Consider the following 115,343-nt stretch of genomic DNA (forward strand, 5'->3'; position numbering starts at 1 on the left):
CAGTTCGAAAATTAATGACGAATTTGACACGAACGGTACTAAAATGTAACCCGCTTGTGCGATAGACGAATACGCAAACATTCTTTTTATATTTCGTTGACGAAGCGCTGTAACGTTACCAATGATCATCGTTGCCGCAGCCAATACCATCACATACGGCTGAACTTGCAGCAGGATTGGTTCACTATCAATGCCTGGAGCCGCAATAAAACAGATTATGATTACTCGTAGCAAGATCACAAAGCCTGCTGTTTTGGACACGACACTCAAGAATGCTGTAACCGGAACTGGCGCACCTTCATAAACATCAGGTGCCCACATGTGTAGTGGAGCAGCCGCGATCTTGAACGTTAGTCCTGCAAACGTGATGATGAAAGCGAAGACGATGAGAAAGCTGTGCTCTAACAGTTCAAGGTTCCCCATGTTCTCTGCGATTTTGAACAGGTTCGTCTCTCCGGTAAGCCCAAAAATGTAACTCATTCCAAAAAGGGTGATAGCCGTAGCGATTCCGCCAGATACAATATACTTGAACGCTGATTCGTTGCTTCGTTTATTGCGCCTCTCAAGTCCTGCCATTACATAAGAAGAAAGAGAGAGAAGCTCCAGACCGACAAACAATGTGATCAAATCAGCGCTAGACGCCATCATCATGGCTCCTAATAAAGCTGCAAGGAGTAAGTAATAAAACTCTCCCCGATTTTCCTCGAGATCTTCTTTTTTATAATTGGAAGAAAGAACGATCACTAATAACGTTCCTAACAAAAGCAGAATCTTAAACGCTTTCGAGAACGAATCAAGTCTGTACGTATCATACAGAATGGATGTTACTTCTATATCGAGCTGCATAAAAATGGTGATGAGGGCAGCTAGAATACCTGCTCCAGCTAGCCAGGCTAGCGGTTTCCGGCTCGATTCTTTTTTCATAAAAAGATCGATGACAGATAAAAGAGTCGCAACACCTAAGATAATAAATTCAGGAAGCATAACGCTCCATCTAAACGATAACAAAGTATCTAGATCCATGATTTAGCCCCCTAACCCTAGCAGAATACTATCTAATGTTGGACGGAGCATATCACTTAACCATGCAGGATAGATGCCGATGAACAAAATCGCTGCAAGCAAGATAAACGCCGGAATTCGTTCAGTTGATGAAAGATCATGTGCGTTCGATAGTTCTTTTTCAGTACCGAACGTAATCGCCAAGACCGCGCGGAGCACGTAAACGGCTGTTAAGATCAGCCCTAACGTTCCTATAGCTGCTAACACGGGCATCGTCTCAAACAATCCTAAAAACGCCATGAACTCGCTTATAAAACCCGACATTCCTGGAAGTCCTAATGATGCGAGTCCCCCTGCGAGCAAGACTCCTGCAAAGATCGGCATCCTTTTGGCTACCCCACCAAAGTCTTTTAACTGAGATGAACCCGATCGTTCATACAGAACGCCTACTAAAAAGAACAACAGCGCCGAGATCAATCCGTGTGAAACGACTTGGAACACGGCACCAGTCATCCCCGCTTCGTTTAATGCAGCTAGCCCGATCAGAACGATTCCCATATGCGAGACAGATGAATACGCTAAGACGCGCTTCATATCACGTTGTGTGAGTGCTAAGAATGCTCCGTAAAGCAGGTTGATCACACCGAACAATCCGATGACAAAAGCGAGTGACTCAAACTGTTCCGGAAACAGCCCTGCCCCAAAAACGATCAGACCGTACGCCCCAATTTTCAAAAGAATTCCTGAGTGAAGCATAACGATCGGCGGTGGCGCCTGAACGTGAACCCTTACCATCCAAGAGTGAAGCGGTGCGACCGGCAGCTTGACTGCAAACGCGAGTAGAAGTGCGATCAGCATCCCCATCTTAAAACCCTTCGTGATGTTCATCTCGTTCAGTTCAGATTGCGGAAGCGAGAATGTGTAAGCTAGCTGCTCAAAATTCATCGTTCCCGTCTTCATGAACATCGCCACGAACGCAATCAGAAGGATGGCTGAACCAACACCGTTATAGATCAAAAAACTGTACGCTGCTTTTTCTTTTTCAAGATAACCCCATCGTCCAATGAGAAAGAACATCGGAATGAGTGTGATCTCGAAGAAAATAAAGAACAAAAATAAATTTTGTGCGGCGAACACGCCAATCATGCCCATTTCAAGCAAAAAGAACAATATGAAATAACTTTTCCAATTCTTTTTGATCGAAAAGGATGCAATGGCAGCAAGGACACTCACTATCGTTGTTAATAAGATGAGCACCATCGATAGACCGTTAACACCGACTTCATAAAAGATCGGATAGCTCACATCACCATTCGTTTGAAAGACTTCATAAGATACCCACTGAAATTTCTCAGCAAGCTGAAGGCCATCACCCGATTTATTAAAAGCAGACAATGTAACGAGTGCTGTTCCGAGCGGAAATAATGTACCTAATATCCCGATCCATTTTATCGATTTCTCATCATGAGATGGAGTAAATAGGAGAACCAAAACGCCTAACAATGGGGAAAAAATTAAGATCGATAGAAGCCATGTGTTCATGTGAAGTACCCCCCAGTTAATGCGACGACCAGCAATAAAATCACGATGCCAAAGATGGCGAACGTACCGTATGATTGGACCTGCCCATTTTGAAGGCGCGACCCTAACTTACTCAGTCCTTGAACAGCACTCACAACGGCTGCCACGAGTCCGTCAACGATATATCTATCAAACAAGACACCAAGCTTGCTCAAACCCTTCGTTCCTTTAACGAAAGTTGCGTCGTATCCTTCATCAACGTACCACTTGTTGTAGATCACGTTGCTGAGTCCTGGCAACGATCGAGTGATCCAATCGCGTGAAAGCGCTCCTTTTTGGTAGATCAGATAAGCAAGCCCGATTCCTAAAAGAGACGCTCCTGTTGCCACGATCGGAATCCAGCTTGGACCGTGATGATCACCATGCGCTAGTTCAACAGGACCTTCTGCTAAGTAATCCGTTAAAAACGTACCGAACCAAGTTGTATTCAGATAGCCTGCCACGATTGCTAGAACACCTAGTACAATCATCGGAAGCGTCATAACACTTGGTGACTCATGTACGCCACTCTGATCACCGCGTGGTTTTCCTGTAAACACAAGGAAAAATAGACGGAACATATAAAACGCCGTCATGAATGCTGCCACGACTGCCAGCCAGAACAATCCGTAACGACCATCTGCGTACGTACTTGCTAGGATCTCATCTTTTGAAAAGAAACCGGATAATAGTGGAACTCCTGAAATCGCGAGTGCCCCGATTAAAAAGAGAGGTCCTGTCAGCCGGAGCTTTTTCCAAAGTCCGCCCATCTCATCGATGTTTTGTGTATGTACAGCATGGATCACGCTTCCTGCAGCTAAGAACAATAACGCTTTAAAGAATGCGTGCGTCGTCAGGTGGAAGATACCTGCCACATAGCCGGATGCGCCAAGTGCGAGCATCATGTACCCTAGCTGACTAACCGTTGAGTACGCCAGCACGCGTTTGATATCTTTTTGCATAAGTCCGATCGAAGCTGCAAAAATCGCCGTTACTCCCCCTACTACAGCAACGACCGTTAGTGCCGTTTCTGAAGCTTGGAAGAGCGGATACATCGCAGCGACCAAGTACACTCCGGCAGCGACCATTGTTGCCGCATGAATGAGCGCTGATACGGGTGTTGGACCTTCCATCGCGTCTGGAAGCCAAGTATGAAGAGGCAGCTGGCCCGACTTTCCGATTGCTCCTACAAATATACATAGCGCTGTAAGAGTGAGCATACCAGATGATATATCACCATTTCGAACAGCAGCAAAAATTTCGTCATATTCAAAACTACCAACCTGCCAAAATAGCAAAACCATTCCGATAAAAAGACCAACGTCCCCAATTCTAGTCATCACAAAAGCCTTTTTCGCTGCGGCTTTTGCTTCTGGTTTAAAATAGTAGAATCCGATCAACAGAAACGAGCCAAGTCCAACTAGCTCCCAAAACATATAGAGCTGTAATAGATTCGGAGATAGAACGAGGCCGAGCATCGCAAACGAAAATAATCCTAAATACGCAAAGAACACAGGAAACCGTTCATCGCCATGCATGTATCCTTTTGAGTAAAGATGTACAAGAAAACTGACGAGTGAAACGATCACAAGCATAAGAGCGTTCAGCGGATTGACTTCATATCCCATCGTGATGGCCCGCTCACCGATCTCAAACCAAGTGCCTTCAACCTTAATTCCCTCCCCTTGCCACACCGCGATCCAAACCCCGATGGATAGAATGAGCGATAATCCGGTTAGAAGCACACCGATCCATGCAGTGCCCTCACTTTTTGATTTTCTGAAAATCAGCAATAAAACGAAGGATAAAAGCGGGAACAACGGTATAAGCCAACTATTCTGCAACATAATCGTCCATCTCCTTCCTTATCGCTTCATCGTATCCATCTCATCCACGTTAACCGTCTGTCTGTTGCGGTACAGTGCTATGAGAATCGCAAGTCCGACTGCCGCTTCTGCCGCAGCCACCGTGATCGTAAACAGCGAGAAGATCTGACCTGTTAATCCAGGGTTTATTGAGTATTTGGCAAATGCCACGAGATTAATATTTACAGCATTCAGCATCAATTCGATCGAGATCAGTACGATGACCGCATTACGTTTGGTTAATGCTCCAAATAATCCGATGCAAAAAAGGATCAAGGCAAGCGTTAAGTAAGCTGCTAAAGGAACAGAGCTCATTTTTTTGCCTCCTTTTCATCGTCATCCCGCTTTGCCAGAATGATAGAACCAATTAAAGCAACAAGCAGCAAGACAGAAGTTAACTCGAACGGAATCACATAATGCGAATACAGCTCGATTCCGATCTTTTTCGTATTATCAATATGAAGCTCTGCGTTCTGCTGACCAAAATCAAGGTCTTTGATCTTGCCGTACATGATCAGGAAGAAAAGTCCGATCGCAAGCCCCGTTAAGATGACTTTTAACCGTGGTGCACGCTTTTCTTTTTCCTGATGACGCGTAAGCATGATTCCAAACAGCATGATGATGGTGATCGCTCCTGAATAGATCAGAACCTGCACAACGGCAACGAACTCTGCTGATAGTGTGATATAGATTCCTGCAATGGCAATGAACGTAAAAATAAGAGCAACAACCATGTGAACGACATTGGATAGGTTAATAAGAAGAACGCCGCCGGCAATGGCTGTTAAAGCGAGAAAGAAAAAAGCGATCATTTCACCGGTCATGCTTTGTTCTCCTTTCTAACATTCTCGTCGTTCTCATCGAGCCACTCGAGGTTTTTGAAAAGTTCATCACGGCTGTATTCAGCAAGCTCGAACTGATTGGTCATCACGATCGCTTCAGTCGGACAGACTTCTGTACATAGATCGCATAGAATACAGATTTCAAAGTTAATGTCGTACGTATCGATGATCTTCCCTTTTTTCGCAGGATCTGGGTGCGGCTTCCCTGTTAACTGGATGCAGTCGGTTGGGCAGATCTGCGCGCATTGGTTACAGACAATACATTTTTCGGGATAAAATTTTTGGATGCCGCGGAAACGGTCAGGCATCTGGATCGGCACGTCTGGATAGCTGGTTGTGATGTTTTGCTTTGTTAGGTTTTTGACGGTATAGCTTAAACCTTTTACAAGACCTTTCATCCTGAGATCACGCTCCTTATGCGTTGGTCTTTCGATTGGTAGAGCATTGTTTTAACTTTGCGCTGGTTATTGTGGGTGTTGATTTCCGTTCCAGGTGTTCGCTTTCCGCGGGGCAGGCGGTGAGCCACATTCGAATGTTTCACATTTAAGTGTCTCACCTGCCCACCTGTCCCGCAGGAGTCTCACACCTTTCACTACAACCAACAGTTCAAAGAAGTTAGAAAAAGATTAAAAAGCAACAAGATTCTTGAAAAAAGCTTTATAGAATGACCTTAGCCATCGCTTTGAATTTCGATGGTCGGGCTATGAAATATTTGGATGTATTGCAAACATACTTCCTCGAATACTTGATTGGAGCGCAAGGTGCGAGACTCCTGGGGGATCAGCGGGACAGGTGAGACTCTTAACAGTGCCATGCGCTAAGAGGCTCACCGCACGCCCCCCGGAAAGCGAGCATCCTGGAGCGGAAATCAACACCCTCAAAAAACATCAGTAGTGCTGTAAAGCTCTTTTACAAAAACAATTCCTTAACAGCGGCACTGACAAAAATGTTTAGCAGTGCTAGTGGCAGTAGGACCTTCCATGCGAAGCCCATCAGTTGATCGGCACGGAGTCGTGGAAGTGTTCCACGGATCCAGATCATGAAAAATACGACGATGCTGAATTTGACGCCGAACCACAGCATACCTGGAATGAAATCTAAGAACGGAATCGGGTTCCAACCGCCTAGAAACAGGACGGTTGTTAAGGAAGCCATCGCAAACAGATACACATATTCTGTGAGCATGAAGAACGCCCACCGAAAACCTGAGTATTCGACGTGATAACCGGCTACGAGCTCTGACTCTGCTTCAGGCAGATCGAACGGTGTACGGTTCAACTCAGCGATGGAAGAAATCAAGAAAACGAAAAAGCCGATCGGTGTTAAAAAGATGTACGCAATGTTTTCTTGTCCTCTTACGATGTCGTTTAAGTTCAGACTGCCCGCGAACAAGATCACTCCGATCACAGAGATGACGAGCGGGATCTCGTATGAAATCATCTGTGCTGCAGCACGCATGCCGCCGAGTAACGAGTACTTATTGTTTGATGCCCAGCCACCCATTAAGATGCCTATCGTTGAGATGCCTGAAACGGCAACGTAATACAGAAGGCCGACGCCAAGGTCTGCGAACTGCATGTTTTCTGAGAACGGTATCGTCGCGAGCACCATGAAGGCTGGAGCAAATGCGATGACCGGTGCCAATATGAACAATGGCCGATCAGCTAGTTTCGGTATAGTGTCTTCTTTTATCAAAAGTTTAAAAACATCTGCTACCGTTTGCAGAAGACCGAATCTTCCTCCAACCCGGTTCGGTCCTGTACGCATCTGCATGAACCCGAGCACTTTTCGTTCGGCTAGAATCGCGTAGGTTACGAAACCGAGAACCGTGACGAGTAATGCCGCCCCGAGCGCAAAGAAAATCGCAACATGCGTCCAGCCGGGCTGTGCGTATAAAAGATCCTCCATCAGCCATCGACCTCCCCGAGAACGATATCAATCCCGCCTAAGATAGTAATCAAGTTGGAGATGTTTTCACCGACTAAAAGTTTTGGCAGAATCTGAAGGTTGTAAAAAGATGGTCTACGAAACTTCAAGCGGTATGGTTCTTTTTTTCCTTCTGATGCGATGTAGCAGCCGATTTCTCCGCGAGGCGACTCGATGCGAACGAAAGCTTCGCCTTTTGGCGGCTTAATGATTCTTGGTACTTTTGCCATAACAGGTCCTTCTTCTGGAAACTGTTCCACCGCTTGTTCTACAATCTTGAGTGATTCTTCGATCTCTTGCATGCGGCACTGATAACGCGCCCATGCATCGCCCGTATGAAAGACCGGTACATCAAAATTAAATCGGTCATAGATCGAATAAGGCTCATCTTTTCTAAGATCCCAGTTCGTACCTGTGCATCTTAAGTTTGCACCGCTTAATGAAAAGTTCAGCGCTTCTTCTTTCGTGTAAAATCCAATTCCTTTTACACGGTTCAAGAAGATCTCGTTGCCTGTCACAAGGTCGTGATAGCCAGCAAGCTCTTCTCTCATGTAAGGAACAAAGTCACGGACTTTCTCGATCCAGCCTTCTGGTGCGTCCCACTTCACACCGCCAACACGCATATAGTTGAACGTCAGGCGAGCTCCACATATCTCATTCAACATATTGATGATGGCTTCTCTTTCGCGAAAAGCGTATAGGAATGGACTCATCGCCCCGATATCTAATAAATATGTACCGAACCAAACGAGATGGCTTGCGATGCGGCCGAGCTCCATCACAATCACTCGCAAATATTCCGCTCGTTCAGGTATCTCTAAACTCATCATCGTTTCAACCGCATGACAGATCACGTAGTTGTTCGTCATGGCCGCTAAATAATCCATGCGGTCTGTGTATGGAATAATCTGCGTGTACTGAAGGTTTTCTGCTAATTTCTCGGTGCCTCGGTGAAGATATCCGATTACTGGCGTAGCTTCGATGATCGTCTCTCCGTCAATTTTTAGTACGATTCGAAAAACACCGTGCGTACTCGGATGCTGAGGCCCAACGTTGAGGAGCATCTCTTCTGTTCTAATCAATGTCTCTACACCTCCACGTCATGTGGTTCGTAATCTTTTCTGAGCGGATATCCTACCCAATCGTCTGGCAGCATGATGCGCGTTAAGTTCGGATGACCTTCAAAATGGATGCCTAAAAGATCATACGTTTCACGCTCTGGCCAGTTTGCTCCCTCCCATAACGGGGTAATGGAATGGGTAGTAGCGCTCGTTCTGTCTATCTTTACTTTTAATGCAACGGACTGGCGATGATTGTACGAATACAGGTGGTTATATACTTCAAAATGTGTTTCAAAATCGGTGCCGTGCATTTCAGATAAATAATCAAAACGAAGCTGGTCGTTATATTTTAAAAACTCCGCAATTTTATAATAGGATTCAGGTTTTGCAACTAAGGTAGGGACGTCTTTTGACAGTCTGTTAATATAGGAATCTTCGAGTACATCTTCTCCTAGATGTTCTTTGATGACTTTTGTGTAGGTATCGAGGATAGGTTGGTTTGGTGATGGTTTTTCTTCTGCGACAGGTTCGGTTGCTGCACCTTTTGCATTCGCGGCACCGCGTGCTTTTGCTGCTGCAGCTGCTTTTGCTTTCGCAGCGGCGATTGCTTTCGCTTTTTCATCGTCACCTGCTGGCTCAGTTGTTGCATCTGATCCTGCTTCACGAGACGCTTTCGCTTTCGCAGCGGCGGCAGCTTTTGCTTTGGCTGCAGCGACGGCCTTTGCTTTTGCCGCAGCTTTCGCTTTTTCATCGTCTGAAGCGGGTTCGATGGTTATGTCGCTCCCACTCTCTCTTGCTAGTTTTGCTTTAGCGGCAGCTGCTGCCTTCGCTTTTGCTGCTGCGGCTGCCTTTGCTTTCGCGGCGGCGAGTGCTTTTTGTTTCGCAAGATCGTCTGTTGGCTGATCTGTCTGTGGAGCTTCCGCTGTATTTTCTTTTTCAGCCTGACGCTGTTTCGCAAGCTCGAGGGCTTTTGCCTTTGCTTCTGCGGCCGCCTTTTTCTTCAGCTCTTCTTTTGTTAACTCCGGTTCGTCTTCGGTCGGCTGTGTTACTTCTGAAGCTTTTGCCTTTTCGGCCTGACGCTCTCTTGCGAGTTCAAGAGCTTTTGCCTTTGCTTCTGCGGCCGCCTTTTTCTTCAGCTCTTCTTTTGTTAACTCTGGTTCGGCTTCGGTCGGTTTCGACACATCTGCCGCTTTCACTTTTTCAGCCTGACGCTGTTTCGCGAGTTCGAGCGCTTTAGCCTTTGCTTCTGCGGCTGCTTTCTTTTTCAGCTCTTCTTTTGTTAACTCCGGTTCGGCTGCTTTCGGCTCTGACTGTTCAGCCGCCTTTACCTTTTCAGCCTGGCGCTGTTTCGCAAGCTCCAACGCTTTTGCCTTTGCTTCTGCGGCTGCTTTTTTCTTTTGTTCTTCTATCGATAATCCTTCATTGGAATCATTTTGTTTATCTGTCATTCGCTCATCACCTTCTTGCCTGTCTTCGCTTCATAACGGATTTTTTCTTGAAGCTTGTTGATGCCATAAATGAGTGCAGCAGGGTTAGGTGGACATCCTGGTATGTATACATCCACGGGTACGATTTGATCGACGCCTTTTACAACCGCATACGATTTGATATAAGGGCCGCCAGCTGTAGCGCATGAACCCATCGCAATAACCCACTTTGGTTCTGGCATCTGTTCGTATAAACGTTTTAAAACGGGCGCCATTTTTTTCGTCACGGTCCCTGAAACGATCATCACGTCAGATTGACGAGGTGAAGTACGGAATATACTTCCGAAACGGTCTAAGTCATAATGGGATGATCCTGTACCCATCATTTCAATCGCACAGCAGGCGAGTCCAAAGGTTAACGGCCATAGTGAGTTACTTCTGGCCCAGGCTTTCACTTGTTCGAGTGTTACCATGAATACGTTGCGGTCTAGTTCGGCGCGTTCTTCAGCCGTAAGTTCCCACTTTATGTCCATTTCAGCACCTTCTTTTTCCAAGCGTATACAAGACCTAACGTTAAAAGAACAACAAAAATCCCCATTTCGATTAGAGCGAACACACCTAGCTCTTCATAGGCAACGGCCCAGGGGTATAAAAATACGGTTTCAACATCAAAAATAACGAACATGAGCGCAAACAAATAATAGCGGACATTGTACTGAACCCAACTTTGATGAAATGGCTCAATTCCGCTTTCGTAGGTGGTGTATTTTTCTGCTGATGGTTTATAAGGGCGCAATAAACGGCCTGCAGTCAATGCGACAACCGGCAAAAGGACCCCTAAAAATAAAAATACAGCCACAATGAGGTAATTGTTTTGATACAGATGATAAAAATCCATTCTGACTACCTCCTAATCTTCAGAATTTTTTAAATTCTGTAACCGCTTTAATTATAGCAAATTCCATATTTTGTGTCGATGTGCTTCTTCACATATGGTACTTACACTATATTAGGGTCTACCCCTTATTTTTCTATAGAAATGTTCATAATCCTGTAAATTTTTTGGATGTGACTCATCACGGTTAGCAGTATGATAGGTGTAAAGGGGAGATTCGTAATGGATATATGGTGGATTGCTTATTTCTTGATTGTCGTGATCTCGATCGCTGGATTAGTCGGTACGATCATGATTTCTAAAACACAGGACGAAAAATACGGAAGTTCAACTCGTCAGAACCTCGTGCGCCTTACACTCATCTATGCAGTGGTGATCCTTGTTTCGATCATCGCACTTGCTCTCTACATTTATCTTTAATGAAATGTCGTTATTAAAGGATGTGATCTCAGTTGAAAAAAGAGACCGAACAATTGTGGGCAAGTGAAAAATACACCGTGATGGCTAAGGGATATAACCTTTACAAAGAGGTTCAAGGACTCATGAGAGATGCTCAATCTGAATCTGACTATGAAAAAGTTAAGCTGTTGATCGCTGAGTTGAAGGAAAAACCTTTTGAGCGACGTGCTTTATGCAACACGTTAGAACATGTTTGGGGTTATTTTAAAAAATCAGCTGAGGAAGTGGACAAACAGCACTTTTTTTCGCTGCTGACCACGTTGAGAGAGTCAGATAAAGAGTATTATGATGAAATGCCTTATGAGATTGATTTGTTTTTACAGTATTTGTTGCAAAAATACCCTTCAGAATACTTATCACATTCAACATTTATCAAGAATTGAGGATGCTCCCGTCGTGTTGTGGGATCATCCTTTTCTTTTGGCTAAAATCGGTGCAGTTTCGGTGAACGAAACGGTTTTTTATGTATACCCTGTTAGGTATCTTTGAGAACCAATCCAGAAATTTAAGCCTCCAATCCACAAAATTCCGTATGCAATCCACGAGTTTTTAGCTTGAATCCTAAAGTTTTAGCTATTTATCCTCAAGTCGACATACCTCGACACCCAGCAGACATATTTAACCCATCATATACCTCACACATAAAAAAACACCCCGCTCAACCAAGCGGGATGCCTTTCTGCCATACCTATATACTTTTATTAGATCGCCTCAACAGACAATCGCAATTGCTCTTCAAAGTCTTCCGCATGCTCGCGTTTTTGTTCTGCATCCCAGCCCAATTTGTCTGCCATGCAGTTGATTACACTTTCTTTCCACTCGTATACCGTATGGATGTCAAAGTATAGAGCCGACGTACGGCGGATCAAGAAGTCAGATGGTGTTGATGTCATCTCATACTCTAATGCATAAAGTAGAGATGCGTACAAACTTACTGGTAAGTTGTAGCTCTTCGCTTCTTCACCGCGTTCTTTCATATAACCATATACGATATCAATGTTCGTTCCGTAGCGCTGCACGAGCTCGCGAGCTTTTGCTTCATCTAAACCTAACGCTAAGCCTTCTTGTACTTTCGTACGAAGGAAGTCTGCAAAGTTTTGACTTCCGCCCATCTTACCGCCTGATAATTCCATGTGTTGCGTGCGGCATCCTGGGAATTTTGCACCTTCTTCTTCACCAAGCTGATCACGAACGATATCTACGACTTTTTCAGCCATCTTACGGTAACCAGTCAGCTTACCACCTGCGATTGTTAACAATCCAGATGGTGAGTGGAACACTTCATCTTTACGAGAAATTTCTGAAGGTCCTTTTTTCGGTTCGTGAATCAACGGACGTAGTCCTGACCATGAAGATTCAACATCGTCGCGTGTGATCTTCACGTCTGGGAACATGAAGTGGATCGTGTTCAATACATATTGAAGATCCTCTTCTGTCATCCCAGGGTTTGCAAGGTCACCTTTATAATCTGTATCTGTCGTGCCAATATACGTTTTACCCGCACGAGGAATCGCGAACACCATACGGCCGTCTTCTGTGTCATAATAAACCGCTTGTTTTAATGGGAACTTAGAGCCATCAATAACAAGGTGGATTCCTTTTGTGTGGTGAATCTCTTTTCCTGTTTTTGAACGGTCTTCTTCACGAAGCTCATCTACCCATGGACCTGTTGCGTTTACGATCTTTTTCGCGTAGATCTCATGAATTTTACCAGTGAGTTGGTCTTCCACTTTTACTCCGACCGCTTTTTTTCCGTTATAGATAAAGCTAGTAACTTTCGCGTAGTTCACAGCTGATGCTCCGCGTGCTACCGCTTCTTTCATGATCTCAAGCGTTAAACGAGCGTCATCTGTTTTGTATTCTACGTAATATCCGCCGCCAAGCAAGTTATCCTTTTTCAAAAGTGGTTCACGGCGTAATGTTTCTTCTGCAGAGAACATCTTTCTGCGTTCTTTTCGTTTTACACCTGCTAAGAAATCGTACACTTTTAGACCGATGGAAGTAGAGAACTTCCCGAACGTACCGCCTTTATAAAACGGAAGCAGCATCCACTCTGGTGTTGTTACGTGTGGAGCGTTCTCGTATACGATCGCACGTTCTTTACCAACTTCTGCAACGAGTTTTACTTCGAATTGTTTTAAATAACGAAGTCCGCCGTGAACAAGTTTTGTAGAACGACTGGATGTTCCAGCAGCAAAGTCCTGCATCTCAAGAAGACCTACTTTCATACCACGAGTTTGGGCATCTAATAAAATACCTGCTCCCGTTACGCCTCCTCCGATTACAAGAAGATCAAGCTTCTCTTGTTTCATACCTGTGATGATTTCTTCTCTTTTATATGTTGAAAATGATGCTGTCATTTTCTCTTCACTCCTTCTGTACAGAACCGTTGGACATATATAATACGGGTAGTTTTCCCGGAATCAGCGAACCCAACACACATTTTTCAACATTTCCGTGTATTGGCTATATGCATGTAAAGAAAACTTGGCTGACGCTAGTCTTTGGTGTCAGGCTTAGTTGCGCTTATACTATCGACCTTAACTTGTTACAACGCCGAAAATCATCATGCTAACAAGTTATAGGTTTTTGATAGTACAAAAAAAGACCACAAGAACCCCGCATCGTTTGTACGAGGTTTTGTGGTCTCTCCTGATCTCCAACCGGTTCAATATCAACTTGTGATTAGTATAACGCAGTTTTCTAGATTTTGAAAGGGTTATGCTTTAGGTTTATACGCAATCGTTGCTTCAACAGCTTTTTTCCAGCCATCATAAAGCTCTTTACGCTCTTCCTCTTTCATGTTTACGTCGAAGTCTCTGTCCACTTTCCATTTATCTGCAATTTCTTGACGGTCGCCCCAGAAACCGACAGCAAGACCTGCCAGATATGCAGCGCCGAGTGCCGTCGTTTCATTGATTTCTGGACGCTCAACCGGAACGTTTAAAATATCACTTTGGAACTGCATCAAGAAGTTGTTCTTTACTGCTCCGCCATCAACACGAAGCTTTTTCAGCTCGATACCTGAGTCTGCTTCCATCGCTGTTAACACATCAGCTGTCTGATAAGCTAGTGACTCAAGTGTCGCACGAACAAAGTGTTCTTTTTCTGTACCGCGTGTCAGTCCAAAGATTGCACCGCGTGCTTCTGAATCCCAGTATGGAGTCCCGAGTCCAACGAATGCTGGAACAACATACACACCATCTGTTGATGCAACGCGCTCTGCATAATCTTCACTGTCTGCTGCATCTTTTAACATACGAAGTCCGTCGCGCAGCCATTGAATCGCTGAACCTGCTACAAAGATACTTCCTTCAAGTGCGTACTCGACTTTCCCATCGACACCCCAAGCAATCGTCGTTAAAAGGCCATGCTCTGACTTAACCGCTTTTTCTCCTGTGTTCATAAGCATGAAACAGCCTGTACCATACGTGTTCTTCGCCATTCCTTTTTCAAAACAAGCTTGTCCGAAAAGTGCCGCTTGCTGATCGCCCGCGATACCTGCGATCGGAATATTTTTACCGAAGAAGTGATAGTCGATCGTTTCACCGTATACTTCTGAAGATGATTTTACTTCTGGAAGCATTGATTTCGGAACGCCTAAGATATCAAGAAGTTCGTCATCCCACTTCAGATCGTAAATGTTGTACATTAGTGTACGAGATGCGTTGGAATAGTCCGTTACGTGCGCTCTTCCACCTGTTAGCTTCCAAACTAGCCACGTATCGATCGTACCGAATAATAGATCACCGTTTTCTGCTTTTTCACGAGCACCTTCAACGTTATCAAGGATCCATTTAACTTTTGTTCCTGAGAAATAAGCATCGATCAACAATCCAGTTTTATCACGGAACTTATCGTTTAAGCCTTGGTTTTTTAGCTCATCACAGATTTCAGCGGTTTGACGAGACTGCCAAACGATCGCGTTGTGAACAGGTTTTCCAGTGTTTTTGTCCCAAACGACCGTTGTTTCACGCTGATTCGTGATTCCGATCGAAGCAATCTCGCCTGGGTCTGTATCTGTTTTTGATAAAACTTCAGCCACTACTGCTAAAATCGTTCCCCAAATTTCTTGTGCATCATGCTCTACCCAGCCTGGCTTCGGGAAGTGCTGCTTAAATTCCTTTTGTGAGATCTCAACGACTTCTCCTGCTTTGTTAAAAAGGATCGCTCTTGAGCTTGTCGTTCCTTGATCGAGTGCAATGATATATTTCTTTTCCATAGGTAAACCCTCCCAAAATGGTTTGTTCTTGTTTTAGTTTTCTATTTCATCTCCATGAGGCAGTGCATGTGTGCCTTTACTTCCTAAGAAGAACGTTATAGCAAAGATTGCTAGTGATATCACTGTCCAAATCCAGAATAACGTTGTAACTTTTCCTGTAAAAACGGCTTGATAGAACAATGCTCCGAAAACTCCTCCAAGCACTGGTCCTACAACTGGAATCCACGAGTACGTCCAGTTAGATCCACCCTTACCTGGTATAGGCAAGATAAAATGTGCGATCCTTGGACCAAGGTCACGTGCCGGATTGATGGCATAACCTGTTGGTCCTCCAAGTGACAACCCGATTGCTACGATTAGGAATCCGACGATCAGTGGATTTAACCCGTCTGAAAATTTATTCGCTCCAATTGACAATAATCCTACTAGTAAAACCGCAGTTCCAATGAATTCTGATAAAAGATTCGAAAACGTATGCGGAATTGCAGGGTCTGTTGAAAAAACTCCTAATTTTACCGCTGGATCATCTGTTGCTTTCCAGTGAGGAAGGAAGTGGAAGTATACGACCATTCCTCCTAAGATACCACCGATTATTTGTGCAATGATATATGCTGGCACATCCGACCATGCAAATTCACCGATTGAGGCAAGACCTAGTGTTACTGCCGGATTAAGGTGTGCACCGCTAAAGCTTCCGACTGCATATACCGCCATTGCAACAGCTAACCCCCAAGCAAGTGCGACAACGATCCATCCCCCACCTTGGGCTTTTGATTTATTCAAGGAAACGTTTGCAACAACGCCTCCGCCAAATATGATTAGAATCATTGTTCCTATCAGTTCTGCCATAAATGTTGACATGTATTTTCCTCCTTTTGTGCAATCGCTATCAATTATAAGTGCAATGGTGTGTCCGGATTTCATCAAAAAAAGACCCAGCAAAAGATACCTATAGTTTTGCTATAAGTAACCCTTGTGGATCTCCATGTTCTCCGTCACGTTTATGAACTTGTCTCTATTATAACAAGGATGAAAACGTTGTCAAACGTTATTTCACAAGAACATTAGATCCACAATTCCGGGTTTGAAGTCGTCACAGCCTCTGCACCTGCTTCAAGTGCTTCCATCACGTTCACTTTTGTACGAATTAATCCACCAGCGATTACCGGAATACCCGCTTGCTCACTCACTTCTCTTATTATTTCCGGCATGATGCCTGGCAAAACCTCTAAATAGTCTGGCTGAGCACGTTCGATCACTTTATAACTCGTTTCAAGAGCTAATGAATCCAATAAAAACAAACGCTGAACTGCGATCATGTTCTTCTTTTTAGCACGAATGATGCAGTTAGACCGTGTTGAAATGATTCCTGCTGGTTTCATTTCTTGTGCTAAAAAGTCGACTGCATACTCATTTGCTTTCAGTCCGTTGATCAGATCCAGATGAACCAAAACTTTCTTCTTTCTTTCGTTCGCCATAGCGATCATAAATTTTAGCTGACTGATATGCGTGTCCAAACATACGATATATGTGTATTTGCTGTTTAGCAGCTTCTCAAAATCCTTCATCTTTCTCGCTGCCGGCAAAACTTTTTGTCCATGGAAACTCATCTTGCACACCCCTTACGTTCTTATTATTCACCAGTTTCCACATTTTATTGCAAAACCCCGGTATACCGCCTTTTTTACATATTAAGTGATAATAACACATACATCTACCGACGGACGAGCATTAAATAGTGTATAGCTTTTAAATGAAGCTATATTTTAAGCACTTCCTTTGCTTGAGGAGGTGAAAAGCATGATTAAAAAGAGAAAAAAACCTGTGATCTCTCCTGTTGGCGACTTTCAAAATCCTTTTGGTGATGAAGTGGTTCAAATGGAAGAGGTAACAGAAACGAACGTGATGACTGATGAAAATGGCGATCAATTGTGGGTACGAAGGGTTTCATGTGCTCCGCCGATTTTTGGAAGAAACTAAATAAAAGGCTGTTTTCATATGCGATGTAGCTATCCGGATGTAGTTGCTTTCCGCTCCAGGTTGCGCGCTTTCCATGGGGCGAACGGTGAGCCTCCTGCCGCTTTGCGCCATTAGGAGTCTCCACCTGACCGCTCATCCCATAGGAGTCGGCAACCTTACGCTTCAATCAACCTGCATATGCGAAAATAAATATTTATCCAAATAGCAACAATCTAGCAAAAAAGAGCCAAATAAAAAACGATCCATCCAGTGTTCAACCTTCTCAAACTGAACGTGATGTATTCGTATAAAGCCCCTTTGACTTTGTTTTTGGACAAGTCGAAGGGGTTTTTGAGTTTACATGTACCAAGTCAATGTGCGTGGTGCGATTTTCCGGCAGTCCTAGCATTTAAATAGGCGTTGATTTTATACCACTAGGGGTAATTCAGCATTTAATTCAGCAAATTTGATAATTAATTCGGCGAGATTTGATATTATTACGGCGAGTTTTATCAATAATTCGGCGTGATTTCATGATATATTGACGAGTCTCCAAATTTCGACACTAGTCATCTTCTATATACCATCACATACCCCCTTGAAACACAAAAAAAGCCCCCCAACTCTCTAAAAAGAGAGCTGAAGGGCTTTTTAAATTAACGCTTTGTTGCTATGTCGATACGGTTCATTGCGCGTTTAAGCGCAAACTCCGCACGAGCTGCATCTAGGTTGTCTTGTTTGTTGCTAGCAAGACGCTGTTCGGCACGCTCTTTTGCTGCGCGTGCACGATCTACTTCGATGTCGCCAGCGATCTCAGCAGCTTCTGCTAAAATCGTGACTTTTTCAGGTCGCACTTCAATAAATCCACCGCTAACGGCCACATATTGTGTTTTCCCATCAACGTCGTGAACACGCACGGCGCTGATCGTTAAAGGAGCTACAAGAGGGATATGGCCTGGAAGAATTCCAAGCTCCCCACTTTTTGCTTTCGCGCTGACCATTTTCGCATTTCCTTCAAACACAGGACCATCAGGGGTTACTACGCTGACTTGAATGGTTTTCATCCAATCTTACCCCTTTCAGGCATTAGGCCAAAGTTTTTGCTTTTTCAATAGCATCCTCAATAGAGCCTACGAGATGGAACGCTGATTCCGGAAGATCATCGTATTTTCCTTCAAGGATTTCTTTGAATCCACGAACTGTTTCTTTAACAGGAACGTATGAACCTTTTTGTCCTGTAAATTGTTCTGCAACGTGGAAGTTTTGAGATAAGAAGAACTGGATACGACGCGCACGGTGTACAACTAGCTTGTCGTCTTCAGAAAGCTCGTCCATACCAAGGATTGCGATGATATCTTGAAGCTCTTTATAACGCTGTAAAGTCGCCTGTACTTTACGAGCTACTTCATAATGCTCTTCTCCAACGATCTCAGGAGAAAGTGCACGTGAAGTTGAAGCTAGTGGATCTACCGCTGGATAGATACCCATAGCTGTTAGTTTACGCTCAAGGTTCGTTGTTGCATCTAAGTGGGCGAACGCTGTAGCTGGAGCCGGATCCGTATAGTCATCGGCAGGTACATAGATCGCTTGGATAGATGTTACAGAACCTTTTTTCGTAGATGTGATACGCTCTTGTAATTGACCCATCTCAGTTGCAAGAGTTGGCTGGTAACCTACCGCTGATGGCATACGGCCAAGAAGGGCAGATACTTCAGAACCTGCTTGCGTGAAACGGAAGATGTTATCTACGAAGAAAAGAACGTCTTGTCCTTGCTCGTCACGGAAGAATTCAGCCATTGTCAAACCAGAAAGAGCGATACGTGCACGTGCTCCAGGTGGCTCGTTCATCTGACCGAATACCATTGCCGTTTTCTTGATAACACCAGAGTCGCTCATCTCGTGGAAAAGGTCATTTCCTTCACGAGTACGCTCACCAACACCTGCGAATACGGAGATACCACCGTGTTCTTGTGCGATGTTGTTGATAAGCTCCTGGATAAGTACTGTTTTACCTACACCCGCACCACCGAAAAGACCGATTTTTCCACCTTTTACGTATGGAGCGATAAGGTCAACTACCTTGATCCCTGTTTCAAGGATCTCGGTTTTAGTTGTTAATTCTTCAAAAGAAGGTGCTGAACGGTGGATCGGGTCACGGCGAACATCTGCCGGTACTGCCTCACCAAGGTCAATGTGATCACCAGTAACGTTAAATACACGTCCAAGTGTTGCTTCACCTACTGGTACAGAGATCGGCTTACCTGAGTCAGCGATTTCCATTCCACGAACAAGACCATCCGTTGAATCCATTGCGATTGTACGAACCATGTTATCACCAAGGTGAAGTGCTACTTCTAGTGTTAAGTCAACACCCTCAGCGCTAACAGTTAAAGCGTTAAGCAATTCTGGAAGCTGGCCTTCGAACTTAACGTCAACGACCGGTCCAAGAATTTGAGTAATATAGCCTTTATTCATCGGTTTCCCTCCTATCTTACTTTGCAAAATAGCTGCTAGAATCACTTATAAAAAGTCTATTCTAGAGCTGCTACACCGCCGACGATTTCCGTAATTTCCTGAGTGATAGCTGCTTGACGCTCACGGTTGTACGAGAGGTTCAATTGGCCGATCAGTTCATTAGCGTTATCCGTTGCATTTCTCATCGCAGTCATACGAGAAGCATGCTCGGCTGCTTTCGCATCAAGTAAAGCACCATAAATCAAGCTCTCCGCATATTGAGGAAGAAGCACTTCAAGGATCTCGTCCTCTGATGGCTCATACTCATAAGAAGATTTTGATTTTGTTGCAGCGATATCTGTTAACGGAAGAAGCTTCTTCTCCGTCAGATCGCTCTGAATGGCACTTACAAAATGGTTGTAATACATGTAAAGCTCATCAAATGTTCCGTCCGCATAAAGACCGACTGCCTTTGATGCGATCGCCTTGATCTCAGCAAAGGATGGCTGGTCTGCCACACCTGTGATGCTGTCCAAGATAGACATCTTACGGCTTTTGAAAAAGTTCACCCCAACTTTACCGATCACGATCAATGCATACTCATCTGCTGATTTGTGACGCTCTTGAATCGTACGGTAAACGTGGCGCAAAATATTCGAGTTATAAGCCCCTGCTAATCCACGGTCAGCTGTAACGACGAAGTAACCCGTCTTCTTCACTGGTCGTGTTAAAAGCATGGAGTGTTTCGCGTTGCTTCCAGATGCGATGCTTCCTACCACTTCTTGGATCTTGTCCACGTAAGGGCCGAAAGATTTCGCATTTTGCTCAGCACGGTTTAGCTTTGCAGCTGAAACCATCTCCATCGCTTTTGTGATCTGCATGGTCTTTTTAGTGGAGTCTATACGTGCTTTAATATCTTTTAATGCCATTCATTTTCACCACCTTTATTGGTAGTTTAAAAATCGGTTAACCTCATTTTAAACATAGTAAGCTGGTTGCAAGGCGCAGCTCATCACTGCAACTGCACCTCTGCTTTTAAAGTCTATATATCTTACGCGAATGTCTTTTTGAATGCTTTGATCGCTTCGTCTAGGCTGTCACCTTCAGGAAGTTTACCAGTCGTTTTGATTGCATCAAGAACGTCTTTAGAGTTAGCTTCCATGTGAGCGTAAAGCGCTTCTTCAAAGCGGTTTACATCTTCAACAGCTACATCATCGATGTAACCACGAGTCAATGCATAAAGGATTGCAACTTGGTGCTCAACTTTTAGTGGCTTGTGAAGTCCTTGCTTAAGTACTTCAACTGTACGTGCACCACGGTTTAGTTTTGCTTGAGTCGCTTTATCAAGGTCAGATCCGAACTGAGCGAATGCTTCTAGTTCACGGTATGAAGCAAGATCTAGACGAAGTGTACCAGATACTTTGCTCATCGCTTTGATCTGAGCTGCTCCCCCTACACGAGAAACGGAGATACCTGCGTTGATCGCCGGACGAACACCGGAGAAGAACAAGTCAGATTGTAAGAAGATCTGTCCGTCTGTGATAGAGATAACGTTTGTTGGAATATAAGCAGATACGTCAGATGCTTGCGTTTCAATGAACGGAAGCGCTGTGATGGATCCGCCACCTAGCTCGTCATTAAGCTTCGCTGCACGCTCTAACAAGCGAGAGTGAAGGTAGAATACGTCCCCTGGGTAAGCTTCGCGGCCTGGAGGACGACGAAGTAGCAAGGAAAGCTCACGGTATGCAGCAGCTTGCTTAGAAAGATCATCATAGATGATCAATACGTGCTTGCCAGCCCACATGAATTCTTCAGCCATAGATACCCCAGCATAAGGAGCTAGGAACAACATTGGTGCAGGTTGAGAAGCAGATGCTGATACAACGATCGTGTAATCAAGCGCTCCGTGTGTACGAAGTGTTTCTACAACGCCCGCAACTGTTGATTCTTTTTGACCGATCGCTACATAGATACAGATCATATCTTGATCTTTTTGGTTAAGGATCGTATCGATCGCTACTGCTGTTTTACCCGTTTGACGGTCACCGATGATAAGCTCACGTTGTCCGCGTCCGATTGGCACAAGTGCGTCAATCGCTTTGATACCTGTTTGAAGCGGCTCATGTACAGATTTACGAGCCATTACGCCTGGAGCTTTTTGCTCGATAGGACGTGTTTTTGTAGTAGCAATTGGACCTTTGCCATCGATAGGCTGTCCAAGTGGGTTAACTACACGGCCAAGAAGCTCTTCACCTACAGGAACTTCCATGATACGTCCTGTACGTTTTACTTCGTCACCTTCACGAATTTCTTGGTAAGGCCCAAGAATGATGATACCTACGTTGTTTTCTTCAAGGTTTTGGGCCATACCCATTACACCGTTAGAAAATTCAACTAGCTCACCAGCCATTACGTTATCTAATCCATGGGCACGGGCAATACCGTCACCGACCTGGATAACTGTACCCACATCATTAACTTCGATCTCAGATTGATAGTTTTCAATCTGTTTTTTAATTAAAGCACTGATTTCTTCAGCTTTAATGCTCATGAATTTCACCCCTATCCTCTCAGCTTCCGTTAGAAGCTAATTGACGTTCCATTCGATTCAACTTTCCGCTGATGCTTCCGTCAAAAATACGGTTGCCAATGCGGATCTTGATTCCTCCAACAAGAGAAGAATCTACAATATTATTAATGCGCAACGCTCTTTTGCCGACTCGGGCAGCAAACGTTTGCTCCAACTTCTGTATCTCTGAGTCTGATAAAGGACGTACAGAATATACATTTGCGTCGGCAATGCCTTGTGCTTCATTTGCTAATTCAATGAACTGCGCTGCCATCTCTGTGATGTATGTGTAACGGTTACGGTCTACCATCAGATAGATCGTGTTCATTACAGCGGTAGAAAGTTCAGCTCCAACGCTCTCTTTGATCAAAGATTTCTTTTGATCCTTCGATACTTTTGGATGTGATAGAACTTTTTGAAGCTCTTTGTTAAGCTCCAGTACGTTCTTCACAAGACGCAATTCTGAAACTGTATCTTCAAGTTTCGTAACACCGACTACTTCAAAAAGTGCTAATGCATAACGTTTTGCTACGATTGCTTGATCTTTGCTCATCGAGACTCGCCTACCTCTTGAAGGTATTCGTTAATAAGCTTCTCCTGAGAGCTCTCATCAAGTTCTTTTGCAATAACTTTAGAAGCGATCTTAACGGATAGAGCAGCAACTTCTTGACGAAGTGTAGCAACTGCTTTTTCTTTTTCAGAAGCGATCTCAGCTAATGCAGCTTCTTTCACACGCTCAGCTTCATCACGAGATGCTTTAATGATTGCTTCACCTTGTGCTTCGCCTTGCTTTTTAGCATTGTCGATAATAGACTTTGCTTCTTCTTTCGCTTTCTTTAACTCAGCAACTTGAGACTCAAGATAGCTCTTAGCTTCTTGACGGGATTTTTCAGCCGCATCAATTTCGCTGTTGATATGTGATTGGCGCTCCTTCATGATTCCCATTAAAGGGCCCCATGCGAATTTACGCAATAATACTAGTAGGATTAAAAATGCAACTAATTGGTAAAGAATATCACCTGTGTTTAGGCCTTCACCTGCAGCAGCACCTAGAATTAAGTTTTGCACACCATTTCCTCCCTTCAATCAATCATACATAAGGAATGGCGAAGGGTAGTCCCTATAGGGAAACTTGCTTCGCCATTATAGAAATCGTAATAAACAGTGGTTGTTTTAAGGATTAAGAACCAAGCGCGATGAACGCGATAACCACACCGATGATTGGAAGTGCCTCAACTAATGCAACCCCGATGAACATTGTTGTTTGAAGAGTACCACGTAGTTCTGGTTGACGAGCGATCCCCTCAACTGTACGTCCTACGATTAAACCGTTACCAATACCAGCACCAAGTGCCGCTAGACCTACCGCGATTGCAGCTGCAATAAGATTCATGATAAAATTTCTCCCTTCTGAATTCCCTTAAAGTTTTTATGAAAATGGGCTTCTTATTATAGAAGCTTGATATTTCCTGAAGATTAGTGATCGTGACTTACTTTATGTGCCAAGTAAACCATTGTTAGCATCGTGAAGATAAATGCTTGGATTGCACCAACGAATACTGAGAAGCCTTGCCACACGATTAATGGGAAGATTCCAAGTACGCCAGCAAAAATACCCATCTTAGTTAAACCTACCAATAGACCTAAAAGCATCTCACCTGCGAAGATGTTACCGTAAAGACGAAGACCAAGCGTTAATGTGTTCGCAAACTCTTCAATAATCTTTAGTGGGAACAAGAACTTCATCGGCTTGAAGAATTCAGCTCCATATTCCTTGAACCCTTTCATTCTCACACCGTAATAGTGTGATAGCGCCACTACCATAACTGCTAGAGTCAAAGTAATAGTTGGGTCTGCAGTAGGGGATTTCCACCATAGATTATGGTCGACTACTACTGCAAAAGGTAATCCCAGCATGTTGGCAACGAAAATATACATGATTAATGTAAGTCCTAAAGCTAAAAAGCGTCCGCCCGTATGCCAATCCATTGTGCTGTTGATGATTCCTTTTACGAAATCGACTACCCATTCAAGGAAGTTTTGCATTCCTCCTGGTCGCATTGACAGGGTTCGAGTAGCGAGTACCGCAATAAGGAAAACAATAACGGATGAAACTGTGATCATCAGTACGTTTGACATATTAAAAGTCAAACCCATGAATTTTTCAAAATGTGCACCATGTTCCACCTATGTTCACCTCTTTTCCTTTGGAGTACGTGTAACTTGAGTTAGTGAATCTATTAACATGATAATGTAGACTGACATCAATCCCATTACCACACTTAATAAATGAAAATGTTCCGGGTATTTCATCGCGATGAGCACCGCTAACCCTGCAAAGAGGAGCCTTGAAAGTGAACCGAGTGTTTTCACTCTTTTCTGCTGAATCACTGCTTGTCCCATGCGGTCGATCTTCGAATACATGCTCCAAAGATTGTAGAGACTAAACACAGTTCCTAGAGCCAGTCCTAAAAAGATAGCTTTGTAAGGAGTGACAGCATAACCGACGAAAAAAAGAGAGAGAAGATATAATGTGTACTTTATGTATTTGAAAAACACCGATTTGTACTCATTCATCATTGCCCGTCCCCTGAAAACTTCGATATTAAGCGGATCATCCCGTAAACACCTGTTCCAAGACCTAGAAACAACCCGATGATAAGGAAGATTGGAAATTCATTGCCGACTTTCTCGTCCAGCCATTTCCCTCCAAAAAGTCCAACTAAGATGCATCCAACAAGCTGAGAAAGAATGCCAGACATTAAAGCCATCGCTTTATAAGGGCGTTTCCCGTTGCTCATATCGTATGGACTCCTTCCTTCTGGAAATCTGGTAATAATTTTCTTGAAAACCCTTGTAAACACAAGAATGTAAACCTTACCATATTCCCTTTGTAAGAATACAATAGTGACATTTCTATGTCAACGACTTACGGGACGGTTTATTAAATAAATTGTGGAAATTTTGTGGCTTGTTTCAATGGTTTATTATTCACTTTGTTTACTACTTCTGCCTGCACTTTCCATATTCCTGAATAAATCACCCTATTTGATAAATACTTACATTAAATATATGGAAGGAGCTTGTTCGACATGAAACAAAAATTAATTATTTTCTTCGCGTTGACTGGAATTTTAGTGGCTGGCGGCTGCATGAACAATGACAAAAAGCCTACAGAAGAATCTACAGATATGAGAAATAATGTGGAAAAAGATCGTACCAAGCCATTGAACGTTCAATATAATGACCAGACCCCGTCAGAAGATTTAAATTCATCTGTGACACAAAAAGACTATGCAAAATGGGGCAAGATGGCTCTGGCTGAGACGAGGAAAAAATATCCGAACAGCAGAGTAAGTGATTATCAGTACGATACACGGAACATCAGTCCGGACGGCACAATCTCGGATTACTTTGACTTCACGTTGTATCAACAAGATAAGATGCACCTTGTAAAAGTTGGCGTAATGCATGATGACAACAAGCTTATTGATATGAAGTTCGAGGAAATGAATTAAATAAGCGTTATGTGCGGGCTGACGGATGTCAGCCTTCTTTTTTTCGGTTTTACGGTACGTGTTATTATATTTATTACACGTTCGCGCACTAGACCATGAGTTTCGCTCAGTTAAGCAGAGTTTTCGCTCAGTTTGATCTCCGTTTCGCTCAATGGAGTCTGGTTTTCGCTCAGGATTACTTGCGTTTCGCTCACAACGAAGATTTAATCCTTTTTACGAACAAAAAAACTGCCCCGAAAGAGGGTTTACACCCGCGATCAAGTCAGTTTTTTATTTACTGCTTATTTAGTTCCGAATAAACGGTCTCCAGCATCGCCTAAACCTGGAACGATGTAGCCGTGGTCGTTTAATTTTTCATCAAGTGCTGCTAAGAAAATATCAACGTCAGGGTGCTCGTCTTGAATCACTTTAATACCTTCTGGAGCTGCTACTAAACACATAAGCTTAATGTTTTTCGCGCCGCGCTTCTTGATCGATTCAATCGCTGCTGCTGCAGATCCACCTGTTGCAAGCATCGGGTCAATCACGATAAAATCACGCTCTTCTACATCAGAAGGAAGCTTCACATAGTATTCGATCGGTGTTAATGTTTCAGGATCACGGTAAAGCCCAACATGTCCAACTTTTGCTGCTGGAATAAGTTTAAGGATTCCGTCTACCATTCCAAGCCCTGCACGAAGGATCGGTACTAGCCCTAGTTTTTTCCCAGCGATCGTTTTCATAGTCGCTTCAGCAACCGGCGTTTTCACCGTTACCTCTTGCAATGGAAGATCACGTGTAATTTCAAAAGCCATAAGCCCCGCTACTTCATCAACAAGCTCACGAAATTCTTTCGTACCCGTACGTTCGTCACGGATGTATGTTAATTTATGCTGAATTAACGGATGATCAAGGACATATACCTCACTCATGTTTTAAGCACCTCTCCTTATGTAACATTTATTTTCGTTCAAAAAGCATCTCTAGCATTGTACAGAAAAACAATCTTTACTTCAAGGAAAATCAGCATAGAAACGATAGTTTTCTAACTCCAAATTTTACATATAAACTCCTCTACTACTATTCCCTGAATTTATAGGTGAAATCCTGAAAACTTTCGCTAAGCATCCTGCCTTATAGAACTCAAATAAAACTTTACTGTCCGCTTTTCCTGTTTTACTGTCGACTTCTTCAAAAATACTGTCCACTTTTCGTATTTTACTGTCCACTTCGGCATAAATACTGTCCACTTTCCGCTTTTTACTGTCCACTTCGTTTTCAGCACGACAAAAAACACCCACATGAATGGATGCTTTTGGGTAATGATCTACTCAGCTGCTTTCAACTCTGTATAAATAACCAATCTCTCTTCATGTGTCCCTTCATCACGATTAAAGTTACCCGTACACGTGATTAGGTTAAGCTTGCTGCCGTAAGAATAGTCGAATATTTTATCAACTGGTGCTGTTTTTCTGTTGTATTTTTCTTTATCAGTTACTTCAAAGGTTAACGTCTTCCCATCTTGATCCTTAACGATAACTTCATCACCATCTTCAAGGTCTTCAAGCTTATAAAACACAGCTGGACCTGACTTACTGTCTACATGGCCTGCCATTACCGCGTTTCCTGGAGATCCCGGTTTCACCCCGTCGCTGAACCAGCCTACGGTATCCATTCCTTTTGGAACACCCATCTGACCGTTGTCTAGTCTGCCTACCTTCTCGATTTCGGTATTGATTTTTAATGATGGTATTTCAATCGTTGTTGGAACAATTCCTTCTGTATCTGCTTTTAATTTTAACCCTTCAGGTGGTGTTAGTTCGGTTGATGAAGATTTTACTTCTTTCTCTTGTTCTTGAGCTTCTTTAATCGTTTCACTAGATTCAGAAGCTTTATTATTCTTCGTATCTTCTGGAGCCGAACAACCGGTTATTAATAGTCCAATGAGCAATAGACCACCAAGCACCTTCTTCATAAAAACCTTCCTCTCCATCTCAAATAGATAGAAAAGATGGAGGACAGGTTTGCTGCCCTCCACTCTTTACTCTTAAGAATGGTTCGTCGCTTTTCTACGAAGAATCATTGCTGTTGTTGCAGAAGCTAAGATCAATCCGAACAAGCTCCAAAGAATAGCATCGTTTGTTGATTGGCTCATTCCGCCCATACCTGTTTTCGGCATATCAGATGGCTTTTGACCAGCAAACTTATCTGGGAACTGATCAACGATCGCACCAGATAGAGATTGTCCTACTCCAAACATGTGAGCATAAGCATCAGAGATATTTTTGTAGGCATCAGGATAATCTTTACCCGTATAACTGTTGAAAGCTGCTAGTAACTGGTCAACGTGTACTTTTAATCCTTCTTCTAAGTCAGCTGCTTTTAGTCGTCCTTCTGTTGCTGTGTCTAGGAATTTTGCTTGTTCCATACGGTACTCATCGAGTTCAGCGACCGCTTGCTTTTTGCCTTCTTCATTCTGTTCTGCTGTTGCTGTTACATAGTCAACGAAGTAACCGATGTGGCTGCTCCAGATTTCTTTAAATTGCGCTGCACCTTCTGCACCATATACAGATTCTACAGCTGTTGTGATGTCATCTGTGTTTTCGTTCAATTCAGCTGCCGCTGCTTCAAAGTCTTTAGCGCCATCAATTCCTTTTTGCATTGTTAATGCTGCTAATGCTGCATGGGCTGAGAACACACTGTTCAAATCAGCACGAAGATCAGCTGCAGGTGTATCTACTGATTTGTTTTCAAACTTGTCAGGGAACTGATCCGTGATCGCCCATGAAAGACCCTTACCTGTCATAAACATGTGGTGCATCGCTTCTGAAATGTTGTCATACGCTTTGTCATAATCACCAGTTCTATAACTTTCAAACGCCCAAATCAATTGGTCGACGTGTACTTTCAAACCTTCTTCTAAATCAGCAGCTTTTAATCTACCTTCTGTTGCTTTATCTAAGAAATCAGCTTGTGTTACACGATATTTATCCAGTTCAGCGAGTGCTTGTTTTCTGCCTTCTTCATTATTTTCAGCAGTTGCTGTTACATAATCTACGAAATAGCCGATGTGGCTGCTCCAGATTTCTTTGAACTGTGCTCCAGCTTCTTCACCATAAACAGATCCAACCGCTTTAGACAGTGCCTCTGTATTTTGGTTCAGCTGTCCAGCCGCTGCTTCAAAGTCTTCTTTTCCGTCAATTCCTTTTTGCATCGCTACTACAGCTAAGAATGCATGCTCTGAAAGAAGAGTATCCAATGAAGCGCGAAGATCTATTGCCGGGTTAGATACTTCAGCAGACATTGGTCCTTTGCTATGATTTTCATGACCATGTGCATTTGCTACTGTGAATGTAGGTATTAATAAAGAAACACTTAACGGTACGGCTAAAAGTGCTTTTTTCATTTTCATTTGAAATCTCTCCTTTTTTGTTTATTGCATTAAGCTAACGGAGAGATTTTTATATTGGATCACTCTTAATTAAAATTTTTTTGGGATTATGTCGAAATAAAAAAAGTATTGGCTAATCTAAGTCCAATACTTTTTCATAAGTTTAACCTTCTACTATTCCGCTTTACCACTCCACTTAAAGAATACAGACGATAACACAATTGAAACGAGCGCAATACAGCTTAGCACAAGAACCGGCGTCCAGTTCTCCCATATAGGTGATGTGTTCCATGTTGCACGCAACAGTTCGATCACATAATAAAGTGGTAAAATCTTTGCAATATATTGCAGAACGTCAGGCATCATCTCTAACGGGAATGTGGCCCCTGATAAAAACAGCATAAGGTTTAGAAAAAGCGAGCTGATCGCTGCTGCTGTTCCTACGTTTTTCGCTAGGGATGTTAAGAAGAGTGCGAACGGAAAAAAGGCAAGGATGCTTAGCATCAAAGCGACTAGCGTACTTCCTAAATAGGCAGGGGCATGAAGGTCAAACATGAGCGTTCCGAACACCACAAGAACAACTGCTGAAAAACTAAAAATCACCGTTCCTTGAATCGTGTGAGCAAAGAGAATCTTCCATGGAGCGAGAGGTGTTGATTGATATCGGCGAAGAACTCCTGTTTCTCGATATCCCGTAAGGACCGTCCCCAGTGTAAAAAAGGCGGTTGTTACAATATTTACCCCAATCCATGAGGGGATATAAAGACTCGCAAAGGAAAAACCTTCGGGAGCTTGGTTCTCAAACATCGAACCGAACAACCAAATCATGAGCACGGGGAAAAGAAACGTCCAAAACACCTGCAGCTTATCTCGAAAAAACATCTTCGTCTCAAGCAGTGTTAGTTGCCATAGGGCTGTCATGCAGATTCCCCTCCTTTTAGATAGTGAACGAACAAGTCATCGAGTGTGCCTCTCTCAAATTTGTAATCCGAGATATGATAGTTTTCTTCATGCGCTGTTTTAAATAAGAAATAAGAGCAAGATTGAAGATCTTCGGTATAAATCTTGAACGTATCTAGCTCTTTATCATGTTCCACCTCTATTACACCGGCAATCTGATGAAGCTGAGCGACAGGAAAATCGGGACTTCTGAAACTGATGAAGTGAGAAGAAATATCTTCTACTAATCTGCTCGGTTCATCTAAAGCACGCAGTTCACCGTTGTAAATCATCGCGACCTTGTCACACAGTTTTTCCGCTTCCTCCATGTAATGTGTTGTTACTACAATCGTTGTGCCTCTATCTCTCAGGGAACGGATAATGTTCCACATCTCACGTCTTGCATGCGGATCGAGTCCCATGCTCGGCTCGTCTAAGAAGATGATCTCAGGTTCATGTAAAGTAGCTAGGGCCAATGTTAATCGCTGCTTTTGTCCACCGGAAAGATCATCAAAGTATGTATCCATCTTCTCCTCTAAACCGAGCAGTTTCAGCATCTCATCACCCGTATTGCTTTTATTATAGATCGCTGCAAATAACTTCAGCGCCTCTTTTACTTTCATCTTCTTTTGAATAGAAGTTGCCTGAAACTGAACACCAATCCTGTGGTTCAACACCTTCCGATCTTTTTCCGGATTCATGCCTAAAATAGACACTTCACCGCTATCCTTTTTCCGAAGACCTTCCATGATCTCGATTGTGGTCGTCTTTCCAGCTCCGTTTGGTCCGATAATGCCAAAAATTTCACCCTTTTTAACAGAGAAAGAAAGATTGTTAACTGCTTTTTTTGTTCCGTAGGACTTGTTTAAAGCTTGAACGACAATTACGTTATCCACACACACCATTCCCTCTTTTCTTTTTTTAGTACACGTAGATGTATTATTCGAAAAAGCCGGAAATATACCTCTTTTTGTAACTCCCATTTATTACAAGTCTTTTTACCCTTGTTAATAACTAAATGGAAACGAAGGTTATTATCGTGAAATAATTATCGTATAGCATTTAACCCAAAAAGAGAGATTTGTTAATGGAGAGGATGTAAAAAGTGGATACTAAGCTTAACAACAAAGAATACTTCAATGAGATTCACTTTTTGAGAGCTTTCGCGTGTATTGGTGTTTTATTGGTTCATGTATCGGCAACTTATTTTAATGAAGCCGACGGTGTGTGGAATTGGTTTACTTATTTCTTTAATCAGTTAGGCCGATTTGGAACACCTACGTTTGCTGTTATTAGTGGTTTTTTACTTTTTAATGGAGTAAATAAAAAAGGATTCTCTTTTAAACCTTTTATTACTTCACGTACAACTAAGATTATTATGCCTTTTGTAATTTGGAGCTTGTTCTATCAGTTTGTCACTGTATATTTTCTTGGAGGCACCATTCCAACAGATCCAAAAGTGCTTCTATACAACTTTACAATGGGAGAATCATTCTACCATCTCTATTTTATGGCAATCGTTGTTCAGTTTTATGTTATGTTTCCAATCCTTCAATTCATTAGAAGCGGTATGGGCTGGTGGATCGGATTAATTGTTTCTGCGGCAATAAGTCTTTATTTTACAAATCTGATAGACGTACCATTTGCTTCTGGTATTATTGAAAAAGTTTTAATTGATAAGGTATTCGTTATGCATTGGATCTTTTATTTTGTCTTTGGAGGATTTCTAGCTCATTATTGGAAGCCGATTTCCGTTTGGGTAAAAAAACACTCTGTACTTCTTGCTTTAGGTGTTGTAATCGTCTATGTTGGAGCTTATTTAGAATACAAAATTGTAGGAAGCATTTCATCTAGAAGAGAGACCAATTTAATTAACATCCCAATTCTAAGTTTTGCAACGATTGGATTATATTTTTATTTAGTTAAATTAAACTGGATGAAAGTTTCATTACAAGTAATAGGAAAGTTGTCTATGGGCATCTATTTGATACACCCATTTACTTTAATACTGTTTACAAAAACATTACCACCAGAAGTATGGCAAACAAGATTTATGCCTATTATGTTCTTTGTTGTTCTGTTCACAACTATTTTCTTTGTTAAAATCATTCAGCAAGTACCCAAGCATCAATTTATCATCCCAGTACCAACTAAACGAAACAAAAACAAATCTGCAATACAAAGAAAACCAGTTTCTGCTTAAGAAACTGGTTTTTTTATTGCTATCTTATTCGTACAACTTATATTTTCCAGCTAGCTTCTCAACGCGTGATTCTGCATCCTTCAATACCGATTCGTCCTCGATGTTTTTCAATACAGACGCCATGATAGACGCGATCTCGTCCATATCTTCTTCAACAAAACCACGTGATGTAACAGCAGCCGTTCCGATACGGATACCGCTCGTTACGAACGGACTTTCTTTATCAAACGGAATCGTGTTCTTATTCACTGTGATTCCGATATCATCTAATGCTTTTTCAGCCACTTTTCCTGTTAGTGCAAGTTCACTCACATTGATCAGAATCAAGTGATTGTCTGTACCATCAGAAACGATAGTAATGCCTTCTTTTTTCAAAGATTCTGCTAAGCGCTTCGCGTTCTTCACGATCTGCTCTGCGTAGCTCTTGAACTCATCTGTTAACACTTCACCAAACGATACCGCTTTTGCTGCGATAACGTGCATCAAAGGACCACCTTGGATGCCAGGGAAGATCGATTTATCAATTTTTTTCGCGAATTCTTCTTTACAAAGAATCATACCGCCACGAGGACCGCGAAGTGTTTTATGTGTAGTCGTTGTTACAAAATCTGCATAAGGAACTGGATTTTGGTGAAGGCCTGCTGCCACAAGTCCTGCGATGTGGGCCATGTCCACCATTAGGTAAGCTTCAACTTCATCAGCGATCTCGCGGAACTTTGCAAAATCAATCGCACGCGGATACGCGCTCGCTCCAGCTACGATCAGCTTTGGACGGTGCTCTAGTGCTTTTTGACGAACATCTTCGTAATCGATAACATTCTTCTCTGCATCTACGCCATATTCCACAAAGTTATATTGAATGCCAGAAAAGTTAACGGCACTTCCGTGTGTTAAGTGACCGCCATGAGAAAGGTTCATACCAAGAACAGTGTCGCCTTGCTCGAGAATCGTAAAGTATACAGCCATGTTTGCTTGTGCACCTGAGTGAGGTTGAACGTTAGCATGCTCAGCACCAAAGATTTGCTTGGCGCGGTCTCTTGCTAAGTTTTCAACAACATCCACATGTTCACATCCGCCGTAATAGCGTTTGGACGGGTAGCCTTCTGCATATTTATTCGTAAGTACAGAGCCTTGCGCTTCCATTACGGCTTGACTTACAAAGTTTTCAGAAGCAATCAATTCAATTTTCGTACGCTGGCGGTGCAATTCATCCATGATGGATTGGTAGACTTCTTGATCAGCTGTTTTCAAATGGTTCAATTTCGCTTCCCCCTTACCTTATGTGAAAAATAATTATGATTGTAACATACCCCTCTATCTTACACGTTAAAGCTTTAAGTTGTAAGAGGAAATGCACAAGTGTGAAAATTCATTTTATTTGATAGGGATGAACATGGTATGATGATACATAATAGAGAGAAAGAGCTATTTATAAGGGGTGTAATCAACATGATGAAGAAGTGGTTTGGAGCGAGTCTCCTTATTTTTGTACTAGCTTTGGCTGGCTGCAGCGAAGAAAAAGCAAAGCCTGAAGCAAAGGAAAAAGTAGAAACGCGAGATAACGAAGATCAAAGCACAACGGATGATCTTGCTGGACAACAAGCCGAGATCATTAAGAACATGGAAGAAAAAGCCGTTCAGTTAGATCCAAAAGCGCTTGAAGCAGACCCAAAAACATATGAAGAAAAAATCATTAAAGCAACTGGGAAAGTTTTAACGGATAACGAAAAAGGAATGGGCGGAAGCTTTGAGTTCCAAGTTGGAGAAACAAAATTTAGAGTGATGAACTTTACGATGGGCAGCGGATTTGAAAAAGGTTCTGAGGTCACAGTATTCGGAAACGTTAAGACAGGTAAGGATGCTAAGACCGGACTTCCGCTGATCAACGCAACATATATCAACTAAGAAACAAAGAGCGGAATCAGTCTCCGCTCTCTTTTTTATGTTTATTTTGAAAATCATGAAGGGCTTTATATTGCGTCTGCACCGTGTCAGATAAAGACTGATAAAGTTGAAACAGCTCTTCGTAGATTGTCTTGTGATCGGGATTAGGCGTAATTTCTTCGTACTGCTTCGTTTCAACAGGCGCTTCTTCTAACGTTTTCGTTTCACCGATCGCGAATCGGCCGAGCAAGACCGCTCCTAAACACGAGCTCTCCGTATGTTCAGGAATACTCACTTTCGTTTGAAAAATATCTGCTAATATCTGTTTCCAAAGCGGCGAGTTCGTAAAGCCCCCAGTTGCAAAGATCTTCACTTCCATGTCTGCCACTTGACCTTTTATTAGTGAGTACACGCTGAATAAGTTAAGAATCGTCCCTTCGAGCACAGCGCGCACCATATGATTATGATTATGGCGAAGTGTCAGCCCAATAAACGATGCTTTTGCCTGTGCATCCCATAATGGTGCTCGTTCTCCTGTCAGATAAGGCAGGAAAACTAAGCCTTCTGCACCCGGCTGTATCTGTTCGGCATCTCTAGACAGCTTTTCATGGACCGCACTGTCACTGTCTTTTTGCAAGATATCATGAATCCATTGAAACGCGATTCCACCGTTGTTTACCGGTCCGCCTGATACCCAATGATTTTCCGTGAGCGGATAACAGAACGTGCGGCCATCTGTATCAAGTATTGGTGTAGCTGAGGTAGTTCGAATCGCACCGCTCGTACCTATCGTTACCGCAACATCTCCAGGTGAGATCGCGCCGACACCAAGGTTAGACAACGGACCGTCCGTTGCACCGATCACCACTTTTACAAAGGAATCGAGACCCGATTTCTTCGTGAGAACGTCAGATAATTGCTCCCAATAATACGTGGATGGTTGCAATGTCGGAAGTTTTTCTGATGTGACATCTGCAAGTTTCAACGCTTCTTCATCCCACGTTTTTGTATGCATGTTCCAAAGGCCTGTCGCTGCGGCTGATGCGTGATCTGTCTTCCACTCACCGAACCAACGAAACAGTATGTAATCTTTAATGCCAACAAATCTTGCTGCTTTCTGAAAAATATCGGGACGATCATTTTTTAACCACTGCAATTTAAAAAGAGGTGTCATCGGATGCTGCGGGACACCGGTCCGTTTATAAAGTTCAACTGCTTCATCACCGTAATCTGATTTAAAAGCTGCCACATACGGTTCACTTCGAATATCAGCCCATGTGATGCTGTTTGTAAGGGGTGTCCCCTCGGGATCTACTACGATTAGTGAATGCATAGCTGTGCTAAATGAAATAAAACCGATCTTACACGCGAGATCTCCACTTTTTCGCACTGTTTCTCTTAGCGATTCATTCACTGCTTCATAAATTTCATCCGGCTTCTGCTCTGCAGCTCCTGGTTCTTCCGACAGCAACGGGTAATTTTTTGAATGATGTGCGACAGCCGCTCCTTTTTCATCAAAAAGAACAACCTTCGTACTTGTTGTACCAATATCTATTCCGATCGCATAATTTCTCAAGCTCTCTTTCTCCTTTCACATAAAGAAGGAAGCAAACATAGTATGCCCTTCCTAAACAATGCCCGATTCTACTTTGACTCATTCATCATACTATTCAGACCAGAAAGAATCACTTAATATAGATGTAAAATGAATGCTTCTTTTGTTAAGGAAACCAGATTAGAGGAGATGGATAACGATGACTAGTTTTAAAATTCGTCCAGTTGATTTAGAGGATGTAGATCAGTTAAAGGGTATGATGCATCGTTACATTGTTGATTTTTATAAAGGAAAAACTCCTGAGGGATCAAAGTTGGAGGATCATATCAAGCATCTGCTATCTTCAGATGAAGCAGGAACTCAATTTGTTGCTGAGACAGAGGATGGCCGATTAGCGGGATTCGCAACCCTCTACTTTTCGTTCAGTACGATCCGGCTGCAGAAGATCGCCATATTGAACGATCTTTTTGTAGATGCTGAATTCCGTGGTGCTGGTTTAGGAGAAAAACTGTTTTTGCATGTGCTGGAATACACGAAAAAGGAAGGCTACGCTTACATGAGTTGGCAAACCGCGATTGATAACACGTCTGCACAAGCTCTTTACAAGAAGATGGGCGGAAAAAACATCAATTCAGAGTGGATTCATTACGAGATTGAACATAATTAAATAAGAATGAATCCACGAGTTTTGGCTTGGAATCCACAAGTTTGGGTGTTTTATCCACGAGTTTTGCCTCTGAATCCAAAAGTTTTGGCAGTTTATCCTCGAGTCTACAATCCTCGACACGTTACGACAACCTGTCATCGTTGCAAGGCACGACTACAATAGAAAAAAGCCCTCACCAGGAGGGCTTTCCACGAATTAAAAACACCTTATGTCTTCTTTACTCGGATACACCGCGCGTTCACCGCCGATTAACTTCGGACGTGTCTTCGCCAACGTTACGTGTGCGGCGCCGACCTTTTTCACTTCACTGCGAACCGGCACGGCCACATGCTTCAAGTGCATGCCGATAAAGGTGTCACCGATGTCGATGCCTGCGTCGGCTTTTATATATTCAACGATCACGGGTTCATTCATATGGTGGTAGGCATGTGTTGCCAACGCACCTCCAGCTGATCGCGCTGGAACGACCCGCACTTCTTCATAGCCTCGTCGTTCTGCTTCTTCGCGCTCGATGACAAGCGCACGGTTCAAGTGTTCACAGCATTGCACGGCTAGTGCCACGCCTGTTTCCTCTTGAAACGCTAAGATACCACGGTAAAGTGCACCCGCTGTATCCATGGTGCCTGAGGTGCCAATTCGTTCACCAATTACTTCGCTCGTGCTTGCGCCTACTACTAATAATTGTGAAGGTCTTAATTGTGCATGCTTTTGCAGATCTTGCAAAACATTCAGGACTTGGTCTTGAATTTGTTGGAGCTCATCGCTCATGAGATGGTCTTCCCTTCATTTTATAGGTTTATAGCTTTATTGCTATTGGCCTTCATATTGAGAGATTTTATCTACACGGCGACCGTGACGTCCGCCTTCATATTCTGTCGTCAGCCATACTTTTGCGATTTCGAGTGCGAGACCCGGCCCGATGACACGTTCACCCATTGCAAGTACATTGCTGTCATTATGCTGTCTTGTAGCTTTTGCGCTGAATAGATCATGAACAAGCGCACAGCGGATTCCTTTGACTTTGTTCGCTGCGATGCTCATTCCAATGCCCGTACCGCAGATTAGAATTCCGCGATCAGCTTCACCGTTTGCTACTTTTTCTGCTACAGGAATCGCATAGTCTGGATAGTCTACAGATGTGTCGCATTCACAGCCAACATCCTCCACTTGCATACCCAGTTCTTCAATCATGCTGATTATTTCTTTTCTTAATTCAACTCCGGCGTGATCTGATCCAATTGCTACTTTCATGTTGTGTGCACCTGCTCTCTCATACTTTTTTTCATTATATGCTGTCCCCATTCCCTATTCAATGTCACTCCTAGGCAATTTAGGACAGCCTTACTCCATTTTGTCTTACTACTTCTTGCTATCGTCTTTTTTCATTAGTTTTTCAATAAGCGCTTCAATCTCATCTCTTGTTTCTTGGTAAAGATGAAGCGGTCCACCGAAAGGATCTGTAATGTCTATAGAAGGTACTTCACTTTCTAGCTTCATCCTTCTTTCAACGAGCGGCCGAACTTCCCTTTCAAACGCCTGTCTCACTTCTTCATCCGCAGAATCCTTAGACATGTATTGAAGCTTCAGCATCTCGATCTCTGTGTAGAGCTCATAGATCTCTTCAATCTTCTTCTGCTCATCGTCGTCAAGAACATACTCTTTTAATGTATACGTCTTATTCACCGCATCTGGCCAACGTCCGACGAGCGCATGCTTGTGGCTCTCGGTCATCGTTAAGATAAGGTCTGCCCACTCGATCAAATAATCGGACACGCCTTGTGACTGATGACTTTCTTTAATACTTCTTTCTGAAAGAGCTTGTGTCGCGTTCGAACTCATCACGGCACCGTTTCCAGCAAATACACCAGCTGATTTAACGTTGAACTTACCTTTTCCTTTTTTGCGTAAAATGGCCTCAGCCATCGGACTGCGACACGTATTGCCTGTACAAATAAATAAAACATTCATGGTGAATTCACCTCATATTCTATCTTTCCCTATTTTTCTATAGGTTAACGCTCTTATTAGTAAGTATATCATCGTATTAGTGAATTAAAAATATAGGAAGTTTCTTCGTTTTTCGAAGATTTTAGTTTCATTATCAGTAACTAGATCATAGGTGAATGAACTTGAAAAGATTCACTTTTTACTTTCAATTCGGGCAAGTGCGGTTAAAATACTTTTCTGACTTCATAGACAAGTTGATTGGAACGCAAGGTGCGAGACTCCTGGGGGATCAAGTGGGACAGTTCAAAAAGTGGAAGTGGGTTGTTCAGCCCCGACAAGCAAAAGGTGAATGGGTTGGAAGACGCACTTTGCCTTCTGATCCATTTAACTTTTGACCTCGAGGGGCTAGCCACTGTAACTAGACAGGTGAGACTCTCAATGGCGCGTAGCGACGAGAGGCTCACCGCCCGCCCCCCGGAAAGCGAGCATCCTGGAGTGGAGATCAACCACTTGCAACAACATGATTTACTAAATACTTTAAAACGGAAACAGAATCTTCACCCCAAAAGCAAGCAGGATGCAGCCGCCGAACGCTTCTCCATACGAGCCGAGCCACTTCTGCACTTTTTTTCCCATCATCAACCCTGCCCACGTTAAGATCATGCTCATCATTCCGAACATCACAATGGTTAGCCATGTTTTTGCTCCATAGATCCCTAAAGATAACCCAACTGAAAAACTATCTAACGAAGCACTCAACGCAAAGACGAATAGACCAAACCCAACCGGACGCACGAACGGTTCATCATCATTTGAAAAGGACGACCGAATCATCGTAACACCTAGGATAACGAGCAAAATCCCACCGATAATGGCTGCGATACCTCCAAAATGCACAGAGATCTGTTTACCGATCGACATTCCAGCGAGCGGCATGAGCATATGAAAAAGCCCTATCGTTATTCCTATTTTCATAATTTGTTTGAATCGAAGTGATAACATCCCCATCCCTAGGCCGATCGAAAAAGCGTCCATACCTAGGGCAACAGACATAAACAAAAGTGTCATCCATTCTCCCATGGTTGCCAAATAGTTCCCACTCCCTTAACCATCATACTTTCAGACTATGCATGTCTACTTTTAAAAAGACTAAAAAACAAACAAGCTGTTGAACGGATGAAAAAATGAACTCTTTACCGCTTTAGAGGAAGGGATAATGTGATTTATATCGTATATAAAAGGAAGTGAATCTGTACGTAAAGGAGAGGAACAAGCATGGTCCATAACGCATCGGCCATTACGAAAAATGAAAAAGACATGTGGCGATCGTCACCATTCCCGACTGGCCTTTCACGCCAAAAAAGCATGACTTTTCGATGTATGAAGCATAATGAAGATCTCATTATGACCGAGAGCGAAGGTGAACTGTTTGACTTGTTTGGCCTCAAACGAGAAAACGTACTGCAAAAGAGGATAGAAGACATCTTTCCTAAAGAGATGGCAGACTTTAAAAAAGAAATGTACGAAAGAGCACTAAAAGGAGAGAGCCTTACGTACGAATCTGAGCTGAACGGCATTCCTTTTCTAGCTGCGATCGGACCTATTTATAAAAGCGATGGTACCGTTTCTGAGGTTTATGGATTCTGTGTCGATCTGACAGAGAGAGTATCTGTTGAGACTCAGCTCGCCGAAAGTGAACAGCGTTTTCGATCCTTGATGGATCATAACATCGATGCTCTTTTTTCACTGGACCTCGAAGGCAAGTTTACGACGGTCAATAAAGCGTGTACGACATTGAGCGGTTATAGTGAGACGGAGCTTTTGAACATGACTTTTAATCCGTTCATGATGCCTGACCGAAGAGCCGCTGCGATCGATCAGTTTAAGGATGCGCTAAACGGCCAATCCAAAATGTATGAAACGCGAATTCAGCAAAAGAACGGTGGAACGCGTCAGATCATGTTCACCCTTACCCCGATCATCGTGCTCAATAAAGTTCTCGGTGTTTTCGGGATCGCTAAAGACGTAACCGCAAAACGAGAAGCGGAAAAAGAACTTCGAGAAACAAAGGACCTGCTGGAATCTGTTATCTATCATTCTAGTGACGCGATTTCGGTCGTCCACTTAACCGACTACTCTGTAAAAGTGAACCCTGCGTTTGAATTTATATACGGATGGTCTCAAGACGAGCTCAACAACCTGACTTCACACATCCTTCCCGTAGTACCTGAAGATAAAGAAGCTGAATCCGAAAGACTGATGACGATCGTCAAGCATGGAGGATATGTAAAAGGTGTAGAGACTATACGATTGACGAAGTGTGGCAAACGATTAAATGTAAGCCTTTCCTTAAGCCCCATTTATGGCGAAAACGGTGAAGTCGTCGCACTTTCTGCGATCTCAAGAGATATTACGGATAAAAAATTAAAAGAAAAAGCGTTGAAAGAAAGCGAAGAAAAGTATCGAATCATTGCTGAGAACACGACTGATCTAGTAGGTGTCGTTGACCTAGAAGGAAACGTCAAATATGTATCTCCTTCAAATCGTCTCTTACTGGGCTTTGATCCTTCGCTTTATGATGGAAAAAAGATTCAAGGATTCTTTCATTCAGATGACCGGGCAAAAGTAAGAATGGCGATGAACGAGATGGTTCAAACGCAAAAGCCTGTGAAGTTTGAAGTTCGATGCAAGCACGCACACGGACACTGGGTAACCCTTGAAGCGAACGCGACCCCTATCGCAAACGATTCTGATCAGCCTGACTCGTTCGTTGTTGTTGCACGCGACCTAACCGAACGAAAAAAGACAGAAGAAATGCTAAGAAAATCTGACAAGCTCTCTGTACTCGGCCAGCTTGCCGCTGGTGTTGCGCATGAGATCCGCAACCCGCTCACCTCGATTCGCGGTTTTTTACAGCTTCTGCAGTCTAGAGCGTCAGAGAATGAGGATTATTACGAGATCATGCTTTCAGAGATCGATCGAATCAACAGCATCGTCGGAGAGTTTATGCTACTCGCCAAACCGCAAGCGATGAACTTTACACAAACCGACCTTCGCCAATTGTTGCGACACGTTATATCGATTCTTGATACACAGGCGATTTTAACGAATGTCCAGATCTATTTCGAGAGTGAACCAGATCTGCCCGAAATATGGTGTGTTGACAATCAGATCAAGCAAGTATTTGTGAACATGCTAAAAAACGCGATCGAAGCGATGCCAACCGGCGGCTCTGTACATATTCATTTAAAGAGAGAAGGCGGATATGTAGTCGCTTCTTTCATCGACCATGGCTGCGGGATTTCAGAAGAACGTCTGCCAACCTTGGGCGAACCGTTTTATACTACAAAAGAAAAAGGTACCGGCCTCGGCCTCATGATCTGTTACAAAATCGTAGAGAACCACCACGGTAAAATCTTGATCAACAGCAAGATTGATGAAGGAACGACCTTTTCGATCCTGCTTCCGATCGATAAAAACAAGCCAGCGTCTTAAGTAGACGCTGGCTTGTTTTTTTATATTTGGACGCTTGGTGTAGCCTCTATTTGTCGAAAATCGGATAAAAATTTTTATCTACGGATATATTGCTCTTAATTACGGATATATTTGGGATTACCTCGTAATTATTATGAATTACCTCGTAATTATCTTTAAAAGAGGCGTTCAGAATACGTTGAAGTTAGTGTCGCTGCCTTACTTTTGGTACTTCATAGTTTTTTGAACAAAAAAACTCTGATCCAATCAATAAACATTGAATCAGAGCCTTAATTCTACTCTTTAATGATATTTCCACCGGCCGATTTTTCAAGTCTGTTCATAATCGCGACTCCAACGCCTGTTTTCGGAAAAACCTCTCCGAAAATCTGATTTACACCCGCTTCGTTAAATGCGCGTAACGCTTCGTATAGATGTTGAGCCACCGTTTCAGGATTGGAACGATTGCCAGCTGGAATTACACAATCCGCTTTATAAACACCAGCTCTTTCTTCTGTCGTCAGAATTCCAATCCGTTTTCCTGCTTCGCGTTCTTTATCCACAAGTTTCTGCAAAAACTCCTGGCTTCCATCCACAAGAACGAACGGTGCGTCAGGTGCATAGTGTGTATATTTCATACCTGGCGATTTAGGCACATGCTTTTCGTTTTCTAATCCCGGATCAACAACGACACGACCTGCACCCACTACTTTTTCAAGCTTTTCTATCGTTATTCCACCAGGTCTTAAAATCGTGACAAGGTCATCTGTACATTCCACGACCGTAGATTCTACGCCAACACCTGTTGAACCGCCATCCACAATGCCCGGAATCCTACCCTTCAGATCTTCATATACATGCTGAGCTGAAGTGGGGCTTGGTTTTCCAGAAAGGTTCGCGCTTGGTGCTGCAAGTGGAACATCCGAAGCTGCGATGACAGCGAGCGCAATCTCGTGGTCCGGCATCCTTACAGCAACTGTGGATAACCCAGCGGTTACTCGTTCACTAACGTTTTCTCCTTTTGGTAATACAATCGTTAAAGGTCCCGGCCAAAAAGCATCCATCAATTTCTGAGCGGTATGTGAAACAGAAGAAACGAGACCTTCCAGTTGCGAGTTATCTGAGATATGAACGATCAGAGGGTTATCACTCGGTCTTCCCTTCGCTTCAAAAATGCGTTTGATGGCGTCGTCGCTTCTCGCATTTCCAGCCAATCCGTAGACCGTTTCTGTTGGGATAGCGACTACTTCGTTCTTATTTATCCACAGGGAAGCTTGAATAATATGTGGATGATTTACTAAAGATTTTTCTGTTTTATCCACAGGCCAGCGTTCCGTTTGGAATGATTTCATATGATAAATCCTTTCTATTACTCAGGCCGACATGATATGAAAAGGTCGATTACAAAACTTTTATATCCACAGAGTTATACACAATTTGTCGGAAATTGTGGACAACTTGTTGACAAACACTTGTTAATCCAGTGCATATGCTAAAAGTTCTGCTCCTGATGTTGCGTTATTTTTTATATGATCCGCACTCTTAATGTGTGGAGGCACTTTATCTTTAGGAATCGTTTTAAAAGAAAGTTGCTCAAACATGTGCACAGCTTTCGTAAGTAAATAAAGGGTTTCGACTCCTTTATCTTTTGAGTATACCAAAATTTTATCAATGAGTTTAAGCAGAAGCGTCTCTGAGGAATATTTCTGCTTCAGTACGAAAGAACGGAGCAAGCCGTCGTTTCCGATTCTCTCCAAACCTACCGTACCGATTGTCTCACCCTGATCGTTTACAACCACTAAATAATTTTCGATGCTGTCTTTGATCCCTTCAGACTGAAGTCCAGCTTTTCCGACTAGCTGTAACAGATCTTTTGCTTCGTGTTGCATAGCCTGCCTTAAAATAATCGTCATCACTAACTCCCCTATTCCTATATAATTTCAGCCTTCATTCAGCTGTTTTTCACCTTCATCGCAAAAATCATTTTAAAAAAGAAGGCTAACCACCACTCGGTCACCTTCTTCATTTTCTATAATCTATGAAAATAGGGAGGAAAATATGCACATTTTACGAGAATAAGGAACCTACAAAGCTGAAGAGGCTATCAAATAGTTCTACCACAAAGAATTTCGTTTCGATTTCCTCAGCTTCATCTGCTTGATCCGCTTGATCTGCACCTGCATCAGTAGCCGTATCTACTACATCACCTTTACCATCTTTGTTCTCTTTTACTGCATCACCATTTTCAAAGTCTAAGAAGCATAATGGAGGAAAAAGTACACACCACCAGTTCTTCCCTTCACCTTCACCAAGTGTAATTAGGACCGCTTCATATTGACCTGCTGGATAGATGAAGTCACCGTACATTTTAGTAGGAAAAGCCACTTTGTTTAATTCTACAGAAAACGTCTTCTCAAGGCCGGCTTCATCCAGCTTATGTTGAACGATTTTTTCGATCGTTGGCAGTTGTTTACGAATGATCTCACGTGCTTCTGAAATCGTAGATAACTCATCCACCCAAGTTGTGATCTGGGCGTTCACTTCGTCACGGATCTCACGCTTCAGTTTCTGGTCAGCATCCGTATTGCTGTTTGCTAGAATGCGAAGCCTGATCGACTCTTCCGGTATTTTAACAGAGGCGTTCATTGTTGCGTTCGCCACCTTGGTTTGTGTTTCAAAAAATAAGAACATCACCGCTAAAGAGATAAGAACTAGAATAAAGAAATGATTGCGTTTTTTCATTGTTTTTTCCTCCCCCGTCGTATCTAACCACAGTTTGGACACGGTGGGATTTTTTCATACTAGTAATCTACTAAATTTCGTTCTGTCTGATTCGACATTCGTTAAAAGTGGTTGATTTCCGTTACAGATGCTCGCTTTCCGGGGGGCGTGCGGTGAGCCACCTAGCGCTCTGCACTGTTAGGTGTCTCACCTGTCCCGCTGATCCCCCAGGAGTCTCGCATCTTTCACTTCAATCAACTTTTCAAAGATGTGGGAGAGTAAGACCTGAAGAAAGTCTTTTCAAAGACAACCAAACAGGAGAAAAATTTACCAACTTGCATACTGATTATATTTCTGTTAACTTAAATGTGTAAACGGTTACATATTAATTTTAGAGGAGGCGGAAATTTGGTTACTATTCGTGATGTGGCAAAGAAATCAGGTGTATCGGTTGCGACGGTATCTCGCGTTTTGAATGCGAATGGATACGTTCATGAAGATACGCGGAAAAAAGTAATGGCTGCCGTTGAAGAGCTCAAGTACAGCCCAAATGAAGTTGCCCGCTCCCTCTATAAAAAGAAATCCAAACTGGTCGGCTTGTTGCTGCCGGACATCACGAACCCCTTCTTTCCACAGCTGGCAAGAGGTGTGGAAGATGAGATGCAAAAAGGCGGTTATCGTATTCTTTTTGGAAACAGTGATGAGAATGCGGAAAAAGAGCTCGATTATTTGAACACGTTTACTCAGAACAATGTAGTCGGCATCATCTCAGCCACCAACAATAAAGCAAAGAACAACTATAAAAACCTGTCCATTCCCGTAGTCTTTCTAGACCGAACTTCAAGTGATTATCCATCGGTCTATGCGGATGGAAAAGAAGGCGGAAGAATAGCTGCAGAAGAGATCGTAAAAAGAGGCAGCAAGCGGATCACGATCTTAAAAGGTCCCGCGCACATCCAGCCAGCTCAAGACCGTTTTCAAGGCGCGTTAGAAGTGTTAAGTCAATCGAACATTGATTTTCATGTGATGTCGACGACTTCTTTTGCCTTTGAAGATGCAGAAAAATGGGCGAAAGAACTTTTTGCAACGTATCCTGATACAGATGGTGTGTTAGCGAGCAATGATATTGTGGCCACAGCCGTCTTACATGAAGCTCTTCGTCTCGGAAAATCAATTCCGGATGAACTGCAGATCATAGGGTTTGATGACATTCCACAAAGCAGTTTGTTGTTCCCTTCCCTTTCTACCATCCGCCAACCGGCTTATGAGATGGGAAAAGAAGCGGCACAGCTGCTTGTGAAGATTATCAATCAAGAAAAGATTCAACAACAGCAAGTCCAACTGCCTGTTACATTTATAGATCGAAACACAACAAGAAAGGTTGATACAAATGGTTAAAATTGTAGTCATCGGAAGCTCTTCGATGGATCTCGTCGTGACATCTGACCAACGTCCAGGAGCAGGAGAAACGGTTTTAGGACGTTCATTTAAAACCGTACCTGGAGGAAAAGGAGCGAACCAAGCAGTAGCAGCTGCTCGTCTTGGTGCAGAGGTTTACATGATCGGATGTGTGGGCGACGATCATTATGGAACAGCGATTCTAGAAAATTTTAAACAAAACGGTGTTGATGTAACGAATGTGGAACCGGTTACAGATACAGAGAGCGGTACAGCTCATATCATTTTAGCTGAAGGTGATAACAGCATCGTCGTTGTTAAAGGCGCGAACGATCTTGTAACTCCTCATTATGTGAAGAAATCAGAATCGCTCATCAAACAAGCGGATATGGTGCTCATTCAACAAGAGATTCCGGAAGAAACGGTTGAATATGTAAGTGAGCTTTGCAAAGAGCTTGATATTCCGTTGTTATTGAATCCAGCACCTGCTCGCCCACTCTCTAAAAAAGTGATCGACTCGGCAAGCTATATTACACCGAACGAACATGAAGCTGCTGTTCTTTTCGATGGCCGATCAACAGAGTCAGCACTGAAACAGTATCCGAACAAAGTAATTATTACAGAGGGAAAAGAAGGCGCTCGTTATTTTGATGGTAAAAAAGAGATCACCGTTCCTTCTTACACCGTAGAGGCGATAGATACGACCGGTGCGGGAGATACGTTCAATGCCGCATTAGCCGTTGCTTTAGCAGAAGGAAAAAGCATCACTGAAAGTTTGCAGTTTGCTAACCGAGCCGCTTCCCTATCCGTTACAAAGTTCGGTGCTCAAGGCGGCATGCCGAATCGATCGGAAGTGGAGGAATGTCTATGAAACGACATGGTATCTTAAACAGTCATATCTCTAAAGTATTAAGTGATCTCGGACACACCGATCTTATCGTGATCGCTGATGCTGGCCTTCCGATTCCTAGCGATGTTCCGCGAATTGATCTCGCACTTACGCTAGGTGTACCGAGCTTCTCGGATGTTGTTTCCGCTGTATCAAATGATATGGTCGTAGAACAAGTGATTCTCGCGATTGAAATAAAAGAGAATAACGAAAAGACTTTACGATTTATGGACGAGACTTTCTCTGAAACAGAAAAAAAATTCGTTTCTCATGAAGCGTTTAAACAATTAATAAAGCAGGCGAAAGTAGTCATTCGAACTGGTGAAGTCACTCCGTATGCGAACTGTATCCTGCAAGCAGGTGTAATCTTCTAAAAAGAGGTGATCGTGTTGCACATTCAAATGAACGACATATATAAAGCATTTGGTGCCAATCAAGTCTTATCAGGTGTTGACTTCGACCTTCAATCAGGCGAAGTGCACGCCTTAATGGGTGAAAATGGCGCAGGAAAATCTACATTGATGAACATTTTGACCGGTCTTCATAAAAGAGATTCAGGAACCATCCGAATCGATGGAAAAGAACGATATTTTGATAACCCGAAAGAAGCCGAGAAGCACGGGGTCGCGTTCATACACCAAGAATTGAATGTATGGCCAGACATGACCGTGCTTGATAACCTTTTTATCGGAAAAGAGCTGCGGTCACCGTTCGGTCTATTAAAAACAAAAGAAATGAAAGCGTTGGCAAAAAAGCAATTTGAAAAGTTAGCCGTTACCATTCCACTTGAAAAAGACGCAGGACTCTGTTCAGTTGGTGAACAGCAGATGATCGAGATCGCGAAGGCGCTTATGACAAACGCCAAAGTCATCATTATGGATGAGCCTACTGCTGCCCTTACAGAGCGTGAGATCGAAAAATTGTTTGACGTGATCAACGCTCTACGAAAAGAAGGTGTGTCGATCGTTTACATCTCACACCGCATGGAAGAGATCTTCGCGATTTGTGACCGTATTACGGTGATGAGAGATGGTAGAACGGTTGATACGAAAGCGATCTCAGAGACTAGCTTTGATGAAGTGGTACGCAAGATGGTCGGCCGCGAGCTTACAGATCGCTTTCCAGAGCGAAATCCACAAGTTGGTGAGACCGTTTTAGAAGTAAGAAACGCGACGAGAAATGGAATCTTTGAAAATATTAATTTTTCCGTAAGAGCCGGTGAGATCGTTGGCGTTTCAGGCCTTATGGGTGCAGGTCGTACGGAGATCATGCGCGCATTATTCGGTCTCGATCAGCTTGATTCTGGCGAGATCTGGGTTGGTGGTCAGAAGGTTTCTATTAAAAACCCTTACGAAGCCGTAAAACGCGGGATCGGTTTTATCACAGAAGATAGAAAGAACGAGGGCTTGGTTCTCGACTTTTCAATACGTGAAAACATGGCACTGCCGAACTTACGAAGTTTTTCTAAAAATGGCGTGATCGATTATAAAACAGAGTCTGACTTTGTTGACATGCTCATCAAACGTTTACAGATCAAGACCGAATCGAGCGAAACGAACACCAAGAACCTTTCCGGAGGGAACCAGCAAAAAGTTGTAATAGCAAAATGGGTTGGAATCGGACCTAAAGTATTGATATTGGACGAGCCAACAAGAGGTGTTGACGTTGGTGCAAAGCGTGAGATCTATCAGTTGATGAACGAACTTACCGATCGTGGTGTAGCGATTATCATGGTCTCGTCAGAACTTCCAGAAGTTCTTGGCATGAGTGATCGCATTCTTGTTGTTCACGAAGGACAGATCAGTGGTGAGCTCACGAAGAGCGAAGCGACTCAAGAAAGAATTATGACATATGCAACGGGAGGACAATAAAATGAAAACGTCACCGGCGAAAGTAAATCATGTAGAAAATTTGATGCAAAAACTTGGACCTCTATTAGGACTGCCGATTCTCGTAACGATTGTATCGATCCTTAATCCTAGTTTTCTAGAACCCCTTAACTTATTAAACTTGCTGCGCCAAGTCGCAATCAACGCATTGATCGCTTTTGGTATGACATTCGTTATTCTAACGGGCGGAATCGACTTATCTGTTGGTGCCATTCTCGCATTATCGAGTGCACTGATGGCGGGGATGATCGTATCTGGCGTCGATCCGATGTTAGCGATCTTGATCGGATGTTTGCTAGGTGCTGCAATGGGTGCGATCAACGGCCTATTGATCACAAAAGGAAAAATGGCTCCATTTATCGCTACACTCGCAACGATGACCATTTTCCGTGGACTGACTCTCGTATATACGGATGGTAATCCGATAACGGGTCTTGGCGAAAGCTATATGTTCCAACTTTTTGGACGAGGCTATTTCTTAGGTATTCCGGTTCCGGCGATCACGATGATGCTTGCATTTGCAGCGTTTTGGGTGATCCTTCATAAAACACCGTTCGGAAGAAAAACGTATGCGATCGGTGGTAACGAGAAAGCCGCCATTATCTCAGGAATCAAAGTGACAAAAGTGAAAGTCATGATCTATTCACTAGCAGGGCTATTAGCAGCACTAGCTGGAGCGATTCTTACTTCACGTCTGAACTCTGCTCAACCGACTGCCGGCACATCGTATGAACTGGATGCGATCGCAGCAGTTGTTCTCGGTGGGACAAGCTTATCTGGTGGCCGCGGACTGATTGTGGGGACATTAATCGGTGCATTGATTATCGGAACGTTAAATAACGGTTTGAATTTATTAGGTGTATCATCATTCTTCCAAATGGTCGTAAAAGGAATCGTTATTTTGATTGCGGTATTGATCGACCGTAAAAAAGCAGCTTAGGAGGGTTTCTGAATGAAAAAAGCTTTAATACTCATCATGTCTTTATCTGTTTTCTTGTTAGGTGCCTGTTCATTAGAGCCCCCTTCATGGGCAAAGCCGGCTAAAAAAGGTGACGGAGAAAAAATTAAAATCGGTCTATCCGTTTCAACGCTTAACAATCCGTTCTTCGTATCGATGAAAAACGGCGTGATCGAAGAAGCGAAAAAGCAGGGTGCGGAAGTGATTGTTGTCGATGCACAGAATGATTCTGCGAAACAAGTAAACGATGTAGAAGATCTTTTGCAGCAAGGTATTGATACACTGTTGATCAATCCAACTGATTCTGCAGCAATCTCCACTGCTGTTCAATCTGCAAACAATCTAGATGTTCCGGTTGTCACACTAGACCGCTCAACAGATAAAGGAGATGTCGCCACTCTTGTTGCCTCAGATAATGTAAAAGGCGGCCAGATGGCGGGTGACTTTATCGTGAAGCAGCTTGGTGAAGGTGCAAAAGTAGCGGAATTAGAAGGTGTACCTGGAGCTTCTGCAACACGTGAGCGCGGAAAAGGGTTCCACAATGTAGCGGATCAAAAGTTAGATATTGTTGCCAAACAAACGGCTGACTTTGATCGAACAAAAGGATTAAACGTTATGGAGAACGTTCTACAAGGAAATCCAGATATTAAAGCCGTATTCGCTCATAACGATGAGATGGCGCTAGGCGCACTTCAAGCGATAAACAGCTCTGGTCGTGATGTTCTCGTTGTTGGTTTTGACGGAAATGATGATGCGATCAATGCTGTTAAAGAAGGAAAACTCGCAGCAACCGTTGCACAGCAGCCTGACCTGATCGGTGAACTTGCAGTGAAAGCCGCATCCGACGTACTAGCAGGAAAGAAAGTGGAAAAGAAAATTGCAGCACCACTTAAGTTGATGGTGAAAGAATAAGAAGCTAGGTGAAGAATAGAATGGTATGAAGTTAGAAAAGGCCGACTGGTGTAAGCAATACATGCTTGGACTCAGTCGGCCTTTGAATTGTGTGTAAATTGTTTGGGGTCTGACCCGGGGTCAGACCCCATTTCCCACGTTTATTTCCCGAGGATGGCGAACACCATGCGGTCCTTGCCACTGATGTCTTCCTTTACATACACATCCGCACCCGGGAACGTGACACGAAGCATACTCGCTACCGTCTCGCCCTGCCCTGCTCCTACTTCAAAGCCTACAATCGCTTTTTCTTTCAGAACGAGCGGTAATTCTTCCATAAATCGTCGATAGAACACATAGCCGTCTTCCCCGCCGCTTAGTGCTCTCATCGGTTCACGGTCTTTTACAATTGTTTCAAGGACAGCGATCTCATGATCAGGAATGTACGGCGGATTCGATACGACTACATCAAGTTTTTTCCCTCCAGCGATAAAAGGCTGTAAAAGGTCTCCGTGCAGGAATGTAACCTCTGCACCAAGTCGATCTGCGTTTCCTTTCGCTACCTCAATCGATTCCTCTGCAATATCAACCGTGTATACGTTTAGTCGATTATTTTCTAAAGCTAACGAGATCGAGATAGCTCCGCTTCCCGTTCCAATATCTGCAACAGCAACAGTCTCACGAAAATGTTCAGAGATCAGCGTTAGGATGTGCTCGACCAACTCTTCTGTTTCTGGTCTTGGAATTAAGACTTCTTCGTTTACCGAAAACGTTCGACCGTAAAATTCCTCTATACCAGTAATATACTGAACAGGCTCTCCTTCAACGTGGCGAGCGACTGCCGCTTTGAGTTGCGACTCATTCTCTTCACTCATCACATCATGTAGGCGCATGAGCATCTCTGTTCGATTCACATCCCCTAAAACATGTCTCATCAAAATTTCTGCAGCAAAACTTTCGCGTCCGTTTTCAGCTAAAAAAGAAGAAGCCCACGCGAGGGCTTCATGAACTTTTGTACTCATTTTACGCGTCCGCCTGAGCTTTCATCTTGCTTGTTTGGTCTTCTGTAATCAATGCTTCAACGAACTCATCCATCTTACCAAGAAGGATTTGATCAAGCTTTTGAATCGTTAAACCGATACGGTGATCGGTCACACGGTTTTGTGGGAAGTTGTACGTACGAATACGCTCTGAACGGTCTCCAGAACCAACTGCACTCTTACGTGTCTCATCGTACTCTTTCTGAATTTCGCGCTGAATTTTATCATATACACGCGCACGAAGAACTTTCATCGCTTTTTCTTTGTTCTTGATCTGTGATTTTTCATCCTGACACGATACCACTGTACCTGTAGGAACGTGTGTTAAACGAACCGCTGATTGTGTCGTGTTTACAGACTGCCCTCCAGGACCTGAAGATGTAAACGTATCAACGCGAACGTCTTTTTCATGAATCTCCACTTCAACCTCTTCAGCCTCAGGCAGTACAGCAACCGTCGCTGTTGACGTATGAATTCGTCCGCCTGATTCTGTTGAAGGGACACGCTGAACACGGTGTGCGCCGTTTTCATATTTAAGCTTCGAATAAGCACCAGCACCATTGATCATAAAGATGATCTCTTTGTATCCACCAAGCTCTGTGTAAGAAGCTTCGATAACTTCAGATTTCCATCCTTGCATCTCTGCATAACGCGTGTACATACGGTAAAGGTCACCAGCGAAAAGTGCCGCCTCGTCTCCACCTGCTGCACCACGAACCTCGACGATAACGTTCTTGTCGTCGTTCGGATCTTTTGGAAGCAATAGAATTTTTAACTGAGCAGTAAATTCTTCGATCTGTTGGTTTAGCCCTGAGATCTCTTCTTTTACCATCGCTGTCATTTCAGCATCAAGCTTATCTTCGAGCATTAATTTTGCTTCATCTAATTGCTCTTTCGCTTCTTTATACTCACGGTAAACCGCTACTGTATCTTGAAGGGAAGATTGCTCTTTTGAATAATCGCGCAGCTTATTCGTATCATTTATAACCTCAGGGTCACTGAGTAATTCATTTAACTTGTCATATCTTGCTTCGATCGTCTCTAAACGTTCTAACATGGTTTTTCACCTCTGTTTTATATGCATAACATTATAATTATAGACTATTACAGGTGTTACAGTCAAAAGCAAAAAGGAACGAAATCAATTAAAAAGGCCGCCCTTTCCTTAAAAAGAGAGCCTTTATGAAACTTGAGACGATATTTACATTTTTCGTTTTTGCAGCGACTCTCTCATCGATTCAGCCAATTCTTTCACTTCGATCAATCTTTGAATTTTTTCAGCATCTTTTAAAAACCCATACTTGATCCTGTTCGATTCTGTTACAGAAATGTGTGCAGGGTGTTTTTCAATCAGCAACATCTCATCACCTGCTGCAACCAATCCTTCTTTTAATACACGAAGGTAGTAACCGGTTCGCCCCGTATCTACAACCTTTTTGATCATATCTGGCCGACAAAGAACAGAAGCTAACGTCTGACAAGGCTGACGAGGCTGTGTGATCTGCACAATCGCTTCACCCACAGAAAACACGTCACCAATACAAACATCATCCTCTAAAAGACCTTTAACAGTAAGGTTTTCTCCAAATGCTGGGATAGACAACGGCGCTTCTAAATTCAGCTCAGTCGTCCATTTTTCATAATGCTCAAACGGGTACACACATACTGCTTTATCTGTTCCACCATGGTGCTTCGTATCCCCTACTCCGTCACCTTCAAAATGAGTTTTATGTAAAAAAACAGGTTGCTGCTGCGGCTTTTTATTGTAGGCTGTAAAAAAAGTTTTAGTTTGTGTCTTAACTTCTTCTGGCAGCTTAATGTTTAACGAAGCTATATTGCCCATCATTCCCCTCACCTCACAAAAAGAATAGCATAGGACAAAAGGAAATTAATAGGAAAAGATATTGCGACGCAACTGCTCGTAATCGATGCGCTCTTGGTTCATTCGAATCGCTTTCGTCAGCTCCTCAATCACCACTTTTTCGTTCGTGATCACATTGAACACATAAGGGATGGTCGCAAAATGACCTAGAAAATGCGTACAGCCAACATAACGCGGATTGTCCGTTTGATTTTCATTCTTATATTTAATAATAAAATTGCCCATGCCTTCATAGACAGGATCCAATGGTTTTTGTTCAAGCTTTTTTATCAGTGTATGAATCGGCTGAACCGGTGCGTTCCAGTCCGTTCCGTTCGATTTGATCTCTAGCACAGTCCACCACCTCTTTCTACTATCATAGTTCGTTTTAACTCTGTACTTCTTGTTGGTCAAAGTGAAGAGAGTTGTGGCATCATACTTATAAACGTTACTTTTTTCGAAACAATGGGAATACTATATGGTTAGAGAGACGTAAGGAGCTGATCAGATGAAATATTGCATTATTGGTGGAGATGCGGCTGGTATGAGTGCCGCTATGCAGATTGTTCGTAATGAAAAAGATGCTGACATCACGATTCTTGAAAAAGGCGGTATCTATTCTTATGGACAATGCGGACTTCCTTATGTAGTAGGCGGGCTCATCCCTTCTACTGATGAACTTATCGCTCGCAGTATTGAGACGTTCCGGGAAAAATACGGCATGGATGCTCGTACGTTTAATGAGGTAACAGCTGTAGATACCACCTCTAAAAAAGTGACTGGTATACATACGAAGACAGGGCAATCGTTTGAGGTGCCATATGATAAGCTCTTAGTTGCGACAGGTGTTAGTCCGATCATACCGAAGCAATGGACAGGATTGCATCTACAGGGAATCTATCCGCTTAAGACGATTCCTGATGCCGAGAATCTCATGGCTGGGCTAAAAAATGTTCAACACGTAACCATCATCGGTGGAGGATACATCGGTCTTGAGATGGCTGAAAACGTACTAAGACTCGGTAAAAAGGTACGTATCATCCAGCGCAGCAATCAGCTTGGAAATATCTTTGATCCTGATTTTGCTCCATTCATCCATAAAGAAGCAGAGAAACATGGGATCGAGCTTTGTTTAGAAGAAGAAGTTCTCGGTTTTAAAGGCGACGATCATGTTCAATTCGTAAAAACAGCTAAAAAAGATTATCCAACAGATCTTGTGATCGTGTCGGTCGGTGTGTCACCAAACACAGGCTTTTTAAAAGATACGGACGTAGCACTCAATGAACAGGGAGTTATCGTCGTGAATGAGTCGATGGAAACGAGTGTGGACGGTGTGTATGCCGCTGGTGATTGTGCGACTCATTATCACCGTGTAAAAAAACTGAATGATCATATTCCACTTGGAACAACAGCAAATAAGCAAGGGCGGATTGCCGGATTAAACATGGTTGGTGTAAAGAAACCGTTCAAAGGAATTGTCGGAACGTCCATCATCCAATTCATGGACCTAACACTAGGAAAAACTGGATTATCGAATAAAGAAGCAGAAAAACTGAACATTCCTTTTTCAGAGATCAAGATTACATCGAAAAGTCATGCTGGTTATTACCCTGATCCAAAGAAATTAGAAATAAAATTAACATATCACAAAGAAACAGAAAAGTTACTAGGTGCGCAAATCATCGGTGAAGAGGGCGTAGATAAACGTATCGACGTGCTTGCAACAGCCCTTTATCACGATATGGATGTTGAGGAATTGGCAGATTTGGATCTGGCATACGCTCCTCCTTATAATGGGTCATGGGATCCCATCCAGCAAGCAGCTCGAAGACTTGGGAAATAAATTGGGAAATGGGGTCTGACCCCATTTCCCATTTTATTTCCCACACTAATGATCGATTTTTAATGAGAAATTGTATCGTGGAACAGCTCGTTCTACAGCGTTCATAATTTTACGATGCGTAGCTGCCCGTTCTTTCTTGGACATTTCATGCGGCACATTCACATGAATGTGTGCATAATTTCCGTTTACTGTGACCATCTGCGGATTGATTCCAGACGAATCAATAACAGCCTGACGAATCATATCTTGATCATCGGAAAGATCAAATCGTGTGGTATTCATCGTCCGATAATCATTTGGATTCATATTCGTGTCATAGCTGTAGTTGTTTCGTGGTTCGTTTTTGGTTAGGTGGTAATTGATAATCCCATGACCAAACAGGTTATCCCGAATATCCCGTTTATCTTCATGAGCGGCAGGCTCAATTTTAGCCCCTTCTTCTTTATAAGACTGCATAGGTGAACATGCTGTTGTTACCAATAGTGCTAAAAGCGGCGCATAGATTGCCTTTTTCACTATAAACACCTCCCATATCGTTAGGATTTCCTGTTTAGGAGGTGATTATGTTAAGTGGACAGCCTTTCAAGTGGGCTGATTAGATCCAGTTAGCGATGAATCCACAAATTTAGAGCTTGAATCCACAAGTTTTGGCCTTCAATCCATAAATTCCTTCGTTCAATCCACAAGTTTTGGCCATTTATCCACGAGTCGACACACCGCGACAAGTTTCGACTCCTCTCCAACTGCATGCTGCCTTCCGCAAGCACCACCAACATCAAAAAAAGCCCGAGAGCACAAAGCTCCCGGACTATATCTAATCAGATCACACTATATTATTTCAACCGACCTTCTAAGCCCTCTGCGCTTGATAGGAGGTTTCTTTTTTTCCCTGGTACTTCATGACAATGGCGGCAGCGCGGTTCATATGACTCGGACGCTCCCACTAAAATCACTGGATCATCGTAAGAAGCAGGTCTGTTATCGATCAAACGCTGTGTACGGCTCGCAGGTGATCCGCAAACCATGCAGATCGCTTGAAGCTTTGTCACATGTTCAGCAAGAGCCATCATCTTTGGAACGGGTCCGAACGGCTCGCCTTTAAAGTCCTGATCTAGTCCTGCAACGATAACGCGCATTCCTTGATCCGCTAATTCTTGAGCAACTGGGATGATATCTTCATCAAAGAATTGCACTTCGTCGATCGCTACGACTTCGGTTTCAGGCAATACGTTTTTTAAGATCTCAACAGAACGTCCAACTGGTTCAGCCATAACAGCGGTTCCGTTATGAGACACAACCGATTCCTCGCTATAGCGGTTATCGATCAGCGGCTTAAACACCTGTACTTTTTGCTTTGCATACGTCGCTCTTCTTACGCGGCGAATAAGTTCTTCTGATTTTCCGCTATTCTGTTAATATTTTTTTTATATGATTACTTTATACGATTTTTTTACATAATAGTGGTTCTGTAAAATTTTTATCTACTTTTGATATATTTTTTGATTCTGGAAAAAATACTCGAAGTAACATTTATAGTGGTGGATTTGTATGACATTTCCTACATACAGGATAATAAGCGTCGTTTCCCCCAACTTTTATTTGTTCTCCTGTATATATAGGTTTTCCATCTTCAACCCTTAACGCCATAGTGGCTTTACGCTCACAGAACCAACAAATTGTTTTCATTTCTTCAATTTTGTCAGCGTAAAGAAGCATATATTTACTTCCTTCGAAAAGTTCATTTTGAAAATCGTTCTTCAAACCAAAACCCATTACAGGAATATCTAATTCATCTACAATTTTAGTTAGTTGAATAATATGTTCTTTCTCTAAAAATTGACACTCATCAACTAATACGCAAGCTGGTTTGTGTTCATTATCTTTTACTATAGAATAAATATTTGTATTGCTGTACACAGGAATTGCTTCACGTCTGAATCCAATCCTTGAAGATACTACACCTACCTCATCTCTGTTATCAATAGATGAAGTAAAAATTAAAACTTTTTTATTTTGTTCCTCATAATTATGCGCAACTTTAATAATTTCTATAGACTTTCCACTGTTCATTGCGCCATATTTAAAAAATAACTGAGCCAATTAACTTTCTCCCTTACTATTTTATATCTGTCACTAATTCTTAATTCAATTTTCTCACATACATATATTAACGTACAAATACTAATTGCACTAGGGACCGAAGTGTATTATAGACATATTAACATTTATCCGATTGCCATTATGATTTTTGGGTATCTGGTTGTGTAACTGCTTCCAAATATATCGACCTACTGTTTCTATTTTTTCATGAACTTTTGTAAATCCCCGGGTGAACCCACCCTATTTTTATGCATAAATTTTCGATGTCAACCTTCCTCTTCTTTTCACCTCCACGAAAGCAACTCATTGATATTACTCTGTAGTTTTAAAAAAAATCCCTATAGCTTTATAGTCAGTTCTAAGGAAGTTATGTGGAACAAAAAAGACCTCCGATGAGGTCTTAGATAATAAACTCAGAAGTTATACTTACTTATAACTAGCAAAATTATTTCCACCCTCCTGGTTTGGAGGAATTGAGATTAACCCCTTAATTTTAACTCATTTTTTATAAACTCACTTTCTTCATCTGTTACATTCTTCCTCGCACTTTTGAAATCTTTATTCATTTCAAAGTTTTTAGCCAATTGTAATAGTCTTGATTTTGATTCGTAATTCACCTTTTTAAATACCCTTAAAATCTGAGCAAATACCAATTTTTTAGTATGATTAAACCTATAATTGCTAAAATGCTTTAAGGATATTTTATAAAAGTCATTAATCTCTTCTTGTTCTAAAGAATTTAAAACTTCTATGAATAATTCTGCGATTAAATTAATTTGATATTCTTCTTTGTATCTACCTATCAAATCTAAAAGTTTTAATTTAAATTCTATACTATTTTCTTTTAGCTCCTTACTTTTGATTTGAACTTCTAATAATTCTTTTCTATTTGTTAGTTCACTTATCAAATATTCATTTAAAAACTCTACATCTATATCTTCGATTAAAGATGCAATAACCTCATTTTGAGTTTTAGGCGTAAATCCTTTAAAAAGTTTAGTTGAAGTTCTTTTATAAATATCAGCGTTTATTTTTAATTCTTCTTTTTCTAACTCACTAATCTTTTTAATAAATGTAATATACCTGGTGGTATTACCTAATGCAGCAAACCAATGTAAGTCCTTAACAAAGAGTTCTGAATTCACTTCTAAGTTTTCTACCAAAAATTTTGCATAAGGAGTTAAATTATTATTTTCTTTATTTATATGTTTACTCTTAATATTTCTGAAGTATTCTAAGGCATCTAATTTATCTACATCGTTGGTAGTTTTATCAATAATAATAGTAACTGATTGTGCCAATAATTCATCAGGTAAATAATCACCAAAATATTTAAAGCATTTTATCATTAAATCTGGATAATTATGATTTAATAAATGCGTTGCCAAAGAATTAAGTAAACTTTTATCAACGAGTTTTTTGGTAATGCCTAACAATGTAATGAAATTACTTGCCCACGCAGTATAGCTAACGAAACTATTGTTTAAAAAATAACTAATTTGAGTAGGTAAATAATTTTTTATAATGGATTCGTTCTCTTCATCTTTGACTAAAATAGAGTATAAATTATATGACCTTCTAAAAAGTGAGTTATTAATATTAGCGAAGGCTATGCCCTTATTTATTTCAGTAAAGACGCTATTTCGTTGTTCGGCTGTAAAAAACTCTCCATTATAATCAATTACTTCATCGAAGTATGATTCATCCATTATTTTTCCTTGGATGTACTTAAAAGATTCAGGTAAAATACCAAAACCTTTATCAAGTTTTGATACTATACTATTAATTAATTTGTTAATATTATTCATTGTTTCAATAGATTCTGGCGCTTCATCAGGTAGAATATTATAAATAAACGAATCAAAATCAGTAAGGAATTCGTCTTCTACTTGTGTTAAATCTAATTGAAGATTGTACAAGAAATCTACAAGTTTTAACGTATCGTCCTCTTGAGTGTAGTCTAGTTGTATTATTGATTTTAAAATTTCGATAGACTGTTCCTGTGATATGTCATTCTCGACAGCAGTAATAATATTAATAATTTGATTTGTTAGGCTTTTTGATACATTTAATACTTTTGGAAGTGATTCTAAGAAATCCTCATTAAAGTTTCTGGAAATCGTTGAAGCGATTAATAGAAAAGTATTTTCTACTTCTTTAATATATTCTTTACTTTTATTATGCTGGCTTATATATTCAGTAAGTTGATGATAAAACGATAAACCGAAAAATTCTTCAAATAAACCTTCATGATTTATAAACAGATTATGAATTCTTTCAAATGGGAAAAATTCATAATTAGCATTTTGAAGAGCGATAAACTTTTTAACTAAGTCAGTTATTTCATTATCATTTACTTCTTTTACTTTTTTCAAAATTTGATTTATTAATTCATAAGAATTAGTAACAAAATCGTCTTCTTCCATATCCCTATTTGATATTGTTTTCCATTTTTTATTTTGAAAAAGGGTATTCATTACATATAAAAGAGCTTTTTTTGCTCCAACTTTATTATCTGAAGCTAAAAAGACGTTTAGTAGATTTTCATAGTTGACTTGATGTAATCTTGCGCCATTTATAGGGATTTCTTGAATTCTAAAAGAAATGGTATTGGATAATTCTCTCTTTAGAGTATCTGGGATATAATCAATTACTTGATAGGAAGCCTTTAAGGTATAGCCTAAATCTTCCACAGCTGTATACTTTATTTGCTCAAGTATCGCTAATGCAATTGTTTCTGCATCTTCACTTGTTTCTAAAATTGAGATTATCTCTTTTTCATTACCACTCAGTAAATCTTTCCTTATCTTCTTTTCTTTTGCGTCACCAGCTAATAATCCTACCGTCCCCTGACCGAGATATAAAAATGGCCCAAGATTTTCTGAACTAATATGCTGAGTTCTTAGTAAAAAATTAATTAAACCATCGTATTCTTGTCGTATTTTATTAGTTTTCTTATTATAAAATTTGTCAATTTTTTCATTTGCATCTTCATTACCGTTATACCGTTCCAATAAGTCTTCAAGTATTTTAGAGTTATTTATTAATTCATTATATATAGAACTATAATCTGATTGTAAAACAGATAATTTAGCAAGTACCTTAATACCTTCGTCACCAGTTAATAGCTCATTTTCTAATTTTCTACCTTCTCTATTCTTTGCGATTAATAAATTATTAGCAAAAGTATTTAGAATTTTTTTTACCTGTCTAGGAGTCGTAACTTCAGGATGTATCAGAATATTAATAATTTCATCAAATTTACCATTACATAATGTTACTAAATCAGGTACTTCTTCAGCAGCTAAATTTCTAGAATACTCTTTCATATCACTTTCTATAATAGGTGGTAAAGGTATTCTGAATTGAAATAACTTGTCTAGAAATAACTCTTCATCAATATCATCGAAATTATTGGTAAATCTATTTTTCTCCAAAGCTTTCTTTAAAATCTCCTCATCACAGCAAACAATAAATATACATTCTTCGACATCTACAAATGCTTTTATTGCATCTAACGCGTTTACAACTTTCTTTGGACTTAATCTATCTAAATCATCAATAATAACAATTAGTTTTTTGAAATCAGGGTTATCTACTTTGTATTGTTTTATTTCTTTTTTAAATAATTCTTCGTATTCATCAGGAGTTTCTATAGGTCTCATCATTTGAATGGCTGTAGTTTTTTTAAACAAATTACTATTAATGAAATTCATAAATAAAACAAAGAATGGTGAAATCGCTAAAGGAATCCAGATTTTAGACTTAAAGTAAGTTATTGATTTGTATAATTCAAAGTTCAGATTTTCTTTAACAAATAAAGTAGTTATCAAATCAGCGAAAATAAATAATACTAAAAACAATATGCAGGATATTGTCCAAATAATAGTAAGTGACCAGAGATAAGGTAACATGCTATTCACAGCTGCCTTAACAGACACTTTTTCGTCATTATGTGTTACCTGAACCAATACTTGTTTCAAAGCATTTGTTATACGGTTAATTACTGTTACATCTTGTTCATTATTGAAAGTTTTCCACAAATTCTTAAGAAAAGCTTTTCTTAAAGACTCATTTTCATATTTCCAGGCATTAATTTCATGCGTTTTATATTCTTCTCTTCCTTTAAATTCATTTTTTAAAAGGTTGATAATTGAAGATTTTCCTACCCCCCATTTTCCAATAAGTGCAATATTAAATGGCGGTGTATGTTCTTCAATTATTTTTTTTATATTATCTACATAATCTTGATGATGAAATGCATCATTATTCTTATGGTTTAAGGCAGTGTCCTTTAAAAAATATTTTCCTTTCAAATAACATTCCTCCGCAACAGGATTTGCAGTTCTATTTTTATCACCTTACAATTTTACCACTTTATACAAGAAGATAGGTAGATTGTGAAGTGAGTTTATACATATTTATGAAAATTATGATAAAGTAATTGTTATAAATATCCATTTATAAAGGGTGAGGATAGTTTGGTAGACACATTCAGAATTGACAAGAAGATTGAAAAATCTAGTGTTTTAAATAAGAAATGGTTTTATAATTATCGAATAAAAATACAAGATGTAAAAGGCGTAGAAAATTATTTATCTACGGTTCGTAAATTATTTGAATTTTATAAACATCAAGATATCCATACAATTCTAATTACCGATTTGTCCAAATTTCTAAATCAATATGAGAAACTAAGTTATAGGAACGATAAAATTGAGCATTTAAAATCATTCTTTGCCTACTTAATCGAAGAAGGTGTTGACTTTAAATACCCTGTAATAGATGAAATCAACAAGAATAGAATCCAAAAAAATCAACTTAGTGAAGAAGAAAAACGACAGCCTAATCCACTTACCATTAGAGAAATTATCGCTCTTCGCCAATTACTAAAAAACATGGAACGATTCACATTGTTATTTACTTTTGAACTTGTCTATAGATATGGGCTAAGAATGAAAGACCTCGTTCATGTTTATGAGAAAAACTATGAAGAATCAAACCGGACCCTAACTATTAACAAAGATTTGATAGTATTGGAAGAAGATGTTCATCAATTATTACTAAAGCCTAAAGTGTTATCTAAAAGTAAATTAAAAGTATCAACATTTGATTATCGCATTACCGAAATAAAAAAGCTGTTCGGAAGGGAGAACTTTTTACATAAGGATATATATCAGACTCATAAACTTCATTACCTTCCATGTCCTATTTGCAATAAACCAACTAAAAATACCCCATCTTTGTGGACAATTCTAGAATACGAAGAAGATAACTCTCAGTGGTTGGTATGTAAATCATGTGCATTGGAAGGCAATATATGAGTAAAATTCGAGTTTTAGCTACTGAAAGCGTCATTCCTGTTCTTTATATTAATAAAGATGAATTAAAAAGTTGGAAAACGCCTATTGAATTAGAGGTAATCACTTCATATGATAGTGAACTTGAATTTTTGTTTCAAGAAATTAATAGACATCAAGTGGCGGAAGATTTATTTACAGAGCAACAAGGAAATCAAGAGGGGATTGAATGGTTAGAAGGCAACAAGCTTCTAGGAGAACTGGGAGAGCGATTGGCACTTTCTTATCTTAGGAAACATTATAAACATGCTGTAAGTGTTTCTCATTTATTTTCTAAAGGATACGACATTGAAGTAACTAATGATGAAATAATTTTGGGATTCGAGATTAAAGCAAGCAAAACAGTTAATAACTTCTACATTACTTACAACGAGCTTCATAAGGCGTATAAAATGAGAGAACGTTATTACTTATTTTATATTTATGTAGAACAAACAACGAATGATGTCTTTTCATATTATGGAATTGTTATTAATGACCCTATCAAGGAATTAAAAATAGACTTTCTAGAGTTGACGCATCCCACTAAAACAGGATTAACTAATATAATCCCTCAACAGTTTCGTATTACCATAGATAAAGATTTTCTTGAATCACAAAATGTGATTTTTCTCTAATATTGAGTAAACTATTAATCAATTTGGCTTCTTGAAATTGGTTGAAACTTGAGGAGGAACTATTTATGAAGAATTCTAAAATAGCTACTAATAGTTTTAAGTCTTTAAGAGCTGTGTTGGAACCAGGCAAGATAGTTTCTAAAGAAGTGTTGAATGTTGATGGTGTTAAGGTTACTTTAGTCGGAATAAAGATGACAGGTGAGATTAAGTTTTCTAAGTAAATGAAATCGTTATGAATCATAATGGTAAAAAGGTAGGTGAGAATTATTATGTTAAAGAAATTTTTAAACAAACTGATAGGGAATCGCGAATCAAATGAGGTTAGTAGTGTTCAGGTTTTAGAAAATGTTTCTCCGTCTCCTACTTCTACATCTAAGATTGAACCTCCTAAGCTTGATGTATTTGAATTTAATGTAGCTGGTGTAACAGCAAAAAATGAATTGAATCAAGATATTCAAAAGTTGCTGCAGAAGCACGGGAAACTTTATGCAAAAGAAAATGGTTTCTCATTGTATGGCGGTTTTAAAAATAAAGAGATTATTGAAGATGGTTTAGAGGTGGGTGAATTTGAAGATTTATCTTTCACTCAACATGAAATATTGTTTGAGCCTGAGCCAATGAATGAATATGATTCAAACGATATTAAAGTTTTATAAAGTATGATGAGGTTCCTGTACATATTGGCTATGTCCCAAAGAACGCTAACGTTGAACTTAAAAACATTTTAGATAATGAAGATGTTAGACGTATTGAGGCTATCTATGTTGGTGGAAAAATAAAGTCTAGCGATTATGATGATGAAGAAGATAAAGAGATATTGGTTATTGAAGAATTAACACTTGGTGTTGAAATAAAAGTTTTTTACAAAAAATAATTTTTAGAAGTGACACAGAGATTTGTAACGGGTTCTCTTTTGGAGTACAAAAGAGAAAAAAGTTATACAAATAGCACGTTAATTCGCATATGAATTAGCGTGCTTATTTTTGTTGTTATATCAACGTTTATGGTCATTTTATGTATAAATTAGCACCCCAATTCGCATAGGTTTTAGCAAGATGACAATAAATATTGTCACGATGCGTTTTGGTATGCTAATTCACTTGCTAAAATTCTTACCAATTTTGGTGAAAAAGGATTAGACGACGGCTAAATCGAATACATAATAAGATTAAATGTATGCTGTCCTTATTCAACAAACGTGCAGGATTGTGGAAGAAGGTTTAGGAAGGAGTAGAAAAAAATGAAAATAATCAATGATAATGATTTTTCTAATGCCTATTTAACTTATTTCCTATACTGTACATTATCTCTACTCACTTTTAAAAAATTAAAAATTATTGAAACAAAGAGAAATGATTCAAGAAAGCAATTGAGTGAAATTTATTATCTAAGAAAAAAACAATAGTTCTTTAGATTTTTGATTAAATTAAGACACGCTAAATCTTTATTACACAAACGTGCAAGATTGTTGAATAAAGGATAGAAACTTTAAAATATGGTGATATTTGTATAAAGGAGTTTTGGTAATGAAATTTAATACGAAAGTAATTGTCGGAATCACACTAAGTCTAACTTCAATAATTGGCTTATTTTATTTATTACCACATAGCGATACGGGTTCAAAAAGGGAGATTACCAAAGTAAATATTCCTCCACGTCAAGTTATTATAAGGGATTCCGTTGACGAGCCATTACCACCGACTGCAAAAAATGTGCAAACTATGCCAAATAAACACGAACCTCAGCCACTTCCAAATGCAGAACTTAATAAACCAATAGTAATAACTAAAATGCCACTAAAGAAAAACTAAAGTTAACCAACAGAACTATTCCTTTAAAAAGAGCCGCCAATTTAGGGGGCTATTTCTTTTACTATTGTGAAATGTAATGAATCTTCTAAAACCGAGGCTTTACTTCGATTAGGAGAACTTTTTTATCGGTATAAATTTCAATTAGAACATTATACTTAAACAAGTCATAAAATAGGGGGCGTAAATGAACAAAAAAATTATATTTATGGGAGTAATTTTAATTAGTATGTTGTTTGGGGGGATTTTGTTAAATAAAAAATATGATAAATCTATACCATCAGTAAATGCAGATGAAACGCTGTCATCGGACCAAATAGTTGAAAAAAAATCTGAAGGATTCACAAAGAAACTGTTCCTAACATTACAAAGTAAAAATTTCAGAGTAAGTTCCACAGGAATTAAATCTGAACCTAATGAAATTTCTGTAACAGTCGACGGTACGGAACAATATCTTTCTGAAGTCAGAAATGAAATCACAATAATTACAAGTGAGTTATCAAAATCAACAATATTTGAAAGTTATCCAATAATTGTAGATGTAAAGAGAGAAATTGTTTTATCAGATGGACCGAATTTAATGGAATTCAATAAAATTTTAATGAATGTTCAAGAAGGGTTAAGTGATTATGATGTGGTCGGAGATATAAGTTCAGAATATCAAAAATCCATAACGATAAAGACTTCCATAAGTAGTTCAAATACAAAAGCAAAAAAATTAGCCAGGGAGATAGAGGAGAAGGTAGCCGAGATAATAAAAACGGATGGAGTATCTAATTTTGATTCATATAAGATTTATGTGAAAAATAAAGACGGAGGCATAATAAAATAAGCATTAATTAATGTCTTTTTCATTAGGTTAATCGTTTTAAAACATATTTTTCTTCAATAATCGGGTGCGATTGTTGAATAAAGCTCTGTCCAATTGAAATCATTAAAATGCTAAAAGCACTGCGATTTGCAGTGCTTTCTCGATTGCTATTTAATATGCGATTCTCTATGTTATTTCACTTTTTGTACTCCAAAAGAGAACCCGTTATTTGTGTCACTTCTTTTTATAAATGATGTAAATTCTAGTGCTCTATATGGAATTGATTTTTCCTTTTAGTTCCTTGATTAATTTGTAGATTTCATCTGTATCGATATTTTCACCTAATTTATCTGTGGTATTTACTGAACCTCGCAAGTAATTCTCCCAATAATTTTCAAAAATCATATACTGCTCTTTTATTTGATTTACTTTGTGCAAATAGTCCTTTGTTAATTCTCGATGTTGTTCCTCAAGTCTTTCTTTTATTAATAATTCCAATTTCACTTCATTTGTTTCTGCATTTATCTTTTCGATAAAATCATCGGATAGAGGATAATCTGAAGGGTGAACAATTGTATCACTCTTATATAGTCTATTTAACAGTGATAGTAATGCCTGGTTGTTGGGGTATCGTCTTGATATCAGGTTAATTATACATCGTTTCTTTGAATCGAAATTAATAACAGGGAAGTCTTGAAACAAATCACTTAGTTCAGTCATTAACATCACAGCCCTCTACATTTTTCTTCATACAAATCTAAGCCTCAAATAGTTCTGCGCCGACAATTTTACTAAATGAAAGCTGTTTTATTGCACCTGAAGTAACTTTAAAGCGTATTACTTTTTGGAAAGGGTCAACTTTTATAATGATGCCAGGTACCTCATTGATATGTCCTTGTTCATAGAGTTTTAGATTGAGCACTTTTTCTTCTTCCAGAGACTTCATTATTCGATAATTGATAATTTCGAGCTGGTCCTCATCCAAAGATGGCTTGGAGATTTTACTTTGTTCTTCTTGTATGGCGCGGTATGAATTCCACAATTCAGGAATGCTCTGAAACGGCTGCCATTTGATTTCCCCCCTATCTTTAATCATTTGGAAGTCCTTTCTCTCTTTTATTTTCAACTGAAACAATGTTAGTTGCCAGGTTCTGAGGTCATAAAAACCGGCATCGATTAGTTCTTTTTCTGCTGACAAATGTGCAATAAGCTCTTCTGGATATTGATTTACATTACGATTCAGTTGTATGGAATCATTAGGTGAAAAGAGATTAATTGCGAATAAGCAGCCATTGCTGTAATCGCAACCAACAAGTAAGAGGTAAGACAGCTCGTTTGGTAAGCGAAGTGTAAACATGATGCGGAATCGGTTAGACATCGAAACGTCTCTTTGATAATAATTTACGAGCTTCATCAATGACCTGTTTGTTCCGGGTTTTTAAAGTTTCTAAATCGAGGGCTTTAATTTCATCTTTATTCTGTTCAACAAAGGTCGTTAAATCTGTGATGATTTCAAATAGTATTTCTAACTTTTGGTTGTCCTTCAAAGAAAAGCACCTCCTATTCCATTAAAATAATTAGAACATATGTTCTTAAAACTTTCAACTAATATTAAATTTTTAAATGCCTAAAAAAAGATGGTTTTATGTTATGAAAGTAACATAAAACCATCTTTTTTATATTTGTTAATTAAATTTTTTAGTTATATATTCAATTCCTTCTGCCAGTGATGAAGCTACTTGTGAAACTGATAAACCTTTTAAAGCCAATAAGGAATCACATTCAAGCAGTAGTCCGTAGAGCTTTTCATTTAAATCTTCTAATTCTCTACGTTCTTTTCTTGCTACTTTTTTATCAGTTTCCAAACTTTCAATATCTAGTAACAATTTGTTTATTTTACTCTCTTTCTTTTCACCTTCTTTTTTTAGATTAGAAACGATTTGTTTCAATTCGTAAATTTCTGTCTCAACGAGTTCTTCCTTAACCTTTAAATTATTTTTAAGACGTTTTTCATAGAGCTTTTCATTCCATATTTTTAAATATTCAGGTTTATACAAAGTTGCAGGAGAAATCGCATGGCGTTCTGTTCCCTCATCTTTTAACAAATCCAATAAATTCTTCCTTGATATTGGTTTATTGGGATTCAACTCTTTCATAGCAGTCACAGTATCTTTTACAATCTGAATAGTATTCAGGTGTACTTTTTGCTGATGCTTTTTTAACCCCTCATTTAATGCCAATTGTATAATCCTCCCACTTCTGCAGTTAATTCCACTTATGGTAAGTTTCAAATTGGATGTTGTTCAAAACATCCTGTTTATGTTTTTCGATACCTCGTTCGCAGATATTAACTATTCTTCTTAGAAGTGCCATATTTCGAGACGCATTTTCGTATGTGGCGAGCTGGTTCACATTATTTTTACTTCTTTCACTAATATTAGCCCAAAACTCCATATCTTCTTTATATTCCTCATATTTATCAGCAATAGGGACAAACCAATTGCAAGCATAACATTCATATTTTATTGGCGTTCCATCTGGTGAACACTGGGTAACCGCTACTTGACTACAAACACCCATTGTCTCTCCAGGTTTTTTCAGTCTTTTTACAAGATAGGGTTCTACCCCTTGTTTGATTAATACTTTTTCTGTTACTGGATTGTTCATATTAATTATCTTTCCACTAAATATTACTGGTGATGATTCTACGGGGTTTAATTGATTCGTTACAGCGTCGTATACATTCTTTAACCTCTCCTTACTAGAATGTTTATAGACGTCTAACATGGCTTTAGATTTATGCCCTGTCATGAACATTATTTGCTCACTAGTGTATCCTGCATCAGCTCTTTGAGTAACAGAATTATGCCTAAATCTATGAGTGGTAATATCGCTATCTTTAATATCAAGGTGACTTGTAATTTGTTTTAAAGCGGCATTCGCTTTCACATTACTGTAGACATAATAATTGCTTTTGTTTCTGTGCCACTTAACACAAATTTCCCCAGATTCATTAGTGAACAGTTTAAATGGTTGATGTATAAATAGAAATTGTTTTAAATCAATTTCACCTTTCCCCACCTTGATATACTTGTGCATCTCTTTAACTTCACTTTGTAGTTTTTTAATCATATCAACATAAGTTTTTATAATACCTTGATAACTCAGCGTTATTGCTTTAAATTCAGGAGTTACATGACCTCCATTTATCTTCCATGTTGGTATTCTTAAAATGAAATGATTGAAATGCCCTATTAAACAATCTAATTGCATAGAAGATACCTCATCTACACGATTGGGGAAAAGGCGCATCGTCCAATAGTGTACTCTTGTGACCAAAGGAATTTCATTTGAAAAGTCGAAAAGCAACTCATCTAATTTATTAATATCTTCTTTTTTAATTGGGTCTCTTGTCATTCCGGCGATATCAATTTTAAAAGGGTTATGTTTTTTCCCAAAAATTATATTGGGTACTCCTGGATATCCAGCTAATGTGTTAAAGAAAGATTTTACCGCATTAAATGAGTGCTTTTTTTTGACATCATTAAAGTTGTTCCTAATTAGATAACCTGTAAATCCTGCGATTGTATCCTCATTAACTTCATTAATAGTGTAATTTGGATTTACGGTTTCTAGATATTCAAAAAACTTGTTTAAGTATGAAATATTGTGTGCTCTTGTGGTCACTGATTTATCATTAACTAATGCAAAAATCTTAACTATTTCCCTATATTTCTGTGGGGTTCGATTAAAATATAGTTTTCCATTCTGTTTATTTGAATGTCCAATGTGGAGTTTTTCACAGTACCATGTATTATCATCAAAATGAAAATTGCCTAAAAAAGATACATTCTTTTTCAATTCATCTAGATATTCTTCATCGATAACTGTTGGTAGTATGGTCTTTCTCTGTTTAGGTTCCAAGTAATCTCTCTTGTTCATTTTGAGGTAATTTCTCCTTTACAAAATCAATTAATTGGTCGAGTCCGTTTCTTATTACCTCAAGATAATTTACTTCTGATTGGTAATCACGAAATCCAGTAAATTCTTCTAACGGTATCCCCATAGAAGTAAATTGTTTAGTTAGGGATTCAATGTAGCGCTCTTGTTCGTCTATCATTGTTCTATACAAAGGTATTTGTTCAGGCGTAGTGATGAGTAGTCTGCATCCTACACATCTATTTTTTACACATGGTCCAAATACAACATGTTTACCACAAAAGCCTTGACCGTTTGGAGCCTTACGAGAACCAATTTTAATTTCCGTCCTAATTGCCTCAACTTCAACTTCAGATAATATGGTATTCATCTTGGGTTTAAATAAGTGGTCATATGCTTCATCAAAAAATGCAGACTCCATTTCTTTAAGTTTTTTTCTTTCGATTCCAAAGTACGATTGCAAAATAGTCGATATAGATTGTCCTGTTATATTAGAGGTCTCTTCTATCGTATGTCCTTCAGATAACAATTTAACTACCATACTTTTTCTACACATGTGTGGGGTAAGCTTAAAAGTGATTCCTTGTTTTTGTAATAAATTGTTAAGTGCATATTTAAAGCCCGATGAACTTATAATCCTAATGCCATCATATTTATGGATGAATAGTGCTTGATAATTTGTTTCCGTTCTAAGGTGTGATGTTATTTCCAACTGGTTATCAAATGCAGCTTTTAAGGCTGGTGTAACATAAACATGGTGTATTCTATCTTCTTGATTTTTTCGTTTAAGTTTTTCTTGCTTTTGTGGTATATAACTTAATTCATACTGATTGTTCATTTCGTTAAAATTAAGTGAATTATGCTGAAGGCTTAATAGCTCTGAGATGCGCATTCCAGAATTCATGAGTATAATCCATGCATTCCGAAATGTTGGAGGTAATGAGTGGAGATTTTCATTGATTACATCTACTATTTCTTGAGGTATATCTTCCGTATGCTTAGTATACTTATCTAAGTTTCTAAATGAAATTTTATTAAACGGATTTTCAAGATGAGACTTCTGGTTGTTTAATAATAGCCAATCATAATATCTTCCCATACAATTAAAAATGTTTTTCACAGTTCCCAAAGGGTTAACAGCTTCAAAAGAAGCTTTTATGGATGTTAAATGTGGGCTATATTTAATTTTAAAAATATTGGGTATTAAATAGCTATATTCTGTATGTTCTTTGATAAAGGCAATAAAACGTTTTATTCCATAAAGATTACTAATTAAACTCTTAATTTCAAGACCCTCATCGAGTAATGTTTTTAAATATGTTTTTACTGACGCTCTCAGATTCATGTCAATTTCACTGAAATCAAATGTGAATTTTTTAAATTGTCCAGTTTCTCTTTCAACAAATTTTTCCCACTTGTCACTTTCAAAATCTATCTTTTTGCTTCGCATTATTGAAACGTACTTATCTTTAATCTTCAATGAGGCTTTTTCACAAATCTCATAATCTGTACGTTTAGAACGAGAAACGAACCCTGAAACAAAAATTTTTGCGTGCAACTTATTAGGTGTAGGCTCAATATAATTATTTGCAAAGTCTAACCCTACTTTAGTCACAAAGGTTTCTAATTTACTACCAAGCATTTCTAAAGCTACATCATACACAAAGGAATTCGATTCTGGAGTTGACCACCTAGAAATTTGCTTTAAATTCTCCCTAAACTTAACCATATCATTATCTTCAATTGCCTTTTCAAGGTGATATACGCATAAGTGTAGGGTTATATTATTAAAGTCTTTTATAAACTGGCTGTATTTAATTCTATTTGGGTTGCTAAACGCTAGTCCAACAACATCTTTAATTAGTATTTTATAGTTTAAATTTGTAGGTAAAGATTTTGCATACTTATTAAAGACAACTTTAATTAACAACTCCAGAAAATGTGTGTACCAATTATCGAATGCTAAATAAAATGGTAATGACTTATGTTTAACATTTATTCGCTTAAATGAGTCAAAATCTTCTTCAAGTATTGCCGATTTAACGCTGTTAATTAATTTTATTGTTCCCCCTAAATCATCAACAGGATTAATACCATATATAGTGTACTGCTTAACAAAATTTTCCTTACCGTCGATTATTAGTGTCGCGTTGCGGTTTGCACTTGTTCTCAGGTATTCTTTTAGCAGTATTTCCATGTAAGCCACCTATTCAAGTTTTTCGTTAAACACTTTTATTTTATTTAAAGGAGTAATTGCGTCTAATGTAACTTTCAACTTAGAATCTAAACGTGCCTTAAAGGGTTTTTTATAATGTTTGAAAGATGCAGACTTTAACCCTAATAACTTTTCCATATCTTCTTCTGTAATTATTGATTCTCCTTTTTCATTGCCTTCAATAATTAAATCAAGTAGTTGTTGAATCCTTGTACTCCTACCACTATGAGTACGTAATTCCTTTTTATCATAACCAACTCTTGCCCCTGCTGCTTTCAGTATTACTCTGTAATTACTCGCCTTTAAAGCTTTCCCACTCGTAGGACCTTGTTTAGTTAGAAATAAGTAATTATTAGGTGTATCCTTTAAACCACTTACTTCAAGGCGTTCATCCGTTAAATAATGGACTATGGACGAAGCTAGGACATTGCTAATTGGCACTACTCTTGAACCTGTTTTGGCAAAAGCATTGTTATCAGGGTTCAATCTTTTCTTAACTGCTAAAGTGCATTCCTTAAAGCTAAAGTCACACACCCTCAATCCTAATATTTCTCCAATTCTCATTCCTGTTTCAATAGACAAACCAAATATTAATTTGTCTCTATATGAACGAAAGCCAGAACTAATCAACTCAATATCTTCAAACGTATACCATTTGAGCCAATGACGAGTTTCTTTATATTTTGCATGTATCGAAAAGGCTAATTTTTGTTTTAATTCTGGTTCGACTATACCTTTTAGGAACCTATCAACTTCTCTGCTTTTTCTACCACTTCCCGTTACAATCGGATTTTTACTTACCTTACCTCTAGTAATCAAATACTCATAAAAATTATGAAGTGTGTTTAAGCGTGTTTTTAAAGCAGCATAAGTAATTTTAGTTTCTTCATTATTACCAAGTAGTTGTTTTACGTAATAATTAATTGTCCCTATATCGTTTATATCTTTGTAATGAATTTTTACTTGTTTTAGGTACCGAAAAAAGTGGACTAAATTATATGCATATTTTTCTGCAGTCGAACTACTAAATGTTTCATATAGAAACAAATTAACATCATGAAGAGGCAGTCCATCTTCGTGTATTATCCAACGTATAACCCATTCTCCGCTTGAAAGAACCTGACATCTTTTTACTCCAATGCCCATAGTATCTACAACCAATGAAAATACCCCTCCCTCTCTCTTTTTAAATAACAATTATCAATTTGATAATTCAGCACATACGTTCGCATTAATGACAAAAAAAAATACACATCAGGATTTTTTCTCTTCCTGAGCATATCATATAATCTTTTATTTTGTCTACAATATTCTAACTATTCAAAACACTATTATTTATATATATTTATACGATTAAGGTTTTGTAGATAAAAACTTCACAGAACCAGAGAACATGCTGCCGCAGATCAATTCGATCCAGCCATTTTGTTTCATCACATACATGGCCTGCTCCCCCTTTCGCAACAATCTTTTCCTTAGTATGTACGAAATGTATGATGTTTTACCATACATAGACGTTCGTTACAGGAGTGCTTTACTCCTTTTAAGGCGTATAAAAAACCCGGTCCATCAAAACAGTTACCGAGTTCTTGTTTTCTATAAAATACAAAAGAAAAAAGGGCAAGAAAGACTCCTGCCCTTTTACTTGCAACAAATTACTTAAGGTTGTATTTCTTCTTAAAGCGGTCAACACGTCCACCAACATCAGAGAACTTCTGACGGCCAGTGTAGAACGGGTGAGTGTCAGAACTAACATCCACTTTAATTACTGGATATTCGTTACCGTCTTCCCACTTCATTGTCTCGCTTGAAGACAAAGTTGATCCTGAAAGGAAGCTAAATCCGCTTTGAGCGTCAACAAAGATAACCTTTTTATAATTCGGATGAATTCCTTGTTTCATTCTAATTCCACTCCTTCTGCCCTGTTTCCTATGCGGAGACAGAGTTATAAACACATAAAAATAGTATAACAGGGACAAAACCCATTTGCAACCATACTTTTTCGTTAGTTTGTTACGGGTTTAGCTCGCTTTGGCGCTCCCTTTTTTTCACTCTCAAAAAGCTCGAAAAACTCTTCATTATTCTCCGTTTTACGCATGCGTTTCATGAACTTGTCTACGAAATCGAACGAGTCATCCATCGTTTTACGGATCGACCAAAGTGCCTCAAGATGATCTTTTGCGATAAGCATCTCTTCTTTTCTCGTTCCAGAACGGCGAATATCGATCGCAGGGAAAATACGGCGCTCAGCCAGCTTACGATCTAAGTGAAGCTCCATGTTTCCTGTTCCTTTGAACTCCTCGTAGATCACATCATCCATACGAGATCCCGTATCGACTAGAGCCGTTGCTAGGATCGTTAAGCTCCCACCTTCTTCGATGTTACGAGCAGCACCGAAGAAACGCTTCGGACGGTGGAACGCAGCAGGGTCTATACCACCAGATAGTGTACGGCCGCTTGGCGGAATAACAAGGTTGTATGCACGAGCCAGACGAGTGATGCTATCGAGCAGGATAACAACATCCTTTTTGTGCTCAACAAGTCTCATGGCACGCTCTAACACAAGCTCTGCCACTTTAATATGGTTTTCTGGCACTTCATCAAACGTTGAGCTTACAACGTCTCCTTTAACAGAACGCTCGATATCTGTTACTTCCTCAGGACGCTCATCGATAAGCAAGACGATCAGCTCCACTTGCGGGTTGTTCGTCGTCACACTATGTGCGATTTCCTTTAGCAAGCTTGTCTTACCCGCTTTTGGAGGAGCGACGATCAGACCACGCTGACCAAAACCAACAGGCGCCATCATGTCGATGATCCGCGTTGAAATGTTGTTGCTCGTTGTCTCCATAACCATTTTCTTTTCTGGATATAAAGCCGTCAGTGCAGGGAAATGCACACGCTCTTTTGCCGTTTCAGGGTCCTCACCATTAACCGCGTTAACTTGTAAAAGTCCATAATAGCGTTCGTTTTCCTTTGGAGGACGAACTTTCCCTGATACTTTATCTCCGTTTCTTAGATCGAATCGACGGATCTGGGAAGCCGAGATGTAAATATCTTGAGAACTCGGTGAGTAGTTGATCGGACGCAAGAAGCCGAATCCTTCGTTTGGGATGATCTCCAAAACACCTTCCATGAATGAATAACCATCAAGTTCTGCTTGTGCTTTCAAAATTGAAAACATCAATTCACGCTTTGTTAATTTACCGTAATATTGAATATTATATTGTTTGGCAAGCTCATAAAGCTCTTTTAATTTCTTTGTCTCTAATGTTGCTAAATCTATCCCCATAGTGACACCACGCTTTTCTATTAATAACTAACTAAACATCTATTAAAAATTATGATGGGATTTTTTTGTTTGTTTTGTTGGTTTGGTTTTGGTTTTTTTAATGGAAGGAGTTCCTTTGAAAGTTAAGGGTATTAGTGGGTATGAAGAAAATGTATCGAACAAAATGAATCATACTTCTTATTTTAACCACATATTCAGTCTTTAATCAAGCAACAGAAACTCAGAAGTAAATCACTTCTAACGAGAATTTACAATACATCTCGAGCTTTTGCAACTGAATCTAAGATTAATTCATATAAATGTAACGGAAAGACCGGACGAAGTTGTCCGGCCTCACTCGTTATTTATGGTTTGATCACAAGATCTGGTTTCTTCTTCAAACTGTGTCTTCCATCGATAAATCGTACAGTTCCTGACTTTGCACGCATAACCACTGATTGCGTTGTACCTGTCGATCCGTCAAAACGTACTCCTTTTAAAAGCTCGCCGTCTGTAACACCTGTTGCAGCAAAGATCGCGTCGTCCCCTTTTACAAGGTCGTCCATGTACAATACACGATTAACGTCGTCGATGCCCATGCGTTTGCAGCGTTCTAATTCTTCGTCGTTTTGAGGAAGCAGCTTACCTTGAAGTTCTCCGCCAAGGCATTTTAACGCAACAGCTGCGATTACACCTTCAGGAGCTCCTCCTGAACCGAATAAAATATCAACACCCGTATCGTCAAACGCCGTATTGATCGCCGCTGCTACATCGCCATCTGAAATCAGCTTGATACGCGCACCCGCTTCACGAATATCTTGGATGATCTGCTCGTGACGTGGTCGGTCTAGGATTACTGCTACCAAGTCCTCGATATTCTTGTTTTTCGCTTCTGCTACTGCTCGTAAGTTATCGATAACAGGTGCGTTAATGTCAATCTTGCCAACACTTTCGCGTCCAACTGCAATCTTGTCCATGTACATGTCTGGTGCATGAAGCAGGTTTCCGTGGTCAGCGATCGCTAAAACAGCTAAAGCGTTCCACGTTCCAGATGCAACGATGTTCGTTCCTTCTAACGGATCAACTGCAACATCTACACGAGGACCATAGCCTGTCCCAAGTTTTTCTCCGATATAAAGCATAGGAGCTTCATCCATCTCGCCTTCACCGATCACAACTGTCCCTTTCATCGGAACCGTATCAAAAACGTTACGCATTGCAGTTGTTGCTGCGTCGTCCGCTTCGTCTTTCTTTCCTCTTCCCATCCAACGTGCTGATGCAAGAGCTGCCGCCTCTGTTACACGAACAAGCTCCATCGATAAACTTCTTTCCATGTGTGTTTCCCTCCCCATACTTTAACCGCTTACATAATTATCCTGAAGAAAAATCACCAGGTGATGGTGATTTCTCGTTTTAACTTATGAATTCTTAAGCTCTTCCAACTCTTCAGCACCTAAGCTCTCACGCCATACCTTAGCTCCAAGTCCTTTTAACTTGTCTACTAAAGATTCATAGCCGCGATCGATATGCTCAAGACCAGAGATCTCTGTTACACCTTCAGCCATAAGGCCCGCTACAACAAGAGCTGCTCCTGCACGAAGGTCAGAGGCTTTCACTTTTGCCCCTTCAAGCTTGGCTGGCCCATTTATTATAGCAGAACGTCCTTCTACTTTCACATTCGCTCCCATACGGCGAAGTTCGTCGATATGTTTAAAACGCGCACTGTAGATGGTATCTGTTACAATGCTCGTTCCTTCTGAGCTTGTTAAAAGTGAAGTGAACGGCTGCTGAAGGTCCGTCGGAAATCCTGGATAGACGAGCGTTTTGATGTCAACGCTCTTGAGTGGATCTTTTCCACGATAAACGAGCACTTGATCATCTTTTGTTTCAATGTAAACACCCATCTCTCTCAATTTAGCAATAAGAGACTCTAAGTGTAGTGGAATAACATTATCTAGCAACACTTGCTGACCCATGGATGCTGCTAAGATCATGTACGTTCCCGCTTCAATACGGTCAGGTATGATGGAGTGACGGCAGCCATGCATCTCATCGACACCATCGATACGAATAACATCAGTTCCTGCTCCTTTGATCTTGGCACCCATGCTTGTTAAAAGGGTAGCCACATCAATGATCTCAGGTTCTTTAGCCGCGTTTTCGATGATCGTTTGGCCTTTTGCTCTTACTGCTGCGAGCATGATATTGATGGTCGCACCAACACTAACAACGTCTAAGTAGATTTTTGCACCAACGAGCTCGTCCGCGCGAAGATAGATCGCTCCTTGCTCGTTCGTTACTTTTGCGCCTAACGCTTCAAAGCCTTTGATGTGCTGATCGATCGGACGAGGTCCTAGGTTACAGCCTCCTGGCAATCCGATGACCGCTTTTTTGAAACGGCCAAGCATCGCTCCCATCAAATAGTACGAAGCACGAAGCTTTTTCACTTTACCGCTCGGCAGCGGCATCGCAATCATTTTTTCAGGGTTAACCGTTAGAGTCTGATTCTCATCCAGGTAAGCTTCCCCTCCGATTTCCTCTAACAGATCACGTAGAATACGAACGTCTGATATGTTAGGCAAACCTTCAATGGTAACGGTAGATTCTGCTAATATTGTTGCGGGGATCAAAGCCACCGCACTATTTTTTGCTCCGCTTATATGGACCGTTCCTTCTAGAGGATAGCCCCCTTCAATCATCAGTTTTTCCATGGTAAACTCCTTTCAGTAAGAGTCACAAAAGTTGTGATTGCATTACCTTTTTAGATAGTACTATTATTTACCAATATTTTCTTTTCATGTATAAAAATTTGTGTGTAACTTTGTTGCGTTTGAAAGTAGTTGATTTCCGTTTCAGGTGCTCGCTTTCCGCGGGGCAGGCGGTGAGCCACATTCGTACGTTTCACTCTTAAGTGTCTCACCTGCCCGCCTGTCCCGCAGGAGTCTCGCACCTTTCACTACAATCAACTTATCCAAGAAGTTATACAAACACCTTTTTGTTAAAGAAAAAGAACTAATAAATTACTTTCTGTTAGCAGCGTCCCAGTCAGCTAGGAATTTTTCGATCCCTTGATCTGTTAGCGGGTGCTTTACTAGTCCTTTGATTACGTTTGGCGGAATTGTTGCGATGTGAGCGCCTCGTAGTGCCGCTTCTGTTACGTGAACAGGGTGGCGGATTGATGCTGCGATGATCTCTGTTGGGATCTCATGGATCGCAAAAATTTGTGCCACTTGTGAAACAAGCTCCAAGCCATCTTGACCGATATCATCTAAACGACCTAAGAATGGTGATACATACGTTGCACCTGCGCGAGCTGCAAGCAAGGCTTGGTTTGCATTAAAAATAAGCGTTACGTTTGTTTTGATGTTTTCATCAGAGAACGTTTTTACCGCTTTTAATCCGTCCAGTGTCATTGGAACTTTTACCGTGATGTTTGGTGCGATCTTCGCTAGTTCGCGACCTTCTGAAACCATTTCTTCATAAGAAGTTCCGATCACCTCAGCACTAACAGAACCCGATACTAGGCTCGTGATTTCCTTCAGTCTTTCATGAAAATCAACGCCTTTTTCTTTAGCTACTAAAGAAGGGTTCGTCGTTACTCCAGATAAAATGCCCAGGTCATAGGCTTCTTTAATATCATCAATGTTTGCAGTATCAATAAAGAATTTCAAAAATGATCACTCCTGTTTTTTTGAGTATGTCTATCTTTTATATTCTTTTATAACATGTTCGTCTTCATACACGAAGGATTACGCTTACAAAACTTCGTATCATACTTTTATTATCTATACGTGGATCGTGTTTTTGCACTCTTATAGTGTAAATGAAACCGCCTATGATGTATAGGCGGTTTCATGAGAAAGGTTATATTAAGCTTTGTTAGAAGAACCAAACTCACGCATTTTTCCAGCTACAGTAGCTTGGATCGCATCACGAGCTGCAGTTAAGTAGCTACGAGGATCATACTTGTCTGGGTTAGATCCGATGTATTCTTTAACTGCTTTGTGAGAAGCAATTTGGTTTTCTGTGTTTACGTTGATTTTAGCAGTTCCTAAAGAAATTGCTTTTTGGATATCTTTTGTTGGGATACCAGTACCACCGTGAAGTACAAGAGGTACACCAGTTAGTTCCATAACTTCTTTCATGCGGTCAAATCCTAAGTTAGGCTCACCTTTGTAAGGTCCGTGAACAGATCCTAGTGCAGGCGCGAAGCAGTCAACACCAGTCTCACGAACAAGTTGATCACACTCAGAAGGGATCGCGTAAGCTGCATCTGCATCTTCAACAACTAGATCGTCTTCTTGTCCACCGATACGGCCAAGTTCTGCTTCAACAGAAACACCGTGGAAGTGAGCAAGTTCAACCACTTTTTTAGTAAGAGCGATATTCTCTTCTAGCGGGTGGTGAGATCCGTCGATCATTACAGATGTGAAACCTGCATGAATCGCTTCAGCACACTTTTGGTAGCTAGAACCGTGGTCAAGGTGGATCGCTACAGGTACAGTTACTTTGTACTCTTCGATAAGAGCTTTAACCATAGCTACTACAAGCTTGAATCCGCCCATATAACGAGCAGCACCTTCAGAAACACCAAGAATTACTGGAGATTTCTCTTCTTGTGCAGCCTTAAGGATCGCTTGAGTGAACTCAAGGTTGTTCAAGTTGAATTGACCAACTGCATAATTTTCCGCTTTTGCTTTTTCAAGCATTTCTTTCATTGAAACTAAAGGCATAGTAATGTCCTCCTTAGATATTGGCACGAGCAGACCAACTACATTTTTGTATAGTATATTTGCTGAAATGTGCATACACAGCAAAAAGAAGCCACTTTAGTTTACCTTTCATGGCGTCTTGCTAAACATTTCATTATGCTCATATTTCATTCTAGTATAGCATACCAATATCGCCTGAAAACCGCAACACATCAACGTTTTCAGGGTGTAACCGCTACCATTGCCGACACACCAGCATTTCTTAATCTTTTATGATGATGGTGTGTTTAATGGAAGTTCTTTCCTAACCGCTGCGCGAATCTCATCAATATCAAAAGGTTTTGCAAAATGAGTGATAGCTCCCAGCTTCATAGCCTCATGGATCATGTCCAGCTCACCATAAGCGGTCATGATGATCACTTGAATCGTTTCATCATGTTTTTTTACACGACGAAGGATTTCCAAGCCATCCATTCCAGGAATCTTCATATCTAAAATGACAAGATCAGGGCGGTCTTTCTCCACAATTGAAAGAGCTTGTACACCGTTCGCCGCCTGATACGTCTTATAACCTTCTTTTTGAAAGATTTCGTTCAAAAGAATTCTGATGCCATACTGATCGTCTACAATTAAAATTTTCCCGCTCATTATTGCTCACCTCATCTAGAGTTTCTTTACAAAACCATTTTGTCCCTATACCATTCGAGACAGAGGATACCAATTCCTGCTGTTCCCGATGATTTGTATTGTTAAATTAAGTATACTAAATTAATAAACAAAAACACGATGATTTGAAAAAAAGTAAGGAGTTCTTTTTCATGTTAAAAATATTTTCAACACAAGTTGCAGGATTGCTAAAATCCATTTCAGATAAAGAAGAACAGTCGATCGAAGAAGCTTCACGTTTATTGGCACAAAGCGTACTTTCTGAAGGATCTGTATATTTTAAGGGATTCGGCGAAATGGAAGCCGTTGTGAGTGAAGCACTATATGGAGAGAATAAATTCCGCGCCGGGGCTGATTTTTCAGATGTAGAGTCAACTGATCTGTTGCCAGTCGATAGTGTAGTAGTGGCTTCGCGCTTTTTAGATGACGAAGAAGCAGTATCACTTTGTTCAGAATTACGTAAAAATGTTGATTGCAACGTCATTTTGATCGGCGGACGACGAAAAGATGCTGAAATGGATGTGAATGTGGAGGAATTAGCCGATATCGTGATCGATACGAAGGCTGTTCGCGGATTAGTGCCGCTGGATGATGGCTCACGACTCGGTTTTCCATCCGCATTGACCGCTTTATTCGCGTATTACGCCTTATTTTTAACAACGGAAGAGATTTTAGAAGAATATGATGAATAACATGAAGCCTGGCTGTATGCCAGGCTTTTAAAATTATGTACTTCTAGTCGCCATAAAACTCAATCACATAAAAAGCATAGTTAATCACATAAAAATCGGCATCCATCACATAAAAATTAGAGCTCATCACATAAAAATAGACAAACATCACATAAAACGCAAAAAAACGGCAGCTCCCACTCATAAAGGGAAGCTGCCGGCCATAATTAGTTCTTCAATTGTGTTACTGCACCGATAAAGTCACGGAATAGTGCTTGCGGGCGTGTTGGTCGTGATGTGAATTCTGGGTGGAACTGCGACGCAACAAACCACGGGTGATCTTCTAACTCGATGATCTCAACAAGACGTCCATCAGGAGATGTTCCTGAGAAGATGAATCCTGCTTTTTCCATCTGTTCACGGTATTCGTTGTTGAACTCATAACGGTGACGGTGTCTTTCGTAAACAACTTCATCGTTATAAGCTGCGAACGCTTTTGTATCTTCTTTAATCTTACACGGATATAGTCCAAGGCGTAGTGTACCACCTAGGTCCTCGATATCCTTTTGTTCAGGAAGCAGATCGATAACTGGGAACGGTGTGCCAGGCATAAGTTCTGCAGAGTGTGCACCATCAAGTCCTAAGACGTTACGAGCAAACTCGACGGAAGCAAGTTGCATACCAAGACAAATTCCTAAGAAAGGAACTTTGTTCTCACGCGCATATTGAGTTGCTAGAATCTTACCTTCTACCCCTCTGTCACCGAATCCACCAGGAACTAAGATACCATCAGCATCTTGAAGAAGTTCGTGCACGTTTTCAGCTGTCACGTTCTCAGAGTTGATCCAATCGATCTCGATATCTGTATCAAATTGATAACCCGCATGACGAAGCGCTTCAACAACAGAAATATAAGCATCTTGTAACGCTACATACTTTCCGACTAACGCGATCTTTGCTTTTCCTTTTAAGTTCGTTACCCGGTTGATCAGTTCTTTCCACTCCGCCATATCCGGCTCGTGTGTTTCAAGCTTAAGGTGTTTACAAACAAGCTCGTCCATCTTCTGCTCTTGAAGATCGATCGGCACTTGGTAAAGCGTATCTGCATCTCTAGCTTCGATAACAGCTTTAGGATCGATGTCGCAGAATAGACCGATCTTGTCTTTCATCTCTTGAGGCACCGGCATCTCTGTACGAACTACGATGATGTTCGGCTGAATACCAAGGCTGCGAAGCTCTTTTACACTATGTTGTGTTGGCTTCGTCTTCAGCTCACCTGCTGCACGGATATAAGGAATCAGTGTACAGTGGATATACATTACGTTTTCTGAGCCTACATCACTTTTAATCTGACGGATCGCTTCTAGGAACGGCAAGCTTTCGATATCCCCAACTGTTCCGCCAATCTCTGTGATCACGACATCTGCATTTGTTTCACGGCCAGCACGGAAAACACGTTCTTTGATCTCGTTCGTGATATGCGGGATAACTTGAACCGTTCCGCCAAGATACTCACCGCGACGCTCTTTTCTAAGAACGGTAGAATAGATTTTCCCAGTCGTTACTGAGCTGTATTTATTTAAGTTAATATCAATAAAACGCTCATAGTGACCTAAGTCTAAGTCCGTTTCCGCACCGTCATCCGTTACGAAAACTTCACCATGCTGATAAGGGCTCATCGTCCCTGGATCCACGTTGATGTAAGGATCGAATTTTTGCGTCGTCACTTTCACTCCACGGTTTTTTAATAAACGGCCTAATGAGGCTGCAGTGATTCCTTTTCCTAAAGAAGAAACAACACCGCCTGTAACAAAAATATATTTTGCCATGTTTTCAATCCCCCTAAATTTTCTAAAATAAGTATGTGCGTTTAACGCTTTTTCTACTATCGGGAGAGGCGGTGTACGTGAAGTGTACACAGACTCATCCGTAAAAAAATAAAAAGCAAAAGACACTTCCCCTATGGTTAGGGGGCACTTTTGCTTTTGATATCATATAAAATTAGTCTTTTAAATAAAAGATACAGGAATAGCCCAAAAAGAATATTACCCGAGTATAGAGCCCATGTCAAGATGATCTGTTAGAATCCATTTTTTAGTGTGACAAGCTTGTGAAATGGCGCTCAGCCTAGGCAATCGGCGAGTTTCGGCCTGCAATCCACGAGTTTAGGCACTGAATCCAAAAGTTTTTGCCGTTAATCCACGAGTTTCCGCCGTGAATCCAAAAGTTTTTGCCTGCAATCCACGAGTTGCATCTAAAAAACAAAAACCAGCGCCAAAAGGCACTGGTTCTAATGAGTCACAAAGACTTACAGATTTTCTTCCTCATCTGCATCTTCATCTTCGTCGTCTTCGTCGAAGTCTTCATCTTCTTCATCGAATTCTAATTCTTCTTCTTCATCGTCATCATCGTCATCGTCATCAGCAAGATCGTCGTCTTCATCAACGAACTCATCTTCTACTTCTAACTCATCGAAGTCTTCATCATCGAAGTCCTCTTCAAAGTCATAGTCATCTTCAGACGCTTTTTTACGTTTTGTTGGTTTGTTCGTTGCACCAAGTTCCTCTTCAGAGCTCTCAACTGGGTACCACGTTTTTAATCCCCATTTATTATCGCCTAATGAAACGAATCGGCCGTCAATATTCATATCTGTGTAAAAATACGCAATTCGGTTTTCCACAGCAGTTTTAGACAAACCTTTGATTTCAGCGATCTGTTTAACTAAATCATAGAATTGAACAGGTTGCTTAGCATTCTGCAAAATTTCAAATGCGATTTCGACCATTGACATTTCAACGACTTGTTCTTTCGTGTACGTGTTCAGCATAGCCACATCGGCACTTCCTTTCCTTCTCCACACTCATTTATATCAACACATTGTGCTCATTCTTTAGAAGAATCATACTCTTCATTATAAACAAATCCCATGGGTATATGCCAGTAGTAATCTATCTTTTTTCCATAAAAGGTTTTATGAAGTGTGTTGGTTTATACTTCGATGCTTTTGAAAGTGGTTGATTTCCACTCCAGGTTGCTCGCTTTCCGCGGGGCAGGCGGTGAGCCACTTGCCGCTTCGCGCCCCTAAGCGTCTCACCTGTTTAGTTGCAGTGGCTAGCCCCTCGAGGTCAAAAGTTAAATGGTCAAGAAGGCAAAGTGCGCCTTCCTGGCCCATTCACCTTTTGCTTGTCGGGGCCGAACGAGCCACTTCCACTTTTCGAACTGCCCACCTGTCCCGCAGGAGTCTCGCACCTTGCGCTCCAATCAACTTGCATATGGTGAGAATTGAAGTAGCAAAGGTCACCAGCTTTAAAAAACCTTTTTTAAAAGACTCTTTCTAAATGCCAGTGCTAAGAGAGACCTTTGAGAATACTCCTCGAATAGTTAATTGAAGCGGAAGGACGAGACTCCTGCAGGATGAGTGGGACAGGTGAGACCATTCAATGACGCAAAGCGGCGAATGGGCTCACCGCACACCCTGCGGAAAGCGAGTCCTGAAGCGGAAATTAACTCTCTTAATCGTCTCGCAAAGAAAAGAGAACCGCTCAAACTGGCGGCTCTCTTCTCAACTCACTACATGTTTCTTCTATACTTCCCGCCTACTTCATAAAGCGCACTCGTGATCTGACCGAGACTTGCAAATTTTACGGTATGCATGAGCTCATCGAAAATGTTTCCGCCGGATAAGGCAACATTTTTCAAACGTTTAAGAGCTTCACCCGCTTGGTCTTTGCTAGACTCTTGGAACGCATTCAGATTCTGAATCTGCTGCTCTTTTTCGTCCTTTGTCGCACGAGCGAGCTGCATGTTGAACTCTTCTTCTGACGGCGTGTTCGGATTGAGGTATGTGTTCACTCCGATGATCGGAAGCGATCCGTCATGCTTTTTCATTTCATAATACATCGATTCTTCTTGAATCTTTCCACGTTGATACTGCGTTTCCATCGCACCTAGTACGCCGCCTCTTGTGTTCATGCGCTCGAACTCTTGAAGAACCATCTCTTCTACAAGATCTGTTAACTCTTCAATAATAAAGGAACCTTGAAGCGAGTTCTCATTACGGGCCAAACCAAGCTCTTTTGTAATGATCATCTGAATCGCCATCGCGCGGCGAACGGATTCTTCCGTTGGCGTTGTGATCGCTTCGTCATACGAGTTCGTGTGAAGCGAGTTACAGTTATCATAAAGTGCCATCAACGCTTGAAGCGTTGTACGAATATCGTTAAAATCAATCTCTTGCGCGTGTAATGAACGTCCAGATGTTTGGATATGATACTTCAGCTTCTGGCTGCGCTCGTTCGCTTTGTATTTATCACGCATTACCGTAGCCCAGATTCGGCGAGCAACACGGCCGATTACGCTATATTCTGGATCAAGTCCGTTTGAGAAGAAGAACGATAGATTGGGCGCGAATGCGTTAATATCCATTCCACGGCTTAAATAATATTCAACGTACGTAAAGCCGTTCGCAAGTGTAAACGCGAGCTGAGTGATCGGGTTCGCACCAGCTTCTGCGATATGGTAGCCAGAGATCGAAACCGAATAATAATTACGCACTTGGTGGTCGATAAAGTATTGCTGAATATCACCCATCATGCGAAGCGCGAATTCAGTAGAGAAGATACACGTGTTCTGACCTTGATCTTCTTTTAAGATGTCTGCTTGAACCGTTCCACGAACAGAGGCAAGGGTCTTCTCCTTAATCTCGCTGTACTCTGCTTCGTTCGGTTGTCTGCCGTTCGTATCCGCAAAAATCTTCACTTGCTGATCGATCGCCGTGTTCATGAACATGGCGAGAATGATAGGTGCCGGACCATTGATCGTCATCGAAACAGATGTAGAAGGAGCGATCAGATCAAAGCCGTCATACAGCTTCTTCATGTCGTTTAGCGTACAGATGCTCACACCGCTCTCCCCAACTTTTCCGTAGATGTCCGGACGGTGATCTGGATCTTCTCCGTAAAGGGTTACTGAATCAAACGCTGTACTCAAGCGCTTCGCGTCATCATCTTTTGATAGATAATGGAATCGGCGGTTCGTTCGTTCAGGCGTTCCTTCTCCAGCGAACTGACGCTTCGGATCTTCACCTTTACGTTTAAAAGGAAACACTCCCGCTGTGTACGGGAACGAACCTGGCACATTTTCTTTCATGATCCACTTTACGATGTCCCCCCAGTCTTCAAACTTCGGAAGAGCCACTTTTGGAATATCAAGACCAGAAAGACTTTTCGTCGATAGCTCGGTCACGATCTCTTTGTCTCGAATCTTTGTTACAAACTCTTTTTTGCTATACATTTCTTTTAACGCTGGCCATTCTTTGAGCATTTTTGAAGTCGTTGGCAACAATTGCTCTTCAACTTTTTCCAGTGCTTTGTTTAACGACGTTTCTACTTCTTCACCTGCAGCGTCGTATTCTCTTACCGTTTCAAGCGTCCCTTGAATTTGGAACGACTTGCGAGCTAGTTTCGCTTGCTCATTCACCGTTTCATGATATTTACGAACCGTTTGTGCGATCTCATTTAAGTACTGAGCACGTTCACCTGGTATGATGACGTTCTTTTTCGCAGTCATCGCCTCTGCTGCAGGCTGAATGCCCCAATCCATGCCTGACTTTTCTTCGATCACTTTCATCAAGTGATAAAAAAGGATGTTCGTGCCCGCATCGTTAAATTGGCTCGCAATCGTTCCGTAAACAGGCATCTCATCTAAATCTCTATCAAACCAGTTGCGAGAACGCTGATATTGCTTCTTTACATCACGAAGCGCGTCTTCAGAGCCTTTGCGCTCGAACTTATTGATCGCAATAATATCTGCATAATCGATCATATCGATTTTTTCTAATTGTGATGGTGCACCAAACTCACTCGTCATCACGTATAGAGAAGCATCAGAGATCTCTGAGATTCCAGCGTCCCCTTGGCCGATTCCGCTCGTCTCAACAACGATCAGATCAAATCCAGCTGCTTTCGTTACTGCGATTGCGTCCTTGATCGCATCGGACAGCTCAGAACGTGAACCACGTGTAGCAAGTGAACGCATGTACACACGTGGATGATAGATCGCGTTCATTCGGATTCTGTCACCTAAAAGCGCTCCGCCTGTTTTTTGTTTGGTCGGATCAATTGAGATGATTGCGATCGTCTTGTCTTCACACTCGTTTAAGAAGCGTCGAACAAGCTCATCGGTTAATGAACTTTTTCCCGCTCCCCCTGTTCCTGTGATTCCAAGAACCGGCACTTGTTTTTGCAGACTTTTCAATTCGTTTAACGTCTGTTCAGCCGTTGCTGCGATCTCTTCTGGCGCTTGCTTCACATTTTCTGCTAACGTGATCAAACGTGAAACAGAGCGAACGTCTTTTTCTACTACTTTTTCAATCTCATCTGTTAAAGAGGTAACCGTCGGAAAATCACACTCTTCTACCATCTTATTAATCATGCCTTGAAGTCCTAGCAATCTTCCATCTTCAGGTGAAAAGATGCGTGTTACGCCATAAGCATGCAGCTCCTTGATCTCAGGTGGGATTATAACGCCCCCACCGCCTCCAAAGACTTTGATATGTCCTGCACCGCGTTCTTTTAATAGATCGATCATGTATTTAAAATACTCAACGTGTCCGCCTTGATAAGAAGAGATCGCGATTCCTTGAACATCCTCTTGAATGGCAGCACTCACCACTTCATCTACGGAACGGTTGTGTCCAAGGTGGATCACCTCACAGCCGTTCGACTGAATGATTCTTCTCATGATGTTAATCGACGCATCATGACCATCAAAAAGGCTGGAAGCGGTTACAAATCGAACCGGATTTTTCGGCCTGTAACTATCGGTCTGAGTCATTTCATTCATCCTTTCTTATGCTCCTTTTATGCCGTACAACAATTGCTGAATCTGTAATGCCGTGTATTCTTCTAACGTATACATCTTCTGCAGCGCCCAGCGTCTGAACGTCCACATCTGTCCGATGATCAAAATATTGTGAGCTGCTGCCTGTATTTCTTTTTCACTTAAATGCAGTTCACCTTGCTTTACCACTTTAAAAAGCAGTTCTTCAAAGATCGCCGTCATCTCCAGCTCTTTTTTGAGCACATACGGAAGAGCTTCATGAGAAAGTGACTTCGCTTCTTGATACATGACGAGCACCTCATCCTGCATGTCGTCCATCACTTTAAAATAAGCAGAGATTGCACGTTCAACACCTTGAATCCCGCTATCTTCCCCTTTGATATCCTGCTGCAGCCTCAGCTTTACCCCGTCATAGATGCTGTCGCAGACGAGATAGAGAATATCTTCTTTTGACCGGATATACTCGTAGAGTGTGCCGATACTGAAGCCAGAAGCTTTGGCGATCTCCCGGGTTGTCGTGCGGTGGAACCCATTCTCTTTAAATAGAGAGACCGCGGCTTTCACCATCTCTTCCCGTCGTCTCTGAATCAGTTTTTCATCTTTTACGAGCGACGGCACTTCTTTCTTACCCAATTGGCCTCCCTCATTTCTGTTTCCCGTCAGCCGGCTGCAATCGTTTTATTAAAATCTTTTCTGCAGCTGTATAAGGGTCTGTCGTACCTGATTCTAAGTCGGCCAGCCAGGAGAACCCATTTTTCTGTTCTTGTTTCAACACTTGCTGATAGATTTCATGCTGAACCACTTCCATCACCTCACGCTTCAGGTTAGAAAGCTTTCTTTCCTTGCCTTCACCGCTCTTATCTAGATATTCACGGTGTGCTAGAAGAGAGTCCCATAATTCTTGCAATCCTTTATTTTCAGTAGAAACCGTCTCAACGACTGGCGGGCGGTACAGGCTGTCGTGTTTCACAAGGTCAAGCATCGCTTCGATCTCAGCAAGAAGCTTCGGAACCCCTGGCATATCCGCTTTGTTCACAACGAACAGATCCGCGATCTCCATGATTCCCGCCTTAAACACTTGAACAACATCTCCGCTACCTGGGTTCAATACAACTGCAACCGAATCTGCTAGCTTCATAATATCGAGCTCAGACTGCCCTACTCCTACCGTCTCTATTAAAATCACATCAAAACCATAAGCATCCATCAGCCTTACCGTCTCTTTCGTCGACCGTGAAAGGCCGCCGAGACTGCCGCGCGTCCCCATGCTTCGGATAAACACACCCGGGTCGGTAAAATGGTCAGCCATCCTTACGCGGTCTCCAAGAATAGAGCCGCCGCTGAACGGACTCGTCGGATCCACCGCAACAACGGCAACCGTCATCTTCTTTTTACGCAAAAAAGAGATGAGACGATTGACGAGCGAGCTTTTCCCGGCACCCGGTGAACCGGTGATGCCGATCCAATGAGCGCCTTTTTGCTGCGGGTAGATGCTCTTTAAAAGCTCGAGTTTGTCTTCACCGTTGTTCTCGGCAAGCGTGATCGCTTTCGCGAGAGCACGTTCCTCTTTTTGCTGGATGCGCTGTGCTAATGGATGCATAATATCCTCCTAAAACTTTTTCGGGGTAGTTGATTTCCGCTCCAGGATGCTCGCTTTCCGCGGGGCAGGCGGTGAGCCCCTTGCCGCTTCGCGCCCTTAAGGGTCTCACCTAACCGCCAGTCCCGCAGGAGTCTCGCACCTTGCGCTCCAATCAACTGCAAGGGTGTTATTTGGAGTATTTTTAACAACACTCTGTTATGAATAGAGAAATACTGATTTAGCAAAAAAATTTCCCTAGCCACTATGTTGCAAAACTTCGCTCTCTTAATCTTTTAAAAGCATTTTAGAAATAACGAGACGCTGAATTTCTTGTGTACCTTCGTAGATCTGTGTGATTTTTGCATCACGCATGTAGCGTTCTACTGGATATTCTTTCGTGTAGCCATATCCGCCGAATACTTGAACTGCGTCTGTCGTTACTTCCATTGCGATATCTCCAGCAAATAGCTTTGACATCGCGGACTCTTTTCCGTATGGAAGACCTTCCGATTCTCTCCAAGCAGCTTGATAGGTTAATAGGCGAGCCGCTTCCACTTTTGTTGCCATATCTGCAAGTTTGAACCCGATCCCTTGGTTGAAACCGATCGGCTTACCGAACTGTTTGCGGTCTTTTGCGTAATTTACGGAAGCATCTAGTGCTCCTTGAGCGATTCCAACCGCTTGAGCCGCGATTCCGTTACGTCCGCCATCAAGAGTCATCATTGCAATCTTAAAGCCGTCTCCTTCTTTCCCTAGAAGGTTTTCAGCTGGTACGCGGCAATCTTCAAAAATGATCTCTAATGTTGGAGATGAACGGATGCCGAGTTTCTTTTCTTTTTTACCGAAAGAAAAGCCTGGTGTTCCTTTTTCTACGATGAACGCAGAAACTCCTCTTGATCCTGCTTCGATATCCGTGCGGGCAAAAACAACATAGATCTCAGCGTCCCCAGCGTTTGTGATAAAGATCTTTGAGCCGTTGATGATATAGTCATCGCCGTCTTTTTTCGCTGTTGTTTTCATGTTTCCTGCATCTGATCCTGATCCCGGTTCAGTTAAGCCATATGCTCCGATTTTTTTACCTTCTGCCATCGGGCGAAGGAACTTTTGCTTTTGCTCTTCGTTACCAAACTTGAAGATCGGCCATCCCGCAAGAGAGGTGTGAGCAGAAAGGGTTACACCCACTGACGCACAAACACGAGATAGTTCTTCAACTGCGATTACATAACCTAAATAATCTCCGCCGATTCCGCCATACTCTTCTGGCCAAGGAATTCCGCAAAGGCCAAGCTCACCCATCTGATCAAAAATTGCGCGGTCAAAACGCTCCTCTTCGTCACGTTCTGCAGCTGTAGGCTCTACTTCATTTTTGGCAAAATCACGCACCATCTTACGGATCATTTCATGTTCTTCAGATAACATAAATTGCATTTCTATCTCTCCCTCTTATCCTAGTAAATGTTTGCTTAACACCATACGCTGAATCTCGCTTGTTCCCTCATAGATCTGACACACCTTCGCGTCTCGGAACAGTCTTTCTACCGGATACTCTTTTGTATAGCCGTACCCTCCGTACACTTGCACCGCTTCGATCGCTGATTTCATTGCCGTTTCTGATGCAAAAAGCTTTGCCATCGACGCTTCTTTTCCGCATGATAGGTTGTTTGTCTTTAGATCTGCCGCACGATAGGTTAAAAGTTTTGCCGCTTCAACGGCAGTCGCCATGTCTGCAAGTTTAAATCCTAGACCTTGATTTGCACCGATCGGCTTTCCGAACTGTTTTCTTTCTTTTGCATAGTTCGTCGCGAATTCTAATGCCGCCTCAGCGATACCAAGTGATTGAGCAGCAATTCCGATCCTGCCCACATCGAGGTTGCTCATCGCGATCTTAAAGCCTTCCCCTTCATTACCTAGAAGATTTTCAGCAGGTACACGTGCATCTTCGAAAATGATCTCGCACGTGTTTGATCCGTTCAACCCCATTTTTTTCTCTTTCTTTCCTACTGAAAAACCTGGTGTATCTTTATCGACGATGAAGGCCGAAATCCCGTAGCTTCCTTTATCAGGTGCTGTTGAAGCAAAAACGATGTACACGTCCGCTTCTCCTGCGTTTGTGATAAAAATCTTAGAGCCGTTCAAGATGTAATGATCGCCCTTTTTAACTGCTCTCGTCTTTAAGCTTGCTGCATCAGAACCTGAACTCGGCTCTGTTAGTCCGAACGCACCAAGGTACTCTCCACTTGCTAACTTAGGAATGTATTTTCTCTTTTGTTCTTCATTCCCGAAATAAAGGATCGGATTCGTTCCGACACTCGTATGGACAGATAAAATAACGCCGATCGTCGCGCTCACTTTAGAAAGCTCATTGATCGCGATAATGTAGGACGTAAAATCCATCCCTGCTCCGCCATATTCTTCTGGTATCGGAATTCCCATCAGTCCGAGCTGTGCCATCTTCGTGATTAGATGACGCGGAAACTCTTCTGTCTCTTCCATATGCTCGATGGCCGGTGCTATCTCTTTCTGTGCAAAATCCCGTACCATCTTCTGCATCATCTTTTGTTCTTCAGTAAATAAGAGGTTCATGGTCTCTCCCCATTCCTATATTGAAATGCCGACTAGTAGTCTCTCTCCGTGAGTTATCTCTCTATTTGTTCTTTCTTTGCTCTCTATTTCTCTATCTGTTTTTTTCGGTTGCTGTCTCTCTGTTAGCTGTCTCTTCCACAAAGACAAAAATGGAATTTTTGTCTTTGTGTGGGGTCAGACCCCGTAGTTGTAGAACCCTCTGCCTGACTTTTTGCCGAGCCAGCCTGCTTTTACGTACTTTCTTAGCAGCGGGCATGGACGGTACTTGTCATCACCGAAACCTTCATGAAGCGTCTCCATGATGTAGAGGCACGTGTCGAGCCCGATGAAGTCTGCTAGTGTTAACGGACCCATCGGATGGTTCATTCCGAGTTTCATAATCTCATCGACCGCCTCAGGTGTTGCCACCCCTTCATACACCGAGAAGATCGCTTCGTTGATCATTGGCATAAGGATACGGTTGGAGATGAAGCCTGGGAAATCGTTCACTTCCACTGGTACTTTTTGCAGCTTCTTAGATACCGATTCAATCGTCTCGTACACCTCATCCGCTGTTTGAAGTCCACGGATGATCTCTACCAGTTTCATAACAGGAACCGGGTTCATGAAGTGCATGCCGATTACTTTTTCAGGTCGGTTCGTTGCAGCCGCGATCTCTGTGATCGGAAGGGAAGATGTGTTCGACGCTAAGATTGTATGTGCTGGCGCGTATTGGTCGAGCATCTTGAAGAGTTGTGTTTTCACGTCCATGTTTTCCACGACTGCTTCGATCACAAGATCTGCGTTTGACGCGTTCTCTAGAGAAACAGAAGCTGTGATGCGGGATAGAATGGATTCTTTTTCGCTTTCATCCAAACGTCCTTTTTCCACAGAGCGGTTTAAATTTTTAGAGATGATTCCGATTCCTTTTTGTACGAACTCTTCTTGCATGTCATGCAGAACAACAGAATAGCCCGCTTGTGCACAAACTTGCGCGATTCCTGAACCCATCTGTCCTGCACCGATCACCATAATGTTTTGAATGCTCATGAATATTGCTCCTCCTTATTTCTTCACTTCTACTAAAATCGCGTCACCTTGCCCGCCGCCTGAACAGATCGAAGCGATGCCAAGTCCGCCGCCACGTCTTTTCAACTCGTGGATCAACGTTAGTACGATGCGCGTGCCGCTCGCCCCAATCGGGTGACCCAACGCGACTGCTCCACCGTTCACGTTCACTTTTTCAAGATCTAATCCCGCAAGTTCAGAACTCGCTAACGCAACAGCTGCGAATGCTTCGTTTATTTCAAAAAGGTCAATTTCTTCTAATGATTTTCCTGTTTTTTTCAAGAGCTCATTGATGACGAGACCTGGCGTTTTCGGAAAGTCTTTCGCTTCCACAGCAAGTGCCGTGTGACCAAGAATCGTCGCCATCACTTCTTTGCCTTCTTTTTCAGCGCGCTCTTCGCTCATCACGACTACAGCCGCTGCCCCATCGTTCACGCCAGGTGCGTTTCCTGCTGTAATCGTTCCATCTTGTGAAAATACAGGTCTTAATTTTGCAAGAGATTCGATAGACGTATCTTTACGCGGTGACTCATCTTGGGACACAACAACCGGCTCGCCTTTACGTTGAGGTACTTCCACAGGAACGATCTCTTCTGCAAAAATTCCTTTTTCAATCGAATCATTAGCACGGCTATGGCTGCGGTACGCCCACTCGTCTTGACGCTCACGTGAGATCTCCATCTCTTTTGCTACGTCATTTCCGTAGATTCCCATGTGAACCCCTGTAAACGTACACGTTAGTCCATCATGAACCATGAGATCTTTCACTGAGCTATCTCCCATACGAAGTCCCCAGCGCGCTTTCGGTAAAATGTAAGGTGCGTTGCTCATCGATTCCATTCCACCTGCAACGATGACTTCTTCGTCACCCGCACGGATGATCTGATCTGCCATCGTAATCGCCCGAAGACCTGACGCACATACTTTGTTGATCGTTTCTGTTTTCGTCTTCCAAGGTAATCCTGCTTTTTCAGCCGCTTGGCGAGAAGGAATCTGCCCTTGGCCACCTTGAAGAACACAGCCTAAAATGACTTCATCCACCGATTCTGGAGCAACATTTGCTCGTTGAAGCGCTTCTTTAATCGCGATTCCGCCTAGATCTGACGCTGTAAGAGAACTTAATCCGCCACCAAATTTCCCTACAGGTGTCCGTACACCACTGACGATTACTGATTTTGTCATATGAAAAACCTCCTGATTCGTATAGTAGAGCTACGAAAATTATGTTAACGCTTACAAATGTGTTTAAAGACGAGCCGAGCGAACGCTCAGTCGACCAACTTCCAAGCATGAAGCTGCCAGCTAAAATGCAGGCAGCTTATTTACATGCTCGAAAACTACTGAAGAACCTCTTGTTTCTGTGAGCCAAACATCGATTTTTCAAGGATTTCAACAACATCTAGCGTTTGAACTTGCTCTTCTACTTCTTTCGCTTTCGTTCCGTCACTCAACATCGTTAAGCAATACGGACATCCGCTTCCGATCATGGTTGGATTTACAGCCAGAGCTTGTTCTGTACGTGCAACGTTCACACGAGAACCTGCTTTTTCTTCCATCCACATCATTCCGCCACCCGCTCCACAGCACATTCCGTTCTGACGATTGCGATCCATCTCAACAACCTTCACACCCGGAATCGCTTTTAAAATATCACGAGGTGGTTCATATACTTCGTTATAGCGGCCGAGGTAACAAGAATCGTGATACGTAATCGTTTCATTCACCTCAAACTTCGGCTTGATTCTTCCTTCTTTGATCCAGTCTGCTAAAAGCTCTGTATGGTGATAAACTTCTGCTTCTAAGCCAAACTCAGGGTATTCATTTTTGAACGTGTTATACGCATGCGGATCGATCGTAATGATCTTCTTAACATTATGCTTTTGGAACAACTCGATGTTCGCGTTCGCCATCTCTTGGAATAAAAACTCGTTTCCAAGACGACGAGGCGTATCACCAGAGTTCTTTTCTTTGTTTCCTAAGATCGCAAACGTGATTCCTGCTTCGTTCATGATCTTCGCTAAAGAAAGTGCGATTTTTTGTGAACGGTTGTCATAAGCTCCCATCGAACTTACCCAGAACAGGTACTCGAACTCTTGACCCGCTTTTTCTTTTTCTTTTACAGTCGGAACCACGATATCTTCTTTCAGCTCACGCCAGTTCTCGCGTTCCTTTTTCGAGATTCCCCAAGGGTTCCCTTGCTTCTCGATATTTTTGATCGCACGCTGCGCTTCTGCATCCATCTTACCTTCAGTAAGAACAAGATAACGACGCATGTCGATGATCTTATCAACGTGTTCGTTCATCACTGGACACTGATCTTCACAGTTTCGGCAAGTCGTACATGCCCAGATCTCTTCTTCTGTCATAACTTCACCGATCATCTCAACATCATAAGCAAGTGCAGATGATCCATCTGTTGTTGCAGCCGTTTCCTCAGCGCCTTTCCCTCTCGCTTCAAAAGCGATCTGGTTGCCTGTTGTGTTCGAGAAAGCGAACGCTGGCATCCAAGGTGTCCGAGATGTAACCGCCGCTCCTTTTACCGTTAGATGGTCACGAAGTTTAACGATCATATCCATCGGTGAAAGCATCTTACCAGTACCTGTTGCCGGACAAACATTCGTACAACGGCCACACTCTACACATGCATAGAGATCTACAAGCTGCTTTTGATTGAAGTCTTCAATCTTATTCACACCGAAAACTTCTTGTGTCTCGTCTTCGAAATTAATCGAAGAAAGCTTTCCTACTTTATCTTTGCGACCAAGCCAAACGTTTAGTGGACCTGCGATCAAGTGAGCATGCTTTGATTGCGGAACATACACTAAGAACGTTAATAAGAACAATAAGTGAATCCACCATGAGATAAAGAATACGACAGCAGCACCTGTTTTCCCTAGGAAACCAAGAGCCATTGCGATTACGGACGCGATAGGCGCCGTCCACTCGTACGGAAGGTCATGCCAGATAATCTCTGCTCCGTTCCCAACTAACACGGAAAGCATCAAGCCACCGATAAAAAGAAGAACCAAACCAGATTTAAATCCGCGCTTCAATCGGACAAGCTTTTCAACATATCTTCTGTAAAAAGCCCAAACGACTGCAATCATGATCATCGTCGTTACGATTTCTTGGAAAAACGTGAATCCCGGATAAAGCGGGCCTAAAGGCAGATGCGACCCAGGGTTGAGTCCTTTCCATATAAAATCAATCGCTCCGAATTGAACGAGAATGAATCCATAAAAGAACATGATATGGATAATTCCACTCTTCTTATCTTTTAACAGCTTCTTTTGACCAAATACATTCACTAAGACTGCTTTAATTCGTTCTTGAACCGTATGATCAAACTCTACTTTTTTGCCGAGCTTGATGAATTCAAACCTTGTTTTTACAACATAAGCAAATAAAAACAGTGCGTAAGCGGTTACAAAAAGAAATGCAAGCCAGTTTGCTACCATTAAGCCGTCCATCGCTCTCTCTCCCTTCCAATGCTCCTATTCCCTAATTCTTTCTCTTTTAATAATTCTAAATGAAATTAATTTTCTGACTTCATTATAGCATAAAAAATAAATGAATGAGCATTCAGTCAACATCCGTTCAAAAAATTTTTTTAGTGGTTTCATATGGTGGGGGTATACTATATACAAGTTTGATTTAAAAGGAGGAGATGAACGTGTGGATCGTTTTGGTGATTATAGCCATCTGGATTTTGGCTTGGATCGACTTTTATTTAGGACATAAACAAACGACCGCAAAAGAAGAACCTCCTGTAACTACGACAGGCAATATGCATCTTTTAACGACGGGTTCTCATTTTTTTGATTCACTGTTTCAAGACATAGATGAAGCTAGGCGTACGATCTACATACAGTTCTACATATTGCGCGACGACGAACTCGGACAAGAGCTATGCACGAAACTGATCGCAAAAGCACAGCAAGGCTTAGAAGTTAGACTACTGCTTGATTACATGGGAAGTTACGGATTGAAAAAAAAGACCGTTCACGCCCTTAAAGACGCAGGCGTTCATTTTGAATACAGTAACAAGCCTCAATTTCCTTACCTTTTGTACCGCATCAATCACCGAAATCATCGGAAAATCACAATTATCGACACGGAGATCGGCTACATAGGCGGATATAACGTTGGAAATGAATATATGGGCAGAGTCACACGGTTTGGAGATTGGCGCGACTATCATTTAAAATTAACTGGAAACGTTGTGATCGAATTACAGCGGCTATTTATCGACGATTGGAACGGTTCAACGAATGAAAAGATGACTCATAGCAAGACCCCGTCTCTTCTCAACGAAGAAGGGGCAAGTGAGCTGATGCTTCTTCCTTCAAAAGGGCGTGGAGGTTATCAATTTTTTCTTGAAAAAATAAAACGTGCGCAAAAAAGCATTTTTATAGGTTCGCCTTACTTTATTCCGGGTAAAAAGATGAACAGGGAGCTCTTATCAGCACTAAATCGCGGGGTGAACGTGAAGCTGCTCGTTCCAATGAACCCCGATCATCCATTTGTGCAGGAAGCTTCTTATCGTTTCGTCAAATCTCTCTTAGAAGCTGGTGCGGAGATCTATCAGTTTCATGAAGGATTTTATCATTCTAAGATCGTCATGTTTGATGATACGATCTGCGATATTGGTACCGCTAACTTTGATCTTCGCAGCTTTTTTTATAACGATGAACTAAATTGCATCTTTACAGATAAAGCTGAGATACAAGTCGTTAAGAAGGTGCTAGATTCAGATCTTGAACGTTCTGAGAAGCTCACGCTAGCACGTTTAAAGAAGACGCGCGGTTCCGTTAAAGTTCGATTTAAAGAAATGGTGGGTTTTGTGTTATCGCCATTCTTATAAAAAAGTAAGAGAAGTGCTATGAAGAATATGAAAGTGGTTGATTTCCGTTTCAGGTTGCTCGCTTTCCGCCGTGGCAGGCGGTGAGCCCCTGTCTAGTTGCAGTGACTAGCCCCTCGAGGTCAAAAGTTAAACAGTCAAGAAGGCAAAGTGCGCCTTCATAGCCCATTCAACTTTTGCTTGTCAGGGCTGAACGAGTCACTTCCACATTTCGGACTGCCGCTTTGCGCCCTTAAGGGTCTCACCTGACCGCTTGTCCCGCAGGAGTCGGCAACCTTACACTCCAATCAACTTGTCTTTGAAGCAAAACATAATGCTCTTTTCTACTGCACCAATCATGTAATCAAAAAAACATACTAACACCAGGGGGCCAAACATGTTAACATCTTTCGGATTTGTATCTACGGCTCTCAATTTATATGAGGCCTCACCTGCAAAAACAATGACTTTTGCTACTTATCAAAAACGTGATGAAAAAGAACGCACTGCACAGCTGCTTGCGATCACGAAAAACAATCTCGAGCGCACACTGCGCGTTCTTCATTATTGTATCGCGCACGAGTTTCCTCTTCATCGCATGTCATCCTCCATCGTTCCTTTAGCTACTCATCCCGAGGCAGCTTGGGATTTTTTGAAGGAGACGAAGAAAGAATGTAAAGAGATCGAGAAGCTCGTAAAAAAATACAACATCAGAACGAGCATGCATCCTAATCAGTTCACCCTGTTTACAAGCCCTCGTAAAGAGGTAACCGTAAATGCTGTTAAGGATATGCAATATCATTTTGATCTGCTTAAAGGAATGGGAATCGAGGACCGAAGCTATATCAATATTCATATCGGTGGAGCTTATGGTGATAAACCGTCTGCTTTAGAACGTTTTTATGAAAATATTAAACTTCTCCCGTCTGACGTAAAGGCAAGGATGACGCTTGAAAACGACGATAAAACGTTCACGACCCAAGAGACATTAGAAGTCTGTGAAAATGAAGGCATTCCACTTATGTTTGATTACCATCATTACATGGCGAATCCGGATGACGATGGTTCTCTGGAGGAATTGCTGCCGAGGTTCGTGAAAACGTGGGAGAATACAGGTCGACCGCCAAAAGTTCATCTCTCCTCACCAAAAGACGAAAAAGCTTACAGAAGCCACCATGATTTCGTTAGTAAGGACTATGTGCTGCCGTTTTTTAAATTGATGTCTAATTACACAGATGAGCTGGACGTTATGATCGAAGCGAAACAAAAAGACCGCGCTGTTCTTCAGCTCGTTGCTGAGCTAGAGAAAGTACGCGGCTTCAAGAGGATGAGCGGTGGAACCATCCTTATGTAAGGCAAGGAATAAATTTTTTAATCTCTGCATTAAAGCTTACATAATGTTTGATCGGAAGCTGATGCAGCGCTTTGTTTAAGAGAACGAACTTTGCTTTCGGGTGAACATTCTTTGCGTAGATTCTTCTGTAAGGATGCATATATTCCGCTTGTTCCCCGTAAATGAACAACAGCGGAAAGCGCCACTCTTTTAGCTGATCCGTACATTGGAAGGAAAGACTTTCTTGGTAGAACCGCTGACACGTTTTAGGATCTGTCTGCTTATGATAAGACAACATTTCTTTTCGATCTTCCGGAGAATTTGAATGTGTGCTGACAAGAATCTGATTGAGTAGGGCTGGTGCATTTTTTACCAGCCTTATTCCTGTTTGAAACTGCTTTTTCAATGCGAATGTAGAAACTTGAGAAAAGCCGCCACTCAAAATAAGACCCTTTGTTCGATGTGGATATTTTTGAACAAAAGCTTGTGCGACCGAGCCACCTGCTGAATAACCGCAAATATACGCTTCTTCTAATAATAAGTGGTCCAACAGAGACGCAACATCATCTGCTAAGTCCCAAATCGTAAACGTTTCTTTGTCTTTACTTGATGAACGACCGTGTCCCCTACAATCAGGAAAGATCGTCTGATAATCGGTCGCTAGTTCTCTTTGATACTTGAACACAAGATGACTCATACCTGGCGGGTGTAAAAAAACGATCGGCGCACCGGTTCCCAGCTTTTCATAATAGATTTGCAACTCAGAGGTCAGCCCGGCTAATGCCATGTTTTCCTCACTTTAGAAAAGTACCTGCCATCCAGATGTAAGCTTGATAGCCTAAATAGATACCAATGATGCCCATGATTCCTGGTAATGCGGGTGGTGCCGGAATCGGGAGTTTTAACAGGGCAAAAACAAAGCCTACGAGGGCGCCTGTTATTAGTGATAATACGATCAACTTCATATATGTACCCCCTCTTTCAAACGAGTTTCCAAACCTATCTCTTATTAATATGGCATGTTATCCCTACATTATCCCTTTTTTCGTTGGGTTAGGATTGCGTAGAAGATTTCGCTGCCGCGAGCTCATACTGCTTTTTTATAATACGAATCTGACCGCGATGACTCAGTTCATCTTCAAATACATGAAACCATTTAAAGTAATTGTTACCGAGTTCATTCCCCCACCACGGTGTTGTTTCATAGAGCCATGAATCTTCAAGCTTTTGAAAATGCTGCAAGGTAATTTCACGGGTCTTTTTTAAGTCTTCTAAATAAAATTCTGCTGTATTGCCATGGATGATTGCCGCAGCTTCACCTAGATCAAGTGCAGGTTGGAGTGTTTCTGCATAACGCTCAATTTCTTCCTCTGGCAGGTCTTTGCCGTCGAATGTGATAAATTGATAAATTTTTTCAACGGCTACGAGATGAGCGAGCAGCATGCCGATTGAATTCCCTATTCCGTTTATTCGATAATCTAGCTCTTCAACGGATAGATCTTGAATGTCCCAGATCGTCGTTTCTCTCGTGTAGTCCATCATGGATATTAAGTTGGAAAATTCTTTCGAGTACCCTTCAATCTGTCCGATAACAAAAGGACTTTTAGATGATGTCATTTTTGGAACCTCCTAAGCATGGATGTGCTTCAATAGAATTCAAGAAAAGCTTTGGAATTCCTTTTTTGATTTGGATGCGTTCGAGGTCGGGACGTTAATTACAGGTTCGAGCATAAATCTCCAGCATCGAGCATAAATCCCGGGAATCGCTCACAAAACCAATAAAAACTCTCTTCAAAAAGAAAAAACCTGTCCAAAGACAGGTTTTCCCTATATATTACATACGCTCTGGTGCTTCTACACCGATGATGTTCAATGCATTTTCAATCGTTACTTGAGTAGCTTTCATCAACGCGTAGCGAGCATGTGATTTTGTTTTGTTTTCTGGGTCGAGTACACGCTCTGCGTTATAGAAGCTATGAAGAGCAGATGCCAGCTCAAAAACATAGTTCGTTACACGGTGCGTCAATAGCTTTTCCGCTGCTTCATTAATGACTGCAGGGAATTCTCCGATTTTCTTCAACAGCTCGAACTCTTTTTCAGAATCGATCTGCTTTAAATCTAAATCTCCCTCATAAGAAAGACCCATCTCTTCCCCTTGGCGAAGCATGCTGCATACGCGAGCATGTGCGTATTGTACGTAGAATACAGGGTTTTCGTTCGATTTCGAAACCGCTAAGTCCATGTCAAAATCAAGATGAGTATCGTTAGAACGCATCGCAAAGAAATAACGAGTCGCGTCGATACCCACTTCTTCCATCAGTTCACGTAGCGTTACAGCTTTACCCGTACGCTTACTCATACGCACTTTTTCGCCGTTTTGGAACAGAGAAACAAGCTGGATGATCATCACTTCAAGTTGATCTTTTTCATAGCCTAACGCTTGAATTGCCGCTTTCATACGAGGGATGTAACCGTGGTGGTCTGCTCCCCAGATGTTGATCAACTTTTCAAATCCACGCTCAAACTTATCGTTATGGTACGCAATGTCCGGTGTTAAATATGTGTAAGATCCGTCGTTCTTGATGAGTACACGGTTCTTGTCATCATCATAATCTGTCGTACGGAACCAAGTCGCGCCTTCTTCTTCATACACGACACCTTTAGCTTTTAACTTCTCTAGGGCTGCATCAATTTTTCCGTTTTGATAGAGTGAAGTCTCTGAGAACCACACATCAAAATCGACACGGAATTCAGCGAGATCAGCTTTTAGTTTTTCAAGCTCTCGCGTAAGACCGTATTCACGGAAGAAGCTCACACGCTCGCTCTCTTCTTTTTCTAACCAAGAATCGCCGTACTCTTCAGCTAGATCTTTACCAAACTCTATGATATCCGCTCCGTGGTAACCATCTTCTGGCATCTCTTTATCCTTACCTAGCGCTTGGAAATAACGAGCTTCGATCGATGTAGCTAAGTTGTTGATCTGATTCCCTGCATCGTTAATGTAGAACTCACGAGAAACGTTATAGCCTGCATAGTCTAGAATATTACAGATCGTATCACCAACAGCCGCACCACGTGCATGTCCTAAGTGAAGCGTTCCTGTAGGGTTCGCAGATACGAACTCGACTTGAACTTTTTTACCGCCGCCATGCTCCGTACGTCCGTAATCCTTGCCCGCTTTTAGAACAGTTGGTACAAGCTCTGTTAAATATGAGTTATCCATGTAAAAGTTAATGAAACCAGGACCTGCAATCTCAACTTTTGCGATAGATGCTTTACTTTTATCAAAATTTGCTACAAGATCGTCTGCGATCATGCGAGGTGCTTTTTTAGCGACACGTGCTAGTTGCATCGCCATGTTCGTCGCGAAGTCACCATTCGCTTTATCTTTTGGTACTTCAAGAACGACTGCAGGCAATTCTTCTTTTTTAGCGAGTCCTGCTTTTACGACCGCTTCTTCGATCTCTTCTTTTAACAGCTGCTTGACTTGGTCAAGGATATTCATGCTTTTGCCTCCTGAAAATTAATCTTGATTCGATGTGTTCCTGTATGTTCACCCTGCAGAACCAGCTCATAAGCGAGATTGAGATCCCCCGTCTGTTTTTGCTGATTCCAGCGGAAATTCATTTCATGTGTAGTCGTTTCCATCCAAAGCTGGCCATATGGGCTGTCGTACATGCCTTTTGTAGTCTGGCCGATTAAATATTTCTGTTTCATAGATACACTGCCTGAGCGGATAATCAGAATACCAGCGTGCGTTATCTTAATCACATTATTGACAGAACCTGCACCTTCTATCTCTTCCTTATATTGAAGATAGGTGACGTCCCCACGTTTATAGAGCTTACCTTCTGTCTCGGTGAAATGTTTCTCTTGTTCACCGCTGAAATGTACTTCTGAACTTATCGAAAGCGCAACAGACAATTCCGTATCTTGATCCATGCGAACAACACTTCCTTTTTTGATGTACCTCTTTAACTTACCTATTATAAAAGATTTCACTGCTTCCCTTCAACCTTATGGGTGTCTTTTTAAAAATTCATAGTTCTAATAGGTAAATATATCCTAAAAACACGTTTTCATGAGTGGATGATTTGGAATGAGGGTCGTTAATGACGTATTATACACTCGAGAAGATGAAATAGAAATGAGGAGGATCTTAAATGAAAAACGAAAGAATTTTACTCGTAAATCGCCCAAAAGGCGCTCCGCAAAAAACTGATTTCCGCTTTGAGGAAGCTTCTACTCCGGCACTCGAAAACAATCAGGTGCTTTTAAAAACGATTTATCTATCGGTAGATCCGTATATGAGAGGACGCATGAGTGATCGTAAATCTTACGTGCCTCCATTTCAATTGAACGAACCGATCTCTGGTGGAATCGTTGGACAAGTTGTTGAATCTCGTTCAGGCGAACTATCAGAAGGCGACTTCGTCATCGGTAACTTAGCATGGCAAAAATACAACGTAGCAAGTGATGCTGAAGTTCGTAAATTAGATCCATCTCTTGCTCCGCTTACTGCAAACCTTGGTGTATTAGGCATGACTGGCTTAACTGCATACTTCGGTTTACTAGATATCGGAAACCCTCAAGAAGGCGAAACGGTTGTTGTCAGTGGCGCAGCTGGAGCTGTTGGTACAATCGTCGGCCAAATCGCTAAGATCAAGGGTGCACGTGTTGTCGGAATCGCAGGTTCAGATGAAAAGATCTCTTACCTAAAAGATGAACTAGGCTTTGATGCTGCGATCAACTACAAGACGGAAAATGTATATGAAGCACTGAAAGCAGCTTGTCCAGACGGTGTTGATGTATATTTTGATAACGTCGGCGGTGAAATCTCTGATAGCGTACTCGCATTGATCAACAAAGGCGCTCGTATTCCGGTTTGTGGCCAGATCGCTCTTTATAACCTTGAAAAAGCGGATGTTGGTCCACGTATGCAAAGTCAAATTCTGATCAACAGTGCCCTGATGAAAGGATTCATCGTTAGCGATTATGCGGCTCATTTTGAAGAAGGTGCGATCGAACTTGCTAAATGGGTAAAAGAAGGAAAAATTTCTTATAGCGAAAACATCGTAGACGGATTTGAAAATACGATTGATGCATTCTTAGGTCTGTTTTCTGGTGAAAACACAGGAAAGCAGCTAGTAAAAGTAGCTGAGCCGGAGAATGTGTAACAACTGGGAATAAATCAGGGAGCTTTTCACTCAAAAAGAAGTGAGAAGCTTCTTTTTTATGTAGTTGGGGAGAAGTCGTTCCAAAGAATTCGAGAAAATATAGAGATAATACGGCGTAAATCTAATATATTTCGGCGAGTTTCAACCTTAATACGGCAACTTTTCAAGATATATCGGGAGTTTACATATATCGACAAATCCCCTCGATAAAAAAAACTTGAGCTAAAAAAATCACCATCAGCTCAAGTTCATTACACAGGCAATACCATGCTAGCCGTGGTTCCCTTGCCTTCTATGCTACTAAACCGGAGTTCCCCGTTATGCTCTTTCATGATCTTAGAGCTGATCATCAGACCGAGCCCTGTCCCTTTTTCTTTTGTCGTATAAAAAGGTTCACACATTTTCTCGATTCGATTTCTCGGAATTCCACAACCCTGATCTTTAACGTATACATGAATCTGGCTATCCATCATCTGAGCCTGAATCGTGATCTCGCCGCCATCATCCATCGAATCGATCGCATTTTTCAATAAGTTGATCAGCACTTGTTTCAGCTCATTTTCTTCCGCATGAATATGAGGCATAACATCAGGGATCCTCGTATTGATCTGTATATTTTGGACGATTGCTTCAGGCTGTAGAAGGGTTTCTACAAATTCGATGATTTCTTTTAAACACGTCTTCTTATATGTTCGAACTTGGGGTTTTGCCAACAATAACAGCTGCCCCATGATCTGATCGATGCGGTTCAGTTCTTTATCCATGATGCTGTAGTAGTTGGATGGATCGATCTCTTGGCTTTCTTGTAAAAATTGAATGAACCCTTTCAGCGAGGTTAGCGGATTTCGTATCTCATGAGCAACGGATGCTGCGAGCTGTCCAACGATTGAAAGCTTATCGGATTGACGAAGCAAGTCTTCTGATTTTTTTCGATCAGAGATGTCACGCGTAACCCCAATGATCTCTACGACTTTACCTGTGTCATCTGTGATGCTTTTACACGAAGTTTCGAGCCACACATAGTGCCCGTCTTTATGCTGTAATCGAAAAGGAACGGTTTTCGTGCACGGTCCTGATATTAAATCTTCATGAGCTTTTCTTGAGATCTCTTCGTCATCCGGATGAAGCATTCCATAGCCTGTATCTCCTAAAATCTCTTCAGGTCTTTTTCCTAATAACGCAAACGATGCAGGTGAAATGTACGTAAATGAACCATCTGCTTTATGTGTTGTGATCATATCCATCGCGTTTTCAGCCAACAGCCTGTATCTCGCTTCACTCTCTTCTAACAGCTGTCGGGACTCAATCTTTTCCGTTACCTCCCGGCCGAATACAAGCAAGTTCTTTCGAGTTCCATCTGGATGAAACACTGGAATTTTGTAAACATCAAAAAATCGTGTGCTTCCGTCTCGCGCAGGCACGAACTCTTCACATCGAACAATCTCTTTCGCCTGCCATACTTGTTCATCTGTCTCGATACAATATTGAAAGACTTCACGAAAGTTAGGCGTGATCTCGGCTAAGTCAGCATCAGTCTTTCCAGTAAAATCAAACCCTGGCAGTTCAAAAAGCTCACCTACAAATTCATTCGCAAACACAAAACGCCCATCTCCATCTTTTATACCGATAAAATCGGGAACGATGTTCATTAACGTTTTCATAAGAGGCTCCTGACAAGAATGAACGACAGCGGGCAGTTCTTTCAAGATATAATAGCGGAACGGACTTTCAGCAAACGGCAAAAACCCTTCACTAACTTTTACTGAAATAAAGCCATTTACAGCAAGTAATGTTCCTTCGTCACCATCTGAATGACGTAAAAGGATTTCATCCATCGACTTTCCCGTTTCAAAAGCTGCCTGATCTGTAAGATCCAAATAATGTTGATTCACTCCTGTTATTTCTTCATTCTGATCCACAACCACTACGGCTTCAGAAAGCTGATCGATGAACGTTTGAAAATACTCCATCTCTTTTGAAATCGCTGTCATTCTAATTGTCCCCCCTTTATCCATCTAATTCTCTACTGTAACTATAGCAAAAAAGACTTAATGATATAACAAATTTCGACAAATTTAGCTAAAAACAGTTTAAGTCAGTTCCTTCCTACTATTTTTCTTCAGATTTCCATTGCTTTACACTTAAGAATTTACTATATTTGATTAATGTAAGAGGTCTGACCTCTAAAAACTATCTTATAGAGTAATGAGGGAATAATTATGGGTGCTATAGGTTTGCTGTTTTCAGGTGGAGCTTTATTCTTAAACAGCTTAATGTTGCTCGGAAAAGCTGAAGAAAAAAGTGTCGCGTTTTTTAATATATTAGTCGGATTGCTTCAAGTCATCACACCGATCTATCTTATTATTACATCCGATGGATCCAACTGGTCGATGTTCAATAACGGTGCTGTCTTCTTGTTTGGTTTCACTTACCTCTATCTTGGGGTAACGATTTTAAAAGGCTTCGATTCCAGCGGCCTCGGTTGGTACTCCCTGTGGGTATCGATGATGGCTATCGTTTATGCACTTGTGTTTTACGTTCAAGAAAATGACGTAGTAAACGCCCTAACGTGGGTGTTGTGGGCGTTCCTTTGGTTTCTGTTCTTCTTGTCGTCCGCACTTAAAAAACCATACGAAAACTATATCGGGAGAGTCGCTTTCGTTCAGTCTTGGGTAACATTAACGCTACCTTCCCTATTCATGTTGCTTGATCTTTGGCAAAACGCCAAGCTTCAAGAAATCTGGACGTATGTATGCATCGGATCAATGGTTTATTTCGTGGTAGAAGCGATTTTGTTTGCAAAATACATCAAAAAAGAAAAATTAGTTGAAGAATTAGCTTAAGCATTCGCCGGTCTCGATGATTCGAGGCCGTTTTTCTTATGTTTGGGCTCTGCTAGATGTTGTCTGATGGGGGTGGCGGATGGCAATTAAGTCGGTTTGATAAGTAATTAAGTCGGAGTATGGTTCAATTAAGTCTATTTCGAAAAAATTAAGTCAAAATCCATACCAATTAAGTCTAACTCAGCAAATAAAGGCGATTCGACACACCTACATACACACAATAAAAATTCACACACAATAAAAAACCCCTGTTCGACGGCTGCAAACAACAGCCTTCAAACAGGGGCTACAATTCAATTATTTTACCCAGCCTAACAAAATTTCGCGAAGGAACTTGCTAGCTGCGATCGGCGTTTGCTCGGAGTGGTCATAAACAGGAGCTACTTCTACTAAGTCTGCTCCGATTACGTTGATGTCCGCTTTTGCAATCAACTGGATCGCTTCAAGAAGCTCTTTTGAAGTGATTCCGCCCGCTTCTGCTGTTCCTGTTCCTGGAGCTGCAGATGGATCTAACACATCGATATCGATCGTAACGTACACGTTACGTCCCTTTAATGTTGGAAGAACTTCTTTTAACGGCTCAGCTACATCGAACTTGTACATGTGCATACCGCTCGTTTTTGCGAATTCGAATTCTTCACGCATACCAGAGCGGATTCCGAACGAATACACGTTTTCCGCACCGATCAGATCGCAAACTTTACGGATCGGTGTTGAGTGAGAAAGAACTTCTCCCTCATACTGCTCACGAAGGTCAGCGTGTGCATCGATATGAATCACAACATAGTCATCATACTTTTGCTTCAATGCCTTAAATACCGGCCAAGTCACAAGGTGCTCTCCACCCATTCCAAGCGGAAACTTGTTGTCAGCTAGTAACGTTGAAACGTACTCTTCGATCATATCAAGTGAACGCTGAGGATTTCCGAACGGTAACGGGATGTCTCCTGCATCAAAATAGTTCACTTCTTCAAGGTGCTTGTCCATGTATGGGCTGTACTCTTCAAGACCAAGAGATGCCTCACGAATACGAGCAGGACCAAAACGGCTACCCGGACGGAAAGAAACCGTCCAATCCATCGGCATACCGTAAAGAACCGCATCAGCCGTCTTATAATCAGGCTTACTTAAAATAAAAACATTTCCAGAATAAGCTTCGTCAAAACGCATGATTTTACACTCCTTATGTAAAATACGGGACCGTCGCGAAAGTAAGTTCAAACTCACTTTTGACGGCCCCTAATTTTCTTATTTTTTAACTGTTTTTGTTGATTGTTGCTTGCGGGCTTCCTTTTCGCCAAAAGAAGCTTCATCGAATAGTGATTGTAGTGTAAGGTGCGAGACTCCTGCGGGACAGGCGGGCAGGTGAGACACTTAAGAGTGAAACGTTACGAATGTGGCTCACCACCTGCCCCGCGGAAAGCGAAGCACCTGAAACGGAAATCAATCACTTTCAAAAGCAACAAAGTTTATTACAGATTTACTTTTTAATCAAGTCACTCACAAACTTCGGCAACGCGAACGCAGCTGTGTGAAGTTGTGGCGTCCAATATTTCGTTTCGATATCGTGGAAACGCTCAGCCGGTACTTCTAATGGATCGTGTTTCTTAGATCCGATCGTGAACGTCCAAAGTCCGCTTGGGTAAGTTGGGATGTTCGCTGTGTAAAGACGAGTGATCGGGAAGATCTCACTAACATCACTGAATACTTGAGAGATCAACTCAGGCGTGAACCATGGGTTGTCCGTTTGTGCAACAAAGATTCCGTCTTCTTTTAAAGCTTTAGAGATTCCTTCATAGAAACCTTTTTCAAAAAGCTTAGCAGCTGGTCCCACTGGCTCAGTTGAGTCAACCATGATTACATCATACTCATTTTCGCTCGTTGCAATGTGCATGAATCCGTCATCAACTTTTACTTCAACGCGCGGGTTCTCTAAGTCACCAGCGATTTCAGGCAGATATTGCTTAGAATACTCGATTACTTTTCCATCGATCTCAACAAGAACTGCTTTTTCAACAGATGGGTGCTTCAGCACTTCACGGATTACTCCACCGTCTCCGCCGCCTACAACTAGAACGTTCTTCGGGTTAGGGTGCGTGAAAAGAGGTACGTGTGCTACCATCTCGTGGTAAACGAACTCGTCTTTTTGTGTAGTCATAACCATGCCATCAAGGATCAGCATGTTTCCAAACTCTTCTGTTTCTACCATATCTAGCTTTTGAAATTCTGTTTGCTCAGATACGTACGTTTTGTTAATTTTCATCGTAATTCCGAAATTTTCCGTTTGTTTTTCAGTAAACCAAATACTCATGTTGGTCTCACTCCTACTATATATTTTGAAATGCCAGGCATCGTTGTTTCGAGATTTTACAAACAAAATGATTATAGCATTCTGGGACCTAAGATTCCAATTCAATTTTTGTAAGAATGCAGCTATTTTCAAATAACCACTTCTTATCCATACCACATTCCTGTTTTCTTAATCTTTAACCAATAAAAATAGTTCCATTACCCCGTTTGTTTCGACTGACTATTCTGACTACTTAAGTGGTATAATGGAGATAGCGTTCAGAAGGACAGACGGTCGGCGCATTCCCTTTTTTAAACTGAAGCTGGACATCTTGCGGATATCCGCAGCTTACAGTTAAGGGGGGTGATGCCTCTGACGATCTTTGAGGCGTTGATGTTCGCGGTCGCTTTCAGCTCGCTTATCGTTACTGTCCTTACGTCTAAAAATAAATAGGCCTCTGTCACACGTGTAAAAGCACCGGCTTTTCGTTCCAGAAAATCCGGCCTCGCTTTACCGACTCGTGTGTCCCTTCTGGCGCCCCATTCGTCCGTGTTTCGTGCACGGGCGATTTTTTGCTATAATAATCGGAATTTTGAACATATATCGGAGAGTTGACAAAATTGACTCCATTACCCAACACTATCACCCTGACAAACAGCACTACTCAAAAATAAAAAAACCATGAGCAGCCTTCCCGCTCATGGTCTTTAACCCTTACTTTCCTACAGAACTATTCCTTACAATCGCATCTATAATAATCTCCCAATCGTCTGAATGCAGCTCATGTCCCGTTCCATCGAGCGTGACGAGTTCCGCATGAGGAATCGCTTTAGCCAGTGCTTGACCGTGTTCGAAAGGAAGTGCACGATCTTCTGTCCCATGTAGGATGATCGTAGGAACATTGATTTCACTCATACGATCCAAATACTCTTCACCGCCACCTAGATACATATAATTAAATCTGCTTTGAATCTGTTTGGCACGCGTGTATTCTCTTTCTGCCAATGCATACATTCTTTCCTTTTCAAAAGGCTTGGATCCTGAAAGGACTGCCCATCCCTCTGCTAAATAAGCAACAGAGGCTGCTCGGTCAGACCAATTAATAGAAGCACTTTTTCCATGGAAATCTAAAATTTTCTGATCCATTTGAGGCAGCTCAGCTTGCTCTGAACCGAAAACACTTGACCCAAGAATCGTCAAGCTAAGCACACGTTCAGGATGCTTGATCGCCATAATCTGCCCGATCATTCCACCGAGAGACATCCCCATGATATTCACTTTCTCTATGGAATAGGCATCTAGAATTCCAAGCGCATCATCAGCAAGGTCCGTAATCGTATAGTTTGATGTTCCAGGTTCATAGACAACGGATTGGCCGAGATCACGGTGATCATACCGAATCACATATCTCCCGGCTGCTGCAAGACGCTCACAAAACTCTGTATCCCACCAATCGAGCGAAGACATTGCACCCATAATGAGTAGAACAGCAGGATCGCTAGGGTTACCGAAGCTTTCTGTGTTTATATCCACCTTATTTGTTTTTAAAAGTTGTTGTTTCATTATTGTTTCCTCCGTGATTATATTTTTTGCCTTGTGAAAAGCGCAGAGCAATAAGTACTCAACGGAGTCATCTTGGCCTGCACTTGTCATTATCGAAGTTTGATCCATTTAATGATCATGACGCGTCGGCCTCCTTCTTTTATTTAGTGGTATTAAAACCTTATTTATTTTAACATAATTTTCTGAACTTTTTAACCGGAATAAAAAAAGCAACCCGCTTCTACCACTCTCGGCTGCTTTTCCCATTTTACATTCAATTAACAGTACTAGTGGAGGTGGATAAGTAAATCTTCTACAAAATAGTCACTGAGGTATACCTAAAACAATGGAAGCCCTACCTCTCTTCCATCCTTACGGCTCCTTGTCCGTGCCAGTGTGAATCAGTATTACTACGATCAAGTGATTATTGATAGAAATTTTTCAAAAAACTTTATAAGGTTATAGAGGAAAGTATATAGATAATCAAGGATTAGATTGTTGTAGAAATTATGAGGTTACTATAAGTAAGTTTAAGAAGTGTATGTTTCTGAAACGACTTTTTATGAGATGTTATTAACACCTCATATATTTTGTTAAACCTTAACAGAAACTTTTAATTTGGTTTTCAGTGATCCCTTCGATTACTTCCAGTTCACTGATTAAAAATCCATATGCACTTTCCAACATCTTTTTTTCGCTTGCATTCAGTGTCTTTTCTTTCTTCATACGCATTAAATCACGTACAACTTCAGCACCATCGCGTATTTCACCCGTTTTTAGCTTGTCCGTGTTAACTTTATATCTTTCTTTCCACGTCAGTAACGTTTCCGATTCTCCATGCTTAAAATCGTGCATAATCTGCTTCAATGCTAGGAGTTCCGTAACAGGACGTATCCTAGAATTCATAATTTTACACGCAGGAATCATAACTTGCATATTACTAACTGACATTTTTATAACATAATACTGTTGTTTTTCGTCGGGGAATTCTTTTTCTTCTATGGCTTCAATTACACCTACTCCATGCATTGGATACACAATGTTATCGCCAATTTGAAACAAATACTCCACCTCCAGATTTGCTAACCTTCTAAGAGTACCACACCTATCAATTTTAATCAAATATTTTATAATATCATAATTTTATTTTTCATGTCAATTATTTTTATAACAAAAAAAGCACCTCATTTTCGAGGTGCCGTTCTGCTTACAATCGCCCTAAAAGCTCTTTCGTTCGTTCTTTAGCGTTTGCAATTACTTTTTCTTCATCAATCGTCTTCAACTCACGGCCACGCATGACAATCTTGCCGTCGATGATCACCGTATCAACATCTTGTCCTGTTGCAGAATATACAAGAAGGTTAGCCGGTTCATGACTCGGTGTCAGATGAAGCTTGTTCATATCCATCAATAGAAGGTCTGCCTTTTTCCCGACCGTCAAGGAACCCACTTCATCCCCGATTCCAAGGATGTCAGCTCCGTTCTGAGTCGCCATCGATAACACATCATGCGCACTGAGAACCGCTGCTTCTTCGTACTTCAATTTTTGGAACCAGCTAGCAGCTTTCATTTCTAAGAACAGATCAAGAGAGCTGGCACTCGCTGGTCCATCCGTTCCTAAACCAACCTTCACACCGCTATCCATCAATCGTTTCACATCACTAATCCCACACCCGAGCTTCGCGTTGCTCACCGGGTTATGAATGATTCCGCCTCGCACCGTTTTTAGTGTTTCATAATCTGCTTCGTTAAAATGAACACCATGCGCGAGCAGTACATGACGATCGAACACCCCCGCTTGTTTTAAATATTCAACAGGTCTTAGCCCGTGCTTTTCTTGAATCATCTTTTCTTCATCTTTCGTTTCTGCTAGATGAATATGAAGCGGAACGTTTTTTTCTTTTGAAAGATTCACAGCTGCTCTCAAGAAATCAGGTGGACACATATACGGTGAATGCGGTGCGATCATCGTTGTGATCCTTCCGTCTCCTTTTCCGTGCCAGCGATCTACAACATTTTCTGCTTCCTTCAACCGGCCTTCATAATCCGAATCCATCGCGATAAGTCCACGAGCGATGACGGAACGAATGCCCGATTCAACGGCCGCTTCCCCGATCGTATCGATTCCTATGTACATATCAGCGTATGATGTGGTTCCACTCTTGATCATTTCCGCCATTGAAAGAAGTGCACCCCAATAGCGATCTTCATCACTCATCTTCATCTCAAGCGGAAGCATCTTTTTATTAAGCCAAGTCATCAATGTCACATCATCACTATAACAGCGCAACAGAGACATCGGTGTATGCTGATGTCCGTTAACTAATCCTGGTAGCGCCAGCATCCCTTTTCCGTCTAACTTCTCAACCGTTTCATCGCATTCAAAGTTTCCTATTGAATCAATTTTATTATCTTTTATAAGGATGTCTCCCGTGTTAACAACCCATTTTCCATCTGCCGAAGCCGTCATATATTGAATGTTTTGTATAAGCATGTTACGAACCTCCTCTTTCTCACAGCCATTATAGCACTTCATTCCCTTATCACGTTTAAGGAGCATCTTTTTTCACCATACTAGATAACAAAATGAGAGTTTTTAAGGAGGGCGGATTATGAAGTTTTGGCAGATCTATAAAGAAGCTACGAAACAGCAGAAAATACGCTGGATGAAAAAATGGGGTCTTATCGTCACTGGATGTTTTGCATTATCCTTTGTTGGACTGTTGCTGCTCGCTAAACTCATGGGCCCTCCCGCTCTGCTTGTTCCACAAACAACCATCATGTATGCAGCGGACGGTTCCAAAATGGGAGAGATCAACAACGGAGGTCAAAACCGATATTGGGTCCCACTCGAAAAAATCGATAAACATGTAATCGACGCTACGATCTCTATTGAAGATAAAAGTTTTTATAAACATAACGGTTTTGATATGAAGCGGATCGGCGGTGCTTTACTCGCTGACCTTAAAGCTGGAGCAAAAGTTCAAGGAGCGAGTACCATCACGCAGCAATATGCTCGTAACCTTTTTTTAACGCATGACAAAACATGGCGAAGAAAATTTCAAGAGGCGTTCTATACCCTTCGTCTTGAGATGAGCTATTCAAAGGATGAGATTTTAGAAGGTTATTTGAACACGATCTATTACGGACATGGCTCTTACGGAATCCAATCCGCTTCTCGCTATTATTTTGGCAAAGATGCAAAAGAGCTCTCACTAAGTGAAGCGACGATGTTAGCTGGTATCCCTAAAGGTCCGAGCTACTATTCTCCCGTCCTTCATGAAGATAACGCGAAGAAAAGACAGAGCATCATCTTAAACGCGATGGCTGAAGATGGAACGATTAAGAAGGCGTCCGTTCAAAAAGCAGCATCAGCCCCATTAACTTATGTACGAGAAGAAGAGGAAGAGGTCGCAACGGTCGCTCCTTATTTCCAGGATGCGGTTATGCGCGCTTTAAAAAAGGAATTGAATGTAAACACAAATTCGATACAGTTTGGCGGACTTCGTATATACACAACGCTCGACCCTAAAATGCAAGCAGATGCTGAACACACGATCGAAAATCGCATCATCGATAACAGTTCGATCCAAACAGCTCTAGTCGCTATGGATCCTCGCAGCGGAGATGTAAAAGCGCTCGTAGGCGGTAGAGATTTTGAGCAGAGTTTGTTCAACCGTGCACTTCAAGCCAAACGAGCACCTGGTTCAACATTTAAGCCATTTCTATATTACACTGCGCTTGAGCATGGATACACCGCGTCAACTCCAATAAAATCAGAACCAACAACATTCGCGATGGGAGACGGTGT

108 protein-coding genes and 1 pseudogene (2 of these 109 only partly in view) are annotated in these 115,343 nt (G+C 41.3%); 27 read left to right on the plus strand and 82 right to left on the minus strand.

Features of this window, described 5'->3' with window-relative positions; genetic code table 11:
• From nuoN to IHV11_RS14470, 11 genes are all read right to left on the minus strand, one after another.
• Positions 1 to 1,023, minus strand: the 5' portion of a protein-coding gene (gene nuoN, locus IHV11_RS14420; protein WP_197195274.1) for an NADH-quinone oxidoreductase subunit NuoN. Its footprint begins 510 nt before the window's first position; 1,023 of the gene's 1,533 nt are visible here — the first part of the coding sequence; the start codon lies at positions 1,021 to 1,023; its stop codon lies beyond the left edge, outside the window.
• 3 nt (positions 1,024 to 1,026) lie between these two features.
• Positions 1,027 to 2,544 (minus strand): complex I subunit 4 family protein, encoded by a 1,518-nt coding sequence (locus tag IHV11_RS14425; protein ID WP_197195275.1) that lies wholly within the window; start codon positions 2,542 to 2,544, stop codon positions 1,027 to 1,029.
• Complete coding sequence (nuoL, locus tag IHV11_RS14430; RefSeq protein WP_197195276.1) at positions 2,541 to 4,409, minus strand: NADH-quinone oxidoreductase subunit L; 1,869 nt, start codon at positions 4,407 to 4,409, stop codon at positions 2,541 to 2,543. The genes IHV11_RS14425 and nuoL overlap by 4 nt, the downstream gene beginning before the upstream one ends.
• Positions 4,410 to 4,427: 18 nt before the next feature.
• The gene (gene nuoK, locus IHV11_RS14435; protein ID WP_066398890.1) at positions 4,428 to 4,742 is read right to left on the minus strand and encodes an NADH-quinone oxidoreductase subunit NuoK; all 315 of its coding nucleotides are present in this window, start codon (positions 4,740 to 4,742) and stop codon (positions 4,428 to 4,430) included.
• Positions 4,739 to 5,251 carry an NADH-quinone oxidoreductase subunit J gene (locus IHV11_RS14440; RefSeq protein WP_066398893.1) on the minus strand — a complete coding sequence of 171 codons (513 nt, stop codon included), beginning with the start codon at positions 5,249 to 5,251 and terminating at the stop codon, positions 4,739 to 4,741. Before IHV11_RS14440 ends, nuoK begins: the two co-directional genes overlap by 4 nt.
• On the minus strand, positions 5,248 to 5,667 hold the full coding sequence (gene nuoI / locus IHV11_RS14445) for an NADH-quinone oxidoreductase subunit NuoI (protein WP_197128313.1): 420 nt from the start codon (positions 5,665 to 5,667) through the stop codon (positions 5,248 to 5,250). Before nuoI ends, IHV11_RS14440 begins: the two co-directional genes overlap by 4 nt.
• Before the next feature lie 511 nt (positions 5,668 to 6,178).
• Positions 6,179 to 7,180, minus strand: a complete 1,002-nt coding sequence (gene nuoH, locus IHV11_RS14450; RefSeq protein ID WP_066398898.1) for an NADH-quinone oxidoreductase subunit NuoH — start codon at positions 7,178 to 7,180, stop codon at positions 6,179 to 6,181.
• Complete coding sequence (locus IHV11_RS14455) at positions 7,177 to 8,277, minus strand: NADH-quinone oxidoreductase subunit D (protein WP_197195277.1); 1,101 nt, start codon at positions 8,275 to 8,277, stop codon at positions 7,177 to 7,179. Before IHV11_RS14455 ends, nuoH begins: the two co-directional genes overlap by 4 nt.
• Before the next feature lie 5 nt (positions 8,278 to 8,282).
• Positions 8,283 to 9,704, minus strand: coding sequence for an NADH-quinone oxidoreductase subunit C (locus tag IHV11_RS14460; protein WP_197195278.1), 1,422 nt, complete (start codon positions 9,702 to 9,704; stop codon positions 8,283 to 8,285).
• Entirely contained in the window at positions 9,701 to 10,216 is a 516-nt protein-coding gene (locus IHV11_RS14465; RefSeq protein ID WP_137791106.1) for a NuoB/complex I 20 kDa subunit family protein, read from the minus strand. The genes IHV11_RS14460 and IHV11_RS14465 overlap by 4 nt, the downstream gene beginning before the upstream one ends.
• The gene (locus tag IHV11_RS14470) at positions 10,207 to 10,581 is read right to left on the minus strand and encodes an NADH-quinone oxidoreductase subunit A (RefSeq protein ID WP_066398906.1); all 375 of its coding nucleotides are present in this window, start codon (positions 10,579 to 10,581) and stop codon (positions 10,207 to 10,209) included. Before IHV11_RS14470 ends, IHV11_RS14465 begins: the two co-directional genes overlap by 10 nt.
• Before the next feature lie 219 nt (positions 10,582 to 10,800).
• Here IHV11_RS14470 and IHV11_RS14475 point away from each other — a divergent pair, with 219 nt between their 5' ends.
• Both IHV11_RS14475 and IHV11_RS14480 read left to right on the plus strand, forming a co-directional pair.
• Positions 10,801 to 10,998, plus strand: coding sequence for a hypothetical protein (locus IHV11_RS14475; RefSeq protein ID WP_066398908.1), 198 nt, complete (start codon positions 10,801 to 10,803; stop codon positions 10,996 to 10,998).
• A 32-nt stretch (positions 10,999 to 11,030) separates the two neighbouring features.
• Positions 11,031 to 11,420: a DUF1722 domain-containing protein gene (locus IHV11_RS14480; RefSeq protein WP_197195279.1), complete on the plus strand. Its 390-nt coding sequence runs from the start codon at positions 11,031 to 11,033 to the stop codon at positions 11,418 to 11,420.
• 318 nt (positions 11,421 to 11,738) lie between these two features.
• On the opposite strand, the gene IHV11_RS14485 is transcribed toward IHV11_RS14480, so the two are convergent.
• The 4 genes from IHV11_RS14485 to IHV11_RS14500 form a co-directional block, all read right to left on the minus strand.
• Positions 11,739 to 13,397 (minus strand): glycerol-3-phosphate dehydrogenase/oxidase, encoded by a 1,659-nt coding sequence (locus IHV11_RS14485; RefSeq protein WP_197195280.1) that lies wholly within the window; start codon positions 13,395 to 13,397, stop codon positions 11,739 to 11,741.
• A 359-nt stretch (positions 13,398 to 13,756) separates the two neighbouring features.
• Positions 13,757 to 15,259, minus strand: a complete 1,503-nt coding sequence (gene glpK / locus IHV11_RS14490) for a glycerol kinase GlpK (protein WP_197128308.1) — start codon at positions 15,257 to 15,259, stop codon at positions 13,757 to 13,759.
• A 33-nt stretch (positions 15,260 to 15,292) separates the two neighbouring features.
• A complete protein-coding gene (locus IHV11_RS14495) occupies positions 15,293 to 16,120 on the minus strand; it encodes an MIP/aquaporin family protein (protein WP_197195281.1) in 828 nt (275 codons plus the stop codon).
• Positions 16,121 to 16,323: 203 nt separating this feature from the next.
• Positions 16,324 to 16,869: a glycerol-3-phosphate responsive antiterminator gene (locus IHV11_RS14500; RefSeq protein ID WP_144696936.1), complete on the minus strand. Its 546-nt coding sequence runs from the start codon at positions 16,867 to 16,869 to the stop codon at positions 16,324 to 16,326.
• 190 nt (positions 16,870 to 17,059) lie between these two features.
• Here IHV11_RS14500 and IHV11_RS14505 point away from each other — a divergent pair, with 190 nt between their 5' ends.
• A complete protein-coding gene (locus IHV11_RS14505; RefSeq protein ID WP_197195282.1) occupies positions 17,060 to 17,239 on the plus strand; it encodes a hypothetical protein in 180 nt (59 codons plus the stop codon).
• Positions 17,240 to 17,874: 635 nt separating this feature from the next.
• Here IHV11_RS14505 and IHV11_RS14510 read toward each other — a convergent pair.
• From IHV11_RS14510 to IHV11_RS14555, 10 genes are all read right to left on the minus strand, one after another.
• Positions 17,875 to 18,282: a F0F1 ATP synthase subunit epsilon gene (locus tag IHV11_RS14510; protein ID WP_066398933.1), complete on the minus strand. Its 408-nt coding sequence runs from the start codon at positions 18,280 to 18,282 to the stop codon at positions 17,875 to 17,877.
• 22 nt (positions 18,283 to 18,304) lie between these two features.
• A complete protein-coding gene (atpD, locus tag IHV11_RS14515; protein WP_066398935.1) occupies positions 18,305 to 19,693 on the minus strand; it encodes a F0F1 ATP synthase subunit beta in 1,389 nt (462 codons plus the stop codon).
• Between the two features lie 56 nt (positions 19,694 to 19,749).
• A complete protein-coding gene (atpG, locus tag IHV11_RS14520) occupies positions 19,750 to 20,601 on the minus strand; it encodes an ATP synthase F1 subunit gamma (protein WP_066398937.1) in 852 nt (283 codons plus the stop codon).
• A 122-nt stretch (positions 20,602 to 20,723) separates the two neighbouring features.
• Positions 20,724 to 22,223, minus strand: a complete 1,500-nt coding sequence (atpA, locus tag IHV11_RS14525) for a F0F1 ATP synthase subunit alpha (RefSeq protein WP_197195283.1) — start codon at positions 22,221 to 22,223, stop codon at positions 20,724 to 20,726.
• Between the two features lie 19 nt (positions 22,224 to 22,242).
• Positions 22,243 to 22,794 (minus strand): F0F1 ATP synthase subunit delta, encoded by a 552-nt coding sequence (locus IHV11_RS14530; protein WP_197128305.1) that lies wholly within the window; start codon positions 22,792 to 22,794, stop codon positions 22,243 to 22,245.
• Positions 22,791 to 23,309, minus strand: a complete 519-nt coding sequence (atpF, locus tag IHV11_RS14535) for a F0F1 ATP synthase subunit B (RefSeq protein WP_197195284.1) — start codon at positions 23,307 to 23,309, stop codon at positions 22,791 to 22,793. The genes IHV11_RS14530 and atpF overlap by 4 nt, the downstream gene beginning before the upstream one ends.
• 112 nt (positions 23,310 to 23,421) lie before the next feature.
• Positions 23,422 to 23,634, minus strand: coding sequence for a F0F1 ATP synthase subunit C (gene atpE / locus IHV11_RS14540; RefSeq protein WP_066244772.1), 213 nt, complete (start codon positions 23,632 to 23,634; stop codon positions 23,422 to 23,424).
• Positions 23,635 to 23,717: 83 nt separating this feature from the next.
• Positions 23,718 to 24,428 (minus strand): F0F1 ATP synthase subunit A, encoded by a 711-nt coding sequence (gene atpB / locus IHV11_RS14545; protein WP_082820757.1) that lies wholly within the window; start codon positions 24,426 to 24,428, stop codon positions 23,718 to 23,720.
• 6 nt (positions 24,429 to 24,434) lie between these two features.
• Entirely contained in the window at positions 24,435 to 24,821 is a 387-nt protein-coding gene (locus tag IHV11_RS14550; protein ID WP_197195285.1) for an ATP synthase subunit I, read from the minus strand.
• Complete coding sequence (locus tag IHV11_RS14555; protein WP_066244770.1) at positions 24,818 to 25,042, minus strand: AtpZ/AtpI family protein; 225 nt, start codon at positions 25,040 to 25,042, stop codon at positions 24,818 to 24,820. The genes IHV11_RS14550 and IHV11_RS14555 overlap by 4 nt, the downstream gene beginning before the upstream one ends.
• 291 nt (positions 25,043 to 25,333) lie before the next feature.
• Here IHV11_RS14555 and IHV11_RS14560 point away from each other — a divergent pair, with 291 nt between their 5' ends.
• Positions 25,334 to 25,759 carry a DUF3889 domain-containing protein gene (locus tag IHV11_RS14560; RefSeq protein ID WP_197128302.1) on the plus strand — a complete coding sequence of 142 codons (426 nt, stop codon included), beginning with the start codon at positions 25,334 to 25,336 and terminating at the stop codon, positions 25,757 to 25,759.
• Positions 25,760 to 26,040: 281 nt separating this feature from the next.
• Here the strand turns inward: IHV11_RS14560 and upp are convergent, their stop codons facing one another.
• From upp to IHV11_RS14585, 5 genes are all read right to left on the minus strand, one after another.
• Positions 26,041 to 26,670, minus strand: coding sequence for a uracil phosphoribosyltransferase (gene upp / locus IHV11_RS14565; protein ID WP_137791119.1), 630 nt, complete (start codon positions 26,668 to 26,670; stop codon positions 26,041 to 26,043).
• A gap of 395 nt (positions 26,671 to 27,065) precedes the next feature.
• Positions 27,066 to 27,713 carry a class F sortase gene (locus IHV11_RS14570; protein ID WP_197195286.1) on the minus strand — a complete coding sequence of 216 codons (648 nt, stop codon included), beginning with the start codon at positions 27,711 to 27,713 and terminating at the stop codon, positions 27,066 to 27,068.
• A 72-nt stretch (positions 27,714 to 27,785) separates the two neighbouring features.
• Positions 27,786 to 29,150, minus strand: a complete 1,365-nt coding sequence (locus tag IHV11_RS14575) for a copper amine oxidase (RefSeq protein WP_197195287.1) — start codon at positions 29,148 to 29,150, stop codon at positions 27,786 to 27,788.
• A gap of 153 nt (positions 29,151 to 29,303) precedes the next feature.
• A complete protein-coding gene (locus IHV11_RS14580) occupies positions 29,304 to 30,050 on the minus strand; it encodes an ABC transporter permease (RefSeq protein ID WP_197195288.1) in 747 nt (248 codons plus the stop codon).
• Positions 30,047 to 30,964, minus strand: coding sequence for an ABC transporter ATP-binding protein (locus IHV11_RS14585; protein WP_197195289.1), 918 nt, complete (start codon positions 30,962 to 30,964; stop codon positions 30,047 to 30,049). Before IHV11_RS14585 ends, IHV11_RS14580 begins: the two co-directional genes overlap by 4 nt.
• 209 nt (positions 30,965 to 31,173) lie before the next feature.
• Here IHV11_RS14585 and IHV11_RS14590 point away from each other — a divergent pair, with 209 nt between their 5' ends.
• A complete protein-coding gene (locus tag IHV11_RS14590) occupies positions 31,174 to 32,271 on the plus strand; it encodes an acyltransferase (RefSeq protein ID WP_197190173.1) in 1,098 nt (365 codons plus the stop codon).
• A 24-nt stretch (positions 32,272 to 32,295) separates the two neighbouring features.
• Here IHV11_RS14590 and glyA read toward each other — a convergent pair whose 3' ends face one another.
• Complete coding sequence (glyA, locus tag IHV11_RS14595; RefSeq protein ID WP_197128297.1) at positions 32,296 to 33,531, minus strand: serine hydroxymethyltransferase; 1,236 nt, start codon at positions 33,529 to 33,531, stop codon at positions 32,296 to 32,298.
• 189 nt (positions 33,532 to 33,720) lie between these two features.
• Between glyA and IHV11_RS14600 the strand changes: the two genes are divergently transcribed.
• Complete coding sequence (locus IHV11_RS14600; RefSeq protein ID WP_197195290.1) at positions 33,721 to 34,176, plus strand: hypothetical protein; 456 nt, start codon at positions 33,721 to 33,723, stop codon at positions 34,174 to 34,176.
• Between the two features lie 16 nt (positions 34,177 to 34,192).
• Here IHV11_RS14600 and IHV11_RS14605 read toward each other — a convergent pair whose 3' ends face one another.
• Entirely contained in the window at positions 34,193 to 35,731 is a 1,539-nt protein-coding gene (locus IHV11_RS14605) for a gluconokinase (RefSeq protein ID WP_197195291.1), read from the minus strand.
• A gap of 178 nt (positions 35,732 to 35,909) precedes the next feature.
• Between IHV11_RS14605 and IHV11_RS14610 the strand changes: the two genes are divergently transcribed.
• On the plus strand, positions 35,910 to 36,377 hold the full coding sequence (locus tag IHV11_RS14610; RefSeq protein WP_197195292.1) for a GNAT family N-acetyltransferase: 468 nt from the start codon (positions 35,910 to 35,912) through the stop codon (positions 36,375 to 36,377).
• A 195-nt stretch (positions 36,378 to 36,572) separates the two neighbouring features.
• On the opposite strand, the gene IHV11_RS14615 is transcribed toward IHV11_RS14610, so the two are convergent.
• The 4 genes from IHV11_RS14615 to IHV11_RS14630 form a co-directional block, all read right to left on the minus strand.
• Positions 36,573 to 37,145 (minus strand): TIGR01440 family protein, encoded by a 573-nt coding sequence (locus IHV11_RS14615; RefSeq protein WP_197128294.1) that lies wholly within the window; start codon positions 37,143 to 37,145, stop codon positions 36,573 to 36,575.
• Between the two features lie 42 nt (positions 37,146 to 37,187).
• On the minus strand, positions 37,188 to 37,628 hold the full coding sequence (rpiB, locus tag IHV11_RS14620; protein ID WP_066398975.1) for a ribose 5-phosphate isomerase B: 441 nt from the start codon (positions 37,626 to 37,628) through the stop codon (positions 37,188 to 37,190).
• Positions 37,629 to 37,736: 108 nt separating this feature from the next.
• Positions 37,737 to 38,345 carry a low molecular weight protein arginine phosphatase gene (locus IHV11_RS14625; protein ID WP_197128293.1) on the minus strand — a complete coding sequence of 203 codons (609 nt, stop codon included), beginning with the start codon at positions 38,343 to 38,345 and terminating at the stop codon, positions 37,737 to 37,739.
• A 516-nt stretch (positions 38,346 to 38,861) separates the two neighbouring features.
• Positions 38,862 to 39,404 (minus strand): manganese efflux pump MntP family protein, encoded by a 543-nt coding sequence (locus IHV11_RS14630; protein WP_231618411.1) that lies wholly within the window; start codon positions 39,402 to 39,404, stop codon positions 38,862 to 38,864.
• 195 nt (positions 39,405 to 39,599) lie between these two features.
• On the opposite strand from IHV11_RS14630, the gene IHV11_RS14635 reads away from it, so the two are divergent.
• Entirely contained in the window at positions 39,600 to 41,819 is a 2,220-nt protein-coding gene (locus IHV11_RS14635) for a PAS domain S-box protein (protein ID WP_197195293.1), read from the plus strand.
• A gap of 275 nt (positions 41,820 to 42,094) precedes the next feature.
• Here IHV11_RS14635 and IHV11_RS14640 read toward each other — a convergent pair whose 3' ends face one another.
• The 3 genes from IHV11_RS14640 to spoIIR form a co-directional block, all read right to left on the minus strand.
• A complete protein-coding gene (locus IHV11_RS14640) occupies positions 42,095 to 43,150 on the minus strand; it encodes an L-threonylcarbamoyladenylate synthase (protein ID WP_197195294.1) in 1,056 nt (351 codons plus the stop codon).
• A gap of 123 nt (positions 43,151 to 43,273) precedes the next feature.
• Positions 43,274 to 43,711, minus strand: a complete 438-nt coding sequence (locus IHV11_RS14645) for a GNAT family N-acetyltransferase (RefSeq protein ID WP_197195295.1) — start codon at positions 43,709 to 43,711, stop codon at positions 43,274 to 43,276.
• 154 nt (positions 43,712 to 43,865) lie between these two features.
• Positions 43,866 to 44,540: a stage II sporulation protein R gene (spoIIR, locus tag IHV11_RS14650; protein ID WP_197195296.1), complete on the minus strand. Its 675-nt coding sequence runs from the start codon at positions 44,538 to 44,540 to the stop codon at positions 43,866 to 43,868.
• Positions 44,541 to 44,927: 387 nt separating this feature from the next.
• On the opposite strand from spoIIR, the gene IHV11_RS14655 reads away from it, so the two are divergent.
• Genes IHV11_RS14655 through rbsB form a run of 6 tightly spaced genes read left to right on the plus strand, consistent with a single transcriptional unit; the run spans position 44,928 to position 50,565 of the window.
• Positions 44,928 to 45,917, plus strand: coding sequence for a LacI family DNA-binding transcriptional regulator (locus tag IHV11_RS14655; RefSeq protein WP_197195297.1), 990 nt, complete (start codon positions 44,928 to 44,930; stop codon positions 45,915 to 45,917).
• Positions 45,910 to 46,788 (plus strand): ribokinase, encoded by an 879-nt coding sequence (rbsK, locus tag IHV11_RS14660; RefSeq protein ID WP_197195298.1) that lies wholly within the window; start codon positions 45,910 to 45,912, stop codon positions 46,786 to 46,788. The genes IHV11_RS14655 and rbsK overlap by 8 nt, the downstream gene beginning before the upstream one ends.
• Positions 46,785 to 47,180 (plus strand): D-ribose pyranase, encoded by a 396-nt coding sequence (rbsD, locus tag IHV11_RS14665; protein WP_197195299.1) that lies wholly within the window; start codon positions 46,785 to 46,787, stop codon positions 47,178 to 47,180. Before rbsK ends, rbsD begins: the two co-directional genes overlap by 4 nt.
• A gap of 15 nt (positions 47,181 to 47,195) precedes the next feature.
• Entirely contained in the window at positions 47,196 to 48,677 is a 1,482-nt protein-coding gene (locus IHV11_RS14670; protein WP_197195471.1) for a sugar ABC transporter ATP-binding protein, read from the plus strand.
• Between the two features lies 1 nt (position 48,678).
• Entirely contained in the window at positions 48,679 to 49,635 is a 957-nt protein-coding gene (gene rbsC / locus IHV11_RS14675) for a ribose ABC transporter permease RbsC (RefSeq protein ID WP_197195300.1), read from the plus strand.
• 12 nt (positions 49,636 to 49,647) lie between these two features.
• Entirely contained in the window at positions 49,648 to 50,565 is a 918-nt protein-coding gene (gene rbsB / locus IHV11_RS14680) for a ribose ABC transporter substrate-binding protein RbsB (RefSeq protein WP_197195301.1), read from the plus strand.
• A 140-nt stretch (positions 50,566 to 50,705) separates the two neighbouring features.
• Here the strand turns inward: rbsB and prmC are convergent, their stop codons facing one another.
• From prmC to IHV11_RS14700, 4 genes are all read right to left on the minus strand, one after another.
• The gene (prmC, locus tag IHV11_RS14685; RefSeq protein ID WP_197195302.1) at positions 50,706 to 51,566 is read right to left on the minus strand and encodes a peptide chain release factor N(5)-glutamine methyltransferase; all 861 of its coding nucleotides are present in this window, start codon (positions 51,564 to 51,566) and stop codon (positions 50,706 to 50,708) included.
• A gap of 1 nt (position 51,567) precedes the next feature.
• The gene (gene prfA, locus IHV11_RS14690) at positions 51,568 to 52,641 is read right to left on the minus strand and encodes a peptide chain release factor 1 (protein ID WP_066399006.1); all 1,074 of its coding nucleotides are present in this window, start codon (positions 52,639 to 52,641) and stop codon (positions 51,568 to 51,570) included.
• A 144-nt stretch (positions 52,642 to 52,785) separates the two neighbouring features.
• Complete coding sequence (locus tag IHV11_RS14695; protein WP_197195303.1) at positions 52,786 to 53,430, minus strand: MOSC domain-containing protein; 645 nt, start codon at positions 53,428 to 53,430, stop codon at positions 52,786 to 52,788.
• 42 nt (positions 53,431 to 53,472) lie between these two features.
• Positions 53,473 to 53,799 carry a hypothetical protein gene (locus IHV11_RS14700; protein ID WP_144696872.1) on the minus strand — a complete coding sequence of 109 codons (327 nt, stop codon included), beginning with the start codon at positions 53,797 to 53,799 and terminating at the stop codon, positions 53,473 to 53,475.
• Positions 53,800 to 53,953: 154 nt separating this feature from the next.
• Between IHV11_RS14700 and IHV11_RS14705 the strand changes: the two genes are divergently transcribed.
• The gene (locus tag IHV11_RS14705) at positions 53,954 to 55,288 is read left to right on the plus strand and encodes an FAD-dependent oxidoreductase (protein ID WP_197195304.1); all 1,335 of its coding nucleotides are present in this window, start codon (positions 53,954 to 53,956) and stop codon (positions 55,286 to 55,288) included.
• Positions 55,289 to 55,333: 45 nt separating this feature from the next.
• Here the strand turns inward: IHV11_RS14705 and IHV11_RS14710 are convergent, their stop codons facing one another.
• The 4 genes and pseudogenes from IHV11_RS14710 to IHV11_RS14725 all read right to left on the minus strand — a co-directional run bounded on the left by IHV11_RS14710 (position 55,334) and on the right by IHV11_RS14725 (position 61,704).
• Positions 55,334 to 55,804: a hypothetical protein gene (locus IHV11_RS14710; protein ID WP_197195305.1), complete on the minus strand. Its 471-nt coding sequence runs from the start codon at positions 55,802 to 55,804 to the stop codon at positions 55,334 to 55,336.
• Between the two features lie 317 nt (positions 55,805 to 56,121).
• A pseudogene (locus tag IHV11_RS14715) lies at positions 56,122 to 56,694 on the minus strand (thymidine kinase); the annotation flags it as partial.
• A gap of 124 nt (positions 56,695 to 56,818) precedes the next feature.
• A complete protein-coding gene (locus IHV11_RS14720) occupies positions 56,819 to 57,388 on the minus strand; it encodes a thymidine kinase (RefSeq protein WP_197195306.1) in 570 nt (189 codons plus the stop codon).
• Between the two features lie 479 nt (positions 57,389 to 57,867).
• Positions 57,868 to 61,704, minus strand: a complete 3,837-nt coding sequence (locus IHV11_RS14725) for a KAP family P-loop NTPase fold protein (RefSeq protein ID WP_197195307.1) — start codon at positions 61,702 to 61,704, stop codon at positions 57,868 to 57,870.
• A gap of 165 nt (positions 61,705 to 61,869) precedes the next feature.
• Here IHV11_RS14725 and IHV11_RS14730 point away from each other — a divergent pair, with 165 nt between their 5' ends.
• The 6 genes from IHV11_RS14730 (at position 61,870) to IHV11_RS14755 (ending at position 66,005) form a co-directional block, all read left to right on the plus strand.
• A complete protein-coding gene (locus IHV11_RS14730; RefSeq protein ID WP_197195308.1) occupies positions 61,870 to 62,712 on the plus strand; it encodes a hypothetical protein in 843 nt (280 codons plus the stop codon).
• Complete coding sequence (locus IHV11_RS14735; protein ID WP_197195309.1) at positions 62,709 to 63,365, plus strand: protein NO VEIN domain-containing protein; 657 nt, start codon at positions 62,709 to 62,711, stop codon at positions 63,363 to 63,365. Before IHV11_RS14730 ends, IHV11_RS14735 begins: the two co-directional genes overlap by 4 nt.
• Positions 63,366 to 63,430: 65 nt before the next feature.
• Positions 63,431 to 63,586 (plus strand): hypothetical protein, encoded by a 156-nt coding sequence (locus IHV11_RS14740; protein WP_197195310.1) that lies wholly within the window; start codon positions 63,431 to 63,433, stop codon positions 63,584 to 63,586.
• Positions 63,587 to 63,634: 48 nt separating this feature from the next.
• On the plus strand, positions 63,635 to 64,021 hold the full coding sequence (locus tag IHV11_RS14745; RefSeq protein ID WP_197195311.1) for a hypothetical protein: 387 nt from the start codon (positions 63,635 to 63,637) through the stop codon (positions 64,019 to 64,021).
• An 870-nt stretch (positions 64,022 to 64,891) separates the two neighbouring features.
• A complete protein-coding gene (locus IHV11_RS14750; protein WP_197195312.1) occupies positions 64,892 to 65,176 on the plus strand; it encodes a hypothetical protein in 285 nt (94 codons plus the stop codon).
• A gap of 184 nt (positions 65,177 to 65,360) precedes the next feature.
• Positions 65,361 to 66,005 (plus strand): hypothetical protein, encoded by a 645-nt coding sequence (locus IHV11_RS14755; protein WP_197195313.1) that lies wholly within the window; start codon positions 65,361 to 65,363, stop codon positions 66,003 to 66,005.
• Between the two features lie 249 nt (positions 66,006 to 66,254).
• On the opposite strand, the gene IHV11_RS14760 is transcribed toward IHV11_RS14755, so the two are convergent.
• The 14 genes from IHV11_RS14760 to IHV11_RS14825 all read right to left on the minus strand — a co-directional run bounded on the left by IHV11_RS14760 (position 66,255) and on the right by IHV11_RS14825 (position 80,772).
• Positions 66,255 to 66,710 (minus strand): hypothetical protein, encoded by a 456-nt coding sequence (locus IHV11_RS14760; protein ID WP_197195314.1) that lies wholly within the window; start codon positions 66,708 to 66,710, stop codon positions 66,255 to 66,257.
• Positions 66,711 to 66,741: 31 nt separating this feature from the next.
• The gene (locus IHV11_RS14765; protein WP_197195315.1) at positions 66,742 to 67,362 is read right to left on the minus strand and encodes a YolD-like family protein; all 621 of its coding nucleotides are present in this window, start codon (positions 67,360 to 67,362) and stop codon (positions 66,742 to 66,744) included.
• Positions 67,355 to 67,531, minus strand: coding sequence for a hypothetical protein (locus IHV11_RS14770; protein ID WP_197195316.1), 177 nt, complete (start codon positions 67,529 to 67,531; stop codon positions 67,355 to 67,357). Before IHV11_RS14770 ends, IHV11_RS14765 begins: the two co-directional genes overlap by 8 nt.
• 138 nt (positions 67,532 to 67,669) lie before the next feature.
• Positions 67,670 to 68,224: a hypothetical protein gene (locus tag IHV11_RS14775; RefSeq protein ID WP_197195317.1), complete on the minus strand. Its 555-nt coding sequence runs from the start codon at positions 68,222 to 68,224 to the stop codon at positions 67,670 to 67,672.
• A 25-nt stretch (positions 68,225 to 68,249) separates the two neighbouring features.
• Positions 68,250 to 69,926 (minus strand): tyrosine-type recombinase/integrase, encoded by a 1,677-nt coding sequence (locus tag IHV11_RS14780; RefSeq protein WP_197195318.1) that lies wholly within the window; start codon positions 69,924 to 69,926, stop codon positions 68,250 to 68,252.
• Positions 69,898 to 72,120: a tyrosine-type recombinase/integrase gene (locus tag IHV11_RS14785; protein WP_197195319.1), complete on the minus strand. Its 2,223-nt coding sequence runs from the start codon at positions 72,118 to 72,120 to the stop codon at positions 69,898 to 69,900. The genes IHV11_RS14780 and IHV11_RS14785 overlap by 29 nt, the downstream gene beginning before the upstream one ends.
• A 9-nt stretch (positions 72,121 to 72,129) precedes the next feature.
• Positions 72,130 to 73,299, minus strand: coding sequence for a tyrosine-type recombinase/integrase (locus tag IHV11_RS14790; protein ID WP_197195320.1), 1,170 nt, complete (start codon positions 73,297 to 73,299; stop codon positions 72,130 to 72,132).
• A 494-nt stretch (positions 73,300 to 73,793) separates the two neighbouring features.
• The gene (locus tag IHV11_RS14795) at positions 73,794 to 74,039 is read right to left on the minus strand and encodes a type B 50S ribosomal protein L31 (RefSeq protein WP_066399025.1); all 246 of its coding nucleotides are present in this window, start codon (positions 74,037 to 74,039) and stop codon (positions 73,794 to 73,796) included.
• 104 nt (positions 74,040 to 74,143) lie between these two features.
• Positions 74,144 to 75,430 carry a transcription termination factor Rho gene (gene rho, locus IHV11_RS14800; protein WP_144696865.1) on the minus strand — a complete coding sequence of 429 codons (1,287 nt, stop codon included), beginning with the start codon at positions 75,428 to 75,430 and terminating at the stop codon, positions 74,144 to 74,146.
• Between the two features lie 344 nt (positions 75,431 to 75,774).
• The gene (gene glpX / locus IHV11_RS14805; RefSeq protein ID WP_066244703.1) at positions 75,775 to 76,743 is read right to left on the minus strand and encodes a class II fructose-bisphosphatase; all 969 of its coding nucleotides are present in this window, start codon (positions 76,741 to 76,743) and stop codon (positions 75,775 to 75,777) included.
• Positions 76,744 to 76,827: 84 nt separating this feature from the next.
• Positions 76,828 to 78,120 (minus strand): UDP-N-acetylglucosamine 1-carboxyvinyltransferase, encoded by a 1,293-nt coding sequence (locus IHV11_RS14810; RefSeq protein WP_197128278.1) that lies wholly within the window; start codon positions 78,118 to 78,120, stop codon positions 76,828 to 76,830.
• A 309-nt stretch (positions 78,121 to 78,429) separates the two neighbouring features.
• Positions 78,430 to 79,080, minus strand: coding sequence for a fructose-6-phosphate aldolase (gene fsa / locus IHV11_RS14815; RefSeq protein ID WP_197128276.1), 651 nt, complete (start codon positions 79,078 to 79,080; stop codon positions 78,430 to 78,432).
• A 198-nt stretch (positions 79,081 to 79,278) separates the two neighbouring features.
• Positions 79,279 to 80,142: a class II fructose-1,6-bisphosphate aldolase gene (gene fba, locus IHV11_RS14820; protein ID WP_066399034.1), complete on the minus strand. Its 864-nt coding sequence runs from the start codon at positions 80,140 to 80,142 to the stop codon at positions 79,279 to 79,281.
• 249 nt (positions 80,143 to 80,391) lie between these two features.
• Complete coding sequence (locus IHV11_RS14825; protein ID WP_171005594.1) at positions 80,392 to 80,772, minus strand: response regulator; 381 nt, start codon at positions 80,770 to 80,772, stop codon at positions 80,392 to 80,394.
• Between the two features lie 167 nt (positions 80,773 to 80,939).
• Between IHV11_RS14825 and IHV11_RS14830 the strand changes: the two genes are divergently transcribed.
• On the plus strand, positions 80,940 to 81,479 hold the full coding sequence (locus tag IHV11_RS14830; RefSeq protein ID WP_197195321.1) for a DUF2529 family protein: 540 nt from the start codon (positions 80,940 to 80,942) through the stop codon (positions 81,477 to 81,479).
• A gap of 206 nt (positions 81,480 to 81,685) precedes the next feature.
• On the opposite strand, the gene IHV11_RS14835 is transcribed toward IHV11_RS14830, so the two are convergent.
• From IHV11_RS14835 to IHV11_RS14880, 10 genes are all read right to left on the minus strand, one after another.
• Positions 81,686 to 83,287, minus strand: coding sequence for a CTP synthase (locus IHV11_RS14835; protein ID WP_144696861.1), 1,602 nt, complete (start codon positions 83,285 to 83,287; stop codon positions 81,686 to 81,688).
• Positions 83,288 to 83,766: 479 nt separating this feature from the next.
• Positions 83,767 to 84,285, minus strand: a complete 519-nt coding sequence (rpoE, locus tag IHV11_RS14840) for a DNA-directed RNA polymerase subunit delta (RefSeq protein WP_197129867.1) — start codon at positions 84,283 to 84,285, stop codon at positions 83,767 to 83,769.
• 743 nt (positions 84,286 to 85,028) lie between these two features.
• Positions 85,029 to 88,292 carry a fused isobutyryl-CoA mutase/GTPase IcmF gene (gene icmF, locus IHV11_RS14845; RefSeq protein ID WP_197195473.1) on the minus strand — a complete coding sequence of 1,088 codons (3,264 nt, stop codon included), beginning with the start codon at positions 88,290 to 88,292 and terminating at the stop codon, positions 85,029 to 85,031.
• 15 nt (positions 88,293 to 88,307) lie between these two features.
• On the minus strand, positions 88,308 to 88,931 hold the full coding sequence (locus IHV11_RS14850) for a TetR/AcrR family transcriptional regulator (RefSeq protein WP_197128273.1): 624 nt from the start codon (positions 88,929 to 88,931) through the stop codon (positions 88,308 to 88,310).
• 10 nt (positions 88,932 to 88,941) lie between these two features.
• Positions 88,942 to 89,898 carry a methylmalonyl Co-A mutase-associated GTPase MeaB gene (gene meaB / locus IHV11_RS14855; RefSeq protein ID WP_197195322.1) on the minus strand — a complete coding sequence of 319 codons (957 nt, stop codon included), beginning with the start codon at positions 89,896 to 89,898 and terminating at the stop codon, positions 88,942 to 88,944.
• A gap of 264 nt (positions 89,899 to 90,162) precedes the next feature.
• Complete coding sequence (locus IHV11_RS14860; protein ID WP_197195323.1) at positions 90,163 to 91,305, minus strand: acyl-CoA dehydrogenase; 1,143 nt, start codon at positions 91,303 to 91,305, stop codon at positions 90,163 to 90,165.
• A gap of 15 nt (positions 91,306 to 91,320) precedes the next feature.
• On the minus strand, positions 91,321 to 92,460 hold the full coding sequence (locus IHV11_RS14865; RefSeq protein WP_197195324.1) for an acyl-CoA dehydrogenase: 1,140 nt from the start codon (positions 92,458 to 92,460) through the stop codon (positions 91,321 to 91,323).
• A gap of 174 nt (positions 92,461 to 92,634) precedes the next feature.
• Complete coding sequence (locus IHV11_RS14870; protein WP_197195325.1) at positions 92,635 to 93,489, minus strand: 3-hydroxybutyryl-CoA dehydrogenase; 855 nt, start codon at positions 93,487 to 93,489, stop codon at positions 92,635 to 92,637.
• A 15-nt stretch (positions 93,490 to 93,504) separates the two neighbouring features.
• Complete coding sequence (locus tag IHV11_RS14875) at positions 93,505 to 94,689, minus strand: acetyl-CoA C-acetyltransferase (RefSeq protein ID WP_197195326.1); 1,185 nt, start codon at positions 94,687 to 94,689, stop codon at positions 93,505 to 93,507.
• 155 nt (positions 94,690 to 94,844) lie between these two features.
• Positions 94,845 to 96,977 carry a (Fe-S)-binding protein gene (locus IHV11_RS14880; RefSeq protein ID WP_197195327.1) on the minus strand — a complete coding sequence of 711 codons (2,133 nt, stop codon included), beginning with the start codon at positions 96,975 to 96,977 and terminating at the stop codon, positions 94,845 to 94,847.
• Between the two features lie 203 nt (positions 96,978 to 97,180).
• On the opposite strand from IHV11_RS14880, the gene cls reads away from it, so the two are divergent.
• Together cls and uvsE are read left to right on the plus strand one after the other, a co-directional pair.
• A complete protein-coding gene (gene cls / locus IHV11_RS14885) occupies positions 97,181 to 98,371 on the plus strand; it encodes a cardiolipin synthase (protein ID WP_197195328.1) in 1,191 nt (396 codons plus the stop codon).
• Positions 98,372 to 98,744: 373 nt separating this feature from the next.
• Positions 98,745 to 99,701 carry a UV DNA damage repair endonuclease UvsE gene (uvsE, locus tag IHV11_RS14890; protein WP_197195329.1) on the plus strand — a complete coding sequence of 319 codons (957 nt, stop codon included), beginning with the start codon at positions 98,745 to 98,747 and terminating at the stop codon, positions 99,699 to 99,701.
• On the opposite strand, the gene IHV11_RS14895 is transcribed toward uvsE, so the two are convergent.
• The 5 genes from IHV11_RS14895 to IHV11_RS14915 form a co-directional block, all read right to left on the minus strand.
• Positions 99,694 to 100,467, minus strand: a complete 774-nt coding sequence (locus IHV11_RS14895) for an alpha/beta fold hydrolase (protein WP_197195330.1) — start codon at positions 100,465 to 100,467, stop codon at positions 99,694 to 99,696. The two genes, uvsE and IHV11_RS14895, sit on opposite strands and share 8 nt — an antisense overlap.
• 7 nt (positions 100,468 to 100,474) lie before the next feature.
• Positions 100,475 to 100,645, minus strand: a complete 171-nt coding sequence (locus IHV11_RS14900; protein WP_066399082.1) for a DUF1427 family protein — start codon at positions 100,643 to 100,645, stop codon at positions 100,475 to 100,477.
• A gap of 88 nt (positions 100,646 to 100,733) precedes the next feature.
• A complete protein-coding gene (locus IHV11_RS14905; RefSeq protein ID WP_197195331.1) occupies positions 100,734 to 101,297 on the minus strand; it encodes a DinB family protein in 564 nt (187 codons plus the stop codon).
• Between the two features lie 217 nt (positions 101,298 to 101,514).
• On the minus strand, positions 101,515 to 103,185 hold the full coding sequence (argS, locus tag IHV11_RS14910) for an arginine--tRNA ligase (protein WP_197195332.1): 1,671 nt from the start codon (positions 103,183 to 103,185) through the stop codon (positions 101,515 to 101,517).
• A complete protein-coding gene (locus IHV11_RS14915) occupies positions 103,182 to 103,622 on the minus strand; it encodes a DUF1934 domain-containing protein (protein WP_197128262.1) in 441 nt (146 codons plus the stop codon). Before IHV11_RS14915 ends, argS begins: the two co-directional genes overlap by 4 nt.
• A gap of 221 nt (positions 103,623 to 103,843) precedes the next feature.
• On the opposite strand from IHV11_RS14915, the gene IHV11_RS14920 reads away from it, so the two are divergent.
• The gene (locus IHV11_RS14920) at positions 103,844 to 104,857 is read left to right on the plus strand and encodes an NADP-dependent oxidoreductase (protein ID WP_197195333.1); all 1,014 of its coding nucleotides are present in this window, start codon (positions 103,844 to 103,846) and stop codon (positions 104,855 to 104,857) included.
• Between the two features lie 251 nt (positions 104,858 to 105,108).
• Here the strand turns inward: IHV11_RS14920 and IHV11_RS14925 are convergent, their stop codons facing one another.
• On the minus strand, positions 105,109 to 106,848 hold the full coding sequence (locus tag IHV11_RS14925; protein ID WP_197195334.1) for a PAS domain S-box protein: 1,740 nt from the start codon (positions 106,846 to 106,848) through the stop codon (positions 105,109 to 105,111).
• A gap of 228 nt (positions 106,849 to 107,076) precedes the next feature.
• On the opposite strand from IHV11_RS14925, the gene IHV11_RS14930 reads away from it, so the two are divergent.
• Entirely contained in the window at positions 107,077 to 107,700 is a 624-nt protein-coding gene (locus tag IHV11_RS14930; protein ID WP_197128259.1) for an AmiS/UreI family transporter, read from the plus strand.
• 297 nt (positions 107,701 to 107,997) lie between these two features.
• Here the strand turns inward: IHV11_RS14930 and speB are convergent, their stop codons facing one another.
• The 5 genes from speB to IHV11_RS14955 all read right to left on the minus strand — a co-directional run bounded on the left by speB (position 107,998) and on the right by IHV11_RS14955 (position 114,026).
• Positions 107,998 to 108,870, minus strand: a complete 873-nt coding sequence (gene speB, locus IHV11_RS14935; protein WP_066399100.1) for an agmatinase — start codon at positions 108,868 to 108,870, stop codon at positions 107,998 to 108,000.
• Positions 108,871 to 109,180: 310 nt separating this feature from the next.
• Positions 109,181 to 110,011, minus strand: a complete 831-nt coding sequence (gene speE, locus IHV11_RS14940; RefSeq protein WP_197190202.1) for a polyamine aminopropyltransferase — start codon at positions 110,009 to 110,011, stop codon at positions 109,181 to 109,183.
• A gap of 693 nt (positions 110,012 to 110,704) precedes the next feature.
• Positions 110,705 to 111,553 carry an alpha/beta fold hydrolase gene (locus tag IHV11_RS14945; RefSeq protein ID WP_197195335.1) on the minus strand — a complete coding sequence of 283 codons (849 nt, stop codon included), beginning with the start codon at positions 111,551 to 111,553 and terminating at the stop codon, positions 110,705 to 110,707.
• A 579-nt stretch (positions 111,554 to 112,132) separates the two neighbouring features.
• Positions 112,133 to 112,594 (minus strand): CarD family transcriptional regulator, encoded by a 462-nt coding sequence (locus IHV11_RS14950; RefSeq protein ID WP_197195336.1) that lies wholly within the window; start codon positions 112,592 to 112,594, stop codon positions 112,133 to 112,135.
• A gap of 145 nt (positions 112,595 to 112,739) precedes the next feature.
• Positions 112,740 to 114,026 carry an amidohydrolase gene (locus IHV11_RS14955; protein ID WP_197195337.1) on the minus strand — a complete coding sequence of 429 codons (1,287 nt, stop codon included), beginning with the start codon at positions 114,024 to 114,026 and terminating at the stop codon, positions 112,740 to 112,742.
• A 118-nt stretch (positions 114,027 to 114,144) separates the two neighbouring features.
• Between IHV11_RS14955 and IHV11_RS14960 the strand changes: the two genes are divergently transcribed.
• Positions 114,145 to 115,343, plus strand: partial view of a transglycosylase domain-containing protein gene (locus tag IHV11_RS14960; protein ID WP_197195338.1) — the 5' portion only. 865 nt of this gene lie beyond the right edge of the window; 1,199 of the gene's 2,064 nt are visible here — the first part of the coding sequence; the start codon lies at positions 114,145 to 114,147; its stop codon lies off the right edge, out of view.

It is taken from the genome of Fictibacillus sp. 26RED30 (genome assembly GCF_015903845.1).
In the GTDB taxonomy this organism is placed as follows: Bacteria; Bacillota; Bacilli; order Bacillales; family Fictibacillaceae; genus Fictibacillus; species Fictibacillus phosphorivorans.

What these genes read in the sequence shown, in the direction of transcription:
- IHV11_RS14425 (WP_197195275.1), bottom strand. Translation starts at nt 2,544, where the DNA reads ATGAACACATGGCTTCTATCGATCTTAATTTTTTCCCCATTGTTAGGC.
- nuoL (WP_197195276.1), bottom strand. Translation starts at nt 4,409, where the DNA reads ATGTTGCAGAATAGTTGGCTTATACCGTTGTTCCCGCTTTTATCCTTC.
- nuoK (WP_066398890.1), bottom strand. Translation starts at nt 4,742, where the DNA reads ATGAGCTCTGTTCCTTTAGCAGCTTACTTAACGCTTGCCTTGATCCTT.
- IHV11_RS14440 (WP_066398893.1), bottom strand. Translation starts at nt 5,251, where the DNA reads ATGACCGGTGAAATGATCGCTTTTTTCTTTCTCGCTTTAACAGCCATT.
- nuoI (WP_197128313.1), bottom strand. Translation starts at nt 5,667, where the DNA reads ATGAAAGGTCTTGTAAAAGGTTTAAGCTATACCGTCAAAAACCTAACA.
- IHV11_RS14460 (WP_197195278.1), bottom strand. Translation starts at nt 9,704, where the DNA reads ATGACAGATAAACAAAATGATTCCAATGAAGGATTATCGATAGAAGAA.
- IHV11_RS14465 (WP_137791106.1), bottom strand. Translation starts at nt 10,216, where the DNA reads ATGGACATAAAGTGGGAACTTACGGCTGAAGAACGCGCCGAACTAGAC.
- IHV11_RS14470 (WP_066398906.1), bottom strand. Translation starts at nt 10,581, where the DNA reads ATGGATTTTTATCATCTGTATCAAAACAATTACCTCATTGTGGCTGTA.
- IHV11_RS14475 (WP_066398908.1), top strand. Translation starts at nt 10,801, where the DNA reads ATGGATATATGGTGGATTGCTTATTTCTTGATTGTCGTGATCTCGATC.
- IHV11_RS14485 (WP_197195280.1), bottom strand. Translation starts at nt 13,397, where the DNA reads ATGACAGCATCATTTTCAACATATAAAAGAGAAGAAATCATCACAGGT.
- glpK (WP_197128308.1), bottom strand. Translation starts at nt 15,259, where the DNA reads ATGGAAAAGAAATATATCATTGCACTCGATCAAGGAACGACAAGCTCA.
- IHV11_RS14495 (WP_197195281.1), bottom strand. Translation starts at nt 16,120, where the DNA reads ATGTCAACATTTATGGCAGAACTGATAGGAACAATGATTCTAATCATA.
- IHV11_RS14500 (WP_144696936.1), bottom strand. Translation starts at nt 16,869, where the DNA reads ATGAGTTTCCATGGACAAAAAGTTTTGCCGGCAGCGAGAAAGATGAAG.
- IHV11_RS14505 (WP_197195282.1), top strand. Translation starts at nt 17,060, where the DNA reads ATGATTAAAAAGAGAAAAAAACCTGTGATCTCTCCTGTTGGCGACTTT.
- IHV11_RS14510 (WP_066398933.1), bottom strand. Translation starts at nt 18,282, where the DNA reads ATGAAAACCATTCAAGTCAGCGTAGTAACCCCTGATGGTCCTGTGTTT.
- atpD (WP_066398935.1), bottom strand. Translation starts at nt 19,693, where the DNA reads ATGAATAAAGGCTATATTACTCAAATTCTTGGACCGGTCGTTGACGTT.
- atpG (WP_066398937.1), bottom strand. Translation starts at nt 20,601, where the DNA reads ATGGCATTAAAAGATATTAAAGCACGTATAGACTCCACTAAAAAGACC.
- atpA (WP_197195283.1), bottom strand. Translation starts at nt 22,223, where the DNA reads ATGAGCATTAAAGCTGAAGAAATCAGTGCTTTAATTAAAAAACAGATT.
- IHV11_RS14530 (WP_197128305.1), bottom strand. Translation starts at nt 22,794, where the DNA reads ATGAGCAAAGATCAAGCAATCGTAGCAAAACGTTATGCATTAGCACTT.
- atpE (WP_066244772.1), bottom strand. Translation starts at nt 23,634, where the DNA reads ATGAATCTTATTGCAGCTGCAATCGCGGTAGGTCTAGCGGCACTTGGT.
- IHV11_RS14550 (WP_197195285.1), bottom strand. Translation starts at nt 24,821, where the DNA reads ATGATGAATGAGTACAAATCGGTGTTTTTCAAATACATAAAGTACACA.
- IHV11_RS14555 (WP_066244770.1), bottom strand. Translation starts at nt 25,042, where the DNA reads ATGAGCAACGGGAAACGCCCTTATAAAGCGATGGCTTTAATGTCTGGC.
- IHV11_RS14560 (WP_197128302.1), top strand. Translation starts at nt 25,334, where the DNA reads ATGAAACAAAAATTAATTATTTTCTTCGCGTTGACTGGAATTTTAGTG.
- upp (WP_137791119.1), bottom strand. Translation starts at nt 26,670, where the DNA reads ATGAGTGAGGTATATGTCCTTGATCATCCGTTAATTCAGCATAAATTA.
- IHV11_RS14570 (WP_197195286.1), bottom strand. Translation starts at nt 27,713, where the DNA reads ATGAAGAAGGTGCTTGGTGGTCTATTGCTCATTGGACTATTAATAACC.
- IHV11_RS14575 (WP_197195287.1), bottom strand. Translation starts at nt 29,150, where the DNA reads ATGAAAATGAAAAAAGCACTTTTAGCCGTACCGTTAAGTGTTTCTTTA.
- IHV11_RS14580 (WP_197195288.1), bottom strand. Translation starts at nt 30,050, where the DNA reads ATGACAGCCCTATGGCAACTAACACTGCTTGAGACGAAGATGTTTTTT.
- IHV11_RS14600 (WP_197195290.1), top strand. Translation starts at nt 33,721, where the DNA reads ATGATGAAGAAGTGGTTTGGAGCGAGTCTCCTTATTTTTGTACTAGCT.
- IHV11_RS14610 (WP_197195292.1), top strand. Translation starts at nt 35,910, where the DNA reads ATGACTAGTTTTAAAATTCGTCCAGTTGATTTAGAGGATGTAGATCAG.
- IHV11_RS14615 (WP_197128294.1), bottom strand. Translation starts at nt 37,145, where the DNA reads ATGAGCGATGAGCTCCAACAAATTCAAGACCAAGTCCTGAATGTTTTG.
- rpiB (WP_066398975.1), bottom strand. Translation starts at nt 37,628, where the DNA reads ATGAAAGTAGCAATTGGATCAGATCACGCCGGAGTTGAATTAAGAAAA.
- IHV11_RS14625 (WP_197128293.1), bottom strand. Translation starts at nt 38,345, where the DNA reads ATGAATGTTTTATTTATTTGTACAGGCAATACGTGTCGCAGTCCGATG.
- IHV11_RS14630 (WP_231618411.1), bottom strand. Translation starts at nt 39,404, where the DNA reads ATGGGAGAATGGATGACACTTTTGTTTATGTCTGTTGCCCTAGGTATG.
- IHV11_RS14635 (WP_197195293.1), top strand. Translation starts at nt 39,600, where the DNA reads ATGGTCCATAACGCATCGGCCATTACGAAAAATGAAAAAGACATGTGG.
- IHV11_RS14640 (WP_197195294.1), bottom strand. Translation starts at nt 43,150, where the DNA reads ATGAAATCATTCCAAACGGAACGCTGGCCTGTGGATAAAACAGAAAAA.
- IHV11_RS14645 (WP_197195295.1), bottom strand. Translation starts at nt 43,711, where the DNA reads ATGACGATTATTTTAAGGCAGGCTATGCAACACGAAGCAAAAGATCTG.
- spoIIR (WP_197195296.1), bottom strand. Translation starts at nt 44,540, where the DNA reads ATGAAAAAACGCAATCATTTCTTTATTCTAGTTCTTATCTCTTTAGCG.
- rbsK (WP_197195298.1), top strand. Translation starts at nt 45,910, where the DNA reads ATGGTTAAAATTGTAGTCATCGGAAGCTCTTCGATGGATCTCGTCGTG.
- rbsD (WP_197195299.1), top strand. Translation starts at nt 46,785, where the DNA reads ATGAAACGACATGGTATCTTAAACAGTCATATCTCTAAAGTATTAAGT.
- rbsC (WP_197195300.1), top strand. Translation starts at nt 48,679, where the DNA reads ATGAAAACGTCACCGGCGAAAGTAAATCATGTAGAAAATTTGATGCAA.
- rbsB (WP_197195301.1), top strand. Translation starts at nt 49,648, where the DNA reads ATGAAAAAAGCTTTAATACTCATCATGTCTTTATCTGTTTTCTTGTTA.
- prmC (WP_197195302.1), bottom strand. Translation starts at nt 51,566, where the DNA reads ATGAGTACAAAAGTTCATGAAGCCCTCGCGTGGGCTTCTTCTTTTTTA.
- prfA (WP_066399006.1), bottom strand. Translation starts at nt 52,641, where the DNA reads ATGTTAGAACGTTTAGAGACGATCGAAGCAAGATATGACAAGTTAAAT.
- IHV11_RS14695 (WP_197195303.1), bottom strand. Translation starts at nt 53,430, where the DNA reads ATGATGGGCAATATAGCTTCGTTAAACATTAAGCTGCCAGAAGAAGTT.
- IHV11_RS14705 (WP_197195304.1), top strand. Translation starts at nt 53,954, where the DNA reads ATGAAATATTGCATTATTGGTGGAGATGCGGCTGGTATGAGTGCCGCT.
- IHV11_RS14735 (WP_197195309.1), top strand. Translation starts at nt 62,709, where the DNA reads ATGAGTAAAATTCGAGTTTTAGCTACTGAAAGCGTCATTCCTGTTCTT.
- IHV11_RS14740 (WP_197195310.1), top strand. Translation starts at nt 63,431, where the DNA reads ATGAAGAATTCTAAAATAGCTACTAATAGTTTTAAGTCTTTAAGAGCT.
- IHV11_RS14745 (WP_197195311.1), top strand. Translation starts at nt 63,635, where the DNA reads ATGTTAAAGAAATTTTTAAACAAACTGATAGGGAATCGCGAATCAAAT.
- IHV11_RS14750 (WP_197195312.1), top strand. Translation starts at nt 64,892, where the DNA reads ATGAAATTTAATACGAAAGTAATTGTCGGAATCACACTAAGTCTAACT.
- IHV11_RS14755 (WP_197195313.1), top strand. Translation starts at nt 65,361, where the DNA reads ATGAACAAAAAAATTATATTTATGGGAGTAATTTTAATTAGTATGTTG.
- IHV11_RS14760 (WP_197195314.1), bottom strand. Translation starts at nt 66,710, where the DNA reads ATGTTAATGACTGAACTAAGTGATTTGTTTCAAGACTTCCCTGTTATT.
- IHV11_RS14765 (WP_197195315.1), bottom strand. Translation starts at nt 67,362, where the DNA reads ATGTCTAACCGATTCCGCATCATGTTTACACTTCGCTTACCAAACGAG.
- IHV11_RS14780 (WP_197195318.1), bottom strand. Translation starts at nt 69,926, where the DNA reads ATGAACAAGAGAGATTACTTGGAACCTAAACAGAGAAAGACCATACTA.
- IHV11_RS14785 (WP_197195319.1), bottom strand. Translation starts at nt 72,120, where the DNA reads ATGGAAATACTGCTAAAAGAATACCTGAGAACAAGTGCAAACCGCAAC.
- IHV11_RS14795 (WP_066399025.1), bottom strand. Translation starts at nt 74,039, where the DNA reads ATGAAACAAGGAATTCATCCGAATTATAAAAAGGTTATCTTTGTTGAC.
- rho (WP_144696865.1), bottom strand. Translation starts at nt 75,430, where the DNA reads ATGGGGATAGATTTAGCAACATTAGAGACAAAGAAATTAAAAGAGCTT.
- glpX (WP_066244703.1), bottom strand. Translation starts at nt 76,743, where the DNA reads ATGGAAAGAAGTTTATCGATGGAGCTTGTTCGTGTAACAGAGGCGGCA.
- IHV11_RS14810 (WP_197128278.1), bottom strand. Translation starts at nt 78,120, where the DNA reads ATGGAAAAACTGATGATTGAAGGGGGCTATCCTCTAGAAGGAACGGTC.
- fba (WP_066399034.1), bottom strand. Translation starts at nt 80,142, where the DNA reads ATGCCTTTAGTTTCAATGAAAGAAATGCTTGAAAAAGCAAAAGCGGAA.
- IHV11_RS14830 (WP_197195321.1), top strand. Translation starts at nt 80,940, where the DNA reads ATGTTAAAAATATTTTCAACACAAGTTGCAGGATTGCTAAAATCCATT.
- IHV11_RS14835 (WP_144696861.1), bottom strand. Translation starts at nt 83,287, where the DNA reads ATGGCAAAATATATTTTTGTTACAGGCGGTGTTGTTTCTTCTTTAGGA.
- rpoE (WP_197129867.1), bottom strand. Translation starts at nt 84,285, where the DNA reads ATGCTGAACACGTACACGAAAGAACAAGTCGTTGAAATGTCAATGGTC.
- icmF (WP_197195473.1), bottom strand. Translation starts at nt 88,292, where the DNA reads ATGACTCAGACCGATAGTTACAGGCCGAAAAATCCGGTTCGATTTGTA.
- meaB (WP_197195322.1), bottom strand. Translation starts at nt 89,898, where the DNA reads ATGCATCCATTAGCACAGCGCATCCAGCAAAAAGAGGAACGTGCTCTC.
- IHV11_RS14860 (WP_197195323.1), bottom strand. Translation starts at nt 91,305, where the DNA reads ATGCAATTTATGTTATCTGAAGAACATGAAATGATCCGTAAGATGGTG.
- IHV11_RS14865 (WP_197195324.1), bottom strand. Translation starts at nt 92,460, where the DNA reads ATGAACCTCTTATTTACTGAAGAACAAAAGATGATGCAGAAGATGGTA.
- IHV11_RS14870 (WP_197195325.1), bottom strand. Translation starts at nt 93,489, where the DNA reads ATGAGCATTCAAAACATTATGGTGATCGGTGCAGGACAGATGGGTTCA.
- IHV11_RS14875 (WP_197195326.1), bottom strand. Translation starts at nt 94,689, where the DNA reads ATGACAAAATCAGTAATCGTCAGTGGTGTACGGACACCTGTAGGGAAA.
- IHV11_RS14880 (WP_197195327.1), bottom strand. Translation starts at nt 96,977, where the DNA reads ATGGACGGCTTAATGGTAGCAAACTGGCTTGCATTTCTTTTTGTAACC.
- uvsE (WP_197195329.1), top strand. Translation starts at nt 98,745, where the DNA reads ATGTTAACATCTTTCGGATTTGTATCTACGGCTCTCAATTTATATGAG.
- IHV11_RS14895 (WP_197195330.1), bottom strand. Translation starts at nt 100,467, where the DNA reads ATGGCATTAGCCGGGCTGACCTCTGAGTTGCAAATCTATTATGAAAAG.
- IHV11_RS14900 (WP_066399082.1), bottom strand. Translation starts at nt 100,645, where the DNA reads ATGAAGTTGATCGTATTATCACTAATAACAGGCGCCCTCGTAGGCTTT.
- IHV11_RS14905 (WP_197195331.1), bottom strand. Translation starts at nt 101,297, where the DNA reads ATGACATCATCTAAAAGTCCTTTTGTTATCGGACAGATTGAAGGGTAC.
- argS (WP_197195332.1), bottom strand. Translation starts at nt 103,185, where the DNA reads ATGAATATCCTTGACCAAGTCAAGCAGCTGTTAAAAGAAGAGATCGAA.
- IHV11_RS14915 (WP_197128262.1), bottom strand. Translation starts at nt 103,622, where the DNA reads ATGGATCAAGATACGGAATTGTCTGTTGCGCTTTCGATAAGTTCAGAA.
- IHV11_RS14920 (WP_197195333.1), top strand. Translation starts at nt 103,844, where the DNA reads ATGAAAAACGAAAGAATTTTACTCGTAAATCGCCCAAAAGGCGCTCCG.
- IHV11_RS14925 (WP_197195334.1), bottom strand. Translation starts at nt 106,848, where the DNA reads ATGACAGCGATTTCAAAAGAGATGGAGTATTTTCAAACGTTCATCGAT.
- IHV11_RS14930 (WP_197128259.1), top strand. Translation starts at nt 107,077, where the DNA reads ATGGGTGCTATAGGTTTGCTGTTTTCAGGTGGAGCTTTATTCTTAAAC.
- speB (WP_066399100.1), bottom strand. Translation starts at nt 108,870, where the DNA reads ATGCGTTTTGACGAAGCTTATTCTGGAAATGTTTTTATTTTAAGTAAG.
- speE (WP_197190202.1), bottom strand. Translation starts at nt 110,011, where the DNA reads ATGAGTATTTGGTTTACTGAAAAACAAACGGAAAATTTCGGAATTACG.
- IHV11_RS14945 (WP_197195335.1), bottom strand. Translation starts at nt 111,553, where the DNA reads ATGAAACAACAACTTTTAAAAACAAATAAGGTGGATATAAACACAGAA.
- IHV11_RS14955 (WP_197195337.1), bottom strand. Translation starts at nt 114,026, where the DNA reads ATGCTTATACAAAACATTCAATATATGACGGCTTCGGCAGATGGAAAA.